This is a genomic window from Emticicia aquatilis (assembly GCF_014644295.1).
In the GTDB taxonomy this organism is placed as follows: domain Bacteria; phylum Bacteroidota; class Bacteroidia; order Cytophagales; family Spirosomataceae; genus Emticicia; species Emticicia aquatilis.
In genome coordinates, this window is the sequence record NZ_BMKK01000005.1 from 1 (window position 1) to 115,343 (window position 115,343).

The window sequence follows — 115,343 nt, forward strand, 5'->3', positions numbered from 1 at the left end:
GGCACAATCAAGTTTCGCTTTTTACAGGTATAACCCTACTTCGCTCGGCACATTGCAACGTCTCTACAACGCAATCACATTATTAACTAAACATACAAAAATTATGAAAAAACTCATTTATGTGCTGCTCTTGCCTCTGGTTGTGGTAGGCGGGCTGGTATTTGCCAATCGTGAAATTAAAAGTAAAACATCTAAAAAGCCAATAGCAAAGCCTCCTACCGCTGCTGAAATGAAAGCTGCCAGAAAACAATGGGAGGCATCGCCAGATGGTATCATGTACAAAAAATGGGAAGCCTCTGCCACTGGTAAAAAAGTGTATGCCAGTGAAGCTAAAATAAGGAAACAGATAAGTACTTATAGCAATATGGAGGCAGTTGTAACTTCTCTTTCACTTCCTACTGGCTCAAGAGTAGGGTTCGGAGTAATGGCCAATATTAATGGTGAAGATTTTATCCTTAGTTTTGGACCGCTGAAGTCTGATGAATTTCAACAACTGAATAGTCTGAAAGTGAACGACAAAATACTTGTCAAAAGTCATTTTGTATCGCACGCACCCAAGTACACCTATCCAATCGTATCGGGCGACTATGTAGAACGTGATAGTAAAATAATTTATAACCGTCCACCCCGTAAGGGTGGTTGCTAAGAAACAAGTTATGAAATTCATACAAATATACGCTTCGTTCTTGGTGGTTGTTTTTTGCACCTCCTGCAACGGACAAGTAAAATCAAATGCCTCGAAACCAATTCCCAAAGTAATCAGAAGCTTTAAGCCAGCAGCTTTAGCACCTGATTTCGATACAACCTTGGTTAGTCAGTATATCAGAAGTATTTTTCAGGATTCAAAAGGAAATTTATGGTTTGGTACGATAGGCGATGGAGTTGTGAAATACGTTGCTTCGACTTTGCTCAGCACAGGTGTAACAACTTTAACTTACTTTTCCAACCCCGATGGTTTTTATAACCAAACGGTCTATGCTATCAACGAAGATAAAGACGGAAATATGTGGTTCGGAACAGACCAAGGAGTTTATAAATACCCTTCGGCTTCGCTTACTTCGACCCTGCTCAGTACAAGCAGGTCAGGTGAAAAAAGTTTCAAGAATTATAACCAAAAAGATGGTTTGAACCATGTAGATATAACTCGCAAAGGAATTTTGGTTGATAAATCTGGGAATATTTGGGTAGGAACACATGGAGGAGTGTACCGATATGACCCAGTGGCAGATAACGAAGGCCGAAAAAGTTTTTCGCTGTTTAAAGAGCTTCCACCTATGAATGTTGCGGGAATTATGGAAGACAAAAGCGGAAATATTTGGTTTGCTTCATCAGATAGAGGTGTCTTTCGATATAACCCTTCAGAAGGAGAAAAAAGCCTTGTAAATTTCAATGAAAAAGAAAATTTAGGCGAGAACTATGCAGGCGGCATCGCACAAGACAAAGCTGGAAATATGTGGTTTACGATGAAAAACGGCATTTGTAAATATGACCCCTCGGACAAAACTTTCACCGAATACACCGCTAAAGATGGCTTAGGCGGCACCGAATTTTGGGGTATCTACATCGAAGAATCAGGCATTATTTGGATTACAGCACGAGGCAGTACCACCAGATTCGACCCGTCGATTCCTCTACCAAATCCAAAAGCTTTTAAAGTCTTTACACCCGCAGATGGCCTAAATTGCTGTGTACAAAGCATGTTTCAAGATAAAGATGGCAATATGTGGTGGGGAACAGGGCAAGGTCTTTATCAGTTCGATGGCACTCGTTTTTATCAAGTTAAGAAGACTGGCCCATGGTAATGATACCCCGAAAACAAACAAAACATTAAAATTATAAACAATTATAAATATGAAAATCTATTCACTACTGATTGCATTATTGTTGCTGCAAAGTTGCCATAGCAAGGCACAAAATCAGGTATCTCAACCAAAACTTATTATTCCTGCTGGTACGAGCCAATACACGTTTGTGCGTAACATGCTACAAGATAAAGCAGGCAATATGTGGATTGCTACGTCGGGAGCGGGAGTGTACCGCTATGATGGAAAAGGCTTTGTGAATTTTACGACAAAAGATGGCCTCAATAGTAATATTGTTCAGTGCATATTGGAAGATTTTAAGGGGAATATATGGATAGGGACAAAAGATGGGGTTTGTAGATTTGATGGAAAGAAATTTACGGATTTTCCTCTTCCATGGACTCGAACGCCAATTACAAGTCCGTTTTTTCGACAAACGGTACCCCAAAAAGGTTGTATGCCCCCAGCCAATAAAACGGTGTTGAGTATGTTTCAAGATAAAATGGGAAATATTTGGTTTGGAACTCAAGATGAAGGTGTGATTCAGTATAACGGTAAATCATTTACGGAGTTTTTAGCAAACGAAGGGCCAGTAGGCAATGATGGATTTCATCATGTAGCTATTTATAATATCTATCAAGAAAAATCGGGTAATATTTGGTTTGGGTCGTATCGCTACGATGGCAAAAATTTCAAGAATTTCCCACAAGAAGAAAATACAACGAAAGCATCAGATACGATAGTAAAAAGCTTCAAAGATATGCTCGAACAGAAAAGTATGTATAGCTCGGCAAATATGGTTGTGGAAGATAAAAAAGGAGACCTTTGGTTTAGTCATGCCTGCCGCTACGGAATAACTAAATATGATGGCAAAGCACTTACACATTTTACTGATAAAGATGGTTTCTGCGATAATATCATCAGAGCAATGGTTGCTGATAAAGAAGGTAATATTTGGATTGGGGGCGTGCGTAAAGATGCTAAAGGAATAAAAGAGGGTTGCATAAGTATTTACGATGGTAAGAGTTTTAGAGCATTTTCAACTGAAAAGTTGAGTAATAGTGCCATCGAAAGCCTTTTTGTAGATAAAGATAATAATATCTGGATAGGAACTCGTGAAGTCGGCCTTTACCGCTACGATGGGAAAACTTTAACAGCATTTACCGAAAAGCCCGTCAATAACTAAGCTTTGAATGGCACAACAATTATGAAAAAATAACACTCAACTGAGCGACCACCCAACGGTATCGCTCAGTTTTAGTTTAGGGCTTCCTATCCAAATTATAAAGGTTTTGCCATACTTTGTCCACAGGTTTGCATAGCGTAATTTGATTATTTATATTTGGGAATAACTGAATGATGTAAAATTTACAATCGTATTATTTTAATAAAGTAAATCATTTAAGAAAAGCAAAAGGAGAATAAACCAAATTAAATGCTACTCGAAGAAGTCATAGAAAAATCGTATAAACTTTTTGAAAGCTACACCATTGGCCAAACCTTAGATGTTTGTAAACGATGTTGTGTTAGTGATGCCGATGAAGCTCGATTAGTGAATACTCCTCTACGAGAAGTTTCGAGTTCGGTTTTGAGAGCAGGTTATTTTGAATCGGCAAGGGCTTATACCGACCGAGAATTATGGGAAATGAAGCACTTTCTTCCGAGAGTTTTAGAGCTTGTCAGTAATTTCGATTTTCCTTGTGTTTCGGTTGAGGAGGTTTTTCTGAGATTAGAGCTACACCAACCAAAACGTTGGACAAGCGAAGAATTACAATTATTACAAGATTTTTCGGTCGAATTCTTTAAAAAGTGTTTGTCATACTACCCATATTCGCCTGATGGTGATGATATTTCAACGTATTTGACAATGTTTGGGGTTGCACACTTCCCTGTAAGACCTATTTTAGATGCGTGGACAAATGCCGAAAATACAGAAAGCACACTTCTATTCAAGGATTTTGTCATTAACGAATTCAATTATCAAACCTCAAGCTATTTTGAAACTCAAAACGAAAACGAAACTTTTAATGAAATCGTATCCAACTGGCTCAATGACGCTGCTGTTAAAAGTAAGTTCTCTATAAAGATAGATAGTATTTTGGCAGAACATCAGAACTTAGATGCTGATGTAATTCAAGAATCAAGATTGGTGAAGGAACTTCTAAACATGTAAATAAAGATTTTTATCAATCCGCCTCAATGTTCAAGGATTTTAATTTCAGACTTATCAAACCCGACAAATCACTTGTAGATTTTGTGGAAAGCTTTTGGGTGTTAGAAAACACTTCTGACTCCGATAAGGAAGTTATTATCTTACCCGATGGCAAACTTGATTTGTTCTTTTCTCAATCGGCCATTGAATCTTTTCATGTTACCCTTTCGGGTCTCGAAACCCATGCCGATACCGCTCTGTTAGCGGCCAAAACCAAAATGTTTGCCATTAGTTTTAAATTGCTTGCTACCGAATATATTTTGCACGATACGATTTCTCATTTGCTTGATTATGCCAAACATTTAGCCCCTGATTTCTGGGATTTTAATGCCAATGACCTTCAAGATTTTGAGCTGTTTTGTCAAAAAGCAACCGAAAAAATTCAATTACTTATTCCAACAGAAATTGATAACAGAAAACAAAAACTATTTAACCTTATTTATGCCTCCAACGGAGCCATAACGGTCAAAGAACTTTCTGAACAAGTGTATTGGAGTAGCCGACAAATCAACCGATATTTTAATCAACAATTTGGTCTTTCTCTAAAAGCCTATTGTGGAATTCTTCGATTTAGGGCATCTTTTAATCATATCAAAGAAGGTAAATTATTTCCAGAACAAAACTTTACCGACCAGTCTCATTTCATTAAAGAAGTAAAAAGGCTTTCTGGCGTTTCACCAAAAGAATTGAAACGAAATCAAAACGACCGATTTATACAATTTTCAGCTCTTGATAAGGGCTAATTTTGTATCTTAACACTATTATTCCTATGAAAATGTATCATAAAAAAGAAATAGCTTACGAAAGGATTTTGTTTTTCAGCGATGCCGTAGTAGCTATTGCCATTACCTTATTAGCTTTAGAGTTAAAAATAGAAGTACCGACCGATAAACCTCTCTCATTTGCCGATTTGCTGGCCCCTTGGCACCAGTATTTGGCATTTATTCTTTCTTTTCTAAATATTGCTGGCTTTTGGAAAACCCATCATGATTTTTTCATCTGTATCAAAAGAATGGATGAAAAACTTCTTTATCTAAATATCCTTTGGTTGTTTTTTATTGTTGCATTGCCTTTTTCAACGTCTGTATTGAGTAATCATTTTGGTAATACACCTGCCATATTTCTATATAGCCTGAATATCTTTTTTATATCTGTTTGTCAGAATTTCATTTGGGATTATTCTGCTGATAGAACTGATTTTATGGATAAAGAAAACATAGATACCAGTTATCAGGCCAATACCCGAATCATGCTCAATCTCGATATGCTTAATGGCCTCATTGCGGTTATCACTGCCTTCTTTTTCCCTAAAGCTGCCTTCTTCTTTTTATTTTTCAAATTGCCAGTTTTTGTTTTTGCTGCTCTTTATATCGGAGGTAATAGAAGAAATGAACGAAAAAAACTACGTAGATAGTAGTAAAATCAAAACGTCCGATTTATACAATTTTGAGTTCTTACGACCGAATAATTTTGCATCATATTTAAAATTATTCGATATGTTGATAACAAATAAAACAATCGCCATTATTGGTGGAGGCCCCGGTGGCCTAACATTAGCACGACTTTTACAATTGAAAGGAGCCAACGTAAAAGTATATGAAAGAGATTATAACAAAGATGCACGAGTACAAGGCTCACCCCTCGATTTACACGAAGATTCGGGATTAGCGGCATTACGAAAAGCCAATTTATTAGAAGAATTTAAGAATAATTTTCTTGTTGGAGCTGACAAAACAAAGATTCTCAACGAGCGAGCAGAAGTTTTTTACAGCGACCACGACACCAAGCCAAACGAGAATTTTGATGATGTAGGTTTTCGCCCCGAAATTGACCGTGGTGCTTTAAGAAAGATATTATTGGAGTCGTTGCAGCCCGATACAATTATTTGGGACAGCCATTTCATATCAATGGAAAAACAGAACGAAGGCTGGCTTTTGCATTTCAAAAACGAAACTTCTGTATATGCCGATATTGTAGTTGCAGCCGACGGAGCAAACTCTAAAATTCGTCCGTATATTACTGATATCAAGGCTTTTTATTCGGGTATTATGATGCTCGAAGGTAATATTTATGAAGCGGCCAAACAAACACCAAATATATCAACTCTACTCGGAGGGGGTAAAATAATGGCTTTTGGCAATGAACAAGATATATTGATGGGGCAAAAAGCTAAGGGTGAAATCGGATTTTATATCAGTTTTAAAGCTGAAGAAAATTGGGCTCGCAATAGTAGTTTAGATTTTTCGGATAGAGACCAACTACTTGCTTGGTTTAAAACTAAATACGCCAACTGGAGTAGTATTTGGCACGAATTATTTGAAAATAGTGCTATACCTTTCATCCCACGCCCAATCTATTGTATGCCTTTAGACCAAACTTGGACAGCCCAATCAAACTTAACCATGATAGGAGATGCGGCACACGTAATGCCTCCATTTGCGGGCGAGGGTGTGAATATGGCCATGCTCGATGCCTTAGAACTAAGCGAATGCCTAACATCTATCAAATATGATTCTCGTCAAGATGCCATTGCAACATTCGAGTCAAATATGAGAAAACGAGCAGCCATCATAGCTAAAGAATCGCTTGATAATGGAGAACGAATGCACGCCGCTAATGCTTTAAGCACCATGCTTGAGTTTTTTGGTGGGAATTAGAAAACTCTTTTAATAGTCAGCAAAAATCCGTCTGGCATCAAGTACCAGACGGATTTTCTGTTTAATTGAAATTTTATTTACTAAACCAGCCCAATTGCTCATCTTCGTCTTCAAATTCTAACTCGGCATCTTTTTCCCAAATTTCCATTTCGCAAGGCTTGCAATTAAACTTCAATTTGTATTCGTTTTCGCCGTGTTTGAGGGTTAGTGGTTCTACTAATTTCTCGCCCATTGTTTCACGTTGGAATCTCGCACATTTGCCCAATTCATATTTCACGCAATATTTGGTGGTCATTACTCGTGCCTTGCCTGGGTCCCATTGTAGTTCAAAAGCTTTTTCGATTTCCGTTACGCCGTGACGTTTATAAAAGGCTCTCGCCAGTTTGTTCGATACGTTGTAAGTATAATCTAACTTTTGTACTGGATACGGGTGGTCGGTTTTCTGAATCTGGAAAGTTTCTCGGTGGTATTCTTTCACACGAATATCCACGAGTTGTTCTAAAACTTCACGTCTGATTTCGTTTACTTTCGAGATTGGTAAAAACCAATTCCCCGAAAACTCTACCTCAATATCATCTACAATAAACGGCGTGTTTCCTGTCTTTGCTAAATTTTTCTTGATATTCGGAATCACCGATTCGGCTGAGTTGGCCAATACTTTTTCAGCTTGCACACTTACGGTATTGTGGTGTCCGTCTTCGTCAATTGCTTTTAGCTGGAAACCATCGACAGTTTCGGTAAAGTATAGTTTCACGCCAATTTTACGCACCGCACTGTTTTCTTTTTCAACCATCTTGTTGAACTCAGCATCAGAATTCCGGTAAATAACCGTTCCGACAGGTAGCGGCTTGAATGTATTCGGAATGACAATATTATTGATAATGATATTGATTTGAGCTCCATCGGCCTCGCCATTGGCATTGATGAAATAAAGACCATCGCCGTTGTTGAGTTTTTCGTAATTTTCAATTACATAGCCATTAGCTTTCACCTCAAGCACTTTTCCTATCAATTGCCCCTGTGATTTCGGACTTTCCCAGTTACCGATTTTTTCTTTACGCTTGTTTACAAAATAATCGGTATAGCCACGGTTGAAACTTCTGTCCATTTCTGGCTCAAAATTATAGAAAGTTCTACCCGACGATGCTTTTTGGTATTTATCGGCATTCACTTCCAAGAAAGAGTCTAATTTCTTTCTCAAAAACGAAGTATTATTTTTTACATAAACAATATCTTTCAAACGCCCTTCGATTTTGAACGAACATACACCAGCTTCAATCAGATTCGGCAATTGGTCGCTTAAATCTAAATCTTTGATTGACAATAAGTGACTATTTGCAATGAGCGTTTTGCCCGTTCCGTCAATCAACTGATAGGGCAAACGGCAGTTTTGGGCACACGAACCACGATTGGCACTACGCTCGCCACCCGCAATACTCATGTAACAATTTCCGCTAAACGAAACGCACAACGCCCCCGAAACAAAGAATTCGAGTTCGATATCAGTCGCTTCGTGAATTTCACGCACTTGGTCGAGGTTCAGCTCACGAGCCAAAACCGCACGTTTCATGCCTGCATCGGCCAAAAACTTGACGTGTTTTGGGTCACGATTGTTGGCTTGTGTACTGGCATGAATCACGATTGGCGGCAAGTCCATTTCCATGATGGCCATATCTTGCACAATGAGGGCATCAACACCAATGTCGTAGAGTTCATGAATCAGTTTTTTACATTGATTGAGTTCGTCATCGTACAAAATTGTATTGATAACCACAAAAACTTGTGCCTTGAATAAGTGAGCATAACGCACCATTTCGGCAATATCTTCAACCGAATTGGTGGCGTTGGTTCTGGCTCCAAACTGCGGAGCTCCAATATATACAGCATCTGCACCCGCATTAATGGCGGCCATACCTTGTATCAGGTTTTTGGCTGGCGACAGAATTTCAATTTTCTTTCTCATACGATATTTCGTATTGATATTTTTTATTTGATTCGAAATGAAGTACAAAAGTACGAAATACTTCACAAAATATTAGGTTAAATGTTATTAGAAGCTATAACCCGTTCTTTCACTACAAGCAAATCAAGGTTTTAACATTTTTTTAATAAAAATCAGACAACCATTAAAAATGTAGTCACGTCTTAGTAACAGTTGAATGATTCCGTAAACCCGTTGAACGCTAAAATTCTCAACAAATATCTGCTAAATATATTGTCAAGATAATTACTTACACAAAGGTCTAATAACATCAAATTTAATTGTAATTGGCTTTGCCCATTTCTGAGGCAAGATGATACTCTATTGCCTTTAAAACTAACACAATCTATTGACTATTAACCACTTAACCACAAACAAGCATATTTTTAATGCTTCTTTAAGACACTTTTAAAATTGTTTTTAGAGTTGAAACCCAATTTTATGTCATCAAAAGAAAACAATAACATTTTAAATAATCGAAGACAATGAAAGCGAAAATTGTATTAGTAGCGGCGATGTTTCTACCGCTTTTTAGTCAAGCAAAAACTGTAAGCCTAAATGAGGCTGTGAGTATTAATACCACTGGCGGTGACATACCGAAGAACGGCGTTTATTTAAAGCCAGATGAGTTTAAGAATGAGACTCCCGAAATGGGATTTGGCGATAAATCGAAGAAGTTTAAGATTCACGAAAGTGTCTTTCAGAATAAATTGATTTTGGTTGAAGGAGTAGAAAAAGCAACATTTCCGACAAAAGCTATCTGGGGCTTTAGAAAAAACGAGATTGATTATCGAACATTTCAGAACGAAGACTACCGCATTGAATATGCTCCAAAAAATAAAGATTTCGTAGTTTACTCATTAGAAGTGCCCAACGGCTACAAAAAAACAGTAGATGAAAAGAAATATTTTTTCAGCCGAAACAGCGATGCAGCCATCTTTGAAGCTACGCCCGAAAACATCAAAGAAGTATTCTCCGACCAACCCCAGTTTGTCGATGCCATTGACAAAATAGATTTTTCGGGTCAGTTGCCCATTCAACAAATCGAAAATATCATCAAAGTTTATGCTGTTCAAGTAAAATAACGCAAGAAAATGAAAAATAACACCCAAATACCAAACACACCCAGTGTTTTAGCGGGAGCTTTGATACTTCGTGGAATGTTGATGATGCTACTATTGAGTACCGTAAGCTTTTGGAGTTTCGGTCAATCAAGTCAACTCGAAACCGATAAAGGAATTGCGGCAGCTATTGCTCCGTATAGTCCAGAGATTCGTCAAGCAATTTTACAGGCGAGCCAATATCCTGAGATTTTATCGAACCTACAACAGCGACAAAACCAAACACAAACTACTTTTTTGCAAATGATTAGTGGTTTTCGTCAGAAAAAAGAGGGTTGGGTTTATGCAATTACTCGATACCCCGATTTGATGCACACATTGGCTACCTTACCTGATGGCCAAAGCAGTGAGGCAATCAACCAGCTTTTGCCCAATCAAGACCCCGAATTACAGGAAGCAGCATGGAAACTTTATCAAAATGAAAAAGAAGACCTCGTAAAGTTGGATAATATGAAAATGGCTGCACAAATGGATTTTGACAAATCTATTCAAAATCTTGATACCGATTCAAAAGCAGCCTTTCAGAAACTCTCAAACCTACCAGACGTACTGACGCTCTTGACCAATAATATTGCCTTGACTACCAAATTGGGCAATATGTATAATGCCAATCCTGCTCAGCTTCAAGAGCAATTGGCGGCTCTTCATGATAGCTTGAATGTACAGAATCAGTATGAGATTGCGGCATTTAAAAAGCAATTAGAAAGCGACCCGCAGGCAATGCAAGAAATGACCCAAGCAGCCAAAGACTATGCCAATGCCAACGGTTTGAGTTTGCCGAACCAACCATATAATAGTGCTTATAACGCCAGTTATTACGCAAATCCTTACTCTTATTGGTTTGGCTACCCTACTTGGTATTCATCACCAATCTGGTATCCAGGAGCATTTGGTTTTAACTCAGGGTTCTACTTCGGATTAGGCGGTTTTGGACTATACGGATTCCCATCTTATGGTTTCTCAAACTGGTTTTTCAACACTGGGTATTACTACCGTTATCCGCATCTTTACCGCCAATTTGGCGATTACTACCGCTCCAACATTACAGGGCATCGAATCATTGGCTCAGCAAACGGTGGCTTTATGGGCGTTGCCAATAATCATTTTCATCCAAATGGCGGCCGAAACCTCAATTATCTCACAACGCCATCGGCGTACCGTCGCCCAAGTGGCAGTTATCAAGTAGGTGCCAACAATACGCACACGGGTGCCAGCACCTATCACGGCCAATCGTGGGGTTCGATAAATAGCAGCAGAGGTAGCTATTCAGCAGGGGGCTTTCATGGTGGCGGTGGTTTTTCGGGCGGTGGTCGAGGAGGTCGTCATTAATTCAAAGACTAAGGTGGGGTAGCCATCCCGCCTTAGTTATCAACAACACTTCAATATATTTTTTCACGTTTAAACTATCAACAAAATGAAAACGTTAAAAACATCTTTCGCTTCAGCATTATTGCTTTTAGTATCATTGGGTTCGGCTTTCGCACAAAACATCTCGCAAGTAGTTATTGCGTCAAGTCCCGATGGTGAGAAAGGAAGCACCGTCATTTCAAAAGTAGAAAAAGATTTGCAAGAAGTAAAACCTATCGAAAAGGGTTTAGGATTCATGAAAACGTATCCGACTCGCTGGAAAATTTCGCAAGAACAAATTGATACTTATGGTAAAGGCTACGACAATACATTTACCGAAATCACAACCAAATCAGATAATGAAACCCAAACTGCGGTCTATAATTCTAAAGGCGAAATGGTACAATTTAAGGGAATGGTTATTAATAAACCTCTACCACAGGCCGCAATGGATGTAATCATTAATAAATACAATGATTGGAAAATACTTGGTAATGTGCAGGTATTCAATAGCGAAAGCCGCAAACCTGATTTTATCAAAGTAAAACTTGCCGAAGGCATGAAAAGAAAAACCTTGTTTTTTGATTTAGAAGGCAAAAAACTAAACCGTTTTCTGAAACCAGTTAATAGCTAAAATACCAACGACTAATAGGCTAATGCTGAACATTTACCTATTAGTCGTTTCATTTTGAAGCAAAATCCTCTATACATCTAACTAAATTAACTACAAATCAATGAAACAAATCAGACAAATAAAATGGCTTTTAGGATTAGTGATATTCGGTTTTCTGTTGAGCTGCAATAAAACCCAAGACCCAACTCCAAGCAATTCGACAAGTACCAGCACGACAACAAGCCCTACAACAAACAACAATTACGCAAGTATCAATAATTGGGTGTATAGCGTAATGAGTGATGCTTATTTTTGGAACAATCAATTACCAGCCCTCTCGTCGTTGGATGCCACGAGCAATCCGACCGATTTTTTTGAAAAACTCATCTACCAACGTACTACAACCGACCGTTTTTCAGATATTACATCCGATATTGATGCCCTCCAACAAGAGTTTAATGGCGTAAATACCGTTTTTGGCATCAGATACATGATTGGCTACACCGATTCGGGAAGTAGCAACGTGGGGTTATTTTTAAGTGCCATAACTCCCAATAGTCCTGCCGAAAAAGCGGGCTTAAAGCGAGGAGATTTTGTCATGAAAATTAATGGAAAACAACTCACTAAAGATAATTACCAAACACTGCTTGGCAGTGGAGATACGCAAACTTTTACACTCGGAACAATCTCAAATGGTGCTTTTGTTGTGGACGACACCAAAAATATAACCATGACACGAGCAGAAGTAACCGAAGACCCTGTTATGTTTTCTTCGATTATTGATAAACCCGCTTTTGGGAAAAAAGTAGGTTATTTGGTTTATACGCAATTCGTACCAGGTTTGGATACGGGCGATACTCTAAAATACGATAACGAATTGAGACAAATATTTGCCAACTTCAAAAATCAAGGTGTCAATGAATTGGTGCTTGACCTTCGTTTCAACCCAGGTGGGTATGTCAGTAGTTCTGTCACGTTGGCCTCATTGATTGTCAAGAATCTATCAACCAAAAATGTATTCTGCAAAGACCAATACAATGCCAGTTATCAAAGTTATTTTACCCGAGCTTACGGGAGTAATTTTTTCAACAATTATTTTCAGGCCGAAAGCAATAATATTGGTAATAACCTAAGTCGAGTATTTGTGCTTACTTCAGATGGAACGGCTTCGGCCAGCGAATTAGTAATTAATGGCCTCAAACCTTACATGAGCGTCATTACGATTGGCGACCACACCTACGGCAAAAACCTCTTCGGAACACTCATCAACGATGACAAAAAAAGATGGTCGTGGGGTATGTACGTCATGCTCGGACAGACCACCAATGCTAATGGACAATCTGATTACGGGAATGTAAATGGAATTGCTCCGACCTACCAAGTTTCGGATGAAGTTGTGCCATTCAAACCTTTCGGAGATGAAACCGAAACGCTATTGAGCAAAGCACTACTCGTAATGGGAGTTCAGACAAATGCTATGGCAAGAAATGCTCGAACTACCGCAAATTTGAGTGTTGAAAAGCTTTCGAGCGAACACTTCTCTGATAATACACAGCTAAATCAGAAACGAATGCTTGTAAAGCACCTACCGATGATACCGAAATAATTATCTATTCAAATATAACCTTATGTAGGCTGAGGTTTATTCAGCCTACATTTTTTTATTAATGCTGGCTTAAACATAAAGAAGCTAATTGTATAAAAATAAGCTCTGATACATCTCTACAAAAACTTCATTTCTATCTCTTTTTACATATATTTGCTGAGTTAATTTTCTCAATCAACCCTCAGCACTATGAAAGAAAATCCTTACGCCAAACTCTCTCTCGACGAACTAAAAACCAAAGCAAAAAACCTCAAAAAAGCGACATCAATTTTCACAGGAATACTCATGGTTTTGATTTTTGCTGTGGTTTTTCTCGCAATCAGACAAGGTTTTAGTATGATGACATTAGTACCCACGGCCCTTTTGCCAATGCTAATAATTAATATTATGAGCCTAAATACCATCCAAAAAGAAATACAATCAAGAAAAAGCTAAGTTTTCGATGAACCGAAAAGTAATTTTATACATTGCCACCAGTCTCGATGGATACATTGCCAAACCCAACGATGATTTAGGATTTTTGTCAATCGTTGAGCAAGAAGGTGAAGACTATGGCTACTTCAAGTTTGTAGAATCGGTCGATACCGTAATTATGGGTCGAAAAACTTATGATTGGGTAATGACCAAAGTTTCGGAATTTCCGCACGCCGATAAACAATCATTTATTATTACTCGCACCGCTCGCCCAAGTATCGGAAATACTCATTTTTATACAGAAAATCTTGAAACACTCATCAAACAGCTAAAAGCCGAGACCGGAAAAAATATTTTCATTGATGGCGGAGCCGAAATAGTCAACGAATTGTTGAAAGCGAATCTGATTGATGAATTTATTATTTCTGTTATTCCGATTTTGGTCGGAGCAGGCACAAAACTTTTCCAAGATAATCGTCCCGAACTGCCATTAGAATTAATTTCTGCCCAATCCTTCGCCAAAGGTCTGGTGCAGCTGCATTATAAACGAATTTAATAATCAACCAAAATCCAATATTAAACCATGAAAACAGCCAATCTTTTTGTTTATCTACAAGCCCTCGGAGGAAAATTTCTCGGCCCCAACGCCTACGACAACGCCAACATTAAAGTTTCGTTTCAATACTCAGGTGGCCAGTTTGAAATTCCCTATCAAGTCATTGCCAGTACTAATGATGGCGTTATTTCGCCCACATTTACAGCAGGGAGTAGCTCGCCGATGCCGATTTTAACGCCTACGTCGGAAGCAGGACAAAATCCATCAGTCAATTATCTGACGGCCAATATCAATACAATTATGGGGCTTAGCAATACTTTTTCTCTGCCCGCATCTCCCGAATTAGCCACCTTAACCGTCAGTATTCCGACCCCATCGGGCGAAAACCTCAGTCTTTCGCAAGGAGTTTGGTTGATTCCAGAACAGCAGTTTTATAAAATCACCGTCATTGTGCCAGGGCTTTTATTAGAGCCAAATACTCCTCCGAGCAATGCCGAAATATCGGTGTTTGTAAAAATGATGTGCGGTTGTAAAGTAAGTGTCAATTTACCAACCTCTTTTTGGTCACCGAGCGATTTCATGGTTAATGCCTCAGTTACGTTCAACGATGGCACAACCCAACAATACGCCCTCAGTTTTGACAATACCAGCAACGATTCACTGTTTATTGCCGACGTACCCAATGCAAGCCAAATACAATCGATTAATTTTTATGCCCAACAAAATAGCACAGGCAATTACGGTTCGTTCAGTTACACGAAATAAATCTGTCGCAAATTCCCCCTTAAATAGTCGTTTTTGCAACAATTATTAATCACTCTTTTTCCATAATTTTGTATAAAACATTTACACAAAAGATGGAAAAGAAAACCTATCAAAACATCGACCAATATATTGCTGATTATAGCCCAGAAGTAGGCGAAATCTTGAATCAAATTCGTAGCTGTATCAAAGAAGTAGCACCCAACGCCCAAGAAACCATCAGCTATAATATGCCCGCTTTCAAGCAAGGCAAAGTGCTGGTCTATTTTGCAGCTTTCAAAAATCACATTGGTTTTTATGCCCTGCCGTCGGGCAATGTGGCTTTTCAGGAGGCACTTTCAAAATATAAAGTCGGTAAAGGTTCAATTCAGTTTCCACTGAACCAACCAATGCCTTTTGAGCTAATCAAACAGATGGTCGCTTTTAGGGTCGAAGAAGTAGAAAACGGAGCAAAGAAATAATTTTGTTCCGTTTTTATGCCATTTTTTTAGTTTTCTGAATAGCTTTGTTTTTCCAACACTATTCAATCGAAAATGAAAAAAATCGTCTTCCTATTATCTTTTATTTCGTTAAATCTTTTCGCCCAAAATGCCGTAAAAATTGCCACTATCGGTGATTTTACTACTACCAAAGGCTCAGTTATCAAAGACTGTAAAGTTGGTTATCTCACGCTCGGCACACTCAACGAAACCAAGAGCAATGTTATTCTTTTTCCTACGTATTTTTCGGGCAAAAGTACCGATATTAAAGGCTCGGCTGCTGCATGGGTTGACACCACCAAATTTTGTGTGATTCTGGTCGATGCTCTCGGCAATGGTGTTTCGTCGGCTCCTTCAAACACCGATAACTTCCCCGAAATCAGTATTCGAGACATGGTCAATTCTCAATACGCTTTACTCACCAAAAACCTTGCAATCAACCACTTATATGCCGTAATGGGCATTTCGATGGGCGGAATGCAGACCTTTGAGTGGGTAGCAGCCTACCCCGACTTCATGACCAAAGCGATTCCAATCGTTGGCACACCGAAGCAATCTTACTACGATATTTTGCTCTGGAAAACCGAATGGGACGCCATAGAAGCCGCAGGAACAGCTCCCGAAGCACGCCGAGAAGCCATGAGAAGAGTGGCAGAAGTGCATAATCTACATTTGTTTACACCGCAATATTGGAATAAATCACGCAAGGCCGATGATGCCTACAAAGCGATTCAGAAAGCGGGAGATGATTACGTGAAAGGCAACCACCCAGAAAACTGGATTGCTCAAATAAAAGCGATGCTCGGGCAGGATATTTATCAAACTTCGGGAAAAACATTGGCCGAAATACCAAACTATATCAAAGCCAAAATGCTCGTAATTGTGGCTACACAAGACCAAATGGTAAACCCAATGGCCGCTACCGAATTTGCCAAAGCACTTAATATCAGTATTGTAGAACTCACTGGCGACTGCGGACACGTGGCAACCGCTTGCGAGTCGGATAAAGTAAAAGAAGCCGTGAAAGCATTTCTATAATTTACTAAAATATTCAACCCATGAAAAAGGCACTCTTTTTAAGTTTTATACTCCTTAGTTTTTTATCATTTAAACCAAAAGAAATCACTTGGGTTGCTATTGGCGACTCGATTACGTATCTCAACGACCACCCCGAGCAGACTGGAAATCGAGTAAAAAAAGGCTATATGACGATGGTCACGGAGAAGCTTCCGTACATCAAATTTATCAATCAAGGTCATAACGGCTGGACTTCGGGCGGAATTGCCGAAAAAATCAATGAACTTGGCTTGGTTTCGGCTGATGTATATTCTGTATTTCTCGGAACGAACGATTGGTGGCGAGGTCGTCCGCTCGGCAAACTTGAAGATTATCAGAATAATACTGGCAACAATACGGTTCATGGCTCATTCAGAATCATTATTGATAAATTGAAAAGTCTCAATCCAAATGCAAAAATTATCTTGATTACGCCTCTTCAGCGTGGCGACTTTGTGTATATAGCCAATGCTAAAAACAATGCTTATGGCTCATATAAACCTAAAAATGAGCAGAATTTAGCTCAGTTTGCCGAAGCCGTGGTGAATATTGCAAAATTTGAAAATATTCCTGTCATTGACCTTTACAATAAAAGTGGGATTACGCAAAAAAACATGGTCAACTTCAAGCGATTGAAAGACCCAAAAACAGGTGAGTATAAAAACTTCAAATATCCTGATTATGTTGATGTGCCTTTCAACCCCGAAAAAGACGAATACCCCTACCCTACTGAGTCAATCAATATGACTTATGATGGCCTGCACCCTGCCGATAAAGGCAATGCAGTTATTGCCAAAATGCTCGTGAAGGTGATGAAAAAACTATAAGTTGTATAAAAAAGAAAAGAGGCTCAAATTTTCATTTGAGCCTCTTTTGCTTACTAAACTTTATCAATATCCTGGATTTTGCTTCAATGCAGGATTCAGAACTAAAGCCCCCGTAGGAATCGGGAAAATGCGTTTATTCTTGTCAGTATCTTTCTTAAAGCCCCAAGAGTTTTCATATTTGCCAAAACGAATCATATCATTGCGGTGCCAAGTTTCCATCGTAAACTCACGGCTTCTTTCTTGATAAATATCTTCAAGCGTAACATTCGTTAAAGCCGCAGAAGTAGTACGATTAGAACGTACTTGGTTTACTAAACTCGTAGCGGTCTGTGCCGAACCTCCACTTCTTAGGGTTGCTTCGGCCTTCATCAAGATAATATCTGAATATCTGAAAACAGGAATATCATTATTTTGATTTCGGCTTGTAGAAGTAGCATCAGGGTAGAATTTGATGTTTCTATAACCCATATTCCACGCAATTTCATCATTACCCAAATCGAATGTAGTTACATCCTGACGAAGTTTAATTTCTGGAGTAAGCTCAACTTGATAAGTTACCGAAGCATTACCGTCTGCACCAGTATAGAATTGGTCATAACCTTTTTTGGTAGTAGTTACAGTAAGAGGCGTTTTTCCGTCGGCCAAAAACTGTTTTCCAGTAAGCCATTGTTGGTTACGAATATCGTTCGGGTCATTAAAATACGCATAGAACTCAGGCAAAGTGCTACGTGGAGCCGAAGGCGTAAATGGTAGATTATATCTTGTACGCATCGAACGAGGTACATCATAACGAGAATGATACATAAAACCATTTGTTCCACTCATGGCAGTAGCTGCTGGGTCATAAGGAATCGCAAAAATGAACTCCTTCATTTGTGGGCCATTATCTGGGTAGAACATTTTCAGATAATTGGCACTTGATTCTACACCAAACTTGGCAGAATTTATAACGGCATCGCAAGCATCAATGCACTCTTTATTCATTGCTGTGCCTGTATAAACCTCTGCATTCAAATACATTTTTGCTAAGAGTGCATAAGCTCCCCATTTAGTAAAACGCCCGTAAGTAGCTACATTTACATCACTGCTTAGGTTCGGAATTGCTGCCTTAATTTCAGATTCTACAAACTTGAATACTTCTGCACGTGTTGAGTTTGCCTTAGGAGTAAAATCGCCGTATTTGTCATAAATTGGCACATTTCCATACAAATCCATCATCATAAAATAAGCAAAGGCACGAACCATTTTCAACTCTGATAAATTCTGAGATTTGGTGGTAGTCGATTCAGGAATCGTCGTTTCAAGAATCGAGAGAGCTTGGTTAGTAGTACCAATCACTGTCGATAACCAGTTCCAACACGAACCAGTAGCTCCGTGGTCTTTAGTCCACGAATGATAGTGCATATCAATATATCCTCGGTTATCATACCAGTTACCGCCACGAGCAGGAAGAATAGCTTCATCGGTAGTTAAGGTCTGAATAAACCAATAGTCTAAAGAGAAATTTCCTCTCAATGCCGCATAAGGCGGGCCAGAAGCCTGAACAAATTGTGCTGCTGTCTGAGGGAAAATATCAGGTGTCAACTGGGTGTTGACAGGCACTTCAATCTTATGGCAACCAAATACCAATAAGGCGATTAAAAGTGCGAATGAATTTTTAAATATATTTTTCATTTGAGTATTAAATTTTAGGTTCTGCGAAAACTTAGAATGAAACATTTAGACCAAATAAAACTGTACGAGTTTTAGGGTAGAAATTGTTTGAATCAACACCTGGGGCTAAACCACCTTGGTTGATTTCGGGGTCAATTCCAGTATATTTCGTAATCACAAAAGCATTATTTACCGAAGCATATACTCTAAGGTTGCGGATATAGTTACTTATTTTCTTGAAGTTATAGCCCAATGTAGCATTATCAAGTCTTACATAGCTGCCGCTTTCGATGAATCTCGATGAATATTTATAAGAGTTTACATCTTTGATACTTTCATCGGCTACGTCTTTCAAGATATTTGTAAACTGTGCAGTGCTTGGTCTGAACAAATCGGCACGTGTAGCATTGAAAATCTTATTACCGAATACACCACGCACAAAGAGATTCAAATCCAAATTCTTGTATGTAAGTGTGTTTGTCCAGCCTAATAATAATTTTGGTTGTGGACTACCCAAATAACGGTAATCTTTGCCAATTACAGGTGTAGTTGTTAGGCCTCCTGTGCTTGTATAATACTGCGAAACACCTGCTTCGTTTTTGCCAGCATATTCAAACGTGAAGAACTGACCAAGCGGTTGACCTGCTTTCAAGATTTGCAATGTACTTCCTGTTTGGCCACCACCTTCAGGCTGAGTCGTGCGGATTGAGTCGCCACCCGCAAACAATGGGTTTGTTAGGCTCACGATTAAGTTTTTGTTATGAGCTAAGTTCACGCCAGTTGTCCAAGTTAAGCCATTTTTGTTTTTAACAGGCGTAGCCGAAAGGCTCACTTCCACACCTTTGTTGCTCATGCTTCCGCCGTTAGCCACAATTCTACCTACTGGTACTAAAATCGGATTTACTTGATAAGAATAAATCATACCATTTGTTCTTTTGTCGTAAACCTCAATCGAACCACTCAATAAACCTTTCAACATCGTGAAATCGAGACCAAGGTTTGCAGTCGATGTTTTTTCCCAACGTAAATCAGGATTTGCTGCTTGGGTTGGGCCATAAGCGGCAGTTTGCGTACCATTATAATAATAAGTACCCAATAAGCCAGAAATAAACTGAGCCGTATAAGCATTAAAGCCTGATGAGTTACCCGTTGTACCATAGCTTACACGAAGTTTCAAATCATTGAAAAGGTTTTGGTTTTTCATGAAGTTTTCTTCATTGATACGCCAAGCAACCCCAACCGATGGGAAATAACCCCAAGAGTTGTTTTTACCAAAAACCGAACTACCATCACGACGAATTGAGCCTTGGAAAAGGTATTTGTCGTTGTAAGAGTAATTCAAACGAGCGAAGTCCGAAATCAATTTGTTTTCTTGGAAGATACCATCAGCACCAAAATTAACTCGGTATGAAGAAATAGCATAAGGGTTACTCAAAGCAAAGTTTCCGTAACCAATATTATCAACTGGGAAGTTAGTACTTGTTACTTGGAAACCATCGCCAAGTGTATTTCCTTGCCATGAATACCCAGCTACTGCATTTATATAGTGCTTGCCAATAGTTTTATTCCACGAAAGGAATGTCTCTAATACTTTACGAGTATCTTGATAAGTATTTCGCAATGCCGAGCCATTCGTACCGAAGTTAACCAATGTATGCACCGCTGGTGGCTCTGGGTTATTATAGAAATTGGCACTATTGTATTGCGAATAATAACTTGCATAAGACTGGCTATTGAGCGAGGTCGTATTCTGATACGATAGATTTAAATCATAAGAAAGATTGAATGGTAAATCTACGTGTGTATTAAATGCTCCAATCAAGTTATTGTATTTGCTATTATCTTTTGCTTGCTCAATGAGTGCCAAAGGATTGAAATAGCCAGTATTTTGCCAGTTTTCAAAGTACGTACCATCAGCATTTTTTACGGGCGAAACTGGTAAGTGATTAATCATCTGAATAAGCACGTTGTTTCGCATCGGGGTATTATCGGCATTGCTATTTGAGTTTACAACCGATAATCCAAATTTCACTTTATCATTCAAAGCATATTGCTCAATCGACATTCTGGCAATTACTCTCGTCAGATTACTCGATAATAAAATACCTTGCTTGTCGGTATAATTCAAACTTGCACTATAAGTATTATGCTCACCACCACCACTAAACGAAATATTGTGGTTTTGCGAATACGCAGCTGACTTCTGTACGGCAGCTTGCCAATCAGTATCAGCACCTTTATCATCGTTTGGCGATAAACTTTGGCCATTTTTTGTCAAAAATGCTCTCAATTCGCTGGCACTCATCATATCAAGTTTGCTCGATACTTTTTCGATACCAACATAACCGCTATAGCCTACTTGCATAGCACCTTTTTTGCCTTTTTTGGTAGTAATCATAATTACACCATTGGCAGCACGGTTTCCGTAGATTGATGTTGCGGCGGCATCTTTCAAAATATCAATCGTGGCAATATCGTCGGGAGCAATTACCGAAATATCAGCTCCAGGCACACCATCAATTACATAAAATGGACCTTGCGAACTATTGAGCGTTGAAGCTCCACGAAGAATCACAGCAGCACGTTGATTTGGGTCACCGTTCGACGAGATGTTTAATCCTGGTACTTTACCTTGTAGTAATTGACCAACATCAACGATTGCCCCACGGTTTAAATCTTCAGGTTTTACATTACTGATAGCACTCGTAAGATTCTTTTTCGATTGAGTACCATAACCAACTACTACCACTTCATTGAGTGTACTCTCGCTTTCGCTCAAAACCACATCAATTGTAGAACGGCCATTTACATTGACTTTCTGAGGTTCGTAGCCTAAAAAACTAAAAACCAATACCGAGTTTTTATCAGGCACGCTCAAAGAGTATTGTCCGTTGGCATCGGTAGTTGTTCCTCTGGTTGTTCCCTCCACCGTAATACTTACACCTACCAATGTTTCTCCTTTAGCATCTTTTACACTACCTTTTACCCCAAATTCGGCCATTATTTGGAGTTGAGTATTGTTGATTGCATCAATTTTGTTTATGTCTAAACTTCCCAAAAATGATGCTTTTGTCAATACAATATGGTTCTTTCTGAGTATCTGAAACGAAATCTTACGTGGTGTAAGGACTTTTTTCAGAATCTCTTCAAGAGTTTCGTTATTAAAATCATAAGAGAATCTCTCTTGATTAGACATGACTTCTTTGTTATAAGAGAATGTCACATCTACCTTGCTTTCGATTGTCTGAATTAGGCTTTTCAGATTCCCATTCTTTTGAGAAACCGATAAGCGTTCTTTCAGAAATTCCTGACCACTGCTATCGTGGGCGTAGCTGATGCTTATCGCAAAAATGAGCAGCATTAGCTGAGTTAGGGAGATTTTCATAATCTTGAAAATCGCTTTTTTAGTAAATAATTTTGACATACATTTGTTTGTTTTTGTTAGAGTTAAGACAAAACAAAAGCCATCCATCCAAGAAATCGAATGGTGAAGGCTTGGGGTAAAGGTGTGGCCGCATCTTTACCTCTTTAATAAAAAATCAAGGGAATTGTCGAGTAAATTAAGGGTTTTTCTTGGTCGGTTCTGTTTTTGGTTTAAATGATTAATAGGTTTAATACTTACATTATTGGCATCCTTCCGACTCGAAAACGATTTGTGCATCAACTTCTTTATAAGTTGCTCCGATAATGGTACAAATCAAATCGAGTTGTTCATACAAAGATTCATCACGAAGGCGGGTCGTGATGACACAACGAGACAAAAGTTCTTCATCAAAAATAATCTTCACACCGTACCGTCGCTCAATCACTTCCAAGATATTCGACACTGGCTGTTCATCAAAATATTCGGGAAGAGCAGTAGCGTCGTTGGTCGGGAGCGGCATGGGGGTTTCTACTAAATGCTTGCTCAGTACATCAGTTGGCCGATTATAAATTGCCTGCTGATTTGGAAGCAAAATCAAACCTTTCGATTCGGGCGTATTGAGCAAATGTTTGTTCTGACTAAAAACCGAAACCTTACCAGTTTTTACTTTCACAGTGATTTTCTTGTCATCTTCAAAGGCTCGCACCCGAAAACTCGTACCTAAAACCTTCGTTATTACCTCGTTGGCATAAACATAAAATGGTCGGCGAGGATTTTTAGCAATCTCAAAAAATGCCTCACCACTCAAAATCACCGTTCGTTTATCCGCATCAAATTGCTTCGGCACGCTTATCTTACTATTTTTTTCCAAAATCACCGAACTACCATCTTCCAAACTAATAGTTTTTGGTGTGGCTTTATCGTTGATGTATTCTACCCACAACTGTTTTTCTTCAATCGAAGAAACCAACGAATTGTACGAAACGTTTTTCGGCTCACTCAGCCAAAAATATGTTCCAATAAAACCCAAGATAAAAATCACGCTCGCTGCCCAACGGAACACCTGCGAGTGAAGTATGCGGAATTTAGGGGTATCTATTTCTGCTTCTTCTTGCATCGACTCCTTCAATTTTGCCCAAACCCTACTCTGATTAAGTTTAGTAGGTTGATTTGCCTCAAAAGCTCTAATTTCTTCAAGAAGTTGTTTGGCTTCTTGAATCATCGGTTGTTTTTCGGGGTTTTCTAAAAGGAATTTCTGCCAAAAAGAATCGTTTTGTGTATGCAAAACCCACGCAACGAAATCATCATCGTTGAGAAAGTCTTGTATATTTTTAAACTGATTAGTCATCTTTAATAAAAGCTACTACGGCTTCAATTATATAGGTGAGAAAAATTAAAAAAAGTAACCAAAAATTTATATTTTTTTTCGGCAGAAATTATCACTCAAACATAAGCCACTGATTATAAGCAAATTAATCTTACAGGAAAGTTATTTAATAATATATAGTGGCGTATCGCATACGCCCATGCTTACCACAATGCAACGTGGGCGTATGCGATACACCACTACGCTCTGTAAATTAATAGATTAACCAAATAAATTGTTACTGAAATAAACTCATAAAAATAGCCAACGAGACTACTTTCTTGAGCGAAACACGAAGAATGGCAATTGACTTTGAGAGAAGATTTTTAACTACTTGTTTGGGAGTCTGCATAATTTCGGAGGTTTCGTCGAGGCTTAGACCTTGATAAAAACGCAGATTAATTGCTTCGGCTCCACGGTTGCTCAATTTGCTTATGGCCTTTTCAATCCTCTGAGCTTTAAGCTGTGTTTCTTCGCTAACGATGATTTCTTGTTCAGACGAAATAGTGCTTAGATAATCCAAAAACTGGTTGATGTCTTCGTTTTTATCTAACATATCTTGTTTCAGGTTTCCGTGAAACTGGTTGCGTAAAGCCCTAAAAAGATAGAATTTCAAATTATCGACATCGCTCAGATATTCTCTTCTTCGCCAAAGCTCAATAAATACATCATGAATGGCATCTTCTACGAGTGTAGTATCAGTACTTAGGCGGAGTCCGTAAGAGCCTAAAATCTTAAAATATCGGTTATACAACTGCTCAAACGCCTTGGCATCTCCTTGTTTGAAAGATTGCCAAAGTAATTGTTCGTCGGTATTTGAATATTTACTTTTCAAGATTTTGTTTACCTTTTCGTAGCAAATGTAGCTAAAAAAATGATTCTCAAAAACTTTGTTATGAGCCAAAACCCCCATTTTTGCCCTAATACCCTTTGCAAACGTTTGCGTTTGTTTTCTTGAATCATAAAAAATTTATTGGCCCTTGTTTTTCTGTACTTTTCAAAGTTTTAGCATAATTGTTTCTACATAATGTGAATAATTACAGATTTTTTCAGTGACTATTGAAACTTTTTTCGTTATCAATTAGTTGACTTATCAACTATATCAAAATCAACGTTTATGGAATTAGATAAAGATTCATTGCAATTTATATTTGGTAGTACTATTCGAGCCTTGCATAAAGCCACGGCTTTAGCGTTTGAAAACGGTGGTTTAGAGCTTTCGCCTGAGCAATTTCATTTATTGAAAATTATTTCTTCAAAAGAAGATTCAATACAAACCGAATTAGCCGAAATTCTACAACTCGATAAATCGGGAATTATGCGTCATATTGACCAAATGGAGGCAAAAGGTTTTGTACAACGCATCAATGATGCCAACGACCGACGTAAAAAATATATCGTACTTACTGAACTTGGTAGCAGTAAATTAGATGAATGCAAGGCGATTTTAGATAAAATGAGCGATTCGATACTTAAAGGAATATCAGATGCCGAGTTATTGATTTTCAAGCAAGTCTTATCGAAACTTAAAGAAAACGCCGAAAGATAATTTTTTTGCTCAAATAGTTGACAAGTCAACTATATTAAAATCAACTTTATATAAGAATAATTCAATTTAAATAACAAATGAAAAAAACAAGTTTTTGGATTTATGTGATTTTACAAGTCAGTACCATTACAACTTTTGGGCAACAGGCAAATACGCCTCTATCGCTAAAAAGCTGTGTTGATTTCGCTCTCAAAAATCATTTAAGTAATACCATTGCCAATAACGAAATTTTGGCAGCTAAAGAAAAGGAAAAAGAAGCATTGTCGGGCTATTTGCCACAGGTAAACGTCAACGTTGGTTTTGATGATAACCTCAAGCGTCAGGTGTCGGTTATTCCTGCGGGAGCCTTTAGTCCGAACGAAATTCGTGTGCAGTTTGGTAATCAGTACAATACAAACGCAACCGCCCAACTCGACCAAGTGATTTATGATAAATCAATGTTGTTGGGCTTGAAAGCAGCCGAACCCAATAATCAGTTGGCAGCTTTGAGAAAAGAACAAACGCAGGATAATCTGATTTACAACACAGCCAATGCTTATTTTCAAGTATTGGTGTATGTAGAGCAAGAAAAAATCACGCTTGAAAATGAGAAAAAATACCGTGAGTTGCTCGATATTTTAAAACTAAGACTCGACAAAGGCGTAATCAAGAAAACCGAATATGACCGTACGAAATCGACGTTGAATAACATTCTTTCACAAAAATCAATCATTCAAGCCAACAAAGCAGTGGCTTTGAATCGCCTGAAAAATGTAATCGGGATGTCGCTCGGTGAAGATATTAGTGTTTTAGAAAGCATAAATTATGAAGGCTTAACGCAAATCGAAAGAGAAAATTCACTCGATGTGAATGGAATTTTGGACTACAAGATTCAGAGCAATAACATTCTCTTGCAAGAACTCGATGTGAAGCGTAAACAAGCCGCTTTTATGCCAACAGTTTCGATGTACGGTCGATATGGTGTGATGAGCTTTGGTAATGATTTTGGCAAATCATTCACCAATTGGATTGATTTTTCGTCGATTGGTTTGAAAGTAAACGTACCAATTTTTAGCGGTTATCGCAAAAATAGCCAATTGAAACAAAGCGAAATTAGCTTATTGAACGCCCGTACAAATCTGAAACTAAGTACAGAGAATATGAACTTAGCATTTCAAAATTCAGCCTCCCTTCTACTAAAAGCACAAACTGACCTAAAAATCAACAAAGAAAATCTAACATTTGCCAAAGAAGTTTTTGAAAGTAGCAGTGTCGAATACCAAAAAGGAGTTTCGATGCTCTCTGACTTGCTCAATGCCGATTATTCTTACAAAGAAGCCCAAAGCAACTATGTAAACTCGCTCATTAATTTCTTGGGAACAAGGCTCGAATACGAAAAATCTAAAGGAAATCTAAAAAACTACATTAATCAATTTTAATAAAAAATATCAATGAAAAAGTCGCTCATTCTCACCATATCACTCGTAGCACTGATTGGCTTCATTACATTCACACTTGCCAAAAACAAGAAGAAAATCGAAGCAAACAAAGTAGTTGTTGACCGCTCAAAAATGCCAATAGCCGTGGCCACAACCGCTGCCGAATTTAAAGAATACGATGGAAAAGTTGTTTTACCAGCCAATTTGGAACTCAACAACGAAGCCACGATTGCCATTGGCGTACAAGGAAAAATCGAAAAACTTTCAATCGAAGTAGGTTCGAGAGTTGCCAAAGGACAAGTAATCGGCAGCCTTGATTCAAGATTAAAAGTATTGAATTTAAAAGCGAACGAACTCACACTAAGCAAACTCGAAAGAGATTTACAACGTAACGAAGATTTATTGAAAGGTAATGCAGGAACCGAACTAAGCGTAGTAAATGGCAAATATGACATCGAAAATCTTCGTTTGCAGATGGAACAAGTGAAACAACAAATTGCCGATGGCAACATTGTTTCGCCAATTAGCGGCATCGTTACTTCTCGCAAATTGATGGCAGGTGAATTTGTAAGTCCGGGAACAGTAATTGCAACTGTAGTTGATGATGTGCATTTGAAAGCCGTTGTTTTTGTCAATGAAAAAGACGTTTACCAACTTCGTTTGGGTCAAGCTGCAACCATTACGACTGACATTTTTCCGAGTAAATCATTTAACGGAAATGTGAAGTTTATTTCTCCAAAAGGCGATGAGAATCATAATTACAAAGTAGAATTACAGTTGAATACCAATGCTTTACGTGCAGGAACTTACGTAATGGTAGGTTTCGATTTAGGCGGAAAAGCTAAGGTTTTACAGATACCAAAACTCGCTTTAGTAGAAGGCATCAAGAACCCGTATGTGTATGTAGTGAAAAACAACACAGCCGTGATTCAGAAAATTACGGTTGGACGTGAAATCGGTGAAAACATCGAAGTTATTGCAGGCTTACAAGCAGGTGAAGAAGTAGTAACAAGCGGCCAAATCAACTTGACCGACGGCAGCAGTATTATTAAAACATCAAATAAGTAATTGGTTATTGGGGAATTAATTACTGGTTATTAGTGAACTTGTTATTAGATATAAATTTCAAGAACCAACCAGTAACCAATAACAAGTCAACCAATAACAAATAACCAGTTCCCCAGTCAACCAGTCAACAAATAACTATCAAAAGAAAATGTCAATAACCGAAATATCAATCAAACGCCCATTGCTGATTACGGTGTTTTTTGTGACCTTGATTTTGTTTGGTTTTATAAGCTATAAGCAATTAAACTACAATTTATTGCCTAAGTTTGAAGCCAACGTAATTATGGTACAAACCGTTTATCGTGGTGCATCTTCTGACGAGATTCAGAATGTAGTAACAAAACCCATCGAAGAAGCCATTTCGGCCATCGAGGGTATAGATAAAATTTCTTCGATTTCATCAGAAGGAGTTTCAATCGTAACGGTTCAGCTCAAATCTGGTATCAATACACTTGATGCTCAACGTGACGCCGAACGAAAAATCAACCAAATCAAGTCAACATTACCCGATGATGCCGACGACCCAGTGGTCAATCGTTTTAATACTGACGAGATTCCTGTACTTCGTATCAGTGCCTCGGCCAATATGTCGGAGCCAGAACTTTACGATTTAATCGACCAAAAAATCAAGCCTGTTTTATCAAATGTAGCGGGTGTCGGTACGGTAAGGCTTATCGGTGGAAGCGAGCGTGAAATTCAAGTAAACTTAGATAATACGAAGCTTCAAGCCTATAATATTTCGTCGGCACAAGTCAATCAGATGATTGCCAACAGCAATAGTTCGTTTCCTGCGGGTAGTGTTTTGAGCGAAAACAACCGAGTTTCGATTAGACTTGACGCCAAATTAGTCAAAGTCGATGAATTACGTAATTTAATTATTCGCCAAAACGTAGATGGTAGCCGAGTTTTATTGAAAGACCTTGCCATTATCACCGACGGACAAACCGAAGCAAAAACGCTCAACCGAAATAATGGGCGGGCGGGTATTGGTATCGAAATCGTAAAACAGGCCGATGCCAACGCCGTAGATGTGAGTAAATCGGTAAAAGAGACTTTGAAAAACATCAAAGCTACTTACACTTCAAAAGGTTTTAACTATGATATTGCGGCCGACCAATCAATTTATACACTCGCTTCGGCCGATGCCGTTGTGCATGATTTATTCTTGGCAATTATCATCGTGGCAGCCGTGATGCTATTCTTTTTACATAGTTTCCGTAGTTCCATGTTTGTGTTGGTGGCCATTCCTTCGGCCATGATTCCAACTTTTATTTTGATGTATGTCTTCGGATTTTCACTCAACTTAATGACCTTAATGGGGCTTTCATTGGTAGTAGGTATCTTGGTCGATGATAGTATTGTGGTTTTGGAAAATATTTATCGCTACCTCGAAATGGGCAGAAACAAAGTTCAAGCCGCCATCGAAGGTCGTCAGGAAATTGGTTTTACAGCCCTTGCCATTACCTTAGTTGACGTCGTAGTATTTTTGCCTTTGTCAATGAGTGGTGGTTTGATTGGAAATATCTTGCGTGAATTTTCATTGGTAGTAGTTTTCTCTACACTCATGAGTTTGTTGGTTTCGTTTACGCTTACACCACTTTTGGCTTCGAAATGGGGAAAGGTTGAGGTTTTAAGTAAAAATAGCCTTTGGGGCAGAATCAACTTAGCTTTTGAACGTTTTTTAAATGGTTTACAAGCAGACTACGGCAAAATGTTAGGTTGGGCTTTAAATCATAAACGTTGGGTTTTGATAGTAATATTGGCCATGTTTGTGGGTTCGGTTTCTTTATTACCAGCGGGTTTCATCGGAACGGCTTTTGCTGGCTCGGGAGACCGTGGCGAATTTGCAATTCAACTCGAAATGTCGCCTCAAACGCCACTGGCCCAAACTAACCTTATGACTAAAAAAGTGGAAGAATTGCTCCTTCAAAAACCAGAAGTTGAGAAAGTTTTTGCCAATATCGGTACACAAACTGGTGCGATGGGTTCGGGAAGTTCTAATTCAAATATCTCAGAAATTTCGGTAACACTCGTTGATAAACAAAAACGTAAGCTTTCGACCGATGCCTTTGGAAATATGATTAGAAATGAGGTAGCCAAAATTCCAGGTGTCAAAGTGGTGATTCGTCCAGTAAGTATCACAGGCGGTAGTGAAGCTCCGATTCAGATTGCCATCAAAGGTGTAGATATGGATAAAATCAAGGCCGTAGCCAAAGATATAAAAGAAGTGGTGAAAAAAACTGCTGGAACAGATTACGTAGAGTTTAGTACGAAAAGCCCAAAAACTGAGATTTCGATTCAATTAAATCGTGATAAAATTTCGCAAGCAGGCTTGAGTGTACCAGAAGTTGGTGGTGCAATTCAGTTGGCTTTCAGAGGAAACGACCAATCGAAATTCAAACAAGCGGGCGAAGAATATCCAATCAATATTTCACTCGAAAAATCAGATAAACGTTCAATCGAAAATATAAGAGAATTGACGCTTCGCACTAATCGTGGAGCAATCGTAAAATTGAAAGATATTGCCGATGTAAGCGAAATTGTTGGGCAAGCAATTTTGGAGCGTTCTGACCGCATGAATTCAATTAAAGTTACGGCCTCAACGGTTGGACGTGCAACAGGTACGGTTGTGGCCGATATTCAGAAAGAAGTAGCCAAACTCAAAGTACCAGACGGCATCGTGATTGAATATCAAGGAGAAGCACAACGCCAAAAAGATGCTTTCGGTAGCTTAGGATTGGCTTTCGGACTGGGCATTCTGTTGGTTTACCTCATTATGGTTGCTCTTTACGAAAGTGTAGTTTATCCGTTTGTGGTGCTTTTCTCGATTCCAGTTGCCTTAATTGGTGCCTTATTGGCCTTGGCTCTTACGATGGAATCTTTGACAATTTTTGCCATCGTTGGTCTAATTATGCTCTTAGGTTTGGTAGCCAAAAACGGTATTCTTATCGTTGACTTTACAAACCATCTCAAAGAACAAGGAATGTCGGTAAAAGAAGCTCTCGTTGAAGCGGGAAAAGAGCGTTTACGCCCAATCTTGATGACAACCATCGCCATGATTGCGGGTATGTTGCCAATCGCTTTGGCATCTGGCTCAGGTGCAGAAGTGAAAAATGGTATGGCTTGGGTAATTATCGGTGGTCTTACAAGCTCGCTTTTCCTAACTTTATTCTTAGTTCCTTCGATGTATATGATTATCGAATCTTTGAAAAACAGGGTTTTAAGATTGACAAATGGTAAGAAAAAGGTAAAAAAAGTAGCTGAACCAGTGCTTGATTAAAAACGGTCAGTAATGACAAAAAAGCTGCATTCATTTGGAAGTGAATGCAGCTTTTTTTTATAGATTATCATCAAAAATCAACTAAAAATAAAACTTCGCTCGCTGAAAGCTGGTAGATTTGGTTTTCCTTCATAGAAATAATTGAGTTCATCCTTCGTATCCATCAATCCTAAGCTGTACAAAACTGGCACAAAATGGTCAGGTGTTGGAGCAGCCATTTTTCCAAGCTTGTGGCTTGTTTCGTAGTTGATTACGTTGGCTACATTGCGGTCGTCAATTTGTTTCTTTATCCAAGCATCGTATTCGGGTTCCCAGCCAAACGGGGTCATATCGCCCGTACTCATTTTCTGACCAATAATTTGCAAATTATGAATCAACGAGCCACTTCCGATAATCAAAACACCTTTTTCACGCAATGACTTGAGTTGTTTCCCCAGTTCATAATGATACTGCGGCGACTCATAATAGCTAATACTCATCTGAAAAACTGGAATATTGGCATCGGGAAACAAGTGCATGAGCATTGGCCATGCACCGTGGTCGAGTCCCCATTCGGTAGTTTCATTGATTGTTGGAATAATTTTGGTTACTTCCTTGGCAATCTCAGGAGCACCTTTTGCCTGATATTTTGGGTCGTAATAATGCTTCGGAAAACCATAATAATCATAAATCTGCTTTTGTTCGGGCGAAATATTCACGAAAGTGCCACGAGAACACCAGTGAGCCGAAACTACCAAAGCGGCTTTTACTTCATATTTTTTCTGTAAATCTGTCCCTAAATGATAAAGAGCATTCCAAAACGGACGCTCATCTTTTGAAAGCGGAATATCCATCGGACTGCCATGAGAAGTAAACAAAACTGGCATCCGTTTACTCTGAGTCGGAAGGGTATCTGTAAAATTTTTAAAACTGCTCAATGTTCCCACGGTAGAAAAAGCTAAAAGTGATTGGAGAAATTCTTTACGTTCCATTGGTTTCTGATTTAAGCCCTAATACCTTGCGGGTTTCTGCAACCCACAAGGTTATGATAAATGTAAGAGTTTTCAAGGAAACCTACAAGATACAAGCCAAATTAAGCCGCATAAGTAGCATGTAAGAAGGCCTTTAAATCAGTAGTCTTACGACCTAAAAACTGCTCCAGAGTACCACTTGGTGAGCTGAAATCATTGTTTTTGATACCCGCTGCAAATAATACCGACATCACAACGATTCCTTCGGGCAAACCAAACTGTTTTAACATTCCTTCAAAAGCGGCTGGTTCTGGGCTTGTATAAGCCACTGTTTTTCCTGTAAGGCTTGAAAGTTCTTCGGCAATTTCAGCAAACGAATAAGCCTCCGAACCCGTCAAATTATAAGTCTTGTTTTCGTGTCCTTCGGTGCTTAAAATTATAGCTATAGCTTCACCTAAATCCTGACGTGCTGCAAAAGCAACTTTGCCATCACCCGCTGGGAAGAAAATACCAGTTTCGAGTACGCCCGCCCCAACAAACATCGGAATAACCTCGAAATAAAGGCTATTTTGCAAGAAAGTATAAGTCAAACCACTTGCTTTAATATAATCTTCGGTTTGGTAATGGTCGCCTAAAAGTGGTTTTAATGGTGAAGTTTCAATATCTTTCATCGTTACGCCAGTATAGAAAATGTGCTTTACACCTGCATTTTTAGCGGCATCAACTACATTTTTGTGTTGGCCAATACGGTCATTAAAATCATTCGATGAAATCAATAATAGCTTATCAATGCCTTGTAATGCAGTTTTCAAGGAAGCCTCATCGAAGTAACTTCCGACTCTAATTTCTACTCCTTTTGCTTTTAAGTCAGCTGCTTTATTTTCATCTCTTACCAAAACCGCAATCTCGTTGGCTGGTGTATTTTTTAATAAATTTTCAACTACTATACCACCTAATTGTCCTGTTGCACCTGTTACTAAAATCATTGTCTTATAAATATTTTGTTTAAAAATTGTTTTCGATGCACAAATGTATGCTAACTTTGCTATTGAAAGTATATCAATATACTTTTGTATATCAGTATCAAAAAGTATAGTAATCTGATTATCAATAAGATGCAAATATTAAAAAAGTTAGAAGATGTAAAGAAATGTCCAACATCGTATGTTTTGGCCATTCAAGATACCCTTAATGCCTTTCAAGGCAAGTGGAAAATGCCGATTATTGGGGCATTGCTATTTGGGAAAAAACGTTTTAAAGAAATTGAGCGAGAAATAAGCAAAATAACTCCCCGAATGCTTTCTCAAGAGTTAAAAGACTTAGAGGCCAATGGAATCATCAGCAGAAGTGTGTATAACACTACCCCCGTAACGGTTGAATACGAATTGACAGAATCGGGTAAACAGCTAAACAGCGTACTGGAAGCGATGATTGAGTGGGGTTTGCAGCATCGCCAAAGTAATATCATGGAAATATTACCTGTTTTTAAAGAACGTAAAGAGGCTGTTTGAATTATTAAGAGAAATGAAAAATAAATGTGGCACACCTGTAATCAGCGAATAGACAGGTATGCCACATTTGAATAATGCTGTTTTCTAAAATTGTTGCTAAAGTTAACTTAATTCTCTTCTTTCTATGGCTTTATTTTCAATTTTTAATAAATACCGAATAAATATGATTGGGATAATATTAATAAAAAAGCCTACATCTCCGTATTCATCGTAATTGAGTGTAATATTGAAATCAATAAATCCCATTTTAAAAAAGAAATTAAATGCGTTGCTTTCATCCCAATTATAGTTCACACCACCTACTACACCCAAATACAAAAAATACTGAAATCCGAATGCTTGTAAACCTAACACTTGAAGAGCCATGAGCACCTTCATGAAATCAATACCTAAACCTTTCTTTTTCAGCAACATCACTCCTGTGACAAGAGCAAATACGAAAATTAAGGACATCAGTATAAATAATAAAAGAATACTTAGGGAAGAATATTGCACATTTTGAAAGATTTCAAATAATGCAAAACTTGCACCACTAATGATATAAATACCAGCAAATGCGAGTACCTTTTTAGGTTTTTCATCCAAATACTCCCAAATCCAATCTTTTTTCATAACCTAACTCATTTCTCAATTTTCTTCCAAATCTCTTCCAACTCAACATTTTTCTTTCCCGAATGGCCTCTGGATTCTTTTGAAATATAGTCGATGCGTTCTTTGGTCATTGGATGAGAATTAAGGTAAGCAGGCATTTTATCAACCCCATATTTTTTTTCTTCTTCGTGTAGGCGTTCCATCAAATGAATCATACCCGCAGGGTCGAGTTTATTATGGTACATTATTTCAAGCCCTTCCAAATCGGCTTCTTTTTCCATGTCTCTCGTAAAACCCAATTCATAAATATTACGAGCTTGGCTCACCAAAATATTACCAATGGCGTTCATATCGCCTACTACAACCGATACCACCATTGAACCGGCTAAACTTCGGGCAAGCCCTTTCAAAGAATGACGTTCTTTTACATGGGTTACCTCGTGCGAGAGCAAAGCGGCTAATTCTTCAGGAGTTTTAATTTTTTCAAGAATGGCATCAAAGACCACCACATTGCCACCTGGCAAAGCAAAAGCATTGACTTGTTTATCTTTCACAACTGTAAACTTGAGCGGGTATTCTGTCTGAAAATCAATCTTTTTGGCAAATGCTTGTAGCTGTTTGGTGCGTTCTTCATCTACTTCCATTTCACCTACAAAACTATCGTAAAATTGTTTTCCAAGTTCTACTTCGGCTTCCATCGGGATTTGTGAAGCGGCATACTCTGCAATTTTTGGAAGTAACAAAAAATAAAATCCTGCCGTAATTGCCACAAAAATGGCAATCGTAATCACCACTCCTCGAAAACCCGCACCAGCCAGTTCATTGGCAAATGCCCAAAAACCTTCTCGGCGTTTGGGCAGGTAATTTTCTAAAGCCGCAAAAAGTGGCGAATCAATAGGAAATTCGAGGTATTGGTGCGGAAACTCACCATATTTCAGCATTGTTTTGCCTTTACCAGTAAACGAACTATAATCAATCTGCGAAATATTCCATATCACCTGACCATTTTCGTAGCTGATTGTCAACGAATTACCCGAAATACTCACTTGAGCATCATAAGGCTGGCTGGTTTTTCCATCATAATATATTGCTTCCATATATACTTTTATATTTCTCCTTTCGGGATTTCTACGCCAAATCAATATCTAACCAATCGCCAACGTCTTCGCCGAAGGCATCACGATAATTACTTTCGGTTTGTGTGAGCGAGTCAGGGTCGAATGAACCATCAATTTCCAAACGAGGCATTATGAAGTGCAAAGTTCGGATTTCGACAAAAGGCGTGGCAATTCCCAGCGTAAACAATATCAAAAGCATATTTGTGATACTGAGTTGTAGAAGGTCAACGAACGACATGTGCAATTTCACACCATGCCATTTTTCGTTTTGCCACAAAAAAGTATTATCGGCATAAAACTGAAAAATTTCTCGCTGACGCATCAGTGTAATAGAACCCATGATTGCGATAAAAAATAAGTAAATCAGCACTAACCAAATTATTAGCCCTATAGATGGAGACGTAATTCCATCAATCGTTTCGGGTTTCAGCATATTAGCCACTCCCGCCCCGAAGAATCCCATAAAAAACAGAATTATAATTCCGAAAATAAAAGCGACAAATATAAAAATCACGTATTTGAGTTTTATCAAAAACAAATCGGCTCCTTTTCCTACAAAATCAAATTCAACATTTCCGAAACGGATATTTTTGGTTACATATTTTCTTATGTCAACTTGCATCCACGACCAATAAATACCCAGCGTAAAGAAACTAACTACGATACCAATAAATAATTTGGCAAATAGCTCGCCCAATTCGCCACGATAACCAAAGAAAATTCCTCGCCAAGAGCTTCTCGAAAGTCTATATTTGGCAGTTCCATGCAGGGCAAGTGGATAAATAATTATCAAACCTCCATATAAAAGTAAAAAGCCCAATACCAATTGCTCATTGCTTCTTACCCACCATACACAACCATAGATAGTTATAACAATAGCCAACATTTTTAGGTAACCAATAAACATTTCTTTACCTGTACCATGAAACTTGAATCGGCTTCCAGCAAACTCGGTTTGTTCGTATAAATAGTTGAGTTTGGCAGCTTTTGCCCAAGGATAGTAGAAATTGAAGGTAATAACCTGCAAAATGGCATTGATAAGGCGAATCACAAAATACTTTGAACCTTCGCCGTAAAACGATAAACTCCACGGAGCATGGAAGATTGGCTTTGCCGCCACTACTGACTCTGGATTGATAGGCTCATCTACCGAACCAACTATCTCGTGGGTTTCGTCGGCTGTACTTTCTGGTGTACTTTCGGCAGGAGGTGTAGGTTCAGTGTTTGAGTTGTTTTCGATGGGTTGTGAAGATTGAGAGTCGTCAGCAGCAGCATCTAAAGGGGTTTCATCAGGTAAATTTTCAGTCATAAAACAAAAGGAATAATGTGAACAATGGTAAGTGGAACTGTGCGAAAATATATTTGGCGAAAAATATACATAAATTGTCAATGTATCTATATTTCCCAGCTGATTTTACAAAAAAAGCCGTGAGACGATTTTCGTATCACGGCTTTATAACTATATAGCTACTATAAGTTAGACTTCTTTCAAATCCTCAACCTCTACGCTTCCACCTGCATGCGAAAAGCTAAGTTTTCGTGCATCATTGCTTTGCGATTGCTGCACACCTGTGAGTAAATACCCTTTGGTATCATATTTTTTCAGGCCATTTTCATCAGTAATTTCCAAAATATCTTCGGCTTGATAATAGGCATAACTTATGCCATTTTGGCTTCCTTTAATAGACGCAAATCGCTTTGAGCCAACCGCTGGCTGAATCGGCACGAAAATTTCGTTTTCAGTCTCGACAGGTAACTCAACTAAGGCTCTACAAAGTTTATCAACTTTAGCTTTTAGTTCGTTATTAAACATATCGCCAACCATCACCATACCTCCATATTGCCATTGACCCATTCCACCGAGTTCAGCAATATTAAATTGCACTTGTCGGCCTCCATTTCTTTGCAATCCTTCTAAAAGTTGACGGACTGTACTTTCTTGCACTTTAAACTCTTGTGCTATTGCTGCTACTGTTTTCATGTTATCTTTGATTTGTTTGTCAAAATAAAATTTCCAGATAAATATTATCCGAAATTATGACAAAAAAATCATGCCAGCCCTTCTTTCAATAAATCGTGTAAATGCACAAAACCCAATAGTTTTTTCTCTTCTACTACTACCAACTGCGTAATACTTTTTTCTTGCATAATTGCCAAAGCACTGGCGGCATATTCTTCGGGCGAAATCACCTTTGGCGTGGCATTCATGATGTCTTTTGCTTGTAATGTTGAAAAATCCTTTTGTTTATTCAACATCCTTCTTAAATCTCCATCGGTTACGATTCCCAGTAGTTCATCATTATCACCCACAACGGCCGTTGCTCCCAGACGTTTCGAGGTCATTTCAATAATAACAGTCTGAATATCAGCATCTGGCAGAACTTTTGGCACAGCATTATGCGGAAAAATATCTCTTACTTTTAGATACAATTTTTTACCCAAACTACCTCCTGGATGATATTTGGCAAAATCACGACTCGTAAAGTCACGGGCTTCCAGCAGGCACATTGCCAGTGCATCGCCCAAAGCCAACGCAACTGTCGTAGAAGTGGTTGGGGCAAGATTGAGCGGACAAGCTTCACGCTCAACGTGGGCATTCAGTACAAAATCAGCGTTTTTTGCCAAATACGAACCTACATTGCTCACCATTGCTATTAACTGATTACCGTAGCGTTTGAGTAAAGGCACTAAAACCTTTATTTCGGGCGTATCGCCACTCTTCGAGATACAAAGTACAATATCATCATCTTGAATCATACCCAAATCGCCATGAATGGCATCGGCAGCGTGCATAAATATGGCAGGCATACCCGTCGAATTCATAGTAGCTACTATTTTTTGGGCAATAATTGCACTTTTTCCTATACCAGTTATAATTAATCTGCCTTTTGAGTAAAGAATAGCTTCTACACAAGCTTCAAAGTCTTCGTTAATATAACTTTTCAAAGAAAGAATTGCCTCCGCTTCATCTTGCAAAACTTTTTTAGCAACGCTTTGTATTTTTTTTTCTAACTTCGTATTCACTTTATTAATCCTTGATTTAACGACAAAAGTACTTGATGTTTGCTCAGTGAACAAAATAAAGTGAATCAAAAGATATTTGATTGAAAAATAGAATTCATTAAATTTGGTACAAAACCGAAAACTTAATTACGCCAGATTCGTGCAAAAATAATTCAGAATATAATTCAAAAATATTATTAACTTAGCGTAATTACTTACCTATTATAATTTTCCGTACAGCAACATTGCATTTATGGTAGACGCAGCGATACAACAGACCTTAAAAGAAAAACTCAAAGAAATCTTTGGCTTTGATGCCTTTAGAGGCGAACAAGAGGCCATTATCAATAATATTGTTAGTGGCAATAATACCTTTGTGATTATGCCAACGGGGGCAGGAAAATCTCTTTGCTACCAATTACCAGCAATGGTTTTGGATGGCACTGCTATTGTGATTTCTCCGCTAATCGCTCTCATGAAAAACCAAGTTGACCAAATGACCGCATTTGGTATCAATGCACAGTTTTTAAATTCAACCCTCAACAAGTCGGAAATGACTCGTGTGAAGAATGATGTGTTGAGTGGCGAATGCCGATTACTTTACATTGCCCCAGAGTCTCTGACCAAAGAAGACAACCTGACTTTCTTGAAGAAAGCCAAACTTTCGTTTATTGCAGTTGATGAAGCTCACTGTATTTCGGAGTGGGGGCACGATTTCCGCCCAGAATACCGACGCATCAGAGGTATCATTGATGATATTGATGCCAAGCTTCCGATAATCGCACTTACGGCAACGGCTACTCCAAAGGTTCAGCAAGATATTCAGAAGAACCTCAACATGGAGGAGTCTCATATTTTCAAATCTTCGTTTAATCGTAAAAATCTCTACTACGAAATCAGACCGAAGATTGACTCTAAGAAGCAACTCATCAGATATATAGCCAATAACAAAGGTAAATCGGGTATTATTTATTGTTTAAGCCGCAAGAAAGTAGAAGAAATTGCGAGTTTATTGACAGTAAATGGAATCAAATCGCTGCCATATCACGCAGGATTAGATGCCGATACTCGCATGAAGAATCAAGATGCGTTTTTGAATGAGGAATGCGATGTAATAGTAGCAACTATTGCCTTCGGAATGGGTATCGACAAGCCAGATGTTAGGTTTGTGATTCACTACGATGCACCAAAATCGCTCGAAGGTTATTATCAAGAAACAGGTCGTGCAGGCCGTGATGGTTTGGAAGGAAACTGCTTGATGTTCTACGCCTACGATGATATTCTAAAACTTGAGAAATTCAATAAAGATAAAACTGTAACTGAGCGAGATAATGCCCGTGCATTGCTCATGGAGATGGTGGCTTATTCTAACTTAGGTATTTGCCGTCGCCGTCAATTATTGAGTTATTTTGGTGAATATTCAGAAAAAGATTGCGGTTTCTGCGATAACTGTATCAAGCCTACTAAGAAAATCAAAATCGAAGATGAGGCCGTTTTGGGTCTGAAAGCAATTTTACAATCGGGCGAAAGATTTGATATTCAACACATTGCTGATATTCTGACGGCCAATACAGCTAATGCTTACATCAGAAGCCACGAACACGATAAATTGGAGGTCTATGGCAAAGGAAAAGGTATGTTTGTGGCTCATGACGAAGAAGATGACGACGAGGACGAAGAAGAAGAGGATGAAGTAGAATTGGAATTATCGGATGATGACGAGGATGACGAGGAAGCAAAACCAGTAGCAGCAAAATCGCCGAAGCCAAGTAAGAAAGCCGAGAAAGCTCCTAAAAAATCAGATAATAAACGCACATCAAACGACTATTGGGTATCGGTACTTCGTCAGATGATGGTGTTGGGCTTTATCGAAAAAGACATTGAGAATGCCTACGGAGTAGTAAAATTGACCGAAAAAGGTAAGAAGTTTATCGAAGACTCGCACCCAATCACAATTTCGGAAGACCACAATTACGAAAACACCGAAAGCAGCGATGACGATGATATTTCGACTAATAATAACTCATCGGGTGGTGGAGCATTCGACTCTGCCCTATTCGAGTTATTGAAGGCTCTACGTAAGAAAATCGCCAAAGAAAAAAATGTACCACCATACGTAGTATTCCAAGACCCTTCGCTCGAAGAGATGGCTACTACGTACCCAACAACTCAGCAAGATTTAGCACAAATCAATGGTGTTGGACTCGGAAAAGTACAGAAATTCGGCAAGCCATTCCTCGACCTAATCACAAAATACGTTGACGATAACGACATCGAAACAACGCAAGATTTAGTCGTAAAATCGGCCGTTAATAAATCAAAGATTAAGATTTATATCATTCAGCAAATCGACCGTAAGATTAACCTCGACGAAATCGTTGAAGCCAAAGACCTTACAATGGCCGAGCTGATTGAAGAGATTGAACATATTTGTTATTCGGGTACTCGTTTAAACCTTGATTATTACATCAATCAAGTAATCGACGAAGACCGTCAAGATGAAATCTACGATTATTTCATGACTGCTGAAACCGATAACATAGGAGCGGCTTTAAAAGAGTTTGAAAGCGATGACACAACCGAAGAAGAACTTCGCTTGATGCGTATCAAATTCTTGTCAGAAATGGCAAATTAATCAATATAACTGCTAACAGATTATTAAAGGCATAAAGTAGTTTCTGCAAAACACAGTTCTACTTTATGCCTTTGTTGCATAAGTATTAAATATTTTTGGCAAATAAATCAAAATTTTGTAGCTTATTAATAAAATAAATATACATTTGTAAAAATTTATCATTCAAATCACAAAGTTATCATGAACATTTTTGTTGGAAGTCTGCCTTTTAAAATCCAAGAAAGCGAATTAAAGCAATATTTTGAAGAGTATGGCGAAGTAAGTTCAGTTAAAATCATCACTGACAAGTTTACTGGAAGAAGCAAAGGCTTTGCTTTCGTAGAGATGCCAGACGATGCCTCAGCACAAAAAGCAATTGATGCATTGAACGGCTCCGATATTGGTGGACGTACAGCAGTAGTTAATCAAGCTGAAGAGAAAAAAGAAAGAGATAACCGTGGCGGTGGCGGCGGTGGTTATAACCGTGGTGGCGGTGGAGACCGTGGCGGTTATGGCGGCGGCGGCGGTTACAACCGTGGCGGCGGCGGTGGTGGCGGTTATGACCGTGACAACAATCGTAATAGATATTAATAGTATAGGTCTTTAGACTTTTACTGAAGAAGGAAAATTAGGGTATTTATGCTATACGCATTAAAATGCTCTGATTTTCCTTTTTTGTATTTTATAAATAGATGAAATTTAAGGTTAACAATTAGGTATTGTAAATTGATGATGTATTTAGGAAATTTACAATCAAAAATTTGCAATCATTAATCCGAGCGAAGGTCTCTTAAATTTATCAATAAAACGCACCAAAAAGCGTTAAAACATTTCTGATTGATACTAAAAAGAGGAGTTACTCAAACGAGCAACTCCCCTTTTATATTCTTCTTGGCAATTACAGAGCAATTCTGAACCCTAATTTTTTGTAATTTTCATTAGGTTTTACATCATTTCCGTTGCCTTCCAATACTAACACTAATACTACACTTGTACCGGCGGCAGCAGGAGCTCTCAAGATATTGATTTTGCAGTCACCAAAGCTTGATTTTGCAGGAATCTTTACTACGCCACCTTCAAGGGTGTAATGTACGCCTTCTTTAGCAGTTGTTTCAACTGGGTCAACCGAAAATTTGATTGACTCTTCTGTTTCACGTTGACGGCCTACTAAATTGATACGTCTTGTTTGTAAGCCTGCACCATTCGCCACTGATAAAATTGGGAATGTTTTGTTTAATGCAGGAGCAGTAATTACTGCATCTTGAAACTCAACCAAATAAAGTGAGTCAAAAACAGGTTGGTTGTCTTTAAAGCACGATGACATTACGATGCTTGTCACCAGTACCATTGCTATACCAAATATTTTTTTCATATAATTTTTCGTTTAAAATTTCTAAATTTTCAAAATCTCGGAATTAATATCCAATATTTTGTTTCAAATTAGCGTTAGCTTGAATTTCTCTTGTTGGAATTGGAGCTAAAACACGGAAATCAGTAAAGTTCAAGTTTTGAACTGGAGCTGCTTTTACGATGTCGAGTCCGAGACGTTTCATATCAAAGAAACGGTGACCTTCAAAAGCTAATTCTAAACGACGTTGTTTCAAGATTTCGTTGATTAATGCCGCACCAGTAAGGCCAGTAGCAGCAGGTAAACCAGCACGTGTACGAATCACGTTAAGGTCGGTTAAAGCACCAGCAGCATTTCCGCTTCTTGCCAAAGCCTCAGCACGGTTTAAGTACATTTCTGATACTCTGATAACTGGAATGTTGTCAAGGTTTACTTGTCCGCTTCTTCCTAAGAATTTAGTACATTCGATTTCGGCAGTACCACGACCAGCTGTTCCGAGTTCGTATAACGAACGACGTACGTCAGTAATGATTTTACCATCTGCATCTTTTTCTGACTCGTAAGCATCAAGTAATGCTTTTGTAGGTACTAAGTCGCCAAAACCACCAGTAGTTGTACGGTTACCCGAAGCTACCAAAGTAGTATAAGTAGTTTGCAATGATGTATTTACACCGATGTTTTCGTTAGTTTGATACTGAATCTCGAAGATAGACTCTGGGTGGTTAGCCGAACGCCAAGCACTTACATAAGTATCTCTTGTTTGGAAACGACCTACGCTTCCAGTTGCCAAAGCATCGGTTGCATATTTTGCTGCATTTGTATAATCTCCACGATAAAGAGCAACACGTGAAAACATTGCTTGAGCAGCAGTTCTATTAGCAAATGAAGCCGTTGCAGTTCTTCCTGAACTTGTAAACTTAGCAATTGAGTTTGTGAAATCAGAATAAATAAATTCGTAAACATCGTTAATCGAAGCACGTCCTTCTAATTTGATTTGCGTAGCATCAACAACCCCAGTTTTCAACAATGGCACGCCACCTTTGCTTGCTTCTTTGATTTCAACAGTTGGTTCGTAAGCATACGCACGCATCAATTCAAAATAAAGTAAACCTCTGATAAACAAAGCTTGTGCTTCCACAAAATCTTTGTTTGCTTGTGTCATTTTCTCAACCTTTGGTAGGGCATCTAATACTAAATTTGCTTGGTTGATAGCAAAGTAAGATGTTTGCCAGTGAATGAAATGAGCATTTACTTGATTCTGATACTCTGGGTTCAAACGACCAGATTTATTCGTTGCTCTTCCGTTATCGGCTAAAGCTTCTGGAATCGCTACTAAATCTCTACCGTATAGGTTGGTAGATTGTAATCTATCGTAGATACCATTAACGGCTGCATTTACTGCGTCTTCCGTTGTAAGGGCGGTTACGGAGTCAATAGAGGCACGTGGTTGTACGTCGAGTAAATCTGTACAAGACGCAAACGTAAGCACAACGCCTAAGACTGCTATTTTATATAAGTTTGTTACTTTCATATTTCTATCAAATTATATCTTTAATATTTTTGAAATTATAGACCAAGTTGTAAGCCAAATGTAAGGGTGCGTGGCTGCGGGATAGTTCCGTTATTTCCACTTCCTAAGTTAACAAACTCAGAGTCGAAACCAGTCCATTTACTCCAAGTGTAGAGGTTGTAGCCCTGTACGTACAATCTTGCTCTATCAATTTTCACTTTCTTCAATAATTCACGTGAGAAGTTATATCCAAATGTCAATGTTTTCACACGAATAAATGAAGCATCTTCGTAGAATCTCGAACCAGCCGTAATACCCGAACCCAAGACTTCTGCATTACCATTGAACGGACGTGGTACGGTAGTGATTTGTCCTGGGGTTGTCCAACGATTCTCATAAATTGAGCGAAGTGTATTGAACAAACGTCCACCATTTTCAGCCATGAAAGCCGATTGGTTGTTGAATACCGTTCTTCCGAATTCGTAATTGAGGAATACCTCTAAATCAAAACCTTTGTAAGAGAATGTATTTGTTAAACCACCGTAGTATCTTGGAATTTGGCTACCTATAATTTTAGAATATGAATCTGGATTACCAGCCAAACGGTAGATGATATTACCATTATTATCATACCACATCGCACGACCAGTCGCTGGGTTTACACCAGCATACTCAGCTGTATAGATTGAGTTTACTGGGTATCCAATCTTAATCCAACCATCAACCGCACGTCCTGGCAATGTAGTTAAGGTATCATAAAGTTTGGTTACTTTATTGTCAATTTGCGTGAAGTTAAATGAAGTAGTCCATTTGAAACCTCTGTTATTAGCCGATTTATCAACGTTTACAGTTCTGATATCAAATTCTAAACCTTTGTTTTGTAATTCGCCGACATTTTCAGAAATAGTGCTATATCCACTCAACCAAGTTACTGGGCGGTCTAAGATAAGGTCTTTTGAAGTACGAATAAAGTATTCTACCGAACCTTGTACACGGTTATTGAACAAGCCGTAATCGAGGGCAAAGTTAGTAGTTACGTTTTGCTCCCAACGAAGATTAGGGTTAGCCAATTGCGTTGGAGCAATACCACTCACACCACCGTAGTTAAATCCACCACCATAAAGACCTCTTGAATCGAAGTTACCGATTTGGTCAGCACCGAGTGAACCATAACTTGCACGAAGTTTTAATTGATTCACGTAAGCGTTGTTTTTCAAGAATGCTTCTTGAGAAAGGTCCCAACCTGCCGAAATACCTGGGAAGAATCCCCAAAGGTTATTAGCACCAAAACGTGACGAACCATCATAACGAGCCGTTAAGCCTAAAAGGTATTTTCCAGCGTAATCATAACTTACACGACCAAAAACACCTGCTTTTTTGAAGGCTGTCCAAGATGCAAATGTAGTAATTGGGTTTGCAGCCGCACCTGCTACTGTAAATTGTGGTGTTGGGATACCCTCAGCAGATTGCTGAACATTTTCTGATTGGTCTCTTCTATATTCTGCACCAGCCAAGGCACTAATATTATGCACAGAACTGATTTGCTTGTCGTAGTTTACAACTGCATTCAAGATAAAGTTGATATTCTCCGTATTTTGGTTTTGGATTCTACCTCTTACGTTGAAAGCATCAGCCGTACGAGGGTCTTGGAAGTTAAATCCTTTGATGAAACGATAATCAACACTTGCTGAAGGACGGAAAGATAGACCTTTCATGATTTTATAGGTTAGAACCGTCGAAGCAATTGCTTGATTAACACGAGATTCAATTTTATTCAAATCGCTTACCATCAAAACATTTTGATTCAAAACACCAGCAATACCTCCATCAGCTGGAGTTCCATAATAAGTACCATCATCTTTATAAATTGGGTTATGAGGTAAAATTAATGGTGCAGAGAATGTAGGCGAACCTAAGAAACTACCACCTGCAGGACCACCAAACTGGCCTCTCTGAATGAATGAACTCAAATTAATGGAATTATCAACTGTTAAACGTGAGGTTACCTTGTTGCTGATTTTTGCATTAATATTTCCCCCTTTATAATCTACATTACGAACATTTGCATCTGAGCTATTATAACTTCCTGAAAGATAAAATGTTGATTTATCACTTCCACCGTTCAAGCTGATGCTGTAGTTACTTGTTTTACCAGAGACATAAGATTCTCTCTGCCAGTCATACGTTGGGAGGGCTGCAATTTGGTCAGCAGTTAAAGCTGGGTCAAGACGAATCGCTCCAAGCGTTGTACGCATAGCAGCTGCTGGTTCAGTCGTTGGGCTTTGGTTAATTAATGCCTCATTTCTTACGGCTATAAACTCTTGTGTATTTAATACATCCAAATATTTTGTTGGTTCAACAATACCACTAAAAGCATCAAAACTGATTTTTGTAGCACCCGACTTACCTTTTTTAGTTGTAATCAAAACAACACCGTTGGCAGCCGCAGCACCATAGATAGCAGCAGAAGCAGCATCTTTCAACACCTCGATTGATTCAATATCATTCGGATTTAGGTAATTCAAAGGGTTTGAACTTGTAAATGCTGCCGAACCGCTATTAGAGTTGATTTGAACACCATCAACTACATAAAGTGGGTCAGTACCACCTTTGATAGTTCCTACACCACGTACACGCACTTGGGCAGCACCACCAGGGGTTCCGTTTGCACCTAATACCTGCACACCCGCTGCACGTCCTTGCAATGCCTTATCAAAAGTGTTTGTTGGCATTGTAGCAATTTCAGAACCTTTCACAGATGCTTGCGAGCCTGTTAAAGTTCTACGTGATTGCGTACCGTAACCAACTACAACAGCCTCCGAAAGCTCTTGTGCATCAGACGCCAACTGTAAATCAATAATTGTTCGATTGTTTACTGGCACTTGTTGAGAGGTAAATCCAATAAAACTAAAAATTAAAGTTGAATTACCCGATACCGTAATTTTGTACACCCCTGAAGCATCAGTTGTAGTACCTCTGCTCGTACCTTTCACCGAAACACTCACTCCTGGAAGCGGAGTTCCATCGTCTGAAGATGTAACCTTACCCGATACAGTTTTATCTTGTGCAAAAGCTTGCAACCCAATAAAAACCGCAAAAAGGAGGCTAAGTAGATTTTTCCTCATCATTGTTAGTTAGTTTAGTTTGTTAATAGTTTGATTTGAAATAATTGGATACAAAAATAATGTTGATACATACAAAAATACAACTTATTTATAAACAATCTAAAGTGTTCAATTGTTCTAATAAAATTCTAATATGTCATATTTTCTTTGGGAAAGTCTCAATAATGCCAAAATAAGTTATATCAAAATACATTAGTAGGGTAAAAAACAAAAGAGGGCAACCATAAATGGCTGCCCTCTTTGAGTATTTATTTAAGATATAATCTTAGTCAACATCCCAGAACAATCTCGTTGAAAAAGCATCAATAGTACCTTGAGCTGTTACGTTTGCTTGGTTTGCACCTGATTCTGTATTCGGATAGAAGAAACGTACTGGACGTTTTGTATCTGGTACCTGAATACTTTGAGGTGTAACTGGTAAACCTGTTTTACGGTACTCAGACCAAGCTTCTAAACCATTGAAGTTAGTAAATGTAATCCATTTTTGAATCGCAATTGCATCTAACTTGTTAGTTGTTGCATCCCAATCATAATTTTGGATTTTGCTACCTTTAAAAGCAGCTGCTCCAGCAACATTAGCACCCAAAACTCTGAACGATTGAGCTATACCTTCTTCAAAATATGCTTTTGCAGTTCCTGGAAGAGTTACATCACTGTATCTTTGTTTTGCCTCAGCTAAGTGCAATTGTACTTCAGAAGCTGTCATTAAAATATAAGGTTTGTCATAAGCTCCTTTTATCAAAAGACTTGGTCCTAAAGCACATGAACCTGCTGGTAAGTATCCCGAACTTGCTCCAAACGGAACACCAACGTAGTTAGCAGCAATCTCGGCTTTTGCACTTACACCAGCCGTAGTTCCTTCGCCACCAGTTGCATAGCCAATTCTTTTCAAACGCAAAGTATCATTTGAAGCCTTTAAGCTATTCACAAGGTATTGAGTTAATCTTGGATAATTATTCAATGCTCTTTTTGCACCATTAGCATCATATCCCCAACGGTCATAAACTGGGTTCAATTTACCAGCAGTTGCCAAGAAGAAACCTGTTCCACCCACACCAACATCTTCGCCAGTAATAAAGCCAGAGCCTTCTGTAACGATTTTGTTGATTTCAGTTTTGATATATGAATCTCTTCCACTGATTCTTGCCTGACGCATCAAAAGTCTTAATTTCAATGAGTTAGCAAACTTAGCCCATTTAGAGGTATTACCTTTAAAGATAATATCTGAACTCGTGAAAGCACTTGCAAAAGCATTTGCTTTGATATCAACAAGTGCCTCATCTAATAAAGTGATAAGCGATTCATATACTGTTTTTTGGTCATCAAACTTTGGAGCTAACGAACCAACACCTTTCAAAGCATCAGAATATGGTATATTACCGTACATATCCACTAATTGATGCACTAATAAGGCTTTCATTACTTTTGCAGGGCCTTTCAAAAACTTCTGATTGTAAGTATCTGCATTTTCGATTACAAATTGATAATCTTGCAAATTATCATAATATCCATCCCAGTAGTTAAAATCACCATTAGTGAAATTATAAGCAAATTGGGTTGTTGAGATAATATATCCATTTGATTGCGTCCATTGCCCTGACCAATAGTGTCCAATTTCATTAGACCCTTGAGCATTGGTGTTTCCTGCCATATTAGTAGCAGAAGTATTCAAGGCATTCGTAAATACGTAGTTGGGCGACGCAGTTGGTAGCGTGTTAGGGTTTGTATTGATATCCAAGAAAGAATCGCTACAAGCACTACTCATCAACGCCACTACTGCTGATATAAATATTGATTTTATTTTCATTTTTCAATTCAATTTTGGTGGTTACTTAAAATACAAGGTTGATATTTACACCGTACTGACGTACTGGAGGTGTTTGAGTGGTATTGTTAATACCTAAACCATTACCAGTTGTAAAGCTAAATTCAGGGTCAGTGTAATAGTTAGCTTTATCAACAATTGTCAATAAATTTCTACCATAAACAGCAATACTTGCATTAGTGAAGATTTTTGTCTTAGCAATAACTTTTGCAGGAACACTGTAAGACAAGTTTATATCTCTCAATTTGATAAACCATGCTTTGTTAACGAAGTTTTCAGAAATCAAACGATAGTTATCAACCCAAAGAGCGTACTCAGCTTCACGTACATTTACAGTTGTGTTAGGCGTTACAGTTTTACCATCAGCATTCAAGATAGCTGAATTAGGGAAGATATGAGGAGCTCTATCAGCAGTCCAACCACCAGCACCTGTAAATGTCATCTGACGACCTAAGTCACTAAACATATAGTTTCCACCACGATACTCGAAGTTAAATGTAAATGCTATACTTCCGTAAGAGAATCTTGAACCTAAACCAGCAATATGACGTGGTAATGTACCTCCACGAGTCGATAAAGTAGTTTGACGTAATGGATAACCAGTTGTACCATTAACCAAAACATAGCCAGAACCGTCTGGAGCATACTGATAACCGTCAGTTTTCAACATTGGGAAGCGTTGTCCTTTGATAACGTTTGTATTAGCATAAGAATAACCACCGTATTGGAACTCGTTGATACCTGGATATAGGTCAATAACTTTGTTATCGTTATATGAATATCTCAAAGAGAAATCCCAATTGATTTTTTGGTCTCTGAAGATTAAATACTTGAACTCACCTTCGTATCCCCAGTTTTTAGTCTCACCAACGTTAATCAACAAGTTGCTAAAACCAGTAGTGTTAGGAACTTTAACTGTGATTACTTGTCCTTTTGAAGTTTGGGTATAAGCCGAAACGTCGATATTTACACGGTCATTGAACAATTGGAATTCACCACCGATTTCGCCAGAATAAACTGTTTCTGGTTTCAAGTTAGCATCAGGAAGCGTATTTCCTACTGTCAAACCAACTGTATTTCCGTAAGGGAAGTTTGCACCGTTGTTATACACTAAATCCAAACCATATAATGGAATGTTGTCATTCGCATTTTTATTGAAGTTCAAACGTAATTTAGCATAGTTCAATACTTTTCCTTTCAATGAAGGGAAGGCATCTGTTGGAATAAACGATAACGCAGCACCATAGTAAGGATAAGAATAGAAATTTTTAGCACGAGTTGGCTTATAGAAACGAGAAGTTTTGTCATAACGGAATGTTCCGTTGAAAATCAACCAGTTTTTATAGTTAGTCGTTAAATCGGCATAGTAACCGAGTTTTCTTTCCATTGTATTTGATTCTCCACCCGTTAACTCACCTTGACGGTTAGAAACGTTATAAATTTCAGGAACAACAAGTGAGCTTGAACCAACTGTAATAGATTTAGTTGCTCTTTGATAGATGCTACTCCCTAAAATTAATCTGTTTTTCAACGGACCAAAATCTTTAGTCAATTGAGCTTGGAATTCATTATTTACAACGTTTTCAGTTGTTGAATAATCAGTAACACCACCCAAGATGTCAGTGATTGCACGGTAGATACCATCATAATCATCATCGTGTGTCCATGGTTCTGGAATATACGCTTTGTTTTTTGCCCAGTCAGAATACAAGAATTTTCCAGTGTAGTCTTTACCAATACGAGAGTTATTCATCACACCCAAACGGTTAGTAAATTGTAACCAATTAGTTGTTTTATGAATCAAGCTAAAATTACCAGTAATGTTAGCGTCTTTATAATTTCTACGGTTATTACCAGCTACGAAGTATGGGTTGTTCAAATAGTCATTGTAGTAACCATTCGGACTTGCCAATGGATTGTTTTTCCAATCTCTCAATTCATTCAATGGAATGTTAGCTGGTTGGTTCAATACTTCACTATAAAAGTCAGCCGATGTACGGTCATAAGCGGCTTGTGTATAACTTGCGTTAAAACCAGCAGTAAGTTTACCATACTCTTTGGTACCCGATAATCTGATACCAGTTCTTTCACTTTTATCGCCTGGTACTACACCTTTGATTCTTTGGTTTTCAGCCGATAAATAGAATGAGCTTTTCTCGTCACCACCTTGTACACTGAATTGGTTGTTTGTAGAAACACCCACATCAAATGTTTTCATACGGATACCAGGTATTGCTGAGTAAGGAACAACCAATTTGCTACCATCTTCTGCAACACGTCCTTGGATTCTTTGTGAGCCATCAAACGCATCACCGTATTGTTGGTTTTCGTATGGTCTCCAGTTTTCTTTCATTCTCACTAAATAATCATTACTGTAACCAGCTGTACCAAATGACTGATAGTAGTGCGAACCCGAACCATATTGGTCTTGGAAATCAGGTAAGAAGCTGATTTGCTCAAAGTTTGTACTGTTTGAGTACGAAACTTTCAATTTTCCTTGAGCACCTTTCTTTGTTGTGATAACGATAGCACCATTGATACCCGCCGAACCATACAATGTAGCAGCTTGACCACCCTTCAAAATCGAAACACTTTCGATATCGTTAGGGTTAATCAAAGCCAATACAGTAGAAGTTGTTTGCATACCATCTAACACTACTAAAGCTTCGTTATTACCAGTTAATGAACGGAAACCACGTAATACCACTTTCACCGAAGGGTCAACGCTGTTATTTACGTTATAAACTGCCAAACCAGTCACTTTACCAGAAAGAGCTTGAGCTAACTGAGGAGAGCGTCCAACAGTGATGTCTTCAGTAGCAACTTTAGAATAAGCGTAACCAATCTCTCTGATATTCTTACGAATACCTTGAGCAGTTACTACTACTTCGTTGAATGCTGCTGCATCTGCTTTCAACTGCACATCTACAATCGTACGACCACCAACCTCGATAGTCTGTGTAGTAAAACCAATAAAGCTAAAGCTTAAAGATGAATTGCCTGAAGCAGCAATTTTGTAAACTCCGTTTACGTCAGTCGTAACCCCTTTTGTAGAGCCTTTAATCAATACACTCACACCTGGAAGTGGAGAGCCGTCTTCAGAAGAAGTTACCTTCCCCGATACTGTTTTTTCTTGGGCAAAAGCAATGCTGCCCCATACCAGCATAATACTGGCAAGTAGAAGTTTCCTCATACAGTTTGTTGTTAGTTTTTAGTTTAGATTATTTTGCAATATTTAATATCGCAGAATAAAGTTATGGACAAAAACAATATTTTGCAAAGAAATACAATGAAGTTTTTAAAAAGACTTATCAAAAATAAGGTAAAAAAAAATAAGTAAAAGCACTAAAATAAATTACATAAAAACCTCATTATCAATTACTTACAGAGATTAAAATGTTATTAAAGAATACTTTAAATTATTTTAAAAATATATTCGGCTTGCATAATAATTATTAATTTTTTCTTGATTTTATCCAAAATCGCTAATAATCTTCCTATCAGGCTCCTCTTCGTTTTAAAATCCTTGATTAAATAGTTTTTTGACAAAAAAATAAAGGAAGGTCCTTGAAAGAACCTTCCCCTACTGATATAGCTATATTACTTATATCAATTATTTTTTATCCCACCATACACGAGTATCTTGTGTATCTGCTCCTTGTGTCGAAACAACCTTGTCATAATTGATTTTATTCAAAGTTCCTTCGGTTGCTACATACGCCATACGACGAGGAATCTGTCCGCTTGCATTCAATGGTTTTGAAGCTGGCGTTAATTTAGGGAAACCCGTACGACGCCATTCTGCCCATGCTTCGTTGCCTTGGTAGAACAACGCAACCCATTTTTGAGTAGCAATTTGCTCTAAAGCAGTAGCATCTTTATATGCAATACCATCTTGTTTCAAGAAATCGGCAATGGCAGTTGATGTTGCAGCAGCACCTAACCATTGTTGCATTGAAGCTGTGATGGCTGCTTCATATAGAGCTTTTGCATCTCCTTGAATCCAACCTAATTTAGCTGCTTCTGCTTGCGAGAACAATACTTGTGCATACGTAAGTACGTTTGCTGACGAGTTTTGTTGACGCATTGAAGTTGCCGCTAACGATACATCTTGTGCTTTCGATGCCGCTGGGAAAACACCATACGGTACACCTACATATTTTAAGTTGATATTTCTATCAGCGATTGCCGAAATACGTGGGTCGTTGGTTTTAAGCAAGTAATTTACAAATACATCACTTACAGCATAATCTTTACGATTAGTTGTAATGTAGTTATTGTATAAAGGATGCTCATTGTTGGCCTCTGACAAATAAGTATATTTTACGTTATCAGCGTTTGATGTAAGTGGGCCGTCGGCCATTGCAGCCAAAAATTCAGCTTTTCCTTTTGTAGGGTCAGCTTTTGATAAACGAAGGGCCATTATCAAACGTAAAGAGTTAGCAAATTTCTTCCAACGAGTAGCATTACCACTCAAAAGAATATCTCCAACTACTGTTTTTCCACCATCAAACTGAGCTTGTGCTTCTTTCAATTCTTTAAACAAATCGTTATAAACAGCTTGTTGAGAATCAAACGCAGGACTAAAATCAGCCTTACCTTTCAAAGCCTCTGAATAAGGAATATCTCCCCAACGGTCGGTAATCCAAAGGTAAGTATAAGCTTTTGCAATACGAGCAATGGCAATTTGATTATTGTTTGAGCCATTGGCAGCCGCAGTAGCCTTTGTATCAGGATTTGTGTTCAAATCAATGATGTTCTGATACGCAATTAAAGGGCCAGTGTAGAAGCCGTTATAACTGAAATTGATGGTTTTATAACGAGACTCCTCGATATAGGTGATATCACCAAACTGTTGCGTATAAAGAGCTGGTACGATATCGGTTGTCATTGCACCTACGTTACGCAACGCTCCAGTCAAGAAACCCGCAGTATTCGGGGTAGAAGGGCTATTTGGGCTGACATTCATATCACCAAAATCGCCTGGCTCACAAGCAGTGGTCGAAACACCCAATACTGCTGCGAATGCTAATGTTTTATATATTGATATTTTTTTCATACTAAAATTCGTTTAATTAAAGCAGTGAGATAAATTAGAATCCTAAGTTTAGGTTAAGACCAAACGAGCGTACTGGAGGTAATTGTCCACCTTCTGTCCAGTAAACTTCAGCTTCTGAAATATCAATTCCACCACCAGCAGCACTGTAAATCAATACAGGGTTACGTACGATGAATGCTACTTTGGCTGATTTGAATAATTTACCACCCATGATATTTTTAGGGATGCTGTAGCCTAATGATACCTCTCTTAGTTTTACGTAAGTTTGGTCATAAAGCCATTTTTCGTTAAATGCAAACATTTTATCTTCGTAATACTCTTGTGTTTCTACACGAACAGTATTTGGTTTGCCATCTTCGGTTACACCCGGTAATAAGATACCACCACCTTCAGAAACTGGGTCACGCTTAGGCTTTCCGAGTTCGTTCAAACCAGCCGTTTCGGCAGCTAAACCAGCATACGCATTAAACATTTTTGTAGTTGAGAAGAATTTACCACCCACCACGAAGTCGATATTAGCACGGAACGAGAAGTTTTTGTAAGTGAGGGTATTCATCAAACCACCTTTAAATTTAGGTAGTACCGAACCTAACACTTTATTATCCTGAGGAATATAGTGTCCGTCTGTTCCGATTATTTTTTCTCCTTTATCATTCACTTTGTAGCCTCTACCAACCAAAAGGCCCCATTGCTCACCTACACGAGCATTTACAGTAAGTGTTCTCCAAGTTGGGCCACCTAATTGATAATTGCTCAATCCATCAGCCAATTCTACAACTTTTGAAGTGTTACGGTCAAAGTTCAAATCAACATCCCAATTAAGTCCATTGGCTGATTTTATTGGCGTTGCACCGATATGGATTTCAAAACCTTGTGTTTGGATTAAACCAGCATTAATCAAAGCAGAAGAATAACCACTTGTTGAAGGCACTGATAATCCGATGATTTGGTCTTTATTGTTATTACGATAAGCAGTAAACTCTAATGCTAAACGGTTATTAAAGAATTTCAAATCAATACCACCTTCATACGCCGACGAAAGACCTGGTTTCAAATCTTGGTTTGGTAATTGAGTTGGTAAGTATTGAGTAGGGTTCGAGCCAAACGGATTTCCTGTTGAATAAGTAAGACCGATTGCATAAGGACCAACATCTGTACCTACTTGAGCAACACTACCTCTTAGTTTAGCGTATGTAAGGATTGCATTTTTAGGAAGGATTTCTGATAACACAAAGCTACCACCAATTGATGGGTACAAGTATGAGTTGTTAGCCTTTGGCAATGTTGAAGACCAGTCGTTACGGATTGTCCCTTCGATAAACGCAATGTTATTGTAACCAACACTTACGTTTCCATAGATACTATTCACACGGCGTTCGTAAGTTAATGATTGCACCGCTGGGCGGTCTTTTGAAGCTGCAATGTTGTAAAAACCAGGAGTTGTAAGTCCACCTACAGTAGATTGTGTATAAACACCTGTTTTTGAGTAACGAATATTACCACCGGCATTAGCTACTACCGAAACCTTACCGAAGTTTTTATTGAATGCCAATAATGCTTCGTGGTTATTTTCAAAACCAGTAGTTCCGTAGTTGGCATAAGCACCTAAACCACCTGCGTTTAATGTTCCGTAAGCAATACGTCCTTCGCCATAATAATTTCTCCAGTCTCTACGTGAAGCAACCGATGCTGATAAGTAATCGGTGATTTTGTATGATAAACCTAAGCTACCATAGATACGGTCGTTGTTATTAAAGTTTGTACTTTCATACGTTTGTGTGTACGGGCTATCCCAGTATTTTGGTTTAGCGTCACGTGGGCCACCAATATTCCAGCTTCTATAAGTTCCGTCTGGATTTTTATAGTTTCTCAAATCATCAATGCTCAACTGGCGTTGGAACCATTGGTTGAATGAGCCAATAGTTTGGTTGTAGCCCGAAACAGTAGCATTTGGGTTTACTCCTGTAAAACCACTTGCAGCAGTACCACCCGATGAACCATAGTTATCAGCAGGAACGTTTTTTGCACGAGTTGCCGAATAAGTTACATCTAAAGTAGCCGAGAATTTGCTTGTGAAATTATACGTATTCTTGGCACTTACGAAGTCTTTTTTCTGACTACTATTTGGCACAATACCTTTATTATCGATGTGTGTATAAGAAATACGTGACTGATAATTATCGCCGCCTTTCGAGAACGAAAAGTTTGTGTTATTGCTGATTGGTTTTTCGAAGAAATCTCTAACGTTGTTAGGATTTGGCGAGAACGGAGTCAATTGGCCAAATTGTGGGCCTTGTTGCCACGAAAATGCCGAACGGTGTAGGGTTCCGTCTAATTTTGGTCCCCAGCTTTCATCAGCAGAATAATCTAAGATTTTTTGACCATCAAATGCTTTCCACTCTACTGGGTCGATTGCAGGATTGTATGCAAATGTTTCCCAATCTTGTGAATAACCACCACCGTATTCGTTCTGATACTTTGGCAATAAAGCTACTCTGTCCATCGTAGTGCTATGATTAACACTAAATGTAGTTTCGCCAGCTTTTGCTCTCTTAGTTGTGATTACGATTACACCCGCCGAACCACGATTACCATAAAGTGCCGATGCTGAAGGCCCTTTCAATACTGATAGGTTATCAACATCATCCATGTTTACATCAGCAATGCTTGCTACTGGCGTACCATCAACTACGTAAAGTGGGTCGCCACCTGTCAATGAGTTGATACCACGAATACGGATATTTGGCGAACCAAATTTAGCACCCGACTGCCCCAAAACTTGCACACCCGCAATTTTACCTGCAAGGGCGTTACCTACGTTAGCATCACGAGCTACGGTGAGTTTATCTGACTTTAATTCTTGTACTGTGTAGTTCAAAGACCTTTTCTCACGTGAAATACCGAGTGCAGTTACAGCTACTTCGTTGAGCTGTGCTACATCCGACTTCAATTGCACATCAATAATTGTTCGGTTTCCGATATTCTCGGTTGCTGTTTCAAAACCAATAAAGCTAAAGCTTAGTGTTGCGTTGGCGGGAGCGGAGATTTTGTAGATACCATTGCCGTCAGTTGTTGCACCTTTAGTAGAACCTTTAATCAAGATACTCACACCTGGAAGTGGAGAGCCGTCTTCAGATGAAGTTACCTTCCCTGAAACTGTTTTTTCTTGGGCAAAAGCAACGCTTGCCCACACCAGCATAATGCTGGCGAGTAGAAGTTTCCTCATACAGTTTGTTGTTAGTTTTAAAATTAAGTTATATGTAAATTACTGTTGAAATAAAAGTATTGATAATTTCAGATATGATACAAAGGAATGCGATGAATGTCTGTGAAAGTATGACCAAAATCAAAGTTTGTGCGATATTATCTAAGTCTAATTGTCTATAATTTATCAAAAAACAAAAAATAGCCACCCAAACAGGTGGCTATAAATTAGTATAAAATACTCATAATCAACAAAAAATATACTTATTTTGGACTTTGCTTCCGTACAATTTTCGCTAATAATTTCGGGAAGAATCTTTTCAAATAAACCCCAAAAACTTCTTTCCCACCCATATAAACTTCATCTTTATTTTTGTAGATGGCATCAAGAATTCGGTTGGCACACTCTTCGGCTGCCATTCCATTAGCTTGATTTTCGTCCATTTTACCAAATTTACTCCCATCGGCAGCAACGGCATTGAGCGAAATATTGGTTCGGATATACCCTGGGCAAATCAGACTTACACCGATATTATCATCATAAACTTCGGCTCGGAGGGCATCAAAAAAACCATGCAAGGCATGCTTTGAGGCACAGTATCCCGAACGCATTGGTGTAGCGAGTTTCCCCGATAAACTACTCGTAACGGCAATATGTCCACTTTTTTGTTTTCTCATTGTTGGCAAAACAGCCTTTGTCAGAGCCACCACTCCAAAAAAGTTGAGATTCATTATTTTCTGATAAACAGCCATTTCGGTTTCTTCTACCGAGCTGCGTTGCGAAATACCCGCATTATTAAATAACACATCAATTCGCCCGAAATGCTTAATTGCTTGCTGGGCTTTTGGCTCAATTTCTTCGGCTTTCTCTACATCAATCGGCAATACAAATACATCAGCTTCGGGGAGGCCAGTAGCCTTTTTTACTCTCAACAATTCTTCTTCTCTACGAGCCGAGAGTATCAATTTTGCTCCTTCTTTAGCAAACGCATAAGCAGTTGCCTCGCCAATACCCGACGATGCACCCGTAATCCAGACAACTTTATTTTCAAATCTTTTCATCTTTTGTGAAGCGAACATTCTGTTCGCAGTTTTATAAATTTAGGTTAGGTGATTTTTCACCAGAAACAAAAATAAGGTTTTTGAATGATAAAACGTTTATTCTTGGCAAAACCAACGAATATTTCGGAACTTTGCACTGTGGAGCGAACATCCTGTTCGCAGTTTTATTTTAAATGACAACCTAAAAGATGGTTGCCGTCCTATAATTGACATGAGCAAACAAGATATAAGAAAGCTTTCGACCGAGCAAATAAAGACATGGCTCACAGCCAACGGCGAACAAGGCTTCAGAGCAAAACAAATTTCGGAATGGCTTTGGAAAAAGTCGGCATGGAGTTTTGATGATATGACAAACCTATCATTGAAAACTCGTGAGTTATTGAAGGAGCATTTTGAGATTCGAGCAGTTTCGGTGCATAAAAAACAAGTAAGCAATGATAAAACCATCAAATCGGGATTTAAGCTGTTTGATGGAAATTTGGTTGAGGGTGTTTTGATTCCCGCCGACGACCGCATGACTGCCTGTGTGTCGTCGCAGGTAGGGTGCTCGCTCACGTGTAAGTTTTGTGCAACTGGCTATATGGCTCGTAAACGCAACCTCGACGGTGCCGAAATCTACGACCAAGTGGTGCTTATTAAACATCAAGCGGAAGAACATTATAATCAGCCACTTACCAATATAGTATATATGGGTATGGGCGAGCCTCTACTCAATTATTCGGGATTGATTGAATCGGTCAATTATATTACTTCGCCCGAAGGCTTAAACTGGTCGCCGAAACGAATTACAGTCAGTACGGCAGGCATTGCGAAAATGATTCAGAAACTGGGCGATGATGGTGTAAAATTCAATTTAGCTCTTTCGCTTCATGCAGCCAACGACACCAAACGCAACGAAATCATGCCGATTAATGAAAGTAATTCGTTGCAAAATTTGGCTACGGCACTCAATTATTTCTACAAAAAAACTGGCAATAGAATTACGTTTGAATACATCGTATTTAATGACTTCAATGATTCGCTACAAGATGCCAAAGAACTTTGGGAATTTACGAAAAAAGTACCCGCTAAGGTAAATATCATTGAATATAACCCAATTGCCGAGGCCGACTACGTAAACACTACCGAAGATAAACTAAGCAAATTTGCCAAATTTTTGGAAGACAAAGGTGTGATTGTAAACGTTCGCCGCAGTCGTGGAAAAGATATTGACGCAGCTTGTGGGCAGTTGGCTATTAAAGAGCCTACGGTATGATAAAAATCTCTAAAATCAGAGAACAATTATTTTAGTTTTTTCATAACTTAGCAAAAAATCAATGACCATGGTAAAGCCAATTAGTAGTGTAAAATGGACATACGAGCGACTTTTGCAAGAGTTACCTTCGGAGTCGAGGTATGAAATCCGTAATTTTAATTTAATTGGTATGCCCGCACCAACTATCGAACATCAACAAATTGTTGGATTAATTTACAGACTCCTATTTCAATTTACTTTCCAAAATCAACTTGGAGAAGTTTTTATTTCACCTTTAGATGTTGTTTTTGATAAAGGAAATGTGTGCGAACCAGATGTGATTTTTGTTGCTAAAGAAAATAAGCAAATTATTGGACGAAGAAATATTTCAGGCTCGCCCGATTTGGTTGTAGAAGTCGTTTCAAAAGGTTCGGTGGTGAGAGATTATATTGAGAAAAAGAATGACTATGAGAATTTTGGCGTGAAAGAATATTGGTTAATTGACCCACTGAATGAAACTATCATCGTTTATGCTTTAGAAAATAACAAATACAGTATTTTTTCAGCAGTTGAAGAACAAGGTATTGCTAAATCCAAACTTTTAGATGGTTTTGAATTAGCTTTTGAGGAAGTTTTCGTTAGTGAATAATTCAACTTTTCCTCAAAACTAACTTCTTAAACTCCAACGGACTTTTGCCTTTTATTTCTTTAAAAACTTTGCTGAAATATGAATTATTCGTGAATCCACATTCAAAACATACATCGGCAATGCTTTTTTCGGTCATCAATAACTGACACGCTTTATTGATTCTGTACTCATTCATAAAGTCAGTGAAAGTCTGATTGACAACCTTCTTGAAATAATTACAGAATGATGGCACGGTTAGGTTAGCAATGTCGGCAACTTCTCGGATATTAATTGGGTGCTGGTAAGTTTTCTCTACATATTCATACACCCGTTTGAGCCGCATTTGGTCTTTTTGATTGAAATCATAACGTGTATCTATCGAATTGAGCAAATTATATTCCTGCGAACCAGCCAATATTTGAAAAATATCTAACAAACCCATCAATCGCTCGAATTGCGATAAACCTATTAGTTTTTTTAATGCTTCTGCTACTTCTTGGTAAGTTTGGCCGTAAAATTGAATCCCTTGCTGAGAGCGTTCAAATAGTTTTTTGATGTTTATCATTTCGGGTTTATCAAAAAAGCTTTCGCCCAAAAAATCATCTCTAAACTGAACCACGATTTCTTCGTGTTCGCCCAAAGCATCATAGCCAAAACCAGCATGTGGGAGATTCGAGCCAATCAATACTAAATCGCCATCGTCGTAGTAGCTCAAATGATTACCAACGTGGCGGCGGCCCGTACCAGCAAAAACCAATACCAACTCAAACTCTGGGTGATAATGATAATTCCACGGAAATTGCTGGGCGAGTACTTTCTGATGTAAAAATCTGAACGAACTTCCTTCGTCATTTTGAATTTGCTCAAAAGGTGTTTTCACTCTATTAATATTGAAATTATTAAATTTTCTATAAAAATAATAATACAGTTTTAAAAATCATTAATAGGCCTATATTTTTTATTTATGAAAATACAGAACTTTGTTACTCAAACTACCACAAAAAAGTAGTATTGATTAAGAAATAGAAAAAACCTATGATGGATTATAAAAAGCGAGCTTCTGCTCGCTTTTTTTTAGATAATACAGCCTATTCTTACCCTTAAACTATCAACCTCATAAAAATCTATCTTCTATGCAAAACTGGAAAATCAAACTTTCACTGTATCTCAACTATTTTGTGTTTGCAATCCTGCTCAATAGTGTCGGTGCAGTGATTTTGCAAGTTCAAAGAAATTTTGATGTAACAAAATCTGACGCATCGGTTTTGGAGGGTTTCAAAGACCTGCCCATTGCCATCTGCTCTTTTTTGCTCGCATCATTTTTGCCCAAAATCGGCTATAAAAAAGCCATGCTTGTAGCTTTGGCATTGGTTAGCATTATTTCGTTCACGATTCCCTACGCCAGTGGTTTTTGGCATTTCAAATTGCTTTTCTTAGTAGTCGGAATTTCGTTTGCACTTATCAAGATTTCGGTTTTTGCCACCATCGGGCTTATCACAGAAGACATCAAAGAACACTCAAGTTTTATGGGCTTGCTCGAAGGTACTTTTATGATTGGGGTTTTATTGGGAAATATTTTGTTTAGCTTATTTATTGACAACGATAACCCTAAATCTGAAACGTGGCTCAGTGTTTACTGGATTTTAGGAGGCTTATCGTCAATTGCATTTTTGTTATTGATGTCGGCCAAATTAGATGAATCTGATGCAAAAATCGAAGGTTCTTCGCTCAGTAATGATTTCTTAGCAATGATTCGCCTCATTATTTTACCATTGGTGATAGTTTTCATCATCAGCATATTTTTATTTGTCCTTATCGAACAAAGTTTCCAAACTTGGACCCCGACTTTCTACAAAGACATCCTGAAAGTGCCTGCCAGTATGGGTATTCAAGCGGGAGCAATTTTGGCGGGAGCATTTGCCATCGGTCGTTTTGCATCGGGAGTTATTCTTCGTCGTTTTAGCTGGATTTTGGTTTTATCGGTCTGCTTGGCTATCTGTGCATCGTTGGTTTTATTGACTTTACCACTTACGCAAGGCATTGTTGCATCACCCGATACTAACTGGACAAACGCTCCAATTGTGGCATACATTTTTCCGATTATGGGTATTTTTTTAGCCCCTATTTATCCGACCATCAATTCTGTTATTCTTAGCTCTTTGCCCAAGCATTTACACAGCCCAATGTCGGGTCTGATTGTTGTTTTTTCGGCTTTGGGTGGCACAACGGGGTCTATTATCACAGGTCATGTTTTCGATGCTTTTACTGGACAAACGGCTTTTTATCTTTCACTCATTCCGATGGGTATTCTGATGGTTTGTTTGTTCATTCTCAATTCATTACAAAAGAAATCTAACGCTGAAATTTCTTTTACAAACACGGCTGGACATTAATTTTTTAAGTTTCGAGTTCCTATTATTTACATGACAAATTCGATTAAAAATATCTTTGACTTGGGGCTTTTGTTTGAGCGAGTTCAAACCGAAAGTGTCTTTCCAGATAATAAAACCTTTCCTGATTGTATAGCAAAAGATAGTTTAGATGCCATCAACGAAGCGTTTTTGAAAGAAAAAGACGCCGAAGGCTTTGATTTAAAGGCTTTTGTATCAAAATATTTTGAATTGCCTATCAACCGCACGGCAGCTTACGAAAGCGATAAGAATCATTCGATAGACGAGCATCTACAAACACTCTGGGCAGTACTGACTCGCGAACCCGAACAAGAAAATAGTTCATTGATTCCATTGCCCAAACCCTACATTGTGCCAGGTGGGCGTTTTGGCGAGGTTTATTATTGGGATAGCTATTTCACGATGCTCGGCCTGCGTGCCTCTGGAAAAATAGACATGATTGAATCAATGGTAGATAATTTTTCTTACTTAATTGATAAAATCGGACATATTCCAAATGGTAACCGAAGCTATTACGTGGGGCGTTCGCAGCCACCATTTTATTCGTTGATGGTAAAATTACTGAGCGAAGAAAAAGGCTTAGGAATGTTGGTAAAACATCTTCCATATTTAAAGAAAGAGTATGATTTTTGGATGCGAGGAAGCGAAGAACTTAGTTCAGAAAACAAAGCCTTACATAGAGTAGTGCTTATGCCAAACGGAGCTATTTTGAATCGTTTTTGGGATGAAAACAATACACCTCGACCAGAATCTTACAAAGAAGATATCGAACTTTCGCATCAATCTACGCAAGAGGCGAGCGTTTTGTTTCGCCACCTAAGAGCTGCTGCCGAATCAGGTTGGGATTTTAGTAGTCGATGGTTCAAAGAAACCAATTCATTTGCCAGTATTCATACAACCGATATTATTCCGATTGATTTAAATTGCTTACTTTATCATTTAGAAGATACGCTTTCGGCTACCTACTCACTGCTCGATGATAACGATGAAGCGAACAGATACCAACAATTAGCTCAAAATCGTAAAGTAGCGATTCAACACTACCTTTGGAATGAAACCGAAGGATGCTATTTTGATTATGATTTCGTAGAAAATAAGCCCAAAAGTCATTTAACATTGGCAGCGGTTTTCCCACTTTATTTCAAAATTGCCGAGCCGAGTCAAGCACAAAAAATTGCCGAACTCCTCGAAGACAAGTTTTTGAAGCATGGCGGTTTGCTTACAACCATTGCCCGAACTGGGCAACAATGGGATTCTCCAAACGGTTGGGCTCCACTTCAATGGATTGCCTACAAAGGCCTTTTGAATTATAATTTTGATGATTTGGCCAGTAAAATTCGCCATAACTGGCTGCAACTCAACCAAAGGGTGTATGAACAAACAGGAAAAATGACCGAAAAATATAATGTAGTAGATAATGGACTTTCGGCAGGTGGTGGAGAATACCCCAACCAAGATGGTTTTGGCTGGACAAATGGTGTTTATTTAGCAATGACTCATTAATTGAGAATTAAAAATTGATAATGGATAATTTTAAAAAGTCAAAAAACTTCAATTCTCCATTATCAATTCTCAATTAATCATTATTTTGTCCACTTCAAATTATTGATATTTTGACCTATTTTACGGCCTTCGGTCAAACCAGTATCATTATCGCTGCGGCAGTGAATTCCTCCCAAAAATCTCGAATAAGCCGATTCTTCGGCAGCTTCCCAAAACGAACCATACGAACGATTTTTATAGAAAATAAATGTGAGTGGGTCTTGACCACGACCTTCGTGTGAATCATCGGTATATTTAAACTCATTGCCATAAAGCTTTGTAAGAACGGTTGCCGAAGCAGCCGATTGCACCGAGTGGCCTGAATAAAACGCAGGGAACGGTGGTTCTGGCCAAAACGATAACCATGAGCCATCAATATAGGTTCTGATAAACGTTGAAGGACGCTCTGCATTATAGGTATATTTTGCTTTCCAGCAATTTGTAAACGCATCAGCTATCGACATCCCAACCATTGCATAAGTCTGTGCGGCTTTGATAAGAGTTGGTTTGGCAGTTTTTACAGCAATACGTGCGATACTATACGAATGTCCTGGAGGCGTAAAAGTACGGCTTGGGTCATCTCCCCAAAACAAGGCTATTTCTTTTTCTTCTTGTGTCAAAACCTTATTTTTAGCATAAACCTCTAAAAACTGAGCATAATATTGCGAATACGGGCTGGCATTATACGCAATCGGTTTTGGAATCGGCAATGTATTATTTGCTGTTGCAAACGTTCTGTTTTTACCCCAGTATGGATGCAAGGGTAATGTACTTGCCGATTGGCTAAAACTCGGTGTTCGCCAATAACCCAAACCAACAGGTACCATGTAGTCAGTTGTAAAATTTCGGTTATAACCTTGATAGCCACCATCAGTTTTTGACCACTCAAAAATTGCTTTCGCTACATCTTGCCCATATTTTACCGAACGGTCGATTATATCTTGCTTTTCGGCTTTATATTCGGCTAAAATCTTACTTTCGAGCGAATCAATCGACTTTTTATTTACATCAGATGTTTGCTCGTAAACATTTTTGATAATCCAAGCTTGGCCAGCATTGAGACTCAAAGCCCAATTATATTTCTGAGTTGTATCAATTTTGGGTAAAGAAGTCAAACCATTGAGTTGTCCCGCCATTGATAAATAAGCCTTATTTCCACCAACAATACTTTCATACATCGTAAGGCCAATATAGCCAAAACCTCTCGAAGCGTACGTTGGTGTATTTCCTGGGGTTTTCTCGGCAATAACGAGTGTCATTTTGCCCCATCTGATTGCCGTACTGGCAGTGGTAGTATCAACCACAGCAACAGGTGCAGGGTCTTCTTCTTTAGTTTTATTACAACCATTCATAAAAAGCCCACTTGACAATAAGCCAATGGCAATGATTGCAACCTTAAATTTTCTTTGGTAATAACTTTTCATTCCCTCAATATTTAATAAATTATATAGCAGTTTGCTTCAAAAATTGTACCATTTGTATCAATTTTTGCTTAATATTAATTTTCAAAATTACACAATTTCGGAAATAACACAAATTAAATCCGAAATTGCGGAAAAATTAACACTCAGTGGCACTCAAAGCCAAACCTGCTTGTGAGGTTTCTTTGTATTTTTTCGACATATCACGACCCGTGGCTCTCATTACTTTTATAACACTATCAAGCGAAATCTTCTGTGCCGAAGCATTTCCCGACGATGACAGTAAGTAAGCATTATAGGCTTTAATTGCTCCCATGGCGTTACGCTCGATGCACGGAATTTGCACGTACCCGCCAATTGGGTCGCAGGTCATGCCTAAATGATGCTCAATCGCAATTTCAGCGGCCGCTTCTACAATTTCGATGCTTTTTCCTGCACAATAAGCCAACATTGCAGCGGCCATTGCCGATGCTGAGCCAATTTCACCCATACAACCCATTTCAGCACCCGAAATACTGGCATTGTGCTTAATCAGAAAGCCGACCGCAGCGGCAGCCAACATTCCTTCACGGAGACGTTGTTTATCATAATGATAATGATTACGTAGCAAGAAAAATACCCCAGGAATAACGCCAGATGCTCCCGAAGTAGGAGCTGTGACAACGATATTTCCAGCGGCATTTTCTTCCGAAGCAGCCATGCAATAAGCATTCAGAAAAATCATGAAACTATCGCTCGTTGAAGCAAGGTTTTTGGCTTGTTCGTACAAAACAGGGGCTTTTCTACGCAATTTGATTGTACCAGGCAATAACCCTTTATGACGCAAACCTCGTTTGACAGCTTTGTGCATTGCTTCCAAAATATCATCAATTTTCTGAAAAATCTCTTTTCGTGAAAGCCCCGTCAAAGCCTCTTCATTGGCAATCATCAAGTCAGTCAGCGTAATTTTATTCTTCAGTAAATGCTCCTTCAACTCCTTCATAGTCGTAAAGGCATACTTTGGCATTTTATCATTCTCGATACTCAAATCTTCTCCTTTTCGTTGAATAAAGCCCCCTCCTACTGAGTAATATTCTTCTTCTAATACAATCTCATTGGCACTTATCAGCTTAAAGACTAAAGTATTTGGGTGCGGAGACTCGTAGCGTTTTTTTTCAAAGACAATACTTTTGGCTGTGAGTTGCACCTGACTGTCAGCTACTTGGGTTTTATAGGTATCGGTTTCATTTTTTAATAGTGCTGTAAAAGCCGTTGGCTCGCAAGTGTCTGGCAACCAACCCAACAGCCCTGCAATCACGGCTCGGTCAGTACCATGTCCTTTGCCAGTGGCACTCAATGAGCCGTACAAATGAATCATAATCTGTGGAGTTTCGAGCGATTGTATAGCTGCCAAAGCATTGGCTCGTTGCAGAAAATCATAGGCTGCTTTCATTGGGCCTATCGTGTGCGAACTCGACGGCCCCGGCCCAATCTTGAATAAATCAAAAATTGATGTTTTGATAGGTTCGTTTAACATATAGTTTTTATGATGAAGTTTTTTGTCGAATTTCTGTAAGAAACCTACCCTTTGTTTCCAAAGGAGTATATCCCGAAAATAAAAATTCGATTTTTAATGCAAAGTACGTATTTTCACAAAAAAAACCTTCAATTCATACATTTCACTATGAAATTCATCAATACACTATTCTTTATTCTAACCTTCACACTTCTCGGAACTGCTCAAAGTTACATTCGGGTCAATCAGTTGGGATATTTACCCAACTCGATAAAAGTGGCCGTAGTAATGAGCAACCCAAAAAGCCCAATCCAATCTTTCGAAATCCGTGATGCTTTGAGTGAGAAAATAGTTTTGCGTTCGACCAAAGTAAGGCCAAGTGGACAATTTGGTAATTTTGCAGCTACTTATCGCTTAGATTTTTCCACTCTCCAAAAAAACGGCATTTATTATATACAAACTACTGATAGTCAATCGCCTAAATTCAAAATTTCAGAAGATGTATATGCAGGAAGTGCCGATTTTTTATTGAAATATATGCGTCAACAACGATGTGGCTATAATCCATTTTTAAAAGATTCTTGTCACATTCACGATGGTTTTAGGGTTTATCATCCCGACCCCAGAAAAGATTCAACTTTCATCGACGTAAAAGGAGGTTGGCATGATGCTTCTGATTATCTGCAATACACCACCACAACCGCCAATGCCGTTTATCAAATGCTTTTGGCCTATAAAAGCAATCCTGCGGCCTTCAAAGACCTATACGATGCTCGTGGTTTAGAAGGCAAGAATGGTATTCCTGATATAATCGACGAAATAAAATGGGGTATTGATTGGCTTGTAAAAATGAACCCTGCTTATGGCGAAATGTATAACCAAATTGCCGACGACCGTGACCACCAAGGCCTAAGACTACCCAACAATGACCCTACCTCCTACGGAAAAGGCAAAATGCGACCAGTATATTTTTGCACAGGCAAACCACAGGGAGCATTTCAGCACAAAAGTAGAGCAACGGGCATTGCCTCAACCGCAGGGAAATATGCTTCGACCTTTGCCTTAGGAGCAGACGTTTTGCAGAAATTTTATCCGACACTTTCAAAAACATTAAAAACCAAAGCATTAGAAGCCTACGATTGGGGTAAGAAAAATCCAGGGGCTTGCCAAACTGCTCCTTGTCGAGCTCCCTATTTTTATGAAGAAGACAATTGGACTGATGATATGGAATTAGCCGCTGCCGAGCTTTCTAAACTTACAGCCAACAAAACTTATCTGAAAGATGCAGTCAGCTTTAGTAAGGAGGAAACCGTTACGCCTTGGATGATAAACGATACTGCTCGCCACTATCAATGGTACCCGTTTATGAATGCGGGTCATTATCAAACAGCAAGCCAACTAACTGATAATAAAGCTTTTATCACTTACTATCAAAAAGGCCTAAGTGCCATTGAAGCTCGGGCCAAAAAGAACCCATTTTTGAATGGAATTCCTTTTATTTGGTGTTCTAATAACTTAGTAACTGCCACTCTTACCCAACTAAATTTATACCGAAAAATTGGAGGTAAAGGTTTCGACGAAATGGAGGCTTCGCTCCGAGATTGGCTTTTTGGCTGTAATCCGTGGGGAACAAGCATGATTGTAGGTTTACCCAAAACGGGTGATTTTCCAGAAGACCCACACTCGGCATTTACTTACTTGAAACAATACCCGATTGATGGAGGATTGGTCGATGGCCCCGTCAGAAACTCCATTTTCAAAGGCTTAAAATACGTAGCTTTGCGTTTCCCCGATGAATATGTGAGTTTTCAATCAAATATGGCTGTTTATCACGATGATTTTGGCGATTATTCGACCAATGAACCAACAATGGACGGAACGGCTGCACTGACTTATTATCTGTCGAGTTTAGAGACCAAAAAGCCTTTACCCACTCCCACCAATCTGACCATCAGCAAGGGAGCAATCACACGATTCGATACAAAAACTAAAACGATTCGTTTGGTATTTACGGGGCATAATTTTTATGAAGGAGGCGAGAAAATTCAACAAACATTAAACAATGAAAAAATCAAGGCCTCTTTCTTTTTTACAGGAGATTTTTACCGAAATCCTGAGTGTAAATTGCTGATTACGAAACTAATCAATGATGGACATTATTTGGGAGGGCATTCGGACAAACATTTGCTCTATAATGATTGGACAAAGCGAGATTCTCTGCTCGTAAGCAAGCAACAATTTGAAGATGATTTAAAAGCCAATTATGCTGCCATGAGTACCTTTGGTATTAGCCAGCACAAAGCTTCTTATTTTATGCCTCCTTTTGAATGGTACAACGAAACAATCGCCAACTGGACAAATGCTTTTGGACTTAAACTAATCAATTTTACGGCTGGAACAGGTTCAAACCGAGACTATACTTACCCCGAAATGGGCAATAAATACGCTAATAATCAGACGATTATGAGTGATATTATAAAATATGAGCAGACAAGTCAAGATGGATTAAATGGGTTTATATTGTTGGTTCATTTAGGAACTGACCCTCGACGAAAAGAAAAATTTTATGACCAACTCGGCGAACTAATCAAAGATTTCAAGAAGAAAGGTTATAAATTTGAGCGTTTATGATTCATATTTTTTAAAACTTTGTCAAACTTTCTATTCAATTTCTTAGTTATCAAAATAATTTTAACCAAAATAAATTCTAATCATGGCATTAAAAGTAGGCGACCAAGCACCCGATTTCAAATTATTCAACACCGATAAAGCAGAAATTAACTTGGCTGATTATCGTGGTAAAAACGTAGTAGTTTTATTTTTCCCTTTGGCATTTACAGGCGTATGTACGGCAGAACTTTGCCAAATGCGTGACGATATAGCAACTTATTCGGGCTTAAACGCCGAAATCTTAGGTATCTCGGTTGACTCTATCTTTACTTTGGGTAAATTCAAAGCAGAGCAAAATCTTCCTTTCAATTTATTATCAGACTTCAACAAAGAAACTGCACAGGCTTACGGAGCATACTACGATACTTTCGTTTTCGGAATGCACGGTGTAGCCAAACGTTCGGCTTTTGTAATTGATGCAGAAGGTGTTATCAAATACGCCGAAGTATTAGAAAGTGCAGGTGATTTACCAAATTTCGACGCTGTGAAGGCAACCTTAGAGAGTTTGTAACCCGAAATGATTTTAATCGTTTCTACTAAAATAAATTCCATTGTTCCCTTAGTCAGTGATTTCAATCGCTGGCTGGCTATCATAACAACAAAAAGTCCATTGTCAGAGAAATTATCTTCGACAATGGACTTTTTACTATTTAGCAATCATTAGTCTTGGAAAGTACCCACCACACTATTCACGATTGAAAGAATAAAACCAAAAATCAATGGTTGAATAAAACCACTTACTTTGAAGCCATCAACCAAATAATCACACAGATAAACAATAACTACGTTGATAACCAACGAAAACAGCCCGAGGGTAAGAATTGTAATCGGCAAAGAAAGTAGTTTGAGTATCGGTTTGACGAATGTATTCAGAAAACTCATTACCAACGCAACAATCAAAGCCGTTGTGATGGTATCAACTCTGATTGCATTCAAAAATTGGGGCATGAAATAAACCGCAGCGGCACAACACGCCAAACGAATCAAGTAATTTATCATAAAATCTACTATTGAGTGAGTGAATGTTAGAATGATTGAATATAAAGTTAATGAAGTATTATCATTTCATCAAAAATTTTCTCAAATCATAAAATTCTATCATTCGCTAATTCTATCAATCAAAATTATTTGTGACGCTTAATTAGCACATCAAGCACCTCATCGAAGGTATAATTCTTTTGTTCCAATAACACCAAATAGTGATAAAACAAATCGGCAGCTTCGCCCAAAAACAATTCTTTATTATCGTCTTTAGCTTCTATTACCAACTCAACGGCCTCTTCACCAACTTTCTGAGCAACTTTATTTACACCTTTCTTGAATAACTCCGTCGTGTAAGATTTATCCGATGGATTCAATTTACGGTCTTTGATTACAGCTCGTAAACGATTGATAAACAATACTTTTCCATCATTAACTTCCTGAAAACAAGTATCATCACCCGTATGGCAAGTTGGTCCATCTGGCGAAGCATAAATCAAAATCGTATCGCCATCACAATCGACCAATACATTTTTTACGTGCAGAAAATTGTTTGATGTCTCTCCTTTAGTCCAAAGTCTTTGCTTACTGCGGCTAAAAAAAGTTACAATTTTATCGGTTATTGTTTTCTCATACGCTTCGGCATTCATGTAGCCAAGCATAAGCACTTTGCCCGTAATCGAATCTTGGATAATCGCAGGAATCAATCCATCGGGCGATTTATCAAAAGCTATTGTTCTATCCATTTATTGAATTACAATTTTAAAGAATCTTATCAAAAGACTTCCAAATATCATATTTAGATAATTAGCTAAATATTTTTAAAACTAAATTTTCCTATTATTTTTGCAAAAGTACAGATGTTAAAAACTTAAACTCACAAAAACATGAAAAAAATATACTTCATTGCCCTTTTTTGCTGCTCGTTGGTAAATACGGCTCAAAAAAGCACCGCTGATACGCTGATTTATACAACCACTGATGTCGCACCAAGCTATCCACAAGGCTACCAAGCACTTTACTCGTTCATTTGTGCGAACGTTAGTGTACCAGTTTCTGAAATTCCGACCGAAAAAAACAAGAATACCGTTTTCATCAAATTTGTTGTAGAAAAAGATGGAAGTACAAGTAACTACGAAATAATGAAAGGAATCAATAAAACTTGCGATGCCGAAGCGATGAGAGTGATAAAATTAATGTCCAATTGGAATCCAGGCGGCACGACTAAATATAATAAATTCCAGCCATTGAGAATGTACATGACAATTCCGATAAAATTTTTTCAAAATTTTTCAGCGTGCGAAGCATCTTATAATCAGATATTTACAAAAAAATAATAAAAATTTTACAACTTTTTTGTTTCAAACACTTGACAAGTAAGAAATCTCGCTGTACCTTTGCACCACATTAAGACAGAGACACCAAGTCAAAATCAAAAATGTAATGCGAAAGTAGCTCAGTTGGTAGAGCGTAACCTTGCCAAGGTTAAGGTCGCGAGTTCGAGACTCGTCTTTCGCTCGAAAATATCAAGCACCTCATCGGTGCTTTTTTTTTCAAGAATAAGGTCAAACTTGTTCGCCGAGGTGGTGGAACTGGTAGACACGCAGGACTTAAAATCCTGTGAGCTTTTAAACTCGTACGGGTTCGATTCCCGTCCTCGGTACAAATCCTGCAAAATAAAGGCAGAAAAAAACAAAAAAAAAGAGTGTAAAATGTTGATTATCAGCAATTTACACTCTTTTTCTTTTTAGGTTCTTTATTTTTGTTTTGTTATTTTTTGTAGAAGAATTGTAGAAGAATTGTAGAAATTTTTTTTTAAAGTTGTAGAAAAAATTAATTACATTTAAAATATTAGTAAAACACTATCAAATCAAACAAATATATTAATTTACACATACTTTTAGAAAGTAGTTTAATTGTAATTATTTACCTTTTAACTTATTATTTACGAGTATAATCTATCCTATAACGTTAACAGAAATGTATGATAAATAAGTAACAATTAATTTTCATCATACAGAAGCCATGATTTACATATAGAAGCATTGTATAAGTTATTGTAGAAACCTAAATTTACGATTAAAAATAACTCAAATCTAAACTTGAAAAAGACAAAAAATATACCTAATACTTGGGAATGGGTTACTATTAAAGATATTGCTATAACAAGTAGTGGTGGTACTCCTGATAGGAACAATGCAAGTTATTTTAAAGGAGATATTCCTTGGGTTAAATCAGGCGAACTTAACTATAACACAATTGTTCAAACAGATGAGTATATAACACAAGAGGCATTAGATTCTTCAAGTGCTAAAGTTTTTACTAAAGGTTCATTATTAATTGCCTTGTATGGTAATACTGTTGGAAGAATGGCTTTTTTGGGTATTGATGCCGCTACCAATCAAGCTATTGCATCTATTAAGCCATTTAGAATAAACCCCAAATATTTATATTATTACTTAATAAACTCAAAAGAAGAGTTATTAAATAAACGAGAAGGTAGTGCACAACCTAACATTAGTCAAAAAGTATTAAATGATTTCTCATTCCCTCTTGCCCCAATTGAAGAGCAAAACAGAATTGTTGAAAGAATTGAAGAGTTATTTAGTGAATTAGACAAAATAACAGCAGAACTCAATGAAGCAAAAACTAAAGCAAATCTTTTACTTAGAGCTTTGTTGAATAACTCTTTCTCAAATGTTAACACCTATTTTGATATTAGAAAATTAGAGGACTTATGTGAAAACATTACAGATGGTTCTCACTTTTCACCTGAAACAACTTTAGAAGGATTTCCCTATATTACAGTTAAGGATGTAAAAAATGATAGAATAGATTTTGAAAATTGTAAAAAAATTAGTGAAGAATCATTTCTGAAATTAAAAATTAGCGGATGTAGTCCTAAGTTTAATGATTTATTATTTTCTAAGGATGGAACAGTTGGTAAAGTTGTTATTAATGATTACAAATCTGATTTTGTTGTATTATCTTCTTTAGCCATTCTAACACCTAATCAAAATAAAATTTTACCACAATATTTATTTTATTATCTAAAATCTGATTTATTCCTTAATCAAGCCTTAAACTCAAAAAGGGGGGTTGCAATTAAACGTATTGTTTTGAGGGATTTAAAAAAATTGAAAATTAAGATACCAACAAATCTTAACACACAGTTAGATATTGTTACTAAAATTGAAGAAGGATTTTCTAATATTAACACGTTAATTGAAGAAATAGCATCAAAAATACATTCAAATGACAATTTAATTAAAAAAATCCTCAAAGATGCTTTTCAAGGGAACTTATCATCTCGCCTAAATACAGATACATCAGTTAAAATTTTGTTAGACGAAATAAATACAGAAAAAACAGAATATTTAGTTCAACAACACGAGATAAATAAGAGTCGTCCCAAATTCAAAAAGGTAGAATCAGAATCTTTAGTACATATTATTAAAAAAAATTTCATGTCCAAAAGTTTTAGTTTTCACGAATTAGTAGATAAAGCTATTACAACAAATAGTGAATTTGAAAAAGAGTTTGATTTATTAATGAGTGAAAATATATTGTCAAAAATGTATGATGAAAAATCAAAATCAATAAAATTTAGGTTAAAATGAAATTAAGAAAATTAGTCATATATGATATTGATTACAAACCTTTAATAAAAGGCATTGAATTGTTCTTTCCTAAAAGTGACGAAAATTATATTAATGCAAACTGTTTTATTGGAATAAATGGTTCTGGTAAATCACAAACTCTTGAAATTATAGCTGAAATCTTTTTGTTTTTGGAAAATGTATTTAGGAAGGAAAACAAAAAGAATAATTTATTTTCTCCATTTGGATTTAGAATCGAATACGAAATCACAAAAGAAAATATTGAATATTTGATGATTTTTGATTGTGAAGAAATTAAAACAAAAGAAAAAGATATTCAAATTGAAATTTACAAAAAAGATAATGAGGACTTTTCTGCAATTGACATAATTGGTTTAAATATTTATGAGTTTCTGCCAAGCAAAATCATAGGTTATAGTTCAGGTGCTAATGAAACAATAAGTCTTCCTTTCGACTCTTATTATGATGAATATGCAGAATATACTTATAATAGAGCCTTTGGAAAAGTTATAGGAGATGACTATGACCCAAATATGTATTTTATGAATTATAATACAAATTTAGGAATTGCAATAAGTAGCTTAATTTTTAGAGAAGATATTCCTAATATTGATAAAATTTTATCAATATTACAGATAGAGGATTTAATTAGTTTCCAAATAACAATTCAAACATTTCCACCTGATACCCCAAACAAACAGCAAGGGGGAGTAATACTAACACCAGAATTAGAAGAATGGAAAAATAGATTGATAAAGCTCGCTGATAAACCATTTTATGAGGAAAAACATAAGAAATATATTCTAAAATACAATCTTGACGATATTACAAGAATGGCTTTTAAAGCTAACTTTGCCAACGCTTTTGAATTATATACATGTCTTTATAAATTTGAATTGTTGAATAATTTAATAGTTGATAAAACCACTAAAGAAAAAATTAAAAAAGAGAGAAAGCAAAGACGACTATTAACAAAAATGCCAATGGTCTCTGACATAAATAAGGTTTTATGTTATTCTGAATTAAAACTAAAACTTAAAAATGAAAATAAAGTTGACTACCTTAGTTTAAGTGATGGAGAGCATCAATTTTTAAATGTTTTTGGAACATTATTAATGATAAATCAAGATAACTGTTTATTTCTCTTAGATGAACCTGAGACACATTTTAATCCAAAATGGAGAAGAACGTTTATTAGTACACTAAAAGACATTACTGAGGGGCGTAAACAAGATATGATAATAACTACACACTCTCCATTTGTTGTTTCAGATTGTAAAAAAGAAAATGTTTATATTTTTAAAAAAGAAAATAATGTTATAGATATTGAAAACCCTCAAAAAGAGACCTTTGGGGCATCATTTGATAACATTTTAGACATGGCTTTTGATATAAAAATTCCAATTTCAGAAGATTCACTAAATGAGATTAATAAATTAAATAAAGAGAATGACCCCAGCATAATAAATGATAAACTCCATGATTTTGGAGAATCAATGGAAAAAATCAAACTATTAAGTAGAATAATTTTGTTAAATTCTAAAAAGGAATAGCAATGCTGTATAAATATGAATTTGTTAAGCATAGAAAGTTAAGAGAGCTTAACTTCCATTTCCTTTATTTTATCAGAAAGATAAAAGGCATAAAAAAAAGTACGCCTTTTACTCCTAAAATTTACTTTCACCAAAGTTTTCTTAATCAATCGGGGCAAATTGCTCCTAAAGGCACATTTAATAAAGAAATTCATTCAAAATTTAATTTATTTTTTAATGATTTTAAAAAATTAAAACAAGACTCTAAAAATGAATTTTATAATTTAGTTGTCTTTTCAAACGATATTCATCTATATTTTGAAGACAATAGTATTAATGAAGTTAAGTCATTAAAAATTGAAAACATTAAAAAGATTTTAAAATCTGATTCATTTAAAAATTTGATGGATTCCTTATGGAAATATTTAAAGTCAACAGCTTGGGAAATAGATAAACATTATGAAGAATTTTATAACAAACTTCCTAATTCAAAAATGTGTCCATTTTGTGGCTTAAATGAAATTTCAAATCAAACGTTATTTAAGGCGGACTATGACCACATAGCTAATAAAGCAAAATATCCTATATCTTCTATAAACCTGAAAAACCTTGCACCATCTTGTTCTGAGTGCAATCAAAAATTCAAAAGCGATAAAGATGTATTTTATAAAAATAATATTAGGAGAGTTTTCTTATATCCATATCTTTTCAATAGTAAATTTCAAAATCAACATATTGAAATAGATTTAACTGGTAGTATAATTCCAAATACCGATAGTAACAATATGGATGGGAAATGGCTTGTTAATATACATCCTACTAATAACTTTAATCAAACATGGAATGAAATTTATTCTGTAAAGAAAAGATACTGTTTCTCTTTATATTTAAAACATTATAAATGGCTTCAAGAATTTACCCACTCACTAAAAATAGCAAATATCAATTTTGCAAATCAAGTCGAGCTTATAGAGTATTTATCAAGTTATAAAGAAATGTTTAATCCGAATGATAGTTTACATACGGAATATCATTTAAAATATTCATACTTTAAATATTTAGAAATTTCATTTAATGATGTGTTATTCAATCAAATAAATATGATGTGTGCATGATAAAAAATACTTTAGTAGCAAAAATATGGTCATTTTGTGATACATTAAGGGATGATGGAGTAAGTTATGGTGATTATTTGGAACAAATAACATACCTATTATTTCTTAAAATGGCTGATGAATACTCAAAGCCACCATTTAATAGAAACTTTAATATACCCCAAAATTGTGATTGGCAATATTTTCTAAATCATCCTTTAGATGGATTAACTTTAGATTATGTAAATGCTTTGAATGCTTTATCAAAATCAGGTAAAATGTTGAGCAAAATTTTTACTGGTGCTCAAAATAAAATTCACGACCCATACAAACTAAAAAAACTAATTGAACTCTTAGATGAGGATAATTGGGTTTCAGAATCTGTCGATATAAAAGGAGATATTTATGAAAATCTTCTTCAAAAAAGTGCTGAAAGTAGTGGTGCAGGCCAATACTTTACACCTCGTTCGATTATTAAAGCAATTGTTGAGTGTATAGACCCTAAACCATTAGAAACAATTTCTGACCCTACTTGTGGTACAGGAGGATTTTTTCTTGGAGCTATTGAATATTTGAATAAAAACTACCAAGAAGAATTATCAATAAAACAAAATAAAGAGTTTTTGCAGTTTAAAACTTTTCATGGTTGGGATATTGTTCCATCAACTGCACGACTATGCTTAATGAATTTGTTTTTACATGGGATTGGAGACTTAAAAGAGAGCCCTGAAATTGATGTTATTGACAGTTTAATAGAACCTCCTAAAGAAAAAGTTAAAATAGTTCTTGCTAATCCTCCATTTGGAAAAAGTAGTACTTATACAATTACAAATGATGAAAAGTTAGCTAAACAAGAGGCATACATATACAGAGATGATTTTTGGACAACAACGAGTAATAAACAACTTTGTTTTGTGCAACATATAATAAATATGTTAGATTCTGATGGACGTGCTGCTATTGTACTGCCTGATAATGTTTTATTTGAAGGCGGTGCGGGAGAAATTATTAGAAAGAAATTATTAGAAGAGACTAATTTACACACTATTTTAAGACTCCCAACTGGAATTTTTTATGCTAATGGTGTAAAATGTAATGTTTTATTCTTAGAGAAGCAAAAAACAATAAAACGGGCATTAACTGATGCAATTTGGTTTTATGATTACAGGACAAATGTACATCATACATTAAAAAAACACTCTTTACAATTTAAACATTTAGAGCCATTTGTAAAATGTTATCATTCTAAAGATAGAGAACAAACTGCTGAAACATGGAGTGAAAAGAATATAAATGGAAGATTTCGTAAATATTCATATTCAGAACTAATAGCAAGGGATAAAACTAATTTTGATATTACTTGGTTAAAAGATAATAGCTTAGTTGATTTAGATAGCCTTCCAGAGCCAGAAATATTAGCACAAGAAATTGTAGATAGTTTAGAAAGTGTATTAAACAGCTTTAGAGAGGTTGTTAGAAGTCTTTCAAAAAATGACAATTTGCTAAATGATTAAAAACCTTAGTTACAATTCAATAATTTCCACATTCATTTTCAGGAGTTTTGTAATCAAGGGTAAAACTGTCTCAAAAGAAGTGGGCAACAAAATACAGCATAACCCCCATTGTAGCTACTAAATAAGGAGTTAAGATATTTTCCTAACTCCTTATTATTTCAATTCAAAAACCAATTACCCTGTTTACTTTCAAGTGCTTGTACTACACTATTAGTAAAATCAAAGGCATTTACCCCCCTATCAAGAAAAGTATCAATGTATGATTGTTTATTAGCACCAGTGAATAGATTATAAGTATTCCATAAACTAATGCTACCATCATCATTTCTACAAAATGACTTATCTTGATAGTAATCTCGTGCTACCATGTTGATTTGTGAATCTCCAAATGATAATAGTGGTAATTCTTTCTTTTCTTTTACTGGTAGATAATTATACAACTTAGATTTACCAATCAATGTAGCAAACTGATGCTCTGTCAATGAGTAGTTCATTAAATTCTGTAATGCTAATAATTGTTGCTCGGCTCTGTAATTAGTAATAAGTTTGTAAATCTGTTGCATTAACTGATTTACATTATTAGCTTTTAAATTACCTACAAATCCGTCTGACCATACACAAAGATTACAGCATACTTTGTTCTGAAAGCCAATGAATACTTTAAAATGTTCATCACCTCCTTTTTTACTGTATAGATTATCAAGACTATATGACTTAACACCTCCAATAGTTAGATTTAATGTATTACCATTAACATTATCTCTAATTGTAGGTATTTCTATTACAAAAGCCATTCTTTCATAATAGATAGTCTTTTCATGTTCTAATAAATCTTTTGCAGGTTTATCTTTAGCTTCAGGTGTACGTCCTTTTATTGGATGTGATACTCTAATAGCAGGATGTAATATCTGTTCATTCTTATACACATGATTTACTACTTCTAAGGTAGAATTAATAAAATCTTGATGGGATATTACTGGCTCATTGTCTTTCACATAGACAGGTATTAAATGATTATGTTCGACATCATACATACTCATTGGTTCTGTATTAGCTTGGATAAATACGTTATCGGTTGACACTTGATAATTATCTAATACAAGTGTTGGTTGTGGTTTAAATAATGTTTGAAGCTCCATTGTAGTATTATTTTGATAATGAGTGATTAACTGTTAATTGTAGTAGGTATTTCTTTTGATTAAATGCTTGTTTATAATCGTTTTGTATTTCAGGTGTAGAGCTTAAATACAATTCTCTTAACTCGTCCATTGTAACACAAGATTTTATCAGTAATAAGATATTATCATTATTGTCATCTGAAAAAGAAGAATTTGGTTGTTTACACCATTGTACTATTTGTTGACCTATTTCAGCATTTAGTTTAAAGTCAGATTTATTCATAAATAAACCTGTACGGTCTTTACTGGCAGTAGCATTATGTTTACAATCAATATCAAATACTAATGTAAATTCATAATCTATGCCTTCACGTTGAATAGGTTTTAATCCTACTTTCTCAGGAATTTGTTTACCATTCTTTTCTTGTAATACATAATCTTGTTTAGTACGAATAGTACAAATAACATGAGCATTAGCTTGTAGAATGGTATTAATAAACTGATTGTGTCGAGGTGTAAATTTTGACCAGTTGGTATATGAATTACCTGCTAATGCTCCATGCTGCTCTAAAATATAGTCCCATTCGTGAGAGATAGAATCTATAATAATAACCTCCATTTGAGCCTTTAAACAGACGTTTATAGCTTCTTCATACTTTTCAGGTGAAAATGGTTCTTCAATATTCAAAACATTGTAAGAACCTAAATGTGAGTATAATTCAGCACTATGATTTTCAGTATCAATGATGGCTATTTTAGACCAGTCATTAGTCATACCATAAGCTAATAATAAAGCAGACATTGATTTACCTGAACCTGAACCAGCTTGTAAACCAATTTTAATCTTAACATTTTGTCGTTTTGCTACTTGTAATTGCATATTGATTAAGGTTTAGATATTAATAAAAAAAGGGACATAACTAATGTTATATCCCTCGATTACATAAATGAGTTTGTTGATAAATAGAACCTTAAAGGTTATTGTAGATTTACTACTTTACTACATATTCATACCTATACTAACCAATTTTCAAAGTATATATAATAAGGTAGCTTAGAACTAAATATATGATACTACTTTTTTAAAATCAATGATAAAATACTTTATTCTTTGTGAATAGATACTGTTATAAATTAGTGGGGGGGATAGAAAAAAATATTCGTATAGGGGGGAGGGGGCTAATATTAACATATACATGTATGTATATGTTAAAAAGTGACATTTTTTAATCCTGTACAGTTTTGTTTATAATTTAACTGAATAACATAATTGAGTGATTAATTTGAGATTCACATTAATTGCATATAAGACTTTTTTTTTTCATTTTTGATATTAGAAATTTACGATAGTCAGCCTCTTCCATTATATTAATCCTTTTTTGCTACTATAATTAACATATAAAATGAAAAATTTACTTGCGTATGCAGATGAGTCAGGAAATAATTCTTTTGATTTTGAGAAACAAAGTACACATTTTATTATTGCAGCTATCATAATAAAAAAAGAGAATGTGTCTAAAATAGAAAATGAAATTGAACAAATTAGAAAAAAATATTTCCAAACTGGTGAAATGAAATCTTCTAAAGTTGGGGATAATCATCAGCGTAGACTAAAGGTACTTAATGAAATTAGCAAAGTAGATTTTTCAATTTATGCCATTGTGGTAGATAAAAGAGAGCTATTCAGTGAAGGCTTTAAATATAAAGGGTCATTTTATAAGTTCCTAAATAGATTAGCTTATACTGAATTATTCAGAGCCTATCCTGATTTGCATCTAATGGTAGATGAACATGGTTCAAATGATTTTATGAGGGGTTTTAAGAAATATATCCTCAAACATCATGTAATGGATTTATTTACTGAATCTGATTTTAATTTTATACAAAGCCCCCAAAGTGTTTTAATACAGTTAGCTGATTTTATTGCAGGTACATTAGGAAGATACTACGATGAGTCTAAAAAGTCAGAATTTAGTAGTCAATTTCTTGAAGTTTTAAAACCAAAAATAGCAAGTTTAGATATATTTCCACTCAAATTTCAATCTTCTCAAATCAACATTGATGAAAATGAAAGAGATTATCATAAAGTTATTGCAGATTTTGGATTAAGAAAAGCAATGGAATTTATAGATACAAAAAAAGTTATTAGCCAAGAAGATTCAGACCAAATTGCTTGCTTAAAAGTTTTAATGCTCTATTTCCGTGTATATGACTACAAAAAATATATTTCAACTAAAGAAATTATCAATCATTTGCAAATAGGAAGAAAAGAACCACTTAATGAACACTATTTTAGAACCAAAATTATTGCTAAACTAAGAGATAGTGGCGTACTAATTACCAGTAACAGTGCAGGTTATAAACTACCATCTTCAACAAGTGACTTATATAAATTTATTCAACATGGAAACAGTGTTATCTCTCCAATGATTTCAAGGATAAAAAAATGCAGAGATAGTATAAAGCTCGCAACCAATAATGAGATTGATATACTTGATAGACAAGAATTTAAAAATTTACGAATTATGTTAGAATTAGTGGATTGAAATGACCTCCTAAGTTTACAATTCAATAACTTTAACTGTATAAGAGTATAGTTTTTTGGTTAATGTACTTTAATTTCTAATTACAAAAGCAGTAAAGCCATATCTATAAAAAATCAATCTGAAAAAAGAAAATTTTCGCTATACAAAACATAGTAACTATATAATACATATAGCAAAATACATCATTGTAAAATCTTCTTTTTTCAGATTACAATACTACAATATCATAATAAATTATTTATTTTTAATAGTAAATACACCAAAAATGTTTAATATTAATCCAATTCCTACTATTAAATCAATAGTATTCCAAAGAGTTCTTCCAAGTGATATTTTTATCAATGGCTGAAATAGAATAGCTAATACTATATAAATAATAGTTTCTATATCTTTCTTTTGTTGGTTAGAATCAAATGCTAAATATCCAAATCCTATTAATGCTAAGAATCTTACAAATTGATAAAATCCATAAGGCATTTTAAATAAACAAAGGAGAAGTAATATAGATAAGGCTAATTTTATGATTTTATCCATTGTGAGATTAGTTATTGGTACAATAGCACATATCTTTTTTTTCAGATTGTAGTGCTACTGTACTAATTGATTTCGGTTATATTTTATAATAGAAACTGAGTATAATTTTAGAAATTTACTCTGTCAGAATCCTTATATTAATCCAAAAGGTTGTTAATTTCTATTCTTCTTAGTAAAGTTTTATGGCTTCTTTTTTATATAATTTCTGTACAAGTAAACAATTAAAGCTATTACTAATCCCAAAAAATATAATCTAACAGTACCCAAATCATCATCAAGTGATTCTTCGGGATAATCTTTTCCTTTAAATATCATTCTTATTGAAAATAAACCCGATATTATAAGAAATGCAATTACAGCAATAAATAAACAGCCCGACCCATCATTTTTTTTATCATCATTTTCCATAAATATTATTGAATAATATCTGTTCTTATTTTAGCTATTTGAACACTTTCGTTGTCTTATCTTATTATTTGATTGAGACTTATTCCCTGTCAATGTAAAGCTCTGATAGAGTTTAGTCATTGTTTTATGTGAAATTTTATCATAACAGTAAAACTTTTATCATCTTCCATATATTCTGAAATTGTTTTAGAACCATCATTATAAGTGATAGTTTCACCAAATTTTGTTGCTTTTCTATTCATATTAGGCGTTAATTTTATGAATAGGTTATCAGCCTCTATAATATTTAGCTTTTCAAAAAATATAGCTAATAATTTCTCACTTTGTTTATCAAACAAATAGACATTCTTTTTATTATATTGATTATTATTTGAAAGAGTAACTTTTATGAACTTATCAGTTCGAGTAGTATTAATGTTATCATAAGAAGGAACTACATCTTTCTTGAAGTCTTGAAAATCTGATTGACCAAAACATTTTATACTAAATACTATGAAAAACAATAATTTATTCATTTCTATTTTTTAAAAGTTATTAAAAAAACATTTAGTTTTCGTCTTATAAGGGCATAATAATACCTTTGTAGTAGAAGGATTAAAAATAATTATTGCACTTAAATATCTCTTCTACATTTAATTAAGCTGTTTTAATTCTTTATTGGCAGTATTAATAATATTATTCAATCTGTCAATTACATTGTTAAATATGTTTGAGTTGCTGTAATCTCTTGGGTTACTATTCAAATCATTTATCAAATAAGTTATTGATGCTCCCATCTTAACACCTATTGCTTGAATATCAGCATCATTGTTATTAGTTAGTTTATTGGCTTCATTTGAACAATAATTAATATTATCACGTATTGTTTGTACGTTTTTATCAAATTGTCTCTGTCTTTCAGCTAATGCTTGATACACATTATTTCTATCTCTACCATATACAGCATTTCTATCATAAGGTTCAATATAATCTGAGCCTTTGACTGTTTTAGAAAGATAACTTGATTGTGAAAATGCTTCATCTAAAGTGAAAAACATTATCAATGCTATTGCAATTTTTTTCATTTTAATATCAGTTTGAGAGTGTAATAATTAAATTAGTTATATGTATTTGTGATAATGGTATTTGTGGATTAATTCAACTTTTGTTTCTTATAACTATTATTAATAACAATAAAAGAAAAAATAAAATACCCAATATATTGGGTGGATTAGGGTAAAAATTAAGCCCACTTTTGGGCTGTGAATAATGTACGAAATAAAGAGCTACTAATAAGATTTGGGTTAAATCTTAAAAGGCTAAGAGAACAACAGGGTCTTAGCCAAGAAGAACTTTATTATCGGGCTAATTTATCAAAAAATCAAATAGGTAATATTGAAAGAGGAGAAGTAAATACGACAATCTCCACAGTTTATGTCATAGCAAAAGCTCTTCAAATTGATGTTAAAGAGTTATTTATGTTTGAAAATGAACTTTAGATTATTATTGTTAACGAAATTTCATTCCCATAACGTATAGTGATAAAAATAAAATTCTTTGGTATTACACACTTTCTAAATCATTTGAAGGTACTACAAATAATTTTACACCTAAATATGATTCAATTAAATAAAGGGTTTCTAAAGTAAAATTGTGAGTACCTGATAGCCACTTTGTTACTTCTGATGGGTTTTTGTGCATAACTACTGCTAATTGCTTTTTACTCCAGCCCTTAGCTTTAAGTGCATCATCAATTAATACCGCTATCAGCATATTTCTTTTAGTTTTATCAAAATCATTAGAGCTTCTACGTGCTATAAAATTTGATACTACTGGACTTTTATATTTTCGTGCTTGATTTTCCATAGTTTTACTTTGTTTCAATTCCTGAATGGTGCGATTTATGTATGTGTTTTATTAATTAATATTCATATTAAACATTAATTAATCTTCAAAAATCATATTACCTTCTAATTTTTTACCATCATCAGACCACCACAATTCTCTGTCCTTTAATGCTTCTGTTATCTTTTTAGAAATATATCTGAGTAAATAGTTCTCTGTCTTTAACTTTTCATCATCTTGTAAAGCTCTAACATTTTTTATTCCACCACCTCCTAATATTATGCAAGTTGAGCCATATCTGATACAATAAAGACGTAGCTTTTTATCAGGAGAGTCATATAAAGCACAAATTCCATCACCAAGTGTACCTTCATTTGGTTTAAAAAATTGCTCTCTTGCTCCTGTCATATTACCAATTAATTCTAATCTATCAGTAATTGAGCCAAGTTCATTAGTATATGAATTTTCATTTTCCTCTACAAATTGGTCAAAAAGCGTTTTTTCCATGCTATCTATCCAAATAGAATAAACACTTGCTTTTTTGCCTGAAAATTCATCAAGTTCAACAATTTCAAATTTCATAATACAAATATAGAAATTTTACTTTAAAGTAAAATATTGATTATGTTTTTTTCAGATAACAGTATTTTTGTAATAATTATCTTTGAAAATTTTCGTAATAACAAAGTCATAATTTTGATAATTATAAAAAAATAGCTTGGCTGTATGTTAACCAAGCTACGAAATAGAGCAATTAAATAAGTTACCAATTAAAAACCACTATTATTTGCGGTAATTTATATGGTTAATATCTTCTTTTATCTATCAGATATTACATAACCTTTCAATATATTTCTTGTAAGTGCTACTTATTTACCATTCAAGTATAGTGTCAATAAGTAATCATTTTAACAATTATAATAAACTTAAACTAATCCATTTATCCTTAATAATATCTTTAGTTCTATCTTGAATCAAATCTGAATATTGACTTACAATTTTTTTATATTGCTTCAATTCCCTATACCTTTTATTCTTTTCTAAATGTAACCAGTAATTACTATCCTTCCATCTATGTAATTGTAGCTGTCTTTTATTAGTAAAACTGTCAATATTAATAGATTTATCAAACAATAGTATTTTATCCCACTCATATAATAGTACATCTTGAATTAAGTCAATCCAATGATTTTCTTGTAAATCACTTAACTTTCTAATACCTAATTTCTTTAATCTTTCCATCTTAATAAATTTCAATTCAAATCTCATTAGTTGTCCTGAAAGATTATATTGATTGGCTTTATTATAGACTTTTAGGTAATATTGACTATGGTGTGCTTGTTTGTAGAAACCTCTTTTTCTTGTATCAAAATCTTTGTTTTTATGTACAACTAAGCCCTCTATTATTGATTGGGTATTAATCACAGGAACAATATTAACACCGAGTTCGATATTCTGTAAATAGCAATCATCTAAATTAAAATGGAATTTGTTTTGTAAATCCTCAACAACTAATTGCAACATAGAGAAAGTAAAATCATTATGATTGTGTTCTCCTTCATTATAATATTTGTGTAAACTTCCTGATACAATTAGATAACCTGAATCGAAACTTTTAAATGTAAAACCATTGTAATTAGCTTCTTTATGGCTTTTGGTTTTATCTTTATTCTGTTTACAAATAAATTTCAACAATGAATTAGTAGTAATTTCCTTGAAATTAGCTACTTTAAATTTTACAAAATCAACCATTTCTCTTTAATTTCAATTTATTGGTCAATTCTGTTTTTGTTAGTTTCCTTCCGTTCTTTAACCACTCATTTAATTCATTCTTTGAGAAGTAAAGCTTTTTTTGTCCATCTATTTTATTAAATGGTATGCTCCTTTTATTAACCATTGAATAGATAGTTGGAACTGCTAAATTTAACATTGTAGATGCCTCTTGAATTGTTAAAAATTCATTCTGAAAGGTATCATCAACCCTTTGGGGTATAGAGAAATGTAGAACTGCTGTATTTACAGCTTTTTCAATGAGACTGTAAAGTTCATTAGGAGTAGTTACTATAATTTGATTTGCTATCATTTTGTGAATGTTTAAGTGTTTCACAAATGTGATAGAATGTAGAATATGTATTTGTTGAGTCAATATTGACTCAATATTAGATTTTTATTTATTTTTATCATTGTATTGTTCAGTTGCGGTTTTTAACAATTTTTCAAATATTTTCAAATAGGTCTCTTTGGGAACATTAAAATTGATATGTGCAGAATATCTATCAAAATTATTGTTAAATAATTTACCAAAATAGTCCATAAATTCTTTTTGAGTAGGAAAACTATCATCTTGATTATAAATGAGTTTTAAATCATGTAAAGCATAGAGTAATCTTATAATATCAACTTTAGCACCATCCTTTAATTTAAAAGGATAATTGGTTTGAGTATTAATAATTTCACTTTCAATAAGGAAATGTCTTTTAATTTTATCAATCTCTTGTTTCAAAAACATGAATGAGCCTTCTATATCTTCATAGTATGGCTTCAAATAATCTAAATCTTTTGCAACTGATTCAAAGTAAGATAACTTTTCACTTACACTATCTATTTCAGATTTTGTATCTTTGAAATCTATTAATTTTAGCCTCCAAGTATGAAATTCATCTTTTAGGATATTGATACTATCTTTGATGAATCTATCATAAAATTGTTGTTTTACATCTTCAATACTAACTTTATTACTATAATCTATTTCTGTAATCTCTGTCCATTTTGGTTGTGGCTCTAATGTATAATAATGGTCTTCGGCACTCCAAAAGAAAATTTTATTGTTTTGTATAACCTTTTTATAATTTAAAGGTAATTGGTCAATAAAATTATCCAAAGACCCATATTTTAGTTGAGTTATTAGTTCATGCGTTAATTGATTTGCAGATAATATGTTTTTATAAAAAGTGAAGTTCATAGAGTTTCTTTTAATCTCTAAATTTTTTGAATTATAATTAAATGATACATTTATTATCAACTTCAATAGTTAGGTATAGCATTTACAGCTTTCTTTTTCATTTCATCAGCTATCCTTATATATTTCATTGTGTGCTTTAATGATGTATGCCCCATAAGTTTACTTACAGTAACAATATCACTTCCATAGAAAGCTAATAACGTACCAAATGTGTGCCTTGCACAATGGAATGTAATATGTTTATCTACCCCTGCTGTCTTTGCCCAGTTTTCAAGGTTTTTAATTGTTGCATTATGGCTTGGTAAATTAAACACGAAATCATCATCTTTTTTACGTTCAGGTAAAAATTTCTTTGCATTTGCATTCAAAAATAAATTTACTGTTATGTCTGTTTTAGCTTGATTCATTTGTAATGAGTCACCCTTTATGTATTTCCATTTAAGTGCTTTTATATCAACAAATCGCAAACCTGTATTACAAGCAAATAAGAAAGCATTCTTTACGTTCTCATTACCACAATAGCTTACTGTCAATAATTTCAATTCATCAATATTCAAAACCTCCTTTTCTATACTCTTTTCCTGTTTAGTATTTTTTACATCCTCAGTCGGGTTTTGCTTAAAAATTCGATTTTTACCTTTACTTGAATATGTTATAAATTTTTTAAACCTTGCAAAATATGTGTGAGGGGTTTCACCATTTAATTTTTTGTCAAGATAGTTTTTGAATTTAATACATAAGTTTTCATCAATTTGATTAATGGAGATAGGTGGAGGTGCAAACTCTTTAAACTGTTGATAAACTGCCACCATTACTCTTTTATCCTTCTGTGTATAGTCTTTAAGATAGTTATCAAAATAAGTATAAAAGTCTTGATTTTTAGTTTTCTTTTGTTCAAGTATCTCATCAATCTCATTACTAAATAACTGTTTTTCTCGTTCAACTCTAAGAGCTTCCACTTTAATCTTAACTTCCTTATTATGTTGTTTTTCGAGTACCCCTTTAGGTGTAATAAAAAGAAATTCATCAGTAGCCTCCCACGTTCTCTTATTAAGCTTATATAATAGGTAAAGCCTTTCTCTATTAGTAGAGGTAACTTTACTTACAATTTTAACTCGGTATTTAGTAGATTGCGTTTCCATCTTTGATACTCTATATTTATATTTATTTTGCAGTACTATGTAAAGGTAAAAAAAGTGTAGAAAAAACAAAAATTCTGCAATAATTGTAGAAAAATTGTAGAAATTTTATAAATACAAATACATAAGTATTTGATTATCAACCATTTAACAACCCATGTTTATTCCCGTCCTCGGTACCACCGTAAAGCCCTGATTATCAGGGCTTTATTTTTTTACACCCTTCTTCAACACCGATTCACCTCCAAACTCTTATCTCCTCTACACAATTTCGTAAAAAACTTTCTCGTTTCTATGCTGAATGTTTTCTGTTCCCAAAATCCACATATCATGGCATTTCAAAATAAATTCAGCAACAATCTCAATGTAGAAACCCTCAAAGGTGCTACCATTGATTTATTATCATTCATGAGTTCAAATGCCAGCTGGCAAGCAAATATCAAGGAAGCACAGTCAGCAATTGCTAAATTAGAGACGGCTCAATCAAACGAGCAAGCTACTATTGCTTTATCAAATCTTAAAAAGTTTGCTAATCAGATAAAGGAAGTACGTGATTGGTCGGCTATCACCGCTAATGACCAACTAAAGCCTTTGGTTTTAACTGTACAAAAAGTTTTAAACGCAGTCCAGAAACTTCAAAACATAGCCTAATCAATAATTTGCTCTCAATATCAACTGAATATTTCCGTACCTTTGCTGTATGGATTATTTCAAAAAACTTCTTGATTTACTAAAAACCGAGCGTGAAGAAGACCACGCACAGTACCGTAAACTCACTGAACAATCTTCCGTTGCCGAGCGTCGAGCCAATGGCCTTACTTGGTATCCGATTGCCATCAGAGGCTCAGAAATGAGTCGTGGCGATTATTTGACGGTTGAGGTAGAACGCACTACTCACCATGAGCTTTCGCACCAATTACGTGCTGGAATGCCCGCTGTGTTTTTTGGTAATCATGACCCACAAAAAGACCGTGTGGAAGGCACAATTTCGCACCTCAATGCCAATCGTTTAAAAATCACGCTCCGCACCGACGAACTTCCTGACTTTGCTCGTGATGGCAAACTCGGAATCGACTTACTTTTCGATGACAACAGCTACGACGAGATGCAAGCAGCTCTCAAATCGGCGAACGAAATACTTGAAAAACCAGAAGGCAGCTTAGTGAAGATTCTGACGGGTGAGAAAACGCCAACTTTCCGAACCGATTTGCACCCAATTTCGATTCCGAAACTCAATGAGTCTCAAAATAATACTTTAAATAAAATACTATCAGCCAATGAGTTAGCGATTGTTCACGGTCCGCCTGGTACAGGAAAAACCACCACTTTGGTACAAGCAATCAAGGCACTCAGCAAACAAGAAAATAAGGCCCCGATTTTGGTGGTAGCCCCAAGCAATACGGCCGTTGATTTATTGAGCGAAAAACTTTCGGAGGAAGGACTAAACGTCTTGCGTATCGGTAATCCTGCCCGTGTAAGCGAGCGTCTGGTGGCGTTGACATTAGACCATAAAATGACCGACCATCCGATGATGAAAAATGCAAAAACGCTAAAAAAACAAGCAAATGAGTACCGAAATATGGCTCATAAATACAAACGAAGCTTTGGTAAGTCGGAGCGTGACCAACGAAAAGCTTTGTTTGATGAAGCCCACAAAATAATGAAAGAAGTAGGCAATACTGAGCAGTATATCATTGACGATTTAGTGGCAAAAGCTCAGGTAATAACGGCCACTTTGGTAGGGGCAAATCATTACACGATTCGTAATGTAAAATTTCAAACAACAATTATTGATGAAGCTGGCCAAGCCTTAGAGCCTGCGTGTTGGATTCCGATTCTGAAAGCACAAAAAATAATTCTTGCGGGCGACCATTGCCAATTATCACCAACAATTAAATCAAACGAGGCTGCAAAGGCTGGTTTAAGTACGACTTTGCTCGAAAAATGTGTAGCACTTCACCCCGAAGCGGTTACTCTTTTGGAAGAACAATACCGCATGAATGAGCAAATTATGGCACATTCATCTAAGATTTTTTATCAGAATAAATTAAAAGCACATGATTCGGTAGCCAAACGTTTACTTTTTGCTGATGATTCACCACTTGCCTTTATCGACACCGCAGGTTGTAGTTTCGATGAAAAATTGGATGGAACAAGTTCAACCAACCCCGATGAAGCGGCCTTTTTAGTAAAGCATCTGAATATTTTTGTAGAAGAATTGAAGAAAAAAATCAGCACGAATCAATTCCCAAGTATCGCCATTATTTCGCCTTATAAACAACAGATTTCGATTCTGAAAGAACAAGTCGAACACACACCCGAACTACAAGACATTTTGCCACATATTTCGGTCAATACGATTGATAGTTTTCAAGGCCAAGAACGAGACATTGTTTACATCAGTCTCACCCGTAGTAATGCTGAGGGTGCAATTGGTTTCTTGTCAGATATTCGCCGTATGAATGTGGCCATGACTCGTGCCAGAAAAAAACTCGTAGTCATCGGCGACAGTGCCACACTGGCAAGTTCTGATTTTTATGAGGAATTTATCAATTATACCCAAGAAATCGGAGCTTATCAAAGTGCTTGGGAGTGGATGTAATGAAAAACGGTGCCTTCGACAACTTCGGCTGTCCGACACGCTCAGGCACCGTTTTTTAAATTTATTTTAGCAAACTCTGTAAAACCTCAAAGTTTAATTTCTCATCAAAAATAGCTCTAATAGGAATTTCAAAGCCTTCAATAACCTTACTTTTTATTGTTCCGTTGCTTGATTTAAGATTCAATTCGTAGCGTTTTTCTTGTAGCAAATATTGCTCAACTACTTCATTATCAGGGTCTATCATCCAATATTCGGCTACTTTGTGGGTTTCGTAATCATCAAACTTTACGCCTCTATCATTCTTAGCAGTGCTTTTTGAAAGAATCTCTACTATAAAATCAGGTACTGGAAAAAGCGTTTGAACTTCTTTAAAATCTTTAGCTTTTTCATTTCCGAAAAATACAATATTAGGTTCGTAGTCATTCCGACTAAAAACTGTCATTATTTTCTCGAAGCCAACGAAACCAAGGCTGTGCTTATAACAGTATATATTCAATAGCTGGTATAACAAGCCAGTAGCTGTATTGTGCCTTTTCATTACAGGAGAATGCACAATCATTTCGCCATTAATGAACTCGGCTTTTACAGATTCATCTATATCATTGTAGAATTTTTCTCTACGCTGCCTTTCTTCATTCAGTCGAGTATTTACCTCCTGCATCAATATCGCTGCATCGGGTAAATCAAGAATTTGTTCTAATAGGTTTTCGTGAAACATCAATCAATCGTTTTACTTTACTAAGTTAAAGCAAAAATTATTCATTGTCAATTCCTTACGTAAAAAACGGTGTCTTCGACAGCTTCGGCTGTCCGATACGCTCAGACACCGTTTTTTTTTACTCCCCTACTGGCTTCCGATACGCCTCAAAAGGAATTTTTAGTAAGCTGCCCAAACGTGAATTTTCTTCGGGTTTCATGTGAGTATCAATGCCATAAATAATTTTATCACGGTCGAGTGTCATGTATGTACCGAAAAGCCTGTCCCAAATAGAAAAGATATTTCCATAATTCGAGTCGGTATAAGGCAACACATAATGATGATGCACTTTGTGCATATCGGGCGAAACGATTACCCAACTAATAGCATTATCAAGCCATTTTGGAATCACAATATTGGCGTGATTAAACTGCGAAAGTAGCACCGAAATTGCTTGATACATAAATACCATCCACATCGGAGCTCCCGCAATCACGATTCCTGCCGTAGTGAAAATAAAACGAAATACGCTCTCACCAGGGTGATGACGGTTAGCCGAGGTAGTATCAACATTAGTATCTGAATGGTGAATCAAGTGAAATTTCCACATCCATTTTACCTTATGTTCTGTCCAATGCACAAACCATGCCCCTATCAAATCGAGCAAAAGCAAACCAATAATCGTATAAGCCCAAAGCGGCATTTCGGGTAACCACTGTAAAATTCCGAAATTATTATTTACTGCCCATTCGGCCGATTTTAGCAATATAAATGCCAAAGCAAAGTTAATAACGATTGTTGTCAGCGTAAAGAAAATATTGACTCCTGCGTGCTTGATTTTATTGTATTTGAACTGAAAAAGTGGCACTGCATATTCTGCCATCCAGAAGAAAGCAATGCCACCAATTAGAATCGCACTTCGGTGCGACGACGGAATTGTGGCGAAATATTCTACTATTTGTTCCATAATGATTATAAGGGTTTTAGTTTGTAACCCTAAAAATAGTACAAATGTTTCAAACCACAATGCAATCTAATCTTATTGCTTTACTATTTTAAATACACTCACACGGCGTTGTTTATCTGCTATTTTCAAGAAATAAACACCTGCCGAACGCTTCGATAAATCACTATTAAGCTGTTGTTTGATGCTATCCCAAGTGCCATTGCCTTTAAAAATCATAAACCCTTGTGAATTAGAAAGACTTACATCTAACAACTGCTTGCTTAGCGTTTCGTCTAAGTCAAGGTCAATCACATCAGCGGTTGGATTCGGAAAAACTCTTGCATTAATCCCCAGTGCAGGTTCGGTAGCAGTTGGTGGTGCTATAAATTGAAAACGTGCAAAAACTGGCAAGTGGTCAGAAGTAGTCGATGTATAGTTTTTCAAGAACGTGAAAGGCAATGCCACACCTACTGAGCTACTCAAATAACTGGTTTTCAGTTCATTAGAAATCAAAATATGGTCAATCACATTTTCTTGAGAAACATACGAACGATAACCATCATCACTCAAAGCCTTGGTTAGTGCTTGCCAACGCTCCGCATCATCGATGTATTTTTTATAGCTTGATTCTTTAGTAGAACTAATCACCGAAACAGTTTCGTCAACATCATCGTTAAAATCACCAGCTATGATAATATTCTCTTTTGGAAACTGAGCATCAAGACTATCTTTCAGTACCTCAACATCATATTTTCTTTGGCGATACTGCAATTCACGGTCGGCTTCCGTGCCAGTAGTCCCGCCTGTGTTTGCTCGGGCGTGAATACCCACGATGTGCAAGCGTTGTTTTACCCCATCAACCGTCACATCGGCAACCATCAAAAATGGCAAACGGCCACTCGCCCAAAAACGAGCAGGGTCTGATGGATAGTTAGGTAAATTTGTGGCCCCTGTCAATAAAGGTCTCGTAGAAACACTTTTTACAATATCTGTTCTGTAAATAAAACATACTCTCTGAGCATCATCGGCCACACCTCCCGCCGAAATAGCCGATGAGCAAACTCCTTCGTAACCCTTCATTTTGGCAACTAAATTCTTGAATGCAGTTGGGTTCGATACTTCCTCCAAAAAATACAAATCAGATTTAAGTGAATCTAATACTTGTAGCACATTCGCTTGCTGCAAAGCCTCATCCGAAGGGCCATTGGCTGTATTTCCATACCAGTTGATATTCCATGCAGCTACATCAAAGGTTCTATCGACCGAAATACTTAAAACTGCTCCTTGCGGTTTTCCTGTACCTGGAATATCTGCTTGCGAACGAGGGTAAATTTGATAGCCATCATTGAAACGCCCAACCACGCCCGAAATCGTAAAAGTTGCTTGTGGTTTTGTACGGCCATCAATGTCAGTTCCTTCCCAAACCCTCACGGTAGCATTAGCAGTTCCTTCGGCAATCGTATAATTTGTATTGGGTAGGAAAACGAATTTCTTATCCGCAAAACTTACATCCTTCACCAAAATCAAATTACCTTCATTAGCAGCCAATTGGCCGGTTGTAATAGTTTTTGGTGTTAAAACCTTACTCGTTGTTCCGATTTTTGTAAACTCCGAACTTTGTAAATAAAGCTGCTTACTAATATTTGATAATTTCCCGAAAACTTGCACCGAGTCTCCAACAGCGATTGTAGCCGAAACTCCTCCAATCGGAATACCTCCCGTAGCATCTTGGATATAAACCAAATTATTAATTTCGCCCGCCGAAGTCACTCGTCCAGCAATTTTTACAGATGTTTGCTCGGCCAAAGTTTTTACTTTACTGATTGCCTGAATCTCATTAGCGGGCGGATTCACAATTAACTCTATTGCCACCGCAGGGTTACTTTGAAGCACCTTTTGGTCTAATCTAAATACCAAGTTTGTAGTAATACTGCTCGCTTGGGTCTTTGCGATACGCAAATAAACTTTTCCATTATCAACTACTCCACTTTTATCGATTGTGTAAGCTATCAAACCAGTTGTTGATGTCGAGAAATCCTTCTTTGTTGAAAATTCCAAGCCATTACCCACAACCTCGAAAAGATTTCCAGTTAAATTACTGCCCGAAAACACCAACGAATCAACCACAGTTGCACTCGTAATTTGCTTCGGGGCTTTGATAATCGTAATACTCGGACTATCATTTTTAACAAACAATTCCTCCCACTTAGTAGCCACCAGAATACCATCAATTTTCACGGTTGGAGCATTTGCGGCCGTTCCCTGACGCAAAGCAATCGTACCAATATCGCTATCAGTATCGCTTTCAGCGGCTGGCGTTATCGAAATTGGCGTTGCTGGTTCTTTTTCGGTAATTGTTGGGTTTACATACAAAACAACCTCATCATCAGTCGAACTTCCACTTTTGAGTGTATATTTTAGTACAAAAAGATATGTCTTATTCAATTCATAGACCGTAGTAGCATAATTTGGGGTATTACCCGCCTTCGTAACTCCTACCTGAAAGCCTGTTCCGCTTTTTTTAGCAAATACTTTTCCTCTAAAAATTGTACTCAGCGTTGTAGGCCCAAGGTGCAAAAAATAATCACCGGCATCTTGTACGGCCGAAAAATTTGCTAAGAATGCCACATAAACATTACCATCTTTTACAGCAGGAAAATTTCGGTTGATGTCTTCGCCCGAAGTTGTCAAACTGGCCGCTCCGCCAGTAGTTGTCAACCCCGAATAAGCCAAACCATCTACCACTTTTATGGCATTTGTACCTGCTCCACTGTGAGCAACCCAACCATTGGCGGTTAATGATGCACCTGTACTATATTTGAAGTCTTCGTTAAATAATTGTGCTAATAATGTCGTTGAAATAAAGGCCAGCGAAACCGTAAGTAGAGTTTTTAGCATAGTTTTTGAAGTTTTTATTTCAAATATCGGTTTTTATAATTTATTTATTCCATAAACCCAACAAGAAGAATATTTTTTCAGACATTTATCTGATTTTAATTATATTTTTTCTTTTCTTTGTACTACAAAATAATGCTGCATGAAAAAGTGTGTTTTCCTTGACCGAGACGGAGTACTAAACGAAGAACAACACGACTACGTAAGTCGAAAAGAAGATTTTGTGATTAGAGATGGTGTAGCCGAAGGGCTTTCGTTGCTCAAAAAAGCGGGCTATATGCTCATTGTTGTGACCAATCAGGCGGGTATTGCCAAAGGGCTTTATACCGAAAACCTCGTGAGAGATTTTCACGAAATACTGCAATCGGCATGTGGAGGAATTATCGACGACCTCTATTTCTCGAAGCATCACCCAAGTTATACTTCAAACTCACTTCTACGTAAGCCCGATTCGTTGATGATTGAAAAAGCAATAGCAAAATACCAAATTGACTCAACGCAATCGTTTATGATTGGTGATGCCGAACGTGATGTAAAAGCAGGAAAAAAAGCAGGTGTGAAAACAATCCACATCACTGGTGGAAAAGAAACAACAGACTTAGCTGACTGGCAATTTGGCAGCCTGCTCGAAGCATCTCGATTTATTACTCAAATTGTATAAAATCAAGCGTGTCTTTTATCAACAGTAGTTTTGGGCGTGGTTTTTCCATAAGCTGGACATTGCTGACGCTTGCATGAAGCCATTGCTCCTACTACTAAAAAGCTCAAAATCAGTAATTTAACTTTCATCAGAATTTCAATTTTTGTTCTCTCAATATATAATGGTTTGTGCAGGTCTTACATTCTGCACAAACCATTTTTTCTTAAACGTTATTCTTCAATAAATATTTTATGAAGCGGTTTCTTCCGTTACTTCCTCAACGGCCTTCTTCACTTTTTTAACGGTTGTAGTTTTGGGTGCTTCACCATTTCCGTTTGCTTTAAATCCTAAGATTTTCAGCATTGAATCACTATCTTGCTCAGGCGAGAAAAGCTCAGTTACGATATTGCCATCGTCATCCAAATTTACCAATACGTGTTGCGGTGCAGGAATCAAACAGTGCTGAATACCACCATAGCCACCCAACGATTCTTGGTAAGCTCCTGTGTGGAAGAAACCGATGTATTGGTCTTCGTTTTCAATATCAAAAATTGGTAAATACAAGTCTTCTGAGTGAGCCTCGGTATTGTAGAAATCAGCCGAGTCACAAGTCAATCCACCAAGATTTACCTTTTCATACGGACTATCCCAATTATTGACTGGCATCATGATGTATTTCTGACCAATTCCCCACGAATCAGGTAATTGCGTAATAAATGAGCCATCAATCATGTACCACAACTCACGGTCGTTTTGCTGTTTTTTGTCGATAACCTTATAGATAACCGCACCACTTTCGCCCACAGTATAGCTACCAAATTCGGTAAAAATGTGAGGAACAGGTACGTTATTTTTATTACAAATCCATTGGATATTCTCAATAATTTCGTCAATCATCGCTTGGTAATCATAGTTGAAAACCAACGATGTCTGAATCGGTAATCCACCACCAATATCAATCGAATCGAGGTCTGGACAAATCTTCTTCATCTCGCAATATTTAAACATAAAGCGAGTTAGTTCCGACCAATAATAAGCGTTGTCTTTGATACCAGCATTGATAAAAAAGTGCAACATTTTGAGTTTAAAGCGTGGATTTGGTTTAATTTTCTCCAAATACAGACTATTAATATCATTATAACGAACCCCCAAACGAGAAGTATAAAAAGCAAAGTTTGGTTCTTCGTCAGTCGCAATTCTGATACCAACACTCACGGTTTCGGCAGTTGAATGCTCTAAATAATAATCAATTTCTTTCAGATTATCAAGAATCGGAATACAGTTAATGAAGCCATCGTTATGCAAGGCCGAAATGTCTTCCAAGTATTTTGGACGCTTATAGCCATTGCATATTACGTAAGTATTTTTGTTTATCTTTCCATCATCATACAAAGCTCTGATGATATTTATATCAAAAGCCGATGAGGTTTCGAGGTGAACGTTACTTTTGAGGGCAGTTTCGATTACAAACCTAAAATGCGATGATTTCGTGCAGTAACAATACGTATAATTGCCTTTATAGTTATACTTTTTCATAGCATTTCTGAAAAGCAATTTTGCATTATCAATATGCTCTGCTATTTTTGGCAAATAACTAATTTTCAAAGGCGTACCATACTCCTTAATAATATCGGTCAAGCGAACGTTATTGAAGAGTAATGTATGATTTTCATCAACACCAAACTCACGAGTCGGAAACTCAAAGGTTTGTTCGATAAGGTCTATATAACGTTTCATATCTTAAAAGTAGTGCAATTGATTGAGTTCCTCAACAAATTCACTGATAGCTTTTTACCGTTTAGAACGGTCATTGATGGAAATTTGAAAAATATGTGCAAATGTCATATTAAATTAAGAACTTTGCAATGAAATTTGTTTGAAATTAAGAATTAAGAATGAGGAATTAAGAATGTCATTTTCTTATCCAATTTTTTATTTAGTTTAATGTACAACTTAATACTAACTAAGAGTAAAACCATCATTCTTAATTTTTAATTCTTAATTCCTAATTAAGTATTTTCTTCATGTCAAAAAAAATACATTTCATAGCTGTTGGGGGTGCTGTAATGCACAATCTTGCCCTTGCATTAAACAAAAAAGGGTATCAGGTTACGGGTTCAGATGACGAAATAAACGACCCATCGAAAAGTCGTTTAGCGGCAGCAGGTATTCTCCCTGCCGAAATGGGCTGGTTTCCCGAAAAAATCACGTCTGATTTAGATGCTGTTATTCTCGGAATGCACGCTTTTGCCGATAACCCCGAACTCGCTAAAGCACAAGAGCTTGGTCTTAAAATATATTCTTTCCCAGAGTATATCTATGAGCAGAGTCTTAACAAACAGCGTGTTGTGATTGCAGGTAGCCACGGTAAAACCAGTATCACAAGTATTATTTTGCACGTATTAAAATATTTTAATCGCAAATTTGATTATTTAGTTGGAGCCCAAATCGAAGGCTTCGATATTATGGTTGAATTGAACGACGATTCACCAGTTATCATCATCGAAGGCGACGAATACCCTGAGTCAAAAATTCACCTCAAATCGAAGTTTTTATTCTATCATCCGCATATCGCTTTGTTCAGCGGTATCGCTTGGGACCACTTCAATATCTTCCCAACTTTCGATAGTTACGTACGTACGTTTGAAGAATTGGCGGATGGACTACCAAAGGCAGGGAGCATCATTTATGACGAAACCGATGATATTTTAAAGGTTATTGGCGAAAAAGACCGTGCTGATGTATCGAAGTTTCCGTATAAAGCACACCCGTATAAAATCGAAAATGGTAAGTGTATTCTCCAAACCAAAGACGGTGATGTACCGTTAGAAATCTTTGGCGAACACAACATGAAAAACCTCAACGGTGCGAAAATTATCCTCGACCGCTTGGGCATTACCGACGAAGAATTCTACGAAGCAATCCAGCATTTTTCGGGTGCTTCAAAGCGTCTTGAAAAGCTCGGAGAAAACGGAAATACCCTTATTTACAAAGATTTTGCCCACGCTCCATCAAAACTTGAAGCAACAACCAACGCAACAAAATCGTTATATCCGAGCAGAAGATTGGTTGCTTGCTACGAATTGCATACCTTTAGTAGCTTAAACAAAGATTTCTTGCCTCAGTATGAGCATAAAATGAATAATGCCGACACGGCAATTGTTTTCTATTCGCCCCATACACTCGAAATGAAACGTATGCCAATGATTACGCCTGATGATATTAAAAAGGCATTCGGCGATGAAAACTTAATGGTATTTACTGACGCCCAAGCATTGAAAGAGTTTTTGATGAGCCAAAACTGGTTCCAAACAAACCTCTTGATGATGTCGTCTGGTACGTTCGGCGGGCTTGATTTAGTGCAATTATCAAACGAAGTGCTGGCCAAAGAAGTAGTAGAAGAATTTCCGAAAGTAAAAGTTATATCACAACCAAAAGAAGATAATTCGTGGTCGGGCTTGCTCTCGACTTTTAAAAAGGTATTTGAAGGTTAATGCCTTCTCACACACTGAAGTTACATAAATAGTGCAGTGACTAAAAACCGTACTTTGTTGATTTTCAGCAATGTACGGGTATGAAGGATTTTCTATTCATGAAATTATGAATACTAAAATTGAATGTAAAATGGAAGAGAAAAAGCATCCCATGCCACCTTTGCGTGCTACGATTAGATTTCATTCTTACCCAAATGAAATCTGGAGAGAATTTAAACCAGAAGGGGCCAAACGTCGCTACATGGCTTCAAACTTAGGAAGGGTAGCCTCTTTTTATGAAGATTTACACAAAGATGGCTATATTCTAAAACTAACTAAAAGTAACCCAATTAGTGGGCTAAGAATTGCCCTAAAAATGTACTACAAAGGCGATAGGCTTAGTAGAAGGGGCGAGCCAATTAGCGAAGTGAAAAACATTTCTTACCCCGTGCATAATATCATCGCTGAGTTATTTTTAGATAAACCTACCGAAGACCAAGTGCAGGTCATTCACATTGACCACGACAAATTTAATAATGAAGTAAGCAATTTGCGTTGGGCTACCAAGAACGAAGCTTGGAAGCACTTCAAATCAAGTGAGCATTACAAGCCTCCACAAAAAGGGCCGAAATTGACTATTGATAGAGTAAGACTTATCAAACGAAAAATTTTAGAAGGTAAAACAAAACAATCGCTCTTGGCAAAACAATTTGGTTTATCAGAGATGGGAATTTACCGCATAAAAACTGGTAAACTTTGGGCTCACGTTACGGTTTAGCGAATTAGTTATTAGCAAATTGGTTACTGGTCAATTGTTTTCAAGCAACCAGTAACCAATTGCCCAATAACCAATCACAAAAATTAGGCATAATTGCCCGAAATGTATCCTTGTAGCGACTCAATCTGCGATTTTTGCTCTTTAATTATAGACGAAACCACATCGTTGATTGAAATAATACCTGCCAATACACCACCCTCCATTACAGGTAAGTGACGAATATGTTTATCCGACATTATTTGCATAGCTACTTCTAATTTATCTTCCATCTCAATCGTAATCACATTGGCCGTCATTACGTCTTTTACCAATGTATCGTCCGAATGAAGGCCTTTCAATACAATCTTGCGGGCATAATCTCGCTCCGAAAAAATCCCCGATAGTTTTCCTTCGTCAATAACCAATACAGCTCCAATATTTTTATTAGCCATTTCTACCAAAGCATCATATACGGTCGTATCAGAAGTAACCGAAAAAAGGGCATTAATTTTCTTTCCTTGTAGAATTTGACGGATTTTCATAGAATTCAGGAGTTTAAAGGGATTGCGAATAATAATTATTACACAATTTGATAAATAAAATCAAATAAAACAATAGTTTGAAAAATAAAATTATATCATTAACTTTGCAGCCCCAAATAGTGTCTATAAATAGTCAACGGCCAATAGTCGGTAGTCCACAGAGAAATAAAATGCTGTTTATCAGTATTTTTGCCGATTATAAGATTTAGTTAACTATCTAAAGCAACATCGTTTGGAAATTTCAAATTTGATAATTGTTAATTATAATTCAAAATCATGTACGCAATCGTAGAAATCGCAGGGCAGCAATTTAAAGTAGAAAAGGGTCGCACACTCTATACACACAGATTAGAAGGTGATGTGAACGCTGCACTTGTATTCGACAAGGTTCTCCTTGTTGACAACGGCGGAACAGTATCAGTAGGTGCTCCGACCGTTAGTGGTGCTTCAGTAAAAGCAACCATTTTAGAACACTTGAAAGGCGAGAAAGTAATCGTTTTCAAGAAAAAGCGTCGTAAAGGATACGTTAAGAAAAACGGTCACCGTCAGTATTTGACTAAAATTCAAATCGACGAAATCGCTGGATAATCTTCATCGAATTCTAAACAAAGTCATTTAAAATATTTATTAATCTCACCTGCAAGTTTCTCAGAAATAAGTAGGTAAATATTTCAAGAAATCATGGCACACAAAAAAGGTGTTGGTTCGTCAAAAAACGGACGTGAATCAGAAAGCAAACGCTTAGGTGTTAAATTATTTGGTGGCCAAGCGGCTATCGCTGGTAACATCATCGTACGTCAACGTGGTACGAAACACAATGCAGGTGTAAACGTAGGTATCGGTCGTGACCATACTTTGTTTGCATTAGCTGACGGTATCGTTTCTTTCAAAAAAGGACGTGACGGAAAATCATTCGTAAGTGTTGAAGCACAAGCGTAATTACAATTAAGAATTAAGAATGGAGAATGGAGAATGGTTTTGTGCCAATACTATTTCTATATTCTAATTCATAAGAGATTCTAATAAAGAAACCTGTCATTAATGGCAGGTTTTTTTATGCCTTGTTCAAACTAATTTAGTATTATATTTGTTAAAAATTAAGAATATATAGCATGCCAAGAGTCATTCTTAATTCTTAATTCTACATTTTTAATTCAAAACTCATGTTGCAACGCCAAACAATGATTTATACTGAGCTTAGTCCAAATCCAAATTCGATGAAATTTGTGTTGAACTTTGAGCTTGCTCCCGAAGGTCTTACATTCGATTACCCAACCTTGGCTTCGACCATCGACGAATCAAAAGCATCACCTTTGGCTGGCGATTTATTCCAGTTTCCTTTCGTAAGACGTATTTTTATTGCTTCAAACTTCATCACTATCACGAAAGATGATGAAACCGAATGGGAAGATGTGGTATATGACATCAAGAAATTTATCAAGATATTCTTTGAGCAAAATAACCCAGTTTTTGCTCAAAAAACCATTGATAAAAATACATTAATCATTGACGCTAACGATTCGGCGGTTATTGCCAAAATCAAATCAACACTTGACCAATACGTACGTCCTGCAGTAGAATCTGATGGTGGAGCAATCAACTTTGCTTCGTTCGATGAGATTTCTGGACAAGTAAAGGTTTATCTTCAAGGCTCATGCAGTGGTTGTCCGTCATCAACGGTTACACTCAAAGATGGCATCGAACGTTTGTTAAAAACGATGGTTCCAGAAGTGAAAGAAGTCGTAGCAGAAGGAGTTTAATTCATTAATACTAAGCATATAAGACCTGTGAGGAATATCAAGACCTTGCAGGTCTTTTCGTAAAAATATGATAAAAATAGGTGTTATCAATGTCTCCGACCGTGCGAGTGCGGGTATTTATGAAGATATTCCAGGAAAGGCGGTTGTAGAAACATTGAAAGAATATTTGATTTCGGAGTTTGAGACTGTTTATCGAGTTATTCCCGACGAACAGGATTTAATCTCACAAACGCTTATCGAAATGGCCGATGTACATGGTTGTTGCTTAATCGTAACGACTGGCGGAACTGGCCCAGCCTTGCGTGATGTTACGCCCGAAGCTACCGAAGCGGTCTGTCAGAAAATGATGCCAGGTTTTGGAGAATTAATGCGTCAGGAAAGTTTAAAATACGTTCCAACGGCTATTCTTTCACGCCAAACGGCGGGTATTCGTAATCATTCATTGATTGTGAATCTTCCGGGAAAACCAAAGGCTATTCGCCAATGCCTCGATGCTGTTTTTCCTGCTATCCCCTACTGCATTGATTTGATTGAAGGCCCGTATTTGGTTTGTAATCAGGAAGTAATGAAAGAGTTTAGACCGAAATAGTCAACGGTCAGTGGTCAACAGTCCATAGAAAATACAGTTTATATTCTATATGCAAAAAGCCCCGATTCTACGAAGAATTGGGGCTTTTTATATGGTCTATGACAATCATCTGTGGACTATCATAATTTACTATCAGCTTTCAAATAAGTTTTATTACCATTTGAATTGATGTAATATTGTCCACCACGTGGGCCTTGGAAGATTGTACGGCCTTTTTCGTCTTTACCGATTTGCTTGTCAGCACCAGCAACTTTTTTCTTTGTAGCAGCATCTGCTTCTTTGCCATCATCTTTAGTATTTGGCTTCGGAGCTGGCTTAATAGTATTATCCTTATCTGCTGCTTTTTTCTCTTTCTTATCTACTTTCTCAGTAGTTTTTTCTTTCTTGTCAGTTGCTTTCTCCTTTTTGTCGGTCGCTTTTTCTTTTTTATCAGTAGCTTTCTCTTTAGCGTCGCCTTTTTTATCTGCTTTTTCTTTTTTATCGGTAGTTTTTTCTTTTTTCTCTGGCTTCTCTTTCTTTTCAGTTTTTTCAGCCTTTTCTTTCTTTTCTGGTTTTTCTTTTTTCTCAGCTTTTTCAGTTTTTGCTTTTCCTTTCGAACCGCCTTTAGAGCCTTTTTTGTCGTCTTGAGCTGTTGTAGTTAAAACAGCCAAACTCAAAAAGCACATAAATAATAGTGAAAACAAATTTTTCATTTCGTTAATTGGTTTTGATTTTTGGTGAAATACTCGGATACTTAAATTTTGGAACTACCAATAATTTTGTCAAATGTAAGTAAACTATAAAAAAAGATGCAATACTTTTGAGCATATTTTTATGTTTAAACGTTAATAATTAAAGATTTGTAGCAAAATATATGAAATTTAACTCCTTTTTAATCTTATTATTGTTTCCGAGTATAGTTTTTTGTCAGGGATACGCTTCAATTTCGGGAAAAGTAGTAGATAAAAATACTCAAAAAGGAATCCCTCATGCTTATTTGAGTATTCCGAGTAAGGGTTTTTCGAGCGAAACAAATACCCTCGGTGAGTTTAAATTTTTCTTCCCCAAAATCGACTTAGATTCTACTGTCATAGTTTCGGTGATTGGCTATAAGAGCTTTTCAAAAAAAGCCTCTGCTTTTGATTCTTCGTCCGTAGTCGAACTCGAACCTGCCGAGCAATTGGCTTCAGTACAAGGTGGCGACCCAAAAACTATCATTAAAGAGGCCCTTGCCAACGTTAAGAAAACATTTCCTGTTTATGCCAATTATCAGTTAGGTTATTATTTAGAAACTGTCGAGATGGATAAGTTAGGTTTTGTGAAAGTAAAAGAAGGTATTATAAGAATCGAACGCACGCACACACAAAAAAACGTTGATATTGAGCCAGAAAAAATGAAACTACTCAAATCTCGGAAGTATGAGTGGACTGGTCAAACCGCCAAACTCAACGGTTGGGGTTTTGGCAATGGAGCGGCAATCGTAACTCGTTCGCTCGAAACGAGCGTTCCTGACTACTTAGATAGAGGTAGCATCAACGACTACGATTTTAAGATTGATTCTTTGATGACATATTTTGGCGATAGCTTGGTTTATTCGATTAGTTTTAAGCCCGTTGGTAAGAAAGTCAAGGCAGGCAGAAATGGGAAAATTTATCTCACGCAAAATTCGCAGAGTATCGTCAGGATTGAGTACGAAATGACACCAGAAGGCATAAAAAGTGTGATTAAAGGAAATATTACTGACAATACAAAGATTGAAGGTAGGAGTGTAAAAGGCTATAATCAATATTTACCCATGAACGGCCTTTGGCGATTGCAAGATACAAAATTGATTTTCGATGCAAAATTTGAGGATAAACTTGAAAAGAAGTTTGCGACCGAAGCCACAATGACCGTGCAATTTATGGCCAATGAGAGTCTAAGAATGGGTAATCGGTCTGCGATTCAGTTGGGAGAAGAATTACTAACAACCGAGAATTTTGCGAGAGGTGGAAAATTTGAGGAATCCTTTTGGGGAACATCAAACTATTTGATTCCTACTCCTGCCATGTTGAAGATTGCAGATAAGAGATAATGCCCCTATCCTTAAATCCCTTTCCGCATAGGCGGGCCGACCCAATGGGAAAGGGACTTAAAATTACTTGCTATACATTAAATCTAAAGTGCATTACATCGCCATCAGCCACAACGTATTCTTTTCCTTCGATACGTAAACGACCTGCTTCACGACAAGCGGCTTCTGAGCCATACTTAATAAAATCTGCGTAGGCAATAACTTCGGCTTTAATGAAGCCTTTCTCGAAGTCAGTATGAATTACACTGGCTGCTTGTGGGGCTTTCCAACCTTGCTGGATTGTCCAAGCTCTTACTTCCTGCACACCAGCCGTGAAATACGTGCGTAAGTCGAGTAAAGTATAAGCCGAACGAATCAAACGATTAAGACCCGGCTCAGCCAAACCATACTCTTCTAAAAACATTAGTTTATCTTCTGGGTCTTCGAGTTCGGTGATTTGAGCCTCAACTGAGTTATTGAGAACAATCATCTGAGCTTTTTCGGCGTCAGCTACTTTCTGCAATGCTTCCGAATACTTATTACCTGAGTGCATCGAAGCTTCATCAACATTAGCAACATAAAGCACTGGCTTGATTGACAACAAGAATAAATCAGCAATAGCTGGCATTTCTTCTTTCGTAAGACCCAACGACCTGATGCTTTTTCCTTGCAACAACCACTCTTGGCAACGCTTCAAAACATCAAACTCGGCTTTTGCTTTGGCATCGCCACCCACACGGGCTTGTTTCTCAATTTTTTGTAGCTTCTTTTCTACACTATCCAAATCCTTCAACTGAAGCTCAGTATCAATGATTTCTTTATCGCTTACTGGGTTTATGTCGCCTTCTTCACGCAAGATATTTTCATCTTCAAAACATCTTACTACGTGAATAATGGCATCTACTTCACGGATATTCCCCAAAAATTTATTTCCCAAACCTTCGCCCTTACTTGCTCCACGTACTAAGCCCGCAATATCAACGATTTCGATTTGTGTTGGCACAATTCGGTTAGGTTTCACCAGTTCTGATAATTTATTCAAACGCTCATCTGGCACATCAACCAAGCCCACATTTGGGTCGATTGTACAAAAACGATAGTTGCTTGCCTGAGCCTTAGCACTATTTGATACTGCATTGAAAAGTGTCGATTTCCCAACATTGGGCAAACCTACGATACCGACTTGTAAAGCCATATTTGTATTTCGGATTATCTAATTTGCAATTTTAAGAATCAGATAAATCCTTTGTTTAGTTTATTTATTAGAATGAGGGTGCAAAATTACGACAAGTAATTGATAATGAATAATTGAAAATTGAAAATTTCGTAAAATACGGCAAGCGTCAAACAGAATAGTATCAAAATAATTGTGGCACATTTAGAAAATGTGCCACAATTGCTCGGATTCATACAAAAAAAATATCTTCTCAAACACCCCAAATCGAAAGGTATTCAAAAAGATATTTGGGTGAATGAGCTGAGTGTTACTCAATCACTGGAAAAACTGGTGTAGAGATACTATTCCCACTTTAGGTCTGAGCCACTACTTGCGTAATCGTCGTTGTCGGCATCAACGGCCTCGGTATTACCGCTACCAAGCTCATCGTGCTTAAATTGGTCGAAATCGTAATCGGGCATTAATTCGCTCTTGATGTGGTCAACGGTTTCTTGAAGAGCCTCAAGGAATTTGTTAAAATCCTCTTTGTAAACAAACATTTTGCTCTTCTCGAACACAAATCCACCATCTTTTTGAAAACGACGGCTTTCAGTAATAGTTAGGTAGTAATCGCTCGAACGAGTGCTTCTTACATCGAAAAAGTAAGTACGTTTACCCGCTCTTACACGCTTGGAGTAAATTTTGTCTCTGTCTTCTCTTTCCACAATCCTTTTAGGTTTTAGAGTTTAGAATGAATCTCAAATATATGATTTAATTATTTTTATGAAAAATTTTTATAACGTTTTTTAGTTAAAAATAATATTATTTTCATTTCAAATGAAACAAAACCAACACAGAAGAATGTTTTTTATAGAAGCACGAAATATATTTTTGTTTCGGTCATTGCAAAAAAATTCGTAACTATGCAGTTCGTAACCAATTTCAGCGAATAATGATATTGAAGAAATTTATCTTTTTTTTCCTCTTTTGCTTAGTAAAACCCCTATTTTTATACAGTCAAACCCCAGTTTTAGGCTCAGAATCGTTTGGTATGGCTTCATACTACGGTACTAAATTTTATGGTAGAAAAACCGCTAATGGAGAAATTTTAAAGAAAGGAGACCTAACTTGTGCTCATCCAACGCTACCTTTTGGTACGATGCTTGAAGTAACAAACTTGGCCAACAATAAATGGTGTGTTGTAAGGGTTAATGATAGAGGGCCGTTTAGTAGAAGTCGGATTTTAGACGTCTCGCATGAGGCAGCGGCTCGACTCGAGATGTTTGGTAGTGGTACGGCGAAAGTAAAAGCAATGGTAGTGGGTGACAATGGTGTAACGATGATTACTCGCCCAGAAAGTATCATTGAAAACTCAATGGAACTTGTGGGGCCGCCCGAAGAAGAGGAAATTACAGTTATAAAACCTCCGATTGTTGCTAAAAAAAGCCCAACAAAAGCACCCAAAAAGAAGCCAACGCAAAAAACGAAAACAAAGAAGAAAACAAGCTCAAAACCGAGTGTAAAAAAGAAAAAGAAGTAGGTTGATAAGTAGTCAATGGTCAATAGGCGACAAGTCCACGGTAAGGCAATAAGCTTATAAACAGCCATTTAGCTATTTACAAAATTATCGATTATGATTATTATGTTACTTATAGAAAAACCCTTCTTGTAAAACCACATTTGTAATTATGTTAGATTTAGCGAAAATACGTGAATACGGCAATGTCGAGTTTTTGGCTAAGCAATTGGTAGAAGGGTTTATTACGGGCCTTCATAAATCACCTTTTCATGGATTTTCGGTAGAATTTGCTGAGCATCGACTTTATAATACGGGCGAAAGTACTCGTTACATCGACTGGAAAGTTTTTGGGAAAACTGACCGTTTATACGTGAAACGTTACGAAGAAGAAACAAATCTCCGTTGTCATATTTTGATTGATACGTCATCTTCGATGTATTATCCCGAAAAAACTAATGGCAAAATCACGTTTAGCACGATGGCCGCAGGGGCATTGGCATATATGCTTCAAAAACAACGTGATGCCGTAAGTTTGCTTACATTTTCCGATGAAATTGAGATTCAGACTCCTATAAAATCTACGCCGTCGCATATTCATAAGATTTTTATGGATTTGGAGTCGCTTTTGCAAAAGCCTAAACCTCAAAAAAGAACTTCGGTCGTTGAAACCCTACACGAGATTGCTGAGAAGATTCATAAACGCTCATTGGTTGTGATTTTCAGTGATATGTTCGATGATATAAATAATTCAGAAAGGTTGTTTTCGGCCATGCAGCACTTACGCCATAATATGCACGAAGTTTTGCTATTTCACGTGACCGACCGCAACACCGAAGAAGATTTTAATTTTGAAGAACGCCCATACGAGTTCGTTGATTTAGAAACTGGCGAAAAAGTAAAAGCCCAACCATCGCAAGTAAAAGAACAATACCAAGCTGCAATTAAAGAGTTTTATCATGACCTTAAACTCAAATGCGGACAATATAAAATTGATTTCATCGAGGCCGACATCAATCAAGGATTCGACCCAATACTTTCGGCATTTTTAGTAAAACGAAGAAAATAAGTCGAATCAGCCGAAAACCTTATTTTTCCATTTTTTGGACAAAAAGAAATATATTAAAAACTTCACTAAAACAACATTAGTGAAGTTTTTTTGTTTTATAACTTACTGATAATCAAGCATGTTATCTTTTTTTTCAATTAATCCACCAATTTACTTCTTCAAAATACATTTTTAGCATGGTTTTTGGAAAGAAAAAAGCATGATTCGATTGTATTAGTGTGTTTATGTAATTTCTATTATCCGATGGTATTTACCTCGGAATGCCTTCTTGGCTGTAAACACTCACTATACAGGCGTGCGATTGTCAAATTTCCCATAACCACTAAATTTTGTCATGGCTATCAAAAAAACGTTTTGCTTATGTATGATAACCTTTACGATTGCATTGCATGAAACAACTTTATATGCCCAAAGAAAAACTGATTCTATATTTAGAGAAATAGAAAAACCGACAACATTGTTGGCATCAAATTCGCCAATAATCATGGAGAAAGACACCTCCGAAATGTCGTTTTTTTCGTTTGAAGAAGGAAGAGCAGTACCTTACTATCGTAAATTTGTAAATACCGAAGATTCAAAAACTTCGACGGTATATGTCTGTGAAAATAACAGCATTGTGCTATCGACCCCTGATTTTGGGCAAGATGCCATCTATTCTTGGAAAGGGCCTGCGGGGTTCTCGTCGCTTTCACAGCAAATTAGACTTGAAAAAATAACACCTTTTCAGGCTGGTTTCTATAATTTCACCATCAAGAAAAATGGCTCGACAACAATCGGGAAAGTAAAATTGATGGTTAAAGAAAGACCTAAAGCAATAGCCATAGGGGGACAGTTTTGTTTGGGTGAACCAGTAAAACTAACATCGGCTGATGCTGGAGTTGGGGTCAGCTACCGTTGGACCCTCCCTCCTACTGATTTTTCGGCGTACACACCCGAAATCACGGTGGAGAATTTATCAGTCGGGCATTATACTTACTATTTGAGTGTTGCCAAAAATGGTTGTAAATCTATTGATACCGCAAAGGTTGAGATTAAGAATATCCCTGTGGCAATAGCCAATAATGCTACTATCAAGGTAGGGCAAACTGCCAAATTAGAAGCCCATGATGCTGGAAATGACGCATTGTATTCTTGGAAAGGTCCATTTATTAATACAATCAACGAAAAAGTAGCAACATTAAGTGGGTTAACAGCGGGTAAATATGTTTATGTTTTGAAAGTGCTTAAAAATGGTTGTGCGTCAATGAATATTTCGACGGTTGAGGTCCAGAAAGACGACACCAAAGCATCGGCTAAGAATGAGTAACCTTTTTATAATAAGTGCAAAAGGCCAGTTTAAGGACTGGCTTTTTTTGTTTTATGCGGTGCTGATTTGTTGAATGCTTTTAGTAAACTTTTTACATTCTATCACCTTGTAGTTCATCTTTCTCACTTTCCCCAATAAATAACCAAAAAGCCTGACAATGAAATCATTATCAGGCTTTTTGGTTGAAGAAATATTATTTTAACTTTTTTTGTATCTATTCAATAAATCGGTTCTTTGGGTGATGATTATGTAACCTAAAATAAAAACTATAATCGGTACACAACTCCACAAACACCCTATTTTGTAATCTCCGTTTATTACACTCGACCACGCCCACCAATAACTTCCCCCAACTACAAATGGATACGAAAATATCAAAAAAACAAACACCCAAGGCAAAAACTTTCGGATGGCACTGGGCCTATCAAAAACCATGAATGATAAGCCAGCAATCATAAACCAAGGTATAAAAGTTAGTCCGCCACAAATTTGTAAAATAATCATTAAAATACGCATACAACAGCTTTTTTTATCAAAATTCACTCAATAAATAACGAAAAGCAACCTTTCGAGATAAATCTTATCTAATGGGTGAAGTACAAAAAAAGTGCCATAATACCTTTTAATAACTATAATCCAGTAAGTGGTAGGTTATTAGGCGTAAGTGGATGAAATACCTTACTTTTGGTAAAATCGGTGCTTACAAAGCCAATTCTCTAATTGCAAGCCATGACATTAGCCCTGGGCCGATTTCGAGAGCAGCTTCATCAATATCAAAAGTTGGTGTATGAACACCCGAGATGATTCCACGAGCTTCGTTGCGAGTTCCGAGTCTATAAAAACATGAATCAACTACTTGCGAGTAGAAAGCAAAATCTTCACCAGCCATCCAGAGGTCGAGGTCGATGATATTTTCAGCACCCATAAAAGTTGTTGCTTCGGCTTTTATTCTACGAGTAAGTTCAGGATGGTTTTTCAAGAAAGGATAACCCTTCACGATTTCAAAATCACAAACGCCACCCATAGCTTCGGTGATACCTTCGGCCATTTTCTTCATTCTACGCAAACCATCTTCTCTCCATTCTTCATCCATACAACGGAACGTTCCTTGAATCGTTACTTCGTTCGGAATGACATTCGTCACGCCATCGGCAATGAAACGGCCAAACGATAGCACCGAAGGGTTGGCTGGTTTGCGATTACGAGAAATGATTTGTTGGAGCGAAACTATCACGTGCGAGGCAATCAAAACTGGGTCGATGAGTTGGTCGGGCATGGCACCATGTCCGCCCTTGCCTTTGATGGTCATGTAAATTTCGTCGGTGCTGGCCATGTACATTCCTTCACGGAAACCGATTTTTCCGACAGGAATATTAGGTGCTACGTGTTGCCCAAGCATACTTGCGGGTGCGGGGTTTTCGAGTACACCTTCTTTAATCATGATTGATGCTCCACCCGGTGCTTTTTCTTCGGCTGGTTGAAATACGAGTTTTACTGTTCCTTCAAACTCATCTCTCAATTGGTGCAAGATTTTTGCCGTACCGAGCAATGATGATGTATGAGCGTCGTGTCCGCAGGCGTGCATGACACCTTCGTTTTGTGATTTATAAGGTACATCATTTTTCTCGAAAATCGGTAAGGCATCCATATCGGCACGCAAACCAATAACTTTGCTCGATGGGTTCCGTCCTTCGATGAGTGCAACTACTCCAGTATTAGCTACTCCTTCTTGTGGAGTAAGGCCAATATCTTTAAGTTTTTGTGCCACAAATTTGGCCGTATTGTATTCCTGAAACGACAACTCAGGATTTGTGTGCAAATAACGGCGATTGGCCACTACCTCAGCCGCATAGTCTTTGGCGAGTTGCTTTATTTTTAAGTCGATTGACATCCTTTATTAATGTAAAATGAATAATGAGATTAGTCCACAGTCAATAGTCGACAAGTCCACGATGAGATAATAAACTTACAGACAACTATTTAGCTACATAGAATTGTCGATAATATTTATCTCTTGACTTATCTGATTACAAAATTACGATGTATTGAATCACTTAAAAACTATTTCTTTGATTTCTATGGCGAAGCCACAATTAGTGTTCAAGTGGGCGTTTTTTTATCATACCACCTTTGGTATCTTTTACGCTGCTCATTACTACAAACGAATTAGGGTCGATTTTCTCGATTTCAGTTTTTAGCTTGTTCAACTCCAAACGAGTAATAACCGTATAAACAATGTCTCGTTCTTTCGATTCTCCACCACGACCAAAGCCTCTTTTGCCCGAATAGACCGTTACGCCACGCCCCATTGTTTCGACAATCATTTGGCGAATGTCTTCGCTGTGTGGTGAAATAATCGTTACTCCCGTATATTCTTCGATACCTTCAATGAAAAAATCGAGGGTTTTTGAAGCGACCAAATAGGTTATCATCGAATAAAGTGCGGCTTCGACTGAAAGAAAATAAGCTGCTGCCGAGAAAATGATAATGTTGATACCGATGATAATATCACCGAGAGTTGTTCCGAGTTTTCGGCTCAAGAAAATCGCTAAAACCTCTGTTCCGTCAATAACGGCACCGCCTCTTACCGAAAGCCCGATACCCGCACCCAAGAAAAATCCACCAAAAACGGCTACTAATAGTTTATCGTGGGTCACTTCTTGAAAGTGAATCGTGGCAATACAAATGGATAAAAGTCCGATAGCTAAAGCGGTCTTTAGAGCAAAGATTTTTCCAATTATGTTGTAGGCTAATATAATGAAAGGAATATTGATAACGAGAATGAGCATCCAAAGAGGAACGCCACTTAACTCGCTGATGAGTAGTGAGATACCCGTAGCTCCACCATCAATAAAACTATTAGGCATCAAGAAACTTTCCAACCCAAATGCTGCCGAAGCGATTCCGAGTGAGATAAGAACGAAGTCTTTTAGGTATCGAATTGTTTCGATTTTAAGCTCTCTGAAACCTTTGGCTAATTCGAATCTTGTATATTTTGTTTCGCCGAGAACCTTGTGTCTGTTTTTGTGTTTGAGAACCCTCTCAATGATTAGTTTAGTCAGAAATGAATTCATAATTTTTATATTAAGTTTATGGAAAATATCAGCCCAAAGCTGCGTTAGGAATAAAAAAAGAATAGCATCGGGTGATAAAAAATACCATCCGAAAATCAGTAGAAATATCTGTTGCTTTATTATTACAACTACAAAAAGTACAATTTAGTGCCTCAAATCTTGAAAAAGCAATAATTCTAACACTAATCTAATGCTCAATGAAAGAATCAAGACACATCGAACGTTTAAGAGAATACACTCAATTATGGTTTTAATTGGCTTGAAATTTGCTATTTCTTTGTTATTAATTTAATCAATTTCTCTATCAGATGAAACGCTTTCTTATTATCGGTTTTCTACTTTTTGTAAGCAATGTTTTTGCCCAAAATAAAGATAAATATCTACTATCTATTAATGATTTCGAGGCAAAACTCCGAGAAAATACTGGCATTGCCCAGTTGGTAGATGTACGCACACCCGAAGAATATATGCGTGGCCACCTCAAACGTGCCATTAATCTGAATTTCAATGATGATAATTTTGAAGATATTGTAAAGGCTAAATTGGATAAAACTCGCCCCGTATTTGTGTACTGTTTTTCGGGCAGACGCAGCACTGATGCGGCTGCATTTTTGCGTGATTTGGGCTACAAAGAAGTATATGACATGGCAGGAGGTTTTGCAAAATGGACGTCTTCGAGTAAGCCTTATGCCTCAGATAATACTACTACACAGCCAATTGCGGCTTTTACCCTCGAAAACCTCGACCGAGTGGTAAAATCAAATAGCCTTGTCTTGATAGATTTTTATGCCGAGTGGTGCGGGCCTTGTAAGAAGATGAATCCAATCTTGAATAGAATTGCCGACCAAAATAAGAATGTAAAATTACTGAAAATTGATGCCGAAAAGAGCGATAATATTGCTTCGGTTTTCAAGGTTGAAGAAATTCCGACCTATGTTATCATCAAAAACGGCCGTCAGGTTTGGCGTAGTGTTGGTGAAATGGAAGAAGCTGAATTGAAAGAAGTTTTGGCAAAAATGAAATAAAAATACCTATTAACTGATAGTGAAAGATGCAGAACTACAATCTGCATCTTTTTTTATTTTTATGGTTTCCCAAATTTCTCCCCAAATCGACCGAATTTCAGATAAAACCAACCAAATACTAAATGTAGTTTCGCATATAGAGGCATACCTAATATCTTTGACTACAAACGATATAGCCTTAACTGCTCATAATGATTAATCCGACTTTTCTCATAACCTTAGTAGTCACATCCGATTTGCTTTGGTATGGGCTTATTTTGCTCTTGGCTATGGTTGGTTTAGTGCTGAGTCTTTTGAAATATTACAAGAAAAAAAGCGAAACGGGGCTGCTGGAGAAAATAAATGAGTTGGAGGGTATTATGGGAAATCAACAGTTTTTATATGGAAATCTGAATTCTATCAAGCAATATATTTTGCTGCATAGCCCTATGGAAGCTGCTCAGTATCTAACTGAGTTTACAAATCTGCTGAAAACCCTTTCAAACAGCTCAAAACAAAAAAGTATTTCGCTCGCTCAAGAAATAGAAACAATTTTGCTTT

101 protein-coding genes and 2 tRNA genes (1 of these 103 running past the window's edge) are annotated in these 115,343 nt (G+C 36.7%); 54 read left to right on the forward strand and 49 right to left on the reverse strand.

Going from position 1 to position 115,343, the window contains the following annotated elements; all coding sequences use genetic code 11:
- The 7 genes from IEX65_RS12680 to IEX65_RS12710 all read left to right on the forward strand — a co-directional run.
- The coding region (locus IEX65_RS12680; protein WP_308424959.1) for a hypothetical protein at window positions 1-646 on the forward strand (646 nt) is incomplete at its 5' end.
- 10 nt (window positions 647-656) lie between these two features.
- Window positions 657-1,802: a ligand-binding sensor domain-containing protein gene (locus IEX65_RS12685; protein WP_188766453.1), complete on the forward strand. Its 1,146-nt coding sequence runs from the start codon at window positions 657-659 to the stop codon at window positions 1,800-1,802.
- 49 nt (window positions 1,803-1,851) lie between these two features.
- Window positions 1,852-2,988, forward strand: coding sequence for a ligand-binding sensor domain-containing protein (locus IEX65_RS12690; protein ID WP_188766454.1), 1,137 nt, complete (start codon window positions 1,852-1,854; stop codon window positions 2,986-2,988).
- A gap of 249 nt (window positions 2,989-3,237) precedes the next feature.
- Window positions 3,238-3,975, forward strand: coding sequence for a hypothetical protein (locus IEX65_RS12695; protein WP_188766455.1), 738 nt, complete (start codon window positions 3,238-3,240; stop codon window positions 3,973-3,975).
- Between the two features lie 26 nt (window positions 3,976-4,001).
- Window positions 4,002-4,757, forward strand: a complete 756-nt coding sequence (locus IEX65_RS12700; RefSeq protein ID WP_188766456.1) for a helix-turn-helix domain-containing protein — start codon at window positions 4,002-4,004, stop codon at window positions 4,755-4,757.
- Between the two features lie 26 nt (window positions 4,758-4,783).
- A complete protein-coding gene (locus IEX65_RS12705) occupies window positions 4,784-5,428 on the forward strand; it encodes a TMEM175 family protein (protein ID WP_188766457.1) in 645 nt (214 codons plus the stop codon).
- The gene (locus IEX65_RS12710) at window positions 5,403-6,671 is read left to right on the forward strand and encodes an FAD-dependent oxidoreductase (RefSeq protein ID WP_229250657.1); all 1,269 of its coding nucleotides are present in this window, start codon (window positions 5,403-5,405) and stop codon (window positions 6,669-6,671) included. The genes IEX65_RS12705 and IEX65_RS12710 overlap by 26 nt, the downstream gene beginning before the upstream one ends.
- 73 nt (window positions 6,672-6,744) lie before the next feature.
- Here the strand turns inward: IEX65_RS12710 and IEX65_RS12715 are convergent, their stop codons facing one another.
- Window positions 6,745-8,634 (reverse strand): peptidase U32 family protein, encoded by a 1,890-nt coding sequence (locus tag IEX65_RS12715; protein WP_188766458.1) that lies wholly within the window; start codon window positions 8,632-8,634, stop codon window positions 6,745-6,747.
- A 503-nt stretch (window positions 8,635-9,137) separates the two neighbouring features.
- On the opposite strand from IEX65_RS12715, the gene IEX65_RS12720 reads away from it, so the two are divergent.
- The 10 genes from IEX65_RS12720 (at window position 9,138) to IEX65_RS12765 (ending at window position 17,433) form a co-directional block, all read left to right on the forward strand.
- Window positions 9,138-9,737 (forward strand): hypothetical protein, encoded by a 600-nt coding sequence (locus IEX65_RS12720; protein ID WP_188766459.1) that lies wholly within the window; start codon window positions 9,138-9,140, stop codon window positions 9,735-9,737.
- 9 nt (window positions 9,738-9,746) lie between these two features.
- Window positions 9,747-11,102 carry a hypothetical protein gene (locus tag IEX65_RS12725; protein ID WP_188766460.1) on the forward strand — a complete coding sequence of 452 codons (1,356 nt, stop codon included), beginning with the start codon at window positions 9,747-9,749 and terminating at the stop codon, window positions 11,100-11,102.
- A gap of 85 nt (window positions 11,103-11,187) precedes the next feature.
- Complete coding sequence (locus IEX65_RS12730; RefSeq protein ID WP_188766461.1) at window positions 11,188-11,754, forward strand: hypothetical protein; 567 nt, start codon at window positions 11,188-11,190, stop codon at window positions 11,752-11,754.
- A 100-nt stretch (window positions 11,755-11,854) separates the two neighbouring features.
- The gene (locus tag IEX65_RS12735; RefSeq protein WP_188766462.1) at window positions 11,855-13,339 is read left to right on the forward strand and encodes a S41 family peptidase; all 1,485 of its coding nucleotides are present in this window, start codon (window positions 11,855-11,857) and stop codon (window positions 13,337-13,339) included.
- A gap of 189 nt (window positions 13,340-13,528) precedes the next feature.
- Entirely contained in the window at window positions 13,529-13,774 is a 246-nt protein-coding gene (locus IEX65_RS12740; protein WP_188766463.1) for a hypothetical protein, read from the forward strand.
- 7 nt (window positions 13,775-13,781) lie between these two features.
- A complete protein-coding gene (locus tag IEX65_RS12745) occupies window positions 13,782-14,309 on the forward strand; it encodes a dihydrofolate reductase family protein (protein ID WP_188766464.1) in 528 nt (175 codons plus the stop codon).
- Between the two features lie 27 nt (window positions 14,310-14,336).
- Window positions 14,337-15,074, forward strand: coding sequence for a hypothetical protein (locus IEX65_RS12750; RefSeq protein ID WP_188766465.1), 738 nt, complete (start codon window positions 14,337-14,339; stop codon window positions 15,072-15,074).
- Between the two features lie 92 nt (window positions 15,075-15,166).
- Window positions 15,167-15,532: an iron chaperone gene (locus tag IEX65_RS12755; protein WP_188766466.1), complete on the forward strand. Its 366-nt coding sequence runs from the start codon at window positions 15,167-15,169 to the stop codon at window positions 15,530-15,532.
- 72 nt (window positions 15,533-15,604) lie between these two features.
- Window positions 15,605-16,588, forward strand: a complete 984-nt coding sequence (locus tag IEX65_RS12760) for an alpha/beta fold hydrolase (RefSeq protein ID WP_188766467.1) — start codon at window positions 15,605-15,607, stop codon at window positions 16,586-16,588.
- Between the two features lie 20 nt (window positions 16,589-16,608).
- Entirely contained in the window at window positions 16,609-17,433 is an 825-nt protein-coding gene (locus IEX65_RS12765; RefSeq protein ID WP_188766468.1) for an SGNH/GDSL hydrolase family protein, read from the forward strand.
- Window positions 17,434-17,496: 63 nt separating this feature from the next.
- On the opposite strand, the gene IEX65_RS12770 is transcribed toward IEX65_RS12765, so the two are convergent.
- The 4 genes from IEX65_RS12770 to IEX65_RS12785 form a co-directional block, all read right to left on the reverse strand.
- Window positions 17,497-19,107 carry a RagB/SusD family nutrient uptake outer membrane protein gene (locus IEX65_RS12770; RefSeq protein WP_188766469.1) on the reverse strand — a complete coding sequence of 537 codons (1,611 nt, stop codon included), beginning with the start codon at window positions 19,105-19,107 and terminating at the stop codon, window positions 17,497-17,499.
- 31 nt (window positions 19,108-19,138) lie between these two features.
- A complete protein-coding gene (locus IEX65_RS12775; protein WP_229250659.1) occupies window positions 19,139-22,510 on the reverse strand; it encodes a SusC/RagA family TonB-linked outer membrane protein in 3,372 nt (1,123 codons plus the stop codon).
- 199 nt (window positions 22,511-22,709) lie between these two features.
- Window positions 22,710-23,798 (reverse strand): FecR family protein, encoded by a 1,089-nt coding sequence (locus IEX65_RS12780; protein WP_188766470.1) that lies wholly within the window; start codon window positions 23,796-23,798, stop codon window positions 22,710-22,712.
- Window positions 23,799-24,054: 256 nt separating this feature from the next.
- On the reverse strand, window positions 24,055-24,720 hold the full coding sequence (locus IEX65_RS12785) for an RNA polymerase sigma factor (protein ID WP_229250661.1): 666 nt from the start codon (window positions 24,718-24,720) through the stop codon (window positions 24,055-24,057).
- Window positions 24,721-24,933: 213 nt separating this feature from the next.
- Between IEX65_RS12785 and IEX65_RS12790 the strand changes: the two genes are divergently transcribed.
- From IEX65_RS12790 to IEX65_RS12805, 4 genes are all read left to right on the forward strand, one after another.
- Complete coding sequence (locus IEX65_RS12790; RefSeq protein WP_188766472.1) at window positions 24,934-25,365, forward strand: MarR family winged helix-turn-helix transcriptional regulator; 432 nt, start codon at window positions 24,934-24,936, stop codon at window positions 25,363-25,365.
- Window positions 25,366-25,442: 77 nt separating this feature from the next.
- Complete coding sequence (locus IEX65_RS12795; protein ID WP_188766473.1) at window positions 25,443-26,783, forward strand: TolC family protein; 1,341 nt, start codon at window positions 25,443-25,445, stop codon at window positions 26,781-26,783.
- 12 nt (window positions 26,784-26,795) lie between these two features.
- Window positions 26,796-27,851 carry an efflux RND transporter periplasmic adaptor subunit gene (locus tag IEX65_RS12800; protein ID WP_188766474.1) on the forward strand — a complete coding sequence of 352 codons (1,056 nt, stop codon included), beginning with the start codon at window positions 26,796-26,798 and terminating at the stop codon, window positions 27,849-27,851.
- A gap of 148 nt (window positions 27,852-27,999) precedes the next feature.
- Complete coding sequence (locus IEX65_RS12805) at window positions 28,000-31,131, forward strand: efflux RND transporter permease subunit (protein ID WP_188766475.1); 3,132 nt, start codon at window positions 28,000-28,002, stop codon at window positions 31,129-31,131.
- A gap of 77 nt (window positions 31,132-31,208) precedes the next feature.
- On the opposite strand, the gene IEX65_RS12810 is transcribed toward IEX65_RS12805, so the two are convergent.
- Together IEX65_RS12810 and IEX65_RS12815 are read right to left on the reverse strand one after the other, a co-directional pair.
- Entirely contained in the window at window positions 31,209-32,102 is an 894-nt protein-coding gene (locus IEX65_RS12810; protein WP_188766476.1) for a dioxygenase family protein, read from the reverse strand.
- A 101-nt stretch (window positions 32,103-32,203) separates the two neighbouring features.
- A complete protein-coding gene (locus tag IEX65_RS12815; RefSeq protein WP_188766477.1) occupies window positions 32,204-33,067 on the reverse strand; it encodes an SDR family oxidoreductase in 864 nt (287 codons plus the stop codon).
- Between the two features lie 129 nt (window positions 33,068-33,196).
- Between IEX65_RS12815 and IEX65_RS12820 the strand changes: the two genes are divergently transcribed.
- The gene (locus IEX65_RS12820) at window positions 33,197-33,592 is read left to right on the forward strand and encodes a winged helix-turn-helix transcriptional regulator (protein WP_188766478.1); all 396 of its coding nucleotides are present in this window, start codon (window positions 33,197-33,199) and stop codon (window positions 33,590-33,592) included.
- 102 nt (window positions 33,593-33,694) lie between these two features.
- Here IEX65_RS12820 and IEX65_RS12825 read toward each other — a convergent pair whose 3' ends face one another.
- The 5 genes from IEX65_RS12825 to IEX65_RS12845 all read right to left on the reverse strand — a co-directional run bounded on the left by IEX65_RS12825 (window position 33,695) and on the right by IEX65_RS12845 (window position 38,325).
- Complete coding sequence (locus IEX65_RS12825; protein ID WP_188766479.1) at window positions 33,695-34,204, reverse strand: hypothetical protein; 510 nt, start codon at window positions 34,202-34,204, stop codon at window positions 33,695-33,697.
- Window positions 34,205-34,212: 8 nt separating this feature from the next.
- On the reverse strand, window positions 34,213-35,280 hold the full coding sequence (locus IEX65_RS12830) for a M48 family metallopeptidase (RefSeq protein ID WP_188766480.1): 1,068 nt from the start codon (window positions 35,278-35,280) through the stop codon (window positions 34,213-34,215).
- A 31-nt stretch (window positions 35,281-35,311) separates the two neighbouring features.
- Window positions 35,312-36,610 (reverse strand): YjgN family protein, encoded by a 1,299-nt coding sequence (locus IEX65_RS12835; protein WP_188766481.1) that lies wholly within the window; start codon window positions 36,608-36,610, stop codon window positions 35,312-35,314.
- Between the two features lie 168 nt (window positions 36,611-36,778).
- Complete coding sequence (locus IEX65_RS12840) at window positions 36,779-37,282, reverse strand: hypothetical protein (RefSeq protein ID WP_188766482.1); 504 nt, start codon at window positions 37,280-37,282, stop codon at window positions 36,779-36,781.
- A 68-nt stretch (window positions 37,283-37,350) separates the two neighbouring features.
- A complete protein-coding gene (locus IEX65_RS12845; protein ID WP_188766483.1) occupies window positions 37,351-38,325 on the reverse strand; it encodes a KpsF/GutQ family sugar-phosphate isomerase in 975 nt (324 codons plus the stop codon).
- A 232-nt stretch (window positions 38,326-38,557) separates the two neighbouring features.
- On the opposite strand from IEX65_RS12845, the gene IEX65_RS12850 reads away from it, so the two are divergent.
- Together IEX65_RS12850 and rbp are read left to right on the forward strand one after the other, a co-directional pair.
- Window positions 38,558-40,939 (forward strand): RecQ family ATP-dependent DNA helicase, encoded by a 2,382-nt coding sequence (locus tag IEX65_RS12850; protein WP_188766484.1) that lies wholly within the window; start codon window positions 38,558-38,560, stop codon window positions 40,937-40,939.
- Between the two features lie 180 nt (window positions 40,940-41,119).
- Window positions 41,120-41,509: an RNA-binding regulator gene (gene rbp / locus IEX65_RS12855; protein WP_188766485.1), complete on the forward strand. Its 390-nt coding sequence runs from the start codon at window positions 41,120-41,122 to the stop codon at window positions 41,507-41,509.
- A 307-nt stretch (window positions 41,510-41,816) separates the two neighbouring features.
- Here the strand turns inward: rbp and IEX65_RS12860 are convergent, their stop codons facing one another.
- From IEX65_RS12860 to IEX65_RS12895, 8 genes are all read right to left on the reverse strand, one after another.
- Window positions 41,817-42,290: a DUF4843 domain-containing protein gene (locus IEX65_RS12860; RefSeq protein WP_188766486.1), complete on the reverse strand. Its 474-nt coding sequence runs from the start codon at window positions 42,288-42,290 to the stop codon at window positions 41,817-41,819.
- 43 nt (window positions 42,291-42,333) lie between these two features.
- A complete protein-coding gene (locus IEX65_RS12865; RefSeq protein ID WP_188766487.1) occupies window positions 42,334-43,797 on the reverse strand; it encodes a RagB/SusD family nutrient uptake outer membrane protein in 1,464 nt (487 codons plus the stop codon).
- Between the two features lie 35 nt (window positions 43,798-43,832).
- Window positions 43,833-46,901, reverse strand: a complete 3,069-nt coding sequence (locus IEX65_RS12870; protein ID WP_229250663.1) for a SusC/RagA family TonB-linked outer membrane protein — start codon at window positions 46,899-46,901, stop codon at window positions 43,833-43,835.
- Between the two features lie 265 nt (window positions 46,902-47,166).
- On the reverse strand, window positions 47,167-48,708 hold the full coding sequence (locus IEX65_RS12875) for a SusD/RagB family nutrient-binding outer membrane lipoprotein (protein WP_188766489.1): 1,542 nt from the start codon (window positions 48,706-48,708) through the stop codon (window positions 47,167-47,169).
- Between the two features lie 25 nt (window positions 48,709-48,733).
- Window positions 48,734-51,919, reverse strand: coding sequence for a SusC/RagA family TonB-linked outer membrane protein (locus IEX65_RS12880; protein ID WP_188766490.1), 3,186 nt, complete (start codon window positions 51,917-51,919; stop codon window positions 48,734-48,736).
- Between the two features lie 420 nt (window positions 51,920-52,339).
- Window positions 52,340-53,785: a SusD/RagB family nutrient-binding outer membrane lipoprotein gene (locus tag IEX65_RS12885; RefSeq protein ID WP_188766491.1), complete on the reverse strand. Its 1,446-nt coding sequence runs from the start codon at window positions 53,783-53,785 to the stop codon at window positions 52,340-52,342.
- Window positions 53,786-53,819: 34 nt separating this feature from the next.
- On the reverse strand, window positions 53,820-57,011 hold the full coding sequence (locus IEX65_RS12890) for a SusC/RagA family TonB-linked outer membrane protein (RefSeq protein ID WP_188766492.1): 3,192 nt from the start codon (window positions 57,009-57,011) through the stop codon (window positions 53,820-53,822).
- 242 nt (window positions 57,012-57,253) lie between these two features.
- Complete coding sequence (locus IEX65_RS12895; RefSeq protein WP_188766493.1) at window positions 57,254-58,051, reverse strand: SDR family oxidoreductase; 798 nt, start codon at window positions 58,049-58,051, stop codon at window positions 57,254-57,256.
- A 211-nt stretch (window positions 58,052-58,262) separates the two neighbouring features.
- Between IEX65_RS12895 and rlmN the strand changes: the two genes are divergently transcribed.
- The gene (rlmN, locus tag IEX65_RS12900; protein ID WP_188766494.1) at window positions 58,263-59,306 is read left to right on the forward strand and encodes a dual-specificity RNA methyltransferase RlmN; all 1,044 of its coding nucleotides are present in this window, start codon (window positions 58,263-58,265) and stop codon (window positions 59,304-59,306) included.
- A 67-nt stretch (window positions 59,307-59,373) separates the two neighbouring features.
- A complete protein-coding gene (locus IEX65_RS12905) occupies window positions 59,374-59,934 on the forward strand; it encodes a Uma2 family endonuclease (RefSeq protein WP_188766495.1) in 561 nt (186 codons plus the stop codon).
- Window position 59,935: 1 nt separating this feature from the next.
- Here the strand turns inward: IEX65_RS12905 and IEX65_RS12910 are convergent, their stop codons facing one another.
- Window positions 59,936-60,793: an AraC family transcriptional regulator gene (locus IEX65_RS12910; RefSeq protein WP_188766496.1), complete on the reverse strand. Its 858-nt coding sequence runs from the start codon at window positions 60,791-60,793 to the stop codon at window positions 59,936-59,938.
- Between the two features lie 253 nt (window positions 60,794-61,046).
- Here IEX65_RS12910 and IEX65_RS12915 point away from each other — a divergent pair, with 253 nt between their 5' ends.
- Both IEX65_RS12915 and treF read left to right on the forward strand, forming a co-directional pair.
- Window positions 61,047-62,306 carry an MFS transporter gene (locus IEX65_RS12915; protein ID WP_188766497.1) on the forward strand — a complete coding sequence of 420 codons (1,260 nt, stop codon included), beginning with the start codon at window positions 61,047-61,049 and terminating at the stop codon, window positions 62,304-62,306.
- 30 nt (window positions 62,307-62,336) lie between these two features.
- Window positions 62,337-63,827, forward strand: coding sequence for an alpha,alpha-trehalase TreF (gene treF / locus IEX65_RS12920; protein WP_188766498.1), 1,491 nt, complete (start codon window positions 62,337-62,339; stop codon window positions 63,825-63,827).
- Between the two features lie 80 nt (window positions 63,828-63,907).
- Here the strand turns inward: treF and IEX65_RS12925 are convergent, their stop codons facing one another.
- On the reverse strand, window positions 63,908-65,290 hold the full coding sequence (locus IEX65_RS12925; RefSeq protein WP_188766499.1) for a vanadium-dependent haloperoxidase: 1,383 nt from the start codon (window positions 65,288-65,290) through the stop codon (window positions 63,908-63,910).
- A gap of 136 nt (window positions 65,291-65,426) precedes the next feature.
- A complete protein-coding gene (locus IEX65_RS12930) occupies window positions 65,427-66,803 on the reverse strand; it encodes an L-serine ammonia-lyase (protein WP_188766500.1) in 1,377 nt (458 codons plus the stop codon).
- 147 nt (window positions 66,804-66,950) lie between these two features.
- Between IEX65_RS12930 and IEX65_RS12935 the strand changes: the two genes are divergently transcribed.
- Window positions 66,951-69,413, forward strand: coding sequence for a bifunctional glycoside hydrolase family 9 protein/polysaccharide deacetylase (locus IEX65_RS12935; RefSeq protein WP_188766501.1), 2,463 nt, complete (start codon window positions 66,951-66,953; stop codon window positions 69,411-69,413).
- Window positions 69,414-69,495: 82 nt separating this feature from the next.
- The gene (locus tag IEX65_RS12940) at window positions 69,496-69,963 is read left to right on the forward strand and encodes a redoxin domain-containing protein (protein WP_188766502.1); all 468 of its coding nucleotides are present in this window, start codon (window positions 69,496-69,498) and stop codon (window positions 69,961-69,963) included.
- A 149-nt stretch (window positions 69,964-70,112) separates the two neighbouring features.
- On the opposite strand, the gene IEX65_RS12945 is transcribed toward IEX65_RS12940, so the two are convergent.
- The gene (locus IEX65_RS12945; RefSeq protein ID WP_188766503.1) at window positions 70,113-70,451 is read right to left on the reverse strand and encodes a phage holin family protein; all 339 of its coding nucleotides are present in this window, start codon (window positions 70,449-70,451) and stop codon (window positions 70,113-70,115) included.
- 125 nt (window positions 70,452-70,576) lie between these two features.
- Window positions 70,577-71,179 carry a bifunctional phosphoribosyl-AMP cyclohydrolase/phosphoribosyl-ATP diphosphatase HisIE gene (gene hisIE / locus IEX65_RS12950; protein ID WP_188766504.1) on the reverse strand — a complete coding sequence of 201 codons (603 nt, stop codon included), beginning with the start codon at window positions 71,177-71,179 and terminating at the stop codon, window positions 70,577-70,579.
- A 141-nt stretch (window positions 71,180-71,320) separates the two neighbouring features.
- On the opposite strand from hisIE, the gene IEX65_RS12955 reads away from it, so the two are divergent.
- From IEX65_RS12955 to IEX65_RS12985, 7 genes are all read left to right on the forward strand, one after another.
- On the forward strand, window positions 71,321-71,770 hold the full coding sequence (locus IEX65_RS12955; RefSeq protein WP_188766505.1) for an energy transducer TonB: 450 nt from the start codon (window positions 71,321-71,323) through the stop codon (window positions 71,768-71,770).
- Between the two features lie 108 nt (window positions 71,771-71,878).
- Window positions 71,879-71,951 (forward strand) — tRNA-Gly (locus IEX65_RS12960).
- Between the two features lie 59 nt (window positions 71,952-72,010).
- Window positions 72,011-72,096, forward strand: a tRNA-Leu gene (locus tag IEX65_RS12965).
- Between the two features lie 439 nt (window positions 72,097-72,535).
- Window positions 72,536-74,053: a restriction endonuclease subunit S gene (locus tag IEX65_RS12970; protein WP_188766506.1), complete on the forward strand. Its 1,518-nt coding sequence runs from the start codon at window positions 72,536-72,538 to the stop codon at window positions 74,051-74,053.
- The gene (locus IEX65_RS12975; protein ID WP_188766507.1) at window positions 74,050-75,606 is read left to right on the forward strand and encodes a restriction system-associated AAA family ATPase; all 1,557 of its coding nucleotides are present in this window, start codon (window positions 74,050-74,052) and stop codon (window positions 75,604-75,606) included. Before IEX65_RS12970 ends, IEX65_RS12975 begins: the two co-directional genes overlap by 4 nt.
- 2 nt (window positions 75,607-75,608) lie before the next feature.
- Window positions 75,609-76,700, forward strand: coding sequence for an HNH endonuclease (locus IEX65_RS12980; protein WP_188766508.1), 1,092 nt, complete (start codon window positions 75,609-75,611; stop codon window positions 76,698-76,700).
- On the forward strand, window positions 76,697-78,193 hold the full coding sequence (locus tag IEX65_RS12985; RefSeq protein ID WP_188766509.1) for a type I restriction-modification system subunit M: 1,497 nt from the start codon (window positions 76,697-76,699) through the stop codon (window positions 78,191-78,193). The genes IEX65_RS12980 and IEX65_RS12985 overlap by 4 nt, the downstream gene beginning before the upstream one ends.
- Window positions 78,194-78,351: 158 nt before the next feature.
- On the opposite strand, the gene IEX65_RS12990 is transcribed toward IEX65_RS12985, so the two are convergent.
- Together IEX65_RS12990 and IEX65_RS12995 are read right to left on the reverse strand one after the other, a co-directional pair.
- The gene (locus tag IEX65_RS12990) at window positions 78,352-79,332 is read right to left on the reverse strand and encodes a DUF3871 family protein (RefSeq protein ID WP_188766510.1); all 981 of its coding nucleotides are present in this window, start codon (window positions 79,330-79,332) and stop codon (window positions 78,352-78,354) included.
- Window positions 79,333-79,339: 7 nt separating this feature from the next.
- Window positions 79,340-80,191 (reverse strand): AAA family ATPase, encoded by an 852-nt coding sequence (locus tag IEX65_RS12995; protein WP_188766511.1) that lies wholly within the window; start codon window positions 80,189-80,191, stop codon window positions 79,340-79,342.
- Between the two features lie 523 nt (window positions 80,192-80,714).
- On the opposite strand from IEX65_RS12995, the gene IEX65_RS13000 reads away from it, so the two are divergent.
- Window positions 80,715-81,857, forward strand: coding sequence for a DUF3800 domain-containing protein (locus IEX65_RS13000; RefSeq protein ID WP_188766512.1), 1,143 nt, complete (start codon window positions 80,715-80,717; stop codon window positions 81,855-81,857).
- 234 nt (window positions 81,858-82,091) lie between these two features.
- On the opposite strand, the gene IEX65_RS13005 is transcribed toward IEX65_RS13000, so the two are convergent.
- From IEX65_RS13005 to IEX65_RS13020, 4 genes are all read right to left on the reverse strand, one after another.
- Window positions 82,092-82,391, reverse strand: a complete 300-nt coding sequence (locus IEX65_RS13005; RefSeq protein ID WP_188766513.1) for a DUF6804 family protein — start codon at window positions 82,389-82,391, stop codon at window positions 82,092-82,094.
- A gap of 180 nt (window positions 82,392-82,571) precedes the next feature.
- On the reverse strand, window positions 82,572-82,799 hold the full coding sequence (locus IEX65_RS13010) for a hypothetical protein (RefSeq protein WP_188766514.1): 228 nt from the start codon (window positions 82,797-82,799) through the stop codon (window positions 82,572-82,574).
- 116 nt (window positions 82,800-82,915) lie between these two features.
- Complete coding sequence (locus tag IEX65_RS13015; protein WP_188766515.1) at window positions 82,916-83,314, reverse strand: hypothetical protein; 399 nt, start codon at window positions 83,312-83,314, stop codon at window positions 82,916-82,918.
- 117 nt (window positions 83,315-83,431) lie between these two features.
- Entirely contained in the window at window positions 83,432-83,863 is a 432-nt protein-coding gene (locus IEX65_RS13020) for a spectrin repeat-containing protein (RefSeq protein ID WP_188766516.1), read from the reverse strand.
- A gap of 177 nt (window positions 83,864-84,040) precedes the next feature.
- Between IEX65_RS13020 and IEX65_RS13025 the strand changes: the two genes are divergently transcribed.
- Entirely contained in the window at window positions 84,041-84,277 is a 237-nt protein-coding gene (locus IEX65_RS13025; protein ID WP_188766517.1) for a helix-turn-helix domain-containing protein, read from the forward strand.
- Window positions 84,278-84,341: 64 nt separating this feature from the next.
- Here the strand turns inward: IEX65_RS13025 and IEX65_RS13030 are convergent, their stop codons facing one another.
- The 6 genes from IEX65_RS13030 to IEX65_RS13055 form a co-directional block, all read right to left on the reverse strand.
- Window positions 84,342-84,644: a helix-turn-helix domain-containing protein gene (locus IEX65_RS13030; protein ID WP_188766518.1), complete on the reverse strand. Its 303-nt coding sequence runs from the start codon at window positions 84,642-84,644 to the stop codon at window positions 84,342-84,344.
- A gap of 78 nt (window positions 84,645-84,722) precedes the next feature.
- Window positions 84,723-85,205, reverse strand: a complete 483-nt coding sequence (locus tag IEX65_RS13035) for a KH domain-containing protein (RefSeq protein WP_188766519.1) — start codon at window positions 85,203-85,205, stop codon at window positions 84,723-84,725.
- Window positions 85,206-85,538: 333 nt separating this feature from the next.
- The gene (locus IEX65_RS13040; RefSeq protein ID WP_188766520.1) at window positions 85,539-86,375 is read right to left on the reverse strand and encodes a hypothetical protein; all 837 of its coding nucleotides are present in this window, start codon (window positions 86,373-86,375) and stop codon (window positions 85,539-85,541) included.
- Window positions 86,368-86,706, reverse strand: a complete 339-nt coding sequence (locus IEX65_RS13045) for a helix-turn-helix domain-containing protein (RefSeq protein ID WP_188766521.1) — start codon at window positions 86,704-86,706, stop codon at window positions 86,368-86,370. The genes IEX65_RS13040 and IEX65_RS13045 overlap by 8 nt, the downstream gene beginning before the upstream one ends.
- A gap of 84 nt (window positions 86,707-86,790) precedes the next feature.
- On the reverse strand, window positions 86,791-87,585 hold the full coding sequence (locus IEX65_RS13050; RefSeq protein WP_188766522.1) for a hypothetical protein: 795 nt from the start codon (window positions 87,583-87,585) through the stop codon (window positions 86,791-86,793).
- A gap of 62 nt (window positions 87,586-87,647) precedes the next feature.
- Window positions 87,648-88,727 (reverse strand): site-specific integrase, encoded by a 1,080-nt coding sequence (locus IEX65_RS13055; RefSeq protein ID WP_188766523.1) that lies wholly within the window; start codon window positions 88,725-88,727, stop codon window positions 87,648-87,650.
- Window positions 88,728-89,054: 327 nt separating this feature from the next.
- Here IEX65_RS13055 and IEX65_RS13060 point away from each other — a divergent pair, with 327 nt between their 5' ends.
- Together IEX65_RS13060 and IEX65_RS13065 are read left to right on the forward strand one after the other, a co-directional pair.
- Window positions 89,055-89,375 (forward strand): hypothetical protein, encoded by a 321-nt coding sequence (locus IEX65_RS13060; protein WP_188766524.1) that lies wholly within the window; start codon window positions 89,055-89,057, stop codon window positions 89,373-89,375.
- Between the two features lie 49 nt (window positions 89,376-89,424).
- Window positions 89,425-91,326, forward strand: a complete 1,902-nt coding sequence (locus tag IEX65_RS13065) for an AAA domain-containing protein (RefSeq protein ID WP_188766525.1) — start codon at window positions 89,425-89,427, stop codon at window positions 91,324-91,326.
- A gap of 61 nt (window positions 91,327-91,387) precedes the next feature.
- Here the strand turns inward: IEX65_RS13065 and IEX65_RS13070 are convergent, their stop codons facing one another.
- The 3 genes from IEX65_RS13070 to IEX65_RS13080 all read right to left on the reverse strand — a co-directional run bounded on the left by IEX65_RS13070 (window position 91,388) and on the right by IEX65_RS13080 (window position 95,867).
- Window positions 91,388-92,044: a Uma2 family endonuclease gene (locus IEX65_RS13070; RefSeq protein WP_188766526.1), complete on the reverse strand. Its 657-nt coding sequence runs from the start codon at window positions 92,042-92,044 to the stop codon at window positions 91,388-91,390.
- A 118-nt stretch (window positions 92,045-92,162) separates the two neighbouring features.
- On the reverse strand, window positions 92,163-92,990 hold the full coding sequence (locus IEX65_RS13075) for a sterol desaturase family protein (protein ID WP_188766527.1): 828 nt from the start codon (window positions 92,988-92,990) through the stop codon (window positions 92,163-92,165).
- Window positions 92,991-93,062: 72 nt separating this feature from the next.
- Window positions 93,063-95,867, reverse strand: coding sequence for a DUF5689 domain-containing protein (locus tag IEX65_RS13080; RefSeq protein ID WP_188766528.1), 2,805 nt, complete (start codon window positions 95,865-95,867; stop codon window positions 93,063-93,065).
- Window positions 95,868-96,006: 139 nt separating this feature from the next.
- On the opposite strand from IEX65_RS13080, the gene IEX65_RS13085 reads away from it, so the two are divergent.
- On the forward strand, window positions 96,007-96,525 hold the full coding sequence (locus tag IEX65_RS13085) for a D-glycero-alpha-D-manno-heptose-1,7-bisphosphate 7-phosphatase (protein ID WP_188766529.1): 519 nt from the start codon (window positions 96,007-96,009) through the stop codon (window positions 96,523-96,525).
- Between the two features lie 2 nt (window positions 96,526-96,527).
- Here the strand turns inward: IEX65_RS13085 and IEX65_RS28125 are convergent, their stop codons facing one another.
- The gene (locus IEX65_RS28125; protein WP_262891860.1) at window positions 96,528-96,653 is read right to left on the reverse strand and encodes a hypothetical protein; all 126 of its coding nucleotides are present in this window, start codon (window positions 96,651-96,653) and stop codon (window positions 96,528-96,530) included.
- A gap of 100 nt (window positions 96,654-96,753) precedes the next feature.
- Window positions 96,754-98,241, reverse strand: coding sequence for a type III PLP-dependent enzyme domain-containing protein (locus tag IEX65_RS13090; RefSeq protein WP_188766530.1), 1,488 nt, complete (start codon window positions 98,239-98,241; stop codon window positions 96,754-96,756).
- A gap of 287 nt (window positions 98,242-98,528) precedes the next feature.
- Between IEX65_RS13090 and IEX65_RS13095 the strand changes: the two genes are divergently transcribed.
- Together IEX65_RS13095 and IEX65_RS13100 are read left to right on the forward strand one after the other, a co-directional pair.
- Window positions 98,529-99,998, forward strand: a complete 1,470-nt coding sequence (locus IEX65_RS13095) for a UDP-N-acetylmuramate--L-alanine ligase (protein ID WP_188766531.1) — start codon at window positions 98,529-98,531, stop codon at window positions 99,996-99,998.
- Between the two features lie 106 nt (window positions 99,999-100,104).
- Window positions 100,105-100,755, forward strand: coding sequence for an HNH endonuclease (locus tag IEX65_RS13100; RefSeq protein WP_188766532.1), 651 nt, complete (start codon window positions 100,105-100,107; stop codon window positions 100,753-100,755).
- Between the two features lie 83 nt (window positions 100,756-100,838).
- Here IEX65_RS13100 and IEX65_RS13105 read toward each other — a convergent pair whose 3' ends face one another.
- On the reverse strand, window positions 100,839-101,276 hold the full coding sequence (locus IEX65_RS13105; RefSeq protein ID WP_188766533.1) for a CBS domain-containing protein: 438 nt from the start codon (window positions 101,274-101,276) through the stop codon (window positions 100,839-100,841).
- A 276-nt stretch (window positions 101,277-101,552) separates the two neighbouring features.
- On the opposite strand from IEX65_RS13105, the gene rplU reads away from it, so the two are divergent.
- The 4 genes from rplU to mog all read left to right on the forward strand — a co-directional run bounded on the left by rplU (window position 101,553) and on the right by mog (window position 103,625).
- A complete protein-coding gene (gene rplU / locus IEX65_RS13110; protein ID WP_188766534.1) occupies window positions 101,553-101,864 on the forward strand; it encodes a 50S ribosomal protein L21 in 312 nt (103 codons plus the stop codon).
- A gap of 93 nt (window positions 101,865-101,957) precedes the next feature.
- Window positions 101,958-102,215 (forward strand): 50S ribosomal protein L27, encoded by a 258-nt coding sequence (rpmA, locus tag IEX65_RS13115; protein ID WP_188766535.1) that lies wholly within the window; start codon window positions 101,958-101,960, stop codon window positions 102,213-102,215.
- A 224-nt stretch (window positions 102,216-102,439) separates the two neighbouring features.
- Window positions 102,440-103,036 (forward strand): NifU family protein, encoded by a 597-nt coding sequence (locus IEX65_RS13120; RefSeq protein ID WP_188766536.1) that lies wholly within the window; start codon window positions 102,440-102,442, stop codon window positions 103,034-103,036.
- 67 nt (window positions 103,037-103,103) lie between these two features.
- Window positions 103,104-103,625: a molybdopterin adenylyltransferase gene (gene mog / locus IEX65_RS13125; RefSeq protein ID WP_188766537.1), complete on the forward strand. Its 522-nt coding sequence runs from the start codon at window positions 103,104-103,106 to the stop codon at window positions 103,623-103,625.
- Window positions 103,626-103,744: 119 nt separating this feature from the next.
- On the opposite strand, the gene IEX65_RS13130 is transcribed toward mog, so the two are convergent.
- Window positions 103,745-104,317 (reverse strand): hypothetical protein, encoded by a 573-nt coding sequence (locus IEX65_RS13130; protein WP_188766538.1) that lies wholly within the window; start codon window positions 104,315-104,317, stop codon window positions 103,745-103,747.
- Window positions 104,318-104,478: 161 nt separating this feature from the next.
- On the opposite strand from IEX65_RS13130, the gene IEX65_RS13135 reads away from it, so the two are divergent.
- On the forward strand, window positions 104,479-105,678 hold the full coding sequence (locus IEX65_RS13135) for a carboxypeptidase-like regulatory domain-containing protein (RefSeq protein ID WP_188766539.1): 1,200 nt from the start codon (window positions 104,479-104,481) through the stop codon (window positions 105,676-105,678).
- 70 nt (window positions 105,679-105,748) lie between these two features.
- On the opposite strand, the gene ychF is transcribed toward IEX65_RS13135, so the two are convergent.
- Window positions 105,749-106,852 (reverse strand): redox-regulated ATPase YchF, encoded by a 1,104-nt coding sequence (gene ychF / locus IEX65_RS13140; protein WP_188766540.1) that lies wholly within the window; start codon window positions 106,850-106,852, stop codon window positions 105,749-105,751.
- Between the two features lie 323 nt (window positions 106,853-107,175).
- Window positions 107,176-107,538 (reverse strand): DUF3276 family protein, encoded by a 363-nt coding sequence (locus tag IEX65_RS13145; RefSeq protein ID WP_188766541.1) that lies wholly within the window; start codon window positions 107,536-107,538, stop codon window positions 107,176-107,178.
- 326 nt (window positions 107,539-107,864) lie between these two features.
- Between IEX65_RS13145 and IEX65_RS13150 the strand changes: the two genes are divergently transcribed.
- From IEX65_RS13150 to IEX65_RS13160, 3 genes are all read left to right on the forward strand, one after another.
- On the forward strand, window positions 107,865-108,353 hold the full coding sequence (locus tag IEX65_RS13150; protein WP_229250666.1) for a septal ring lytic transglycosylase RlpA family protein: 489 nt from the start codon (window positions 107,865-107,867) through the stop codon (window positions 108,351-108,353).
- Between the two features lie 148 nt (window positions 108,354-108,501).
- Window positions 108,502-109,398 (forward strand): DUF58 domain-containing protein, encoded by an 897-nt coding sequence (locus tag IEX65_RS13155; protein WP_188766543.1) that lies wholly within the window; start codon window positions 108,502-108,504, stop codon window positions 109,396-109,398.
- A gap of 364 nt (window positions 109,399-109,762) precedes the next feature.
- Window positions 109,763-110,704 (forward strand): hypothetical protein, encoded by a 942-nt coding sequence (locus IEX65_RS13160; protein ID WP_188766544.1) that lies wholly within the window; start codon window positions 109,763-109,765, stop codon window positions 110,702-110,704.
- A gap of 198 nt (window positions 110,705-110,902) precedes the next feature.
- On the opposite strand, the gene IEX65_RS13165 is transcribed toward IEX65_RS13160, so the two are convergent.
- From IEX65_RS13165 to IEX65_RS13175, 3 genes are all read right to left on the reverse strand, one after another.
- Window positions 110,903-111,220 carry a hypothetical protein gene (locus IEX65_RS13165; RefSeq protein ID WP_188766545.1) on the reverse strand — a complete coding sequence of 106 codons (318 nt, stop codon included), beginning with the start codon at window positions 111,218-111,220 and terminating at the stop codon, window positions 110,903-110,905.
- A gap of 184 nt (window positions 111,221-111,404) precedes the next feature.
- On the reverse strand, window positions 111,405-112,595 hold the full coding sequence (locus tag IEX65_RS13170) for a M20 metallopeptidase family protein (RefSeq protein ID WP_188766546.1): 1,191 nt from the start codon (window positions 112,593-112,595) through the stop codon (window positions 111,405-111,407).
- Window positions 112,596-112,797: 202 nt separating this feature from the next.
- Window positions 112,798-113,778, reverse strand: a complete 981-nt coding sequence (locus tag IEX65_RS13175) for a YitT family protein (protein WP_188766547.1) — start codon at window positions 113,776-113,778, stop codon at window positions 112,798-112,800.
- A gap of 308 nt (window positions 113,779-114,086) precedes the next feature.
- Between IEX65_RS13175 and trxA the strand changes: the two genes are divergently transcribed.
- Window positions 114,087-114,803 (forward strand): thioredoxin, encoded by a 717-nt coding sequence (trxA, locus tag IEX65_RS13180; protein WP_188766548.1) that lies wholly within the window; start codon window positions 114,087-114,089, stop codon window positions 114,801-114,803.
- A gap of 191 nt (window positions 114,804-114,994) precedes the next feature.
- Window positions 114,995-115,343, forward strand: the 5' portion of a protein-coding gene (locus IEX65_RS13185) for a histidine kinase (RefSeq protein ID WP_188766549.1). It continues 251 nt past the right edge of the window; the window shows 349 of its 600 coding nt (coding positions 1-349); the start codon lies at window positions 114,995-114,997; the stop codon falls past the right edge of the window.

What these genes read in the sequence shown, in the direction of transcription:
- IEX65_RS13040 (WP_188766520.1), bottom strand. Translation starts at nt 86,375, where the DNA reads ATGGTTGATTTTGTAAAATTTAAAGTAGCTAATTTCAAGGAAATTACT.
- IEX65_RS12940 (WP_188766502.1), top strand. Translation starts at nt 69,496, where the DNA reads ATGGCATTAAAAGTAGGCGACCAAGCACCCGATTTCAAATTATTCAAC.
- IEX65_RS12915 (WP_188766497.1), top strand. Translation starts at nt 61,047, where the DNA reads ATGCAAAACTGGAAAATCAAACTTTCACTGTATCTCAACTATTTTGTG.
- IEX65_RS13005 (WP_188766513.1), bottom strand. Translation starts at nt 82,391, where the DNA reads ATGGATAAAATCATAAAATTAGCCTTATCTATATTACTTCTCCTTTGT.
- IEX65_RS12745 (WP_188766464.1), top strand. Translation starts at nt 13,782, where the DNA reads ATGAACCGAAAAGTAATTTTATACATTGCCACCAGTCTCGATGGATAC.
- IEX65_RS12820 (WP_188766478.1), top strand. Translation starts at nt 33,197, where the DNA reads ATGCAAATATTAAAAAAGTTAGAAGATGTAAAGAAATGTCCAACATCG.
- IEX65_RS12700 (WP_188766456.1), top strand. Translation starts at nt 4,002, where the DNA reads ATGTTCAAGGATTTTAATTTCAGACTTATCAAACCCGACAAATCACTT.
- IEX65_RS12690 (WP_188766454.1), top strand. Translation starts at nt 1,852, where the DNA reads ATGAAAATCTATTCACTACTGATTGCATTATTGTTGCTGCAAAGTTGC.
- IEX65_RS13060 (WP_188766524.1), top strand. Translation starts at nt 89,055, where the DNA reads ATGGCATTTCAAAATAAATTCAGCAACAATCTCAATGTAGAAACCCTC.
- IEX65_RS13000 (WP_188766512.1), top strand. Translation starts at nt 80,715, where the DNA reads ATGAAAAATTTACTTGCGTATGCAGATGAGTCAGGAAATAATTCTTTT.
- IEX65_RS12985 (WP_188766509.1), top strand. Translation starts at nt 76,697, where the DNA reads ATGATAAAAAATACTTTAGTAGCAAAAATATGGTCATTTTGTGATACA.
- IEX65_RS12715 (WP_188766458.1), bottom strand. Translation starts at nt 8,634, where the DNA reads ATGAGAAAGAAAATTGAAATTCTGTCGCCAGCCAAAAACCTGATACAA.
- IEX65_RS12975 (WP_188766507.1), top strand. Translation starts at nt 74,050, where the DNA reads ATGAAATTAAGAAAATTAGTCATATATGATATTGATTACAAACCTTTA.
- IEX65_RS13075 (WP_188766527.1), bottom strand. Translation starts at nt 92,990, where the DNA reads ATGGAACAAATAGTAGAATATTTCGCCACAATTCCGTCGTCGCACCGA.
- IEX65_RS12770 (WP_188766469.1), bottom strand. Translation starts at nt 19,107, where the DNA reads ATGAAAAATATATTTAAAAATTCATTCGCACTTTTAATCGCCTTATTG.
- IEX65_RS13070 (WP_188766526.1), bottom strand. Translation starts at nt 92,044, where the DNA reads ATGTTTCACGAAAACCTATTAGAACAAATTCTTGATTTACCCGATGCA.
- IEX65_RS12850 (WP_188766484.1), top strand. Translation starts at nt 38,558, where the DNA reads ATGGTAGACGCAGCGATACAACAGACCTTAAAAGAAAAACTCAAAGAA.
- IEX65_RS12760 (WP_188766467.1), top strand. Translation starts at nt 15,605, where the DNA reads ATGAAAAAAATCGTCTTCCTATTATCTTTTATTTCGTTAAATCTTTTC.
- IEX65_RS13165 (WP_188766545.1), bottom strand. Translation starts at nt 111,220, where the DNA reads ATGCGTATTTTAATGATTATTTTACAAATTTGTGGCGGACTAACTTTT.
- IEX65_RS12780 (WP_188766470.1), bottom strand. Translation starts at nt 23,798, where the DNA reads ATGACTAATCAGTTTAAAAATATACAAGACTTTCTCAACGATGATGAT.
- IEX65_RS12945 (WP_188766503.1), bottom strand. Translation starts at nt 70,451, where the DNA reads ATGATAAATTACTTGATTCGTTTGGCGTGTTGTGCCGCTGCGGTTTAT.
- IEX65_RS13120 (WP_188766536.1), top strand. Translation starts at nt 102,440, where the DNA reads ATGTTGCAACGCCAAACAATGATTTATACTGAGCTTAGTCCAAATCCA.
- IEX65_RS13160 (WP_188766544.1), top strand. Translation starts at nt 109,763, where the DNA reads ATGATAACCTTTACGATTGCATTGCATGAAACAACTTTATATGCCCAA.
- IEX65_RS13015 (WP_188766515.1), bottom strand. Translation starts at nt 83,314, where the DNA reads ATGAATAAATTATTGTTTTTCATAGTATTTAGTATAAAATGTTTTGGT.
- IEX65_RS12865 (WP_188766487.1), bottom strand. Translation starts at nt 43,797, where the DNA reads ATGAAAGTAACAAACTTATATAAAATAGCAGTCTTAGGCGTTGTGCTT.
- IEX65_RS12695 (WP_188766455.1), top strand. Translation starts at nt 3,238, where the DNA reads ATGCTACTCGAAGAAGTCATAGAAAAATCGTATAAACTTTTTGAAAGC.
- IEX65_RS13065 (WP_188766525.1), top strand. Translation starts at nt 89,425, where the DNA reads ATGGATTATTTCAAAAAACTTCTTGATTTACTAAAAACCGAGCGTGAA.
- IEX65_RS12755 (WP_188766466.1), top strand. Translation starts at nt 15,167, where the DNA reads ATGGAAAAGAAAACCTATCAAAACATCGACCAATATATTGCTGATTAT.
- IEX65_RS12765 (WP_188766468.1), top strand. Translation starts at nt 16,609, where the DNA reads ATGAAAAAGGCACTCTTTTTAAGTTTTATACTCCTTAGTTTTTTATCA.
- IEX65_RS13175 (WP_188766547.1), bottom strand. Translation starts at nt 113,778, where the DNA reads ATGAATTCATTTCTGACTAAACTAATCATTGAGAGGGTTCTCAAACAC.
- IEX65_RS12750 (WP_188766465.1), top strand. Translation starts at nt 14,337, where the DNA reads ATGAAAACAGCCAATCTTTTTGTTTATCTACAAGCCCTCGGAGGAAAA.
- IEX65_RS12775 (WP_229250659.1), bottom strand. Translation starts at nt 22,510, where the DNA reads ATGTCAAAATTATTTACTAAAAAAGCGATTTTCAAGATTATGAAAATC.
- IEX65_RS12875 (WP_188766489.1), bottom strand. Translation starts at nt 48,708, where the DNA reads ATGAAAATAAAATCAATATTTATATCAGCAGTAGTGGCGTTGATGAGT.
- IEX65_RS13045 (WP_188766521.1), bottom strand. Translation starts at nt 86,706, where the DNA reads ATGATAGCAAATCAAATTATAGTAACTACTCCTAATGAACTTTACAGT.
- IEX65_RS28125 (WP_262891860.1), bottom strand. Translation starts at nt 96,653, where the DNA reads ATGAAAGTTAAATTACTGATTTTGAGCTTTTTAGTAGTAGGAGCAATG.
- IEX65_RS13035 (WP_188766519.1), bottom strand. Translation starts at nt 85,205, where the DNA reads ATGAAATTTGAAATTGTTGAACTTGATGAATTTTCAGGCAAAAAAGCA.
- rbp (WP_188766485.1), top strand. Translation starts at nt 41,120, where the DNA reads ATGAACATTTTTGTTGGAAGTCTGCCTTTTAAAATCCAAGAAAGCGAA.
- IEX65_RS12825 (WP_188766479.1), bottom strand. Translation starts at nt 34,204, where the DNA reads ATGAAAAAAGATTGGATTTGGGAGTATTTGGATGAAAAACCTAAAAAG.
- IEX65_RS12705 (WP_188766457.1), top strand. Translation starts at nt 4,784, where the DNA reads ATGAAAATGTATCATAAAAAAGAAATAGCTTACGAAAGGATTTTGTTT.
- IEX65_RS12725 (WP_188766460.1), top strand. Translation starts at nt 9,747, where the DNA reads ATGAAAAATAACACCCAAATACCAAACACACCCAGTGTTTTAGCGGGA.
- hisIE (WP_188766504.1), bottom strand. Translation starts at nt 71,179, where the DNA reads ATGGATAGAACAATAGCTTTTGATAAATCGCCCGATGGATTGATTCCT.
- rpmA (WP_188766535.1), top strand. Translation starts at nt 101,958, where the DNA reads ATGGCACACAAAAAAGGTGTTGGTTCGTCAAAAAACGGACGTGAATCA.
- IEX65_RS13080 (WP_188766528.1), bottom strand. Translation starts at nt 95,867, where the DNA reads ATGCTAAAAACTCTACTTACGGTTTCGCTGGCCTTTATTTCAACGACA.
- trxA (WP_188766548.1), top strand. Translation starts at nt 114,087, where the DNA reads ATGAAACGCTTTCTTATTATCGGTTTTCTACTTTTTGTAAGCAATGTT.
- IEX65_RS12890 (WP_188766492.1), bottom strand. Translation starts at nt 57,011, where the DNA reads ATGAGGAAACTTCTACTCGCCAGCATTATGCTGGTGTGGGCAAGCGTT.
- IEX65_RS13135 (WP_188766539.1), top strand. Translation starts at nt 104,479, where the DNA reads ATGAAATTTAACTCCTTTTTAATCTTATTATTGTTTCCGAGTATAGTT.
- IEX65_RS12980 (WP_188766508.1), top strand. Translation starts at nt 75,609, where the DNA reads ATGCTGTATAAATATGAATTTGTTAAGCATAGAAAGTTAAGAGAGCTT.
- mog (WP_188766537.1), top strand. Translation starts at nt 103,104, where the DNA reads ATGATAAAAATAGGTGTTATCAATGTCTCCGACCGTGCGAGTGCGGGT.
- IEX65_RS12800 (WP_188766474.1), top strand. Translation starts at nt 26,796, where the DNA reads ATGAAAAAGTCGCTCATTCTCACCATATCACTCGTAGCACTGATTGGC.
- IEX65_RS13095 (WP_188766531.1), top strand. Translation starts at nt 98,529, where the DNA reads ATGTCAAAAAAAATACATTTCATAGCTGTTGGGGGTGCTGTAATGCAC.
- IEX65_RS13155 (WP_188766543.1), top strand. Translation starts at nt 108,502, where the DNA reads ATGTTAGATTTAGCGAAAATACGTGAATACGGCAATGTCGAGTTTTTG.
- IEX65_RS12835 (WP_188766481.1), bottom strand. Translation starts at nt 36,610, where the DNA reads ATGACTGAAAATTTACCTGATGAAACCCCTTTAGATGCTGCTGCTGAC.
- IEX65_RS12990 (WP_188766510.1), bottom strand. Translation starts at nt 79,332, where the DNA reads ATGGAGCTTCAAACATTATTTAAACCACAACCAACACTTGTATTAGAT.
- IEX65_RS12810 (WP_188766476.1), bottom strand. Translation starts at nt 32,102, where the DNA reads ATGGAACGTAAAGAATTTCTCCAATCACTTTTAGCTTTTTCTACCGTG.
- rlmN (WP_188766494.1), top strand. Translation starts at nt 58,263, where the DNA reads ATGAGCAAACAAGATATAAGAAAGCTTTCGACCGAGCAAATAAAGACA.
- IEX65_RS12830 (WP_188766480.1), bottom strand. Translation starts at nt 35,280, where the DNA reads ATGGAAGCAATATATTATGATGGAAAAACCAGCCAGCCTTATGATGCT.
- IEX65_RS12860 (WP_188766486.1), bottom strand. Translation starts at nt 42,290, where the DNA reads ATGAAAAAAATATTTGGTATAGCAATGGTACTGGTGACAAGCATCGTA.
- IEX65_RS12710 (WP_229250657.1), top strand. Translation starts at nt 5,403, where the DNA reads ATGAACGAAAAAAACTACGTAGATAGTAGTAAAATCAAAACGTCCGAT.
- IEX65_RS13105 (WP_188766533.1), bottom strand. Translation starts at nt 101,276, where the DNA reads ATGAAAATCCGTCAAATTCTACAAGGAAAGAAAATTAATGCCCTTTTT.
- IEX65_RS13030 (WP_188766518.1), bottom strand. Translation starts at nt 84,644, where the DNA reads ATGGAAAATCAAGCACGAAAATATAAAAGTCCAGTAGTATCAAATTTT.
- IEX65_RS13130 (WP_188766538.1), bottom strand. Translation starts at nt 104,317, where the DNA reads ATGAAAAATTTGTTTTCACTATTATTTATGTGCTTTTTGAGTTTGGCT.
- IEX65_RS12735 (WP_188766462.1), top strand. Translation starts at nt 11,855, where the DNA reads ATGAAACAAATCAGACAAATAAAATGGCTTTTAGGATTAGTGATATTC.
- IEX65_RS12995 (WP_188766511.1), bottom strand. Translation starts at nt 80,191, where the DNA reads ATGCAATTACAAGTAGCAAAACGACAAAATGTTAAGATTAAAATTGGT.
- IEX65_RS13085 (WP_188766529.1), top strand. Translation starts at nt 96,007, where the DNA reads ATGAAAAAGTGTGTTTTCCTTGACCGAGACGGAGTACTAAACGAAGAA.
- IEX65_RS12790 (WP_188766472.1), top strand. Translation starts at nt 24,934, where the DNA reads ATGGAATTAGATAAAGATTCATTGCAATTTATATTTGGTAGTACTATT.
- IEX65_RS13020 (WP_188766516.1), bottom strand. Translation starts at nt 83,863, where the DNA reads ATGAAAAAAATTGCAATAGCATTGATAATGTTTTTCACTTTAGATGAA.
- IEX65_RS12795 (WP_188766473.1), top strand. Translation starts at nt 25,443, where the DNA reads ATGAAAAAAACAAGTTTTTGGATTTATGTGATTTTACAAGTCAGTACC.
- treF (WP_188766498.1), top strand. Translation starts at nt 62,337, where the DNA reads ATGACAAATTCGATTAAAAATATCTTTGACTTGGGGCTTTTGTTTGAG.
- rplU (WP_188766534.1), top strand. Translation starts at nt 101,553, where the DNA reads ATGTACGCAATCGTAGAAATCGCAGGGCAGCAATTTAAAGTAGAAAAG.
- IEX65_RS13090 (WP_188766530.1), bottom strand. Translation starts at nt 98,241, where the DNA reads ATGAAACGTTATATAGACCTTATCGAACAAACCTTTGAGTTTCCGACT.
- IEX65_RS12740 (WP_188766463.1), top strand. Translation starts at nt 13,529, where the DNA reads ATGAAAGAAAATCCTTACGCCAAACTCTCTCTCGACGAACTAAAAACC.
- IEX65_RS12930 (WP_188766500.1), bottom strand. Translation starts at nt 66,803, where the DNA reads ATGTTAAACGAACCTATCAAAACATCAATTTTTGATTTATTCAAGATT.
- IEX65_RS12905 (WP_188766495.1), top strand. Translation starts at nt 59,374, where the DNA reads ATGGTAAAGCCAATTAGTAGTGTAAAATGGACATACGAGCGACTTTTG.
- IEX65_RS12730 (WP_188766461.1), top strand. Translation starts at nt 11,188, where the DNA reads ATGAAAACGTTAAAAACATCTTTCGCTTCAGCATTATTGCTTTTAGTA.
- IEX65_RS12815 (WP_188766477.1), bottom strand. Translation starts at nt 33,067, where the DNA reads ATGATTTTAGTAACAGGTGCAACAGGACAATTAGGTGGTATAGTAGTT.
- IEX65_RS12955 (WP_188766505.1), top strand. Translation starts at nt 71,321, where the DNA reads ATGAAAAAAATATACTTCATTGCCCTTTTTTGCTGCTCGTTGGTAAAT.
- IEX65_RS13100 (WP_188766532.1), top strand. Translation starts at nt 100,105, where the DNA reads ATGAATACTAAAATTGAATGTAAAATGGAAGAGAAAAAGCATCCCATG.
- IEX65_RS13050 (WP_188766522.1), bottom strand. Translation starts at nt 87,585, where the DNA reads ATGAACTTCACTTTTTATAAAAACATATTATCTGCAAATCAATTAACG.
- IEX65_RS12805 (WP_188766475.1), top strand. Translation starts at nt 28,000, where the DNA reads ATGTCAATAACCGAAATATCAATCAAACGCCCATTGCTGATTACGGTG.
- IEX65_RS12880 (WP_188766490.1), bottom strand. Translation starts at nt 51,919, where the DNA reads ATGAGGAAACTTCTACTTGCCAGTATTATGCTGGTATGGGGCAGCATT.
- IEX65_RS12685 (WP_188766453.1), top strand. Translation starts at nt 657, where the DNA reads ATGAAATTCATACAAATATACGCTTCGTTCTTGGTGGTTGTTTTTTGC.
- IEX65_RS12840 (WP_188766482.1), bottom strand. Translation starts at nt 37,282, where the DNA reads ATGAAAACAGTAGCAGCAATAGCACAAGAGTTTAAAGTGCAAGAAAGT.
- IEX65_RS12925 (WP_188766499.1), bottom strand. Translation starts at nt 65,290, where the DNA reads ATGAAAAGTTATTACCAAAGAAAATTTAAGGTTGCAATCATTGCCATT.
- IEX65_RS12720 (WP_188766459.1), top strand. Translation starts at nt 9,138, where the DNA reads ATGAAAGCGAAAATTGTATTAGTAGCGGCGATGTTTCTACCGCTTTTT.
- IEX65_RS12895 (WP_188766493.1), bottom strand. Translation starts at nt 58,051, where the DNA reads ATGAAAAGATTTGAAAATAAAGTTGTCTGGATTACGGGTGCATCGTCG.
- IEX65_RS12870 (WP_229250663.1), bottom strand. Translation starts at nt 46,901, where the DNA reads ATGAGGAAAAATCTACTTAGCCTCCTTTTTGCGGTTTTTATTGGGTTG.
- IEX65_RS13055 (WP_188766523.1), bottom strand. Translation starts at nt 88,727, where the DNA reads ATGGAAACGCAATCTACTAAATACCGAGTTAAAATTGTAAGTAAAGTT.
- IEX65_RS13150 (WP_229250666.1), top strand. Translation starts at nt 107,865, where the DNA reads ATGGCTTCATACTACGGTACTAAATTTTATGGTAGAAAAACCGCTAAT.
- IEX65_RS13170 (WP_188766546.1), bottom strand. Translation starts at nt 112,595, where the DNA reads ATGTCAATCGACTTAAAAATAAAGCAACTCGCCAAAGACTATGCGGCT.
- IEX65_RS12935 (WP_188766501.1), top strand. Translation starts at nt 66,951, where the DNA reads ATGAAATTCATCAATACACTATTCTTTATTCTAACCTTCACACTTCTC.
- IEX65_RS12885 (WP_188766491.1), bottom strand. Translation starts at nt 53,785, where the DNA reads ATGAAAAAAATATCAATATATAAAACATTAGCATTCGCAGCAGTATTG.
- IEX65_RS13010 (WP_188766514.1), bottom strand. Translation starts at nt 82,799, where the DNA reads ATGGAAAATGATGATAAAAAAAATGATGGGTCGGGCTGTTTATTTATT.
- ychF (WP_188766540.1), bottom strand. Translation starts at nt 106,852, where the DNA reads ATGGCTTTACAAGTCGGTATCGTAGGTTTGCCCAATGTTGGGAAATCG.